Annotated in this window: 104 protein-coding genes, 4 pseudogenes and 1 riboswitch (1 of these 109 running past the window's edge); of the genes and pseudogenes, 13 read left to right on the top strand and 95 right to left on the bottom strand. The window is 48.7% G+C overall.

Annotated features, from left to right (window positions below; genetic code table 11):
* Positions 1-268: 268 nt before the first annotated feature.
* The 5 genes from MKX98_RS18365 to MKX98_RS18385 form a co-directional block, all read right to left on the bottom strand.
* Positions 269-1,348: a glycoside hydrolase family 88 protein gene (locus tag MKX98_RS18365; RefSeq protein ID WP_339217646.1), complete on the bottom strand. Its 1,080-nt coding sequence runs from the start codon at positions 1,346-1,348 to the stop codon at positions 269-271.
* 70 nt (positions 1,349-1,418) lie between these two features.
* Positions 1,419-3,062: an extracellular solute-binding protein gene (locus MKX98_RS18370; protein WP_339217647.1), complete on the bottom strand. Its 1,644-nt coding sequence runs from the start codon at positions 3,060-3,062 to the stop codon at positions 1,419-1,421.
* 53 nt (positions 3,063-3,115) lie between these two features.
* Positions 3,116-4,015 carry a carbohydrate ABC transporter permease gene (locus MKX98_RS18375; protein ID WP_071220825.1) on the bottom strand — a complete coding sequence of 300 codons (900 nt, stop codon included), beginning with the start codon at positions 4,013-4,015 and terminating at the stop codon, positions 3,116-3,118.
* A 14-nt stretch (positions 4,016-4,029) separates the two neighbouring features.
* On the bottom strand, positions 4,030-4,995 hold the full coding sequence (locus tag MKX98_RS18380) for an ABC transporter permease subunit (RefSeq protein WP_339217648.1): 966 nt from the start codon (positions 4,993-4,995) through the stop codon (positions 4,030-4,032).
* A 210-nt stretch (positions 4,996-5,205) separates the two neighbouring features.
* The gene (locus MKX98_RS18385; protein WP_339217650.1) at positions 5,206-7,476 is read right to left on the bottom strand and encodes a helix-turn-helix domain-containing protein; all 2,271 of its coding nucleotides are present in this window, start codon (positions 7,474-7,476) and stop codon (positions 5,206-5,208) included.
* Between the two features lie 396 nt (positions 7,477-7,872).
* On the opposite strand from MKX98_RS18385, the gene MKX98_RS18390 reads away from it, so the two are divergent.
* Genes MKX98_RS18390 through MKX98_RS18405 form a run of 4 tightly spaced genes read left to right on the top strand, consistent with a single transcriptional unit; the run spans position 7,873 to position 12,474 of the window.
* Positions 7,873-9,996 (top strand): MMPL family transporter, encoded by a 2,124-nt coding sequence (locus MKX98_RS18390; protein WP_339217652.1) that lies wholly within the window; start codon positions 7,873-7,875, stop codon positions 9,994-9,996.
* Between the two features lie 23 nt (positions 9,997-10,019).
* Positions 10,020-10,691 (top strand): response regulator transcription factor, encoded by a 672-nt coding sequence (locus MKX98_RS18395; RefSeq protein ID WP_194543040.1) that lies wholly within the window; start codon positions 10,020-10,022, stop codon positions 10,689-10,691.
* Positions 10,688-12,106: a HAMP domain-containing sensor histidine kinase gene (locus MKX98_RS18400; RefSeq protein WP_339217654.1), complete on the top strand. Its 1,419-nt coding sequence runs from the start codon at positions 10,688-10,690 to the stop codon at positions 12,104-12,106. Before MKX98_RS18395 ends, MKX98_RS18400 begins: the two co-directional genes overlap by 4 nt.
* Entirely contained in the window at positions 12,079-12,474 is a 396-nt protein-coding gene (locus MKX98_RS18405) for a hypothetical protein (RefSeq protein ID WP_220684992.1), read from the top strand. Before MKX98_RS18400 ends, MKX98_RS18405 begins: the two co-directional genes overlap by 28 nt.
* A gap of 138 nt (positions 12,475-12,612) precedes the next feature.
* On the opposite strand, the gene MKX98_RS18410 is transcribed toward MKX98_RS18405, so the two are convergent.
* Complete coding sequence (locus MKX98_RS18410; protein ID WP_220684991.1) at positions 12,613-12,975, bottom strand: DUF4181 domain-containing protein; 363 nt, start codon at positions 12,973-12,975, stop codon at positions 12,613-12,615.
* A gap of 176 nt (positions 12,976-13,151) precedes the next feature.
* Here MKX98_RS18410 and MKX98_RS18415 point away from each other — a divergent pair, with 176 nt between their 5' ends.
* A complete protein-coding gene (locus MKX98_RS18415) occupies positions 13,152-13,541 on the top strand; it encodes a hypothetical protein (RefSeq protein WP_194543044.1) in 390 nt (129 codons plus the stop codon).
* On the opposite strand, the gene MKX98_RS18420 is transcribed toward MKX98_RS18415, so the two are convergent.
* From MKX98_RS18420 to MKX98_RS18450, 7 genes and pseudogenes are all read right to left on the bottom strand, one after another.
* Positions 13,536-14,414 (bottom strand): ADP-ribosylglycohydrolase family protein, encoded by an 879-nt coding sequence (locus tag MKX98_RS18420; protein WP_339217659.1) that lies wholly within the window; start codon positions 14,412-14,414, stop codon positions 13,536-13,538. The genes MKX98_RS18415 and MKX98_RS18420 overlap by 6 nt on opposite strands.
* A 265-nt stretch (positions 14,415-14,679) precedes the next feature.
* The gene (locus MKX98_RS18425) at positions 14,680-15,930 is read right to left on the bottom strand and encodes an MFS transporter (protein ID WP_071220814.1); all 1,251 of its coding nucleotides are present in this window, start codon (positions 15,928-15,930) and stop codon (positions 14,680-14,682) included.
* Between the two features lie 240 nt (positions 15,931-16,170).
* Positions 16,171-16,533: pseudogene (locus tag MKX98_RS18430) on the bottom strand (SRPBCC domain-containing protein); the annotation flags it as partial.
* Positions 16,534-16,724: 191 nt separating this feature from the next.
* Positions 16,725-17,222 (bottom strand): DinB family protein, encoded by a 498-nt coding sequence (locus MKX98_RS18435; RefSeq protein WP_339217662.1) that lies wholly within the window; start codon positions 17,220-17,222, stop codon positions 16,725-16,727.
* A gap of 44 nt (positions 17,223-17,266) precedes the next feature.
* The gene (locus MKX98_RS18440; protein WP_339217663.1) at positions 17,267-19,522 is read right to left on the bottom strand and encodes an excinuclease ABC subunit UvrA; all 2,256 of its coding nucleotides are present in this window, start codon (positions 19,520-19,522) and stop codon (positions 17,267-17,269) included.
* A gap of 240 nt (positions 19,523-19,762) precedes the next feature.
* A complete protein-coding gene (locus tag MKX98_RS18445) occupies positions 19,763-20,539 on the bottom strand; it encodes a TerC family protein (RefSeq protein WP_220684985.1) in 777 nt (258 codons plus the stop codon).
* Between the two features lie 259 nt (positions 20,540-20,798).
* Positions 20,799-21,170 (bottom strand): iron chaperone, encoded by a 372-nt coding sequence (locus tag MKX98_RS18450; RefSeq protein ID WP_194543050.1) that lies wholly within the window; start codon positions 21,168-21,170, stop codon positions 20,799-20,801.
* Between the two features lie 487 nt (positions 21,171-21,657).
* Between MKX98_RS18450 and MKX98_RS18455 the strand changes: the two genes are divergently transcribed.
* Entirely contained in the window at positions 21,658-22,065 is a 408-nt protein-coding gene (locus MKX98_RS18455; RefSeq protein ID WP_339217666.1) for a FixH family protein, read from the top strand.
* 6 nt (positions 22,066-22,071) lie between these two features.
* Here MKX98_RS18455 and MKX98_RS18460 read toward each other — a convergent pair whose 3' ends face one another.
* The 12 genes from MKX98_RS18460 to MKX98_RS18515 form a co-directional block, all read right to left on the bottom strand.
* Positions 22,072-22,758 carry a sulfite exporter TauE/SafE family protein gene (locus MKX98_RS18460; protein WP_339217668.1) on the bottom strand — a complete coding sequence of 229 codons (687 nt, stop codon included), beginning with the start codon at positions 22,756-22,758 and terminating at the stop codon, positions 22,072-22,074.
* A 93-nt stretch (positions 22,759-22,851) separates the two neighbouring features.
* Complete coding sequence (locus MKX98_RS18465; protein ID WP_339217670.1) at positions 22,852-23,475, bottom strand: flavin reductase family protein; 624 nt, start codon at positions 23,473-23,475, stop codon at positions 22,852-22,854.
* Between the two features lie 177 nt (positions 23,476-23,652).
* Complete coding sequence (locus tag MKX98_RS18470; protein WP_339217671.1) at positions 23,653-24,081, bottom strand: disulfide oxidoreductase; 429 nt, start codon at positions 24,079-24,081, stop codon at positions 23,653-23,655.
* A 231-nt stretch (positions 24,082-24,312) separates the two neighbouring features.
* Positions 24,313-24,726 (bottom strand): nuclear transport factor 2 family protein, encoded by a 414-nt coding sequence (locus MKX98_RS18475; protein WP_220684981.1) that lies wholly within the window; start codon positions 24,724-24,726, stop codon positions 24,313-24,315.
* Positions 24,727-24,816: 90 nt separating this feature from the next.
* Complete coding sequence (locus MKX98_RS18480) at positions 24,817-25,224, bottom strand: MarR family transcriptional regulator (RefSeq protein WP_339217674.1); 408 nt, start codon at positions 25,222-25,224, stop codon at positions 24,817-24,819.
* 282 nt (positions 25,225-25,506) lie between these two features.
* Positions 25,507-27,051, bottom strand: coding sequence for a choice-of-anchor Q domain-containing protein (locus MKX98_RS18485; RefSeq protein ID WP_339217675.1), 1,545 nt, complete (start codon positions 27,049-27,051; stop codon positions 25,507-25,509).
* A gap of 76 nt (positions 27,052-27,127) precedes the next feature.
* Entirely contained in the window at positions 27,128-27,439 is a 312-nt protein-coding gene (gene trxA, locus MKX98_RS18490) for a thioredoxin (RefSeq protein WP_339224514.1), read from the bottom strand.
* 10 nt (positions 27,440-27,449) lie between these two features.
* On the bottom strand, positions 27,450-28,340 hold the full coding sequence (locus MKX98_RS18495) for a class I SAM-dependent methyltransferase (RefSeq protein WP_339217677.1): 891 nt from the start codon (positions 28,338-28,340) through the stop codon (positions 27,450-27,452).
* 520 nt (positions 28,341-28,860) lie between these two features.
* A complete protein-coding gene (locus MKX98_RS18500) occupies positions 28,861-29,586 on the bottom strand; it encodes a hypothetical protein (protein ID WP_339217679.1) in 726 nt (241 codons plus the stop codon).
* The gene (locus MKX98_RS18505) at positions 29,573-30,295 is read right to left on the bottom strand and encodes an ABC transporter permease (protein ID WP_339217681.1); all 723 of its coding nucleotides are present in this window, start codon (positions 30,293-30,295) and stop codon (positions 29,573-29,575) included. Before MKX98_RS18505 ends, MKX98_RS18500 begins: the two co-directional genes overlap by 14 nt.
* Positions 30,292-31,146, bottom strand: coding sequence for an ABC transporter ATP-binding protein (locus MKX98_RS18510; RefSeq protein ID WP_339217683.1), 855 nt, complete (start codon positions 31,144-31,146; stop codon positions 30,292-30,294). Before MKX98_RS18510 ends, MKX98_RS18505 begins: the two co-directional genes overlap by 4 nt.
* Positions 31,143-31,775, bottom strand: a complete 633-nt coding sequence (locus tag MKX98_RS18515) for a TetR/AcrR family transcriptional regulator (protein ID WP_339217685.1) — start codon at positions 31,773-31,775, stop codon at positions 31,143-31,145. The genes MKX98_RS18510 and MKX98_RS18515 overlap by 4 nt, the downstream gene beginning before the upstream one ends.
* Positions 31,776-31,938: 163 nt before the next feature.
* Between MKX98_RS18515 and MKX98_RS18520 the strand changes: the two genes are divergently transcribed.
* Positions 31,939-33,183 carry a cation:proton antiporter gene (locus MKX98_RS18520; RefSeq protein ID WP_339217687.1) on the top strand — a complete coding sequence of 415 codons (1,245 nt, stop codon included), beginning with the start codon at positions 31,939-31,941 and terminating at the stop codon, positions 33,181-33,183.
* A gap of 121 nt (positions 33,184-33,304) precedes the next feature.
* Here MKX98_RS18520 and MKX98_RS18525 read toward each other — a convergent pair whose 3' ends face one another.
* Positions 33,305-34,669, bottom strand: a complete 1,365-nt coding sequence (locus MKX98_RS18525; RefSeq protein ID WP_194543062.1) for a TrkH family potassium uptake protein — start codon at positions 34,667-34,669, stop codon at positions 33,305-33,307.
* A gap of 175 nt (positions 34,670-34,844) precedes the next feature.
* A riboswitch (cyclic di-AMP (ydaO/yuaA leader) is annotated at positions 34,845-34,992 on the top strand.
* A 77-nt stretch (positions 34,993-35,069) separates the two neighbouring features.
* On the opposite strand from MKX98_RS18525, the gene MKX98_RS18530 reads away from it, so the two are divergent.
* Both MKX98_RS18530 and MKX98_RS18535 read left to right on the top strand, forming a co-directional pair.
* On the top strand, positions 35,070-35,771 hold the full coding sequence (locus tag MKX98_RS18530; protein ID WP_339217689.1) for a universal stress protein: 702 nt from the start codon (positions 35,070-35,072) through the stop codon (positions 35,769-35,771).
* Between the two features lie 147 nt (positions 35,772-35,918).
* Positions 35,919-37,214, top strand: coding sequence for a TrkH family potassium uptake protein (locus tag MKX98_RS18535; protein ID WP_336245463.1), 1,296 nt, complete (start codon positions 35,919-35,921; stop codon positions 37,212-37,214).
* Positions 37,215-37,294: 80 nt separating this feature from the next.
* On the opposite strand, the gene MKX98_RS18540 is transcribed toward MKX98_RS18535, so the two are convergent.
* The 15 genes from MKX98_RS18540 to MKX98_RS18610 all read right to left on the bottom strand — a co-directional run bounded on the left by MKX98_RS18540 (position 37,295) and on the right by MKX98_RS18610 (position 49,158).
* Positions 37,295-38,554 carry a glycosyltransferase gene (locus MKX98_RS18540; protein WP_339217691.1) on the bottom strand — a complete coding sequence of 420 codons (1,260 nt, stop codon included), beginning with the start codon at positions 38,552-38,554 and terminating at the stop codon, positions 37,295-37,297.
* Positions 38,551-39,213: a TetR/AcrR family transcriptional regulator gene (locus tag MKX98_RS18545; protein ID WP_339224517.1), complete on the bottom strand. Its 663-nt coding sequence runs from the start codon at positions 39,211-39,213 to the stop codon at positions 38,551-38,553. The genes MKX98_RS18540 and MKX98_RS18545 overlap by 4 nt, the downstream gene beginning before the upstream one ends.
* Before the next feature lie 161 nt (positions 39,214-39,374).
* Positions 39,375-40,217 (bottom strand): SUMF1/EgtB/PvdO family nonheme iron enzyme, encoded by an 843-nt coding sequence (locus MKX98_RS18550; RefSeq protein WP_220684973.1) that lies wholly within the window; start codon positions 40,215-40,217, stop codon positions 39,375-39,377.
* A gap of 222 nt (positions 40,218-40,439) precedes the next feature.
* The gene (locus MKX98_RS18555; protein ID WP_339217694.1) at positions 40,440-41,075 is read right to left on the bottom strand and encodes a glycoside hydrolase family 11 protein; all 636 of its coding nucleotides are present in this window, start codon (positions 41,073-41,075) and stop codon (positions 40,440-40,442) included.
* A 302-nt stretch (positions 41,076-41,377) separates the two neighbouring features.
* Positions 41,378-41,815, bottom strand: coding sequence for a hypothetical protein (locus MKX98_RS18560; protein ID WP_339217696.1), 438 nt, complete (start codon positions 41,813-41,815; stop codon positions 41,378-41,380).
* Positions 41,805-42,272, bottom strand: coding sequence for a MerR family transcriptional regulator (locus tag MKX98_RS18565; protein WP_339217698.1), 468 nt, complete (start codon positions 42,270-42,272; stop codon positions 41,805-41,807). Before MKX98_RS18565 ends, MKX98_RS18560 begins: the two co-directional genes overlap by 11 nt.
* Positions 42,273-43,027: 755 nt before the next feature.
* Complete coding sequence (locus MKX98_RS18570) at positions 43,028-43,435, bottom strand: helix-turn-helix domain-containing protein (RefSeq protein ID WP_220684968.1); 408 nt, start codon at positions 43,433-43,435, stop codon at positions 43,028-43,030.
* 152 nt (positions 43,436-43,587) lie between these two features.
* Positions 43,588-43,692 carry a DUF6254 family protein gene (locus MKX98_RS18575; protein ID WP_015735743.1) on the bottom strand — a complete coding sequence of 35 codons (105 nt, stop codon included), beginning with the start codon at positions 43,690-43,692 and terminating at the stop codon, positions 43,588-43,590.
* Positions 43,693-44,011: 319 nt separating this feature from the next.
* Complete coding sequence (gene map / locus MKX98_RS18580; RefSeq protein ID WP_194543072.1) at positions 44,012-44,758, bottom strand: type I methionyl aminopeptidase; 747 nt, start codon at positions 44,756-44,758, stop codon at positions 44,012-44,014.
* Between the two features lie 22 nt (positions 44,759-44,780).
* Positions 44,781-45,551 (bottom strand): helix-turn-helix domain-containing protein, encoded by a 771-nt coding sequence (locus MKX98_RS18585; protein ID WP_339217712.1) that lies wholly within the window; start codon positions 45,549-45,551, stop codon positions 44,781-44,783.
* 304 nt (positions 45,552-45,855) lie between these two features.
* The gene (locus MKX98_RS18590; protein WP_194543074.1) at positions 45,856-46,416 is read right to left on the bottom strand and encodes a hypothetical protein; all 561 of its coding nucleotides are present in this window, start codon (positions 46,414-46,416) and stop codon (positions 45,856-45,858) included.
* A gap of 28 nt (positions 46,417-46,444) precedes the next feature.
* Complete coding sequence (locus MKX98_RS18595; RefSeq protein ID WP_339217715.1) at positions 46,445-46,909, bottom strand: hypothetical protein; 465 nt, start codon at positions 46,907-46,909, stop codon at positions 46,445-46,447.
* A gap of 357 nt (positions 46,910-47,266) precedes the next feature.
* On the bottom strand, positions 47,267-47,491 hold the full coding sequence (locus MKX98_RS18600) for a helix-turn-helix transcriptional regulator (RefSeq protein ID WP_071220789.1): 225 nt from the start codon (positions 47,489-47,491) through the stop codon (positions 47,267-47,269).
* Positions 47,492-47,501: 10 nt separating this feature from the next.
* Positions 47,502-47,984, bottom strand: coding sequence for a DUF2975 domain-containing protein (locus tag MKX98_RS18605; protein ID WP_194543076.1), 483 nt, complete (start codon positions 47,982-47,984; stop codon positions 47,502-47,504).
* Between the two features lie 259 nt (positions 47,985-48,243).
* Entirely contained in the window at positions 48,244-49,158 is a 915-nt protein-coding gene (locus MKX98_RS18610) for an arginase family protein (protein WP_194543077.1), read from the bottom strand.
* A gap of 107 nt (positions 49,159-49,265) precedes the next feature.
* On the opposite strand from MKX98_RS18610, the gene MKX98_RS18615 reads away from it, so the two are divergent.
* Positions 49,266-49,607 carry a helix-turn-helix domain-containing protein gene (locus MKX98_RS18615; RefSeq protein WP_071220787.1) on the top strand — a complete coding sequence of 114 codons (342 nt, stop codon included), beginning with the start codon at positions 49,266-49,268 and terminating at the stop codon, positions 49,605-49,607.
* Between the two features lie 71 nt (positions 49,608-49,678).
* Here the strand turns inward: MKX98_RS18615 and MKX98_RS18620 are convergent, their stop codons facing one another.
* A complete protein-coding gene (locus tag MKX98_RS18620) occupies positions 49,679-50,155 on the bottom strand; it encodes a GNAT family N-acetyltransferase (protein WP_194543078.1) in 477 nt (158 codons plus the stop codon).
* Positions 50,156-50,371: 216 nt separating this feature from the next.
* On the opposite strand from MKX98_RS18620, the gene MKX98_RS18625 reads away from it, so the two are divergent.
* Entirely contained in the window at positions 50,372-50,494 is a 123-nt protein-coding gene (locus tag MKX98_RS18625) for a hypothetical protein (protein WP_339217719.1), read from the top strand.
* A 676-nt stretch (positions 50,495-51,170) separates the two neighbouring features.
* Here MKX98_RS18625 and MKX98_RS18630 read toward each other — a convergent pair.
* From MKX98_RS18630 to MKX98_RS18650, 5 genes are all read right to left on the bottom strand, one after another.
* A complete protein-coding gene (locus MKX98_RS18630; protein WP_339217721.1) occupies positions 51,171-52,628 on the bottom strand; it encodes a S8 family serine peptidase in 1,458 nt (485 codons plus the stop codon).
* 548 nt (positions 52,629-53,176) lie between these two features.
* Positions 53,177-53,653: a YqeG family HAD IIIA-type phosphatase gene (locus MKX98_RS18635; RefSeq protein WP_220684960.1), complete on the bottom strand. Its 477-nt coding sequence runs from the start codon at positions 53,651-53,653 to the stop codon at positions 53,177-53,179.
* A 258-nt stretch (positions 53,654-53,911) separates the two neighbouring features.
* A complete protein-coding gene (locus tag MKX98_RS18640) occupies positions 53,912-54,853 on the bottom strand; it encodes a hypothetical protein (RefSeq protein WP_339224519.1) in 942 nt (313 codons plus the stop codon).
* 320 nt (positions 54,854-55,173) lie between these two features.
* On the bottom strand, positions 55,174-56,514 hold the full coding sequence (locus tag MKX98_RS18645) for a HAMP domain-containing sensor histidine kinase (protein WP_339217725.1): 1,341 nt from the start codon (positions 56,512-56,514) through the stop codon (positions 55,174-55,176).
* A gap of 17 nt (positions 56,515-56,531) precedes the next feature.
* On the bottom strand, positions 56,532-57,209 hold the full coding sequence (locus MKX98_RS18650) for a response regulator transcription factor (protein ID WP_220684958.1): 678 nt from the start codon (positions 57,207-57,209) through the stop codon (positions 56,532-56,534).
* Positions 57,210-57,474: 265 nt separating this feature from the next.
* On the opposite strand from MKX98_RS18650, the gene MKX98_RS18655 reads away from it, so the two are divergent.
* The gene (locus MKX98_RS18655) at positions 57,475-57,867 is read left to right on the top strand and encodes a hypothetical protein (RefSeq protein WP_339217729.1); all 393 of its coding nucleotides are present in this window, start codon (positions 57,475-57,477) and stop codon (positions 57,865-57,867) included.
* Positions 57,868-58,030: 163 nt separating this feature from the next.
* Here MKX98_RS18655 and ptsP read toward each other — a convergent pair whose 3' ends face one another.
* The 23 genes and pseudogenes from ptsP to MKX98_RS18770 form a co-directional block, all read right to left on the bottom strand.
* Positions 58,031-59,794, bottom strand: a complete 1,764-nt coding sequence (gene ptsP / locus MKX98_RS18660; protein WP_339217731.1) for a phosphoenolpyruvate--protein phosphotransferase — start codon at positions 59,792-59,794, stop codon at positions 58,031-58,033.
* Positions 59,794-60,063: an HPr family phosphocarrier protein gene (locus MKX98_RS18665; protein WP_260068352.1), complete on the bottom strand. Its 270-nt coding sequence runs from the start codon at positions 60,061-60,063 to the stop codon at positions 59,794-59,796. Before MKX98_RS18665 ends, ptsP begins: the two co-directional genes overlap by 1 nt.
* Positions 60,064-60,325: 262 nt before the next feature.
* Complete coding sequence (locus tag MKX98_RS18670) at positions 60,326-61,060, bottom strand: SIS domain-containing protein (protein WP_194544834.1); 735 nt, start codon at positions 61,058-61,060, stop codon at positions 60,326-60,328.
* 36 nt (positions 61,061-61,096) lie between these two features.
* Positions 61,097-61,855 carry a creatininase family protein gene (locus tag MKX98_RS18675; protein ID WP_339217736.1) on the bottom strand — a complete coding sequence of 253 codons (759 nt, stop codon included), beginning with the start codon at positions 61,853-61,855 and terminating at the stop codon, positions 61,097-61,099.
* A 13-nt stretch (positions 61,856-61,868) separates the two neighbouring features.
* Entirely contained in the window at positions 61,869-62,861 is a 993-nt protein-coding gene (locus MKX98_RS18680) for a phosphotriesterase (RefSeq protein ID WP_339217738.1), read from the bottom strand.
* Positions 62,862-62,958: 97 nt separating this feature from the next.
* Entirely contained in the window at positions 62,959-64,254 is a 1,296-nt protein-coding gene (locus tag MKX98_RS18685) for a PTS ascorbate transporter subunit IIC (RefSeq protein WP_071220774.1), read from the bottom strand.
* Between the two features lie 23 nt (positions 64,255-64,277).
* Positions 64,278-64,541 (bottom strand): PTS sugar transporter subunit IIB, encoded by a 264-nt coding sequence (locus MKX98_RS18690; protein WP_113058962.1) that lies wholly within the window; start codon positions 64,539-64,541, stop codon positions 64,278-64,280.
* Positions 64,538-64,977: pseudogene (locus tag MKX98_RS18695) on the bottom strand (PTS sugar transporter subunit IIA). Before MKX98_RS18695 ends, MKX98_RS18690 begins: the two are co-directional and overlap by 4 nt.
* A gap of 35 nt (positions 64,978-65,012) precedes the next feature.
* Positions 65,013-67,100 (bottom strand): BglG family transcription antiterminator, encoded by a 2,088-nt coding sequence (locus tag MKX98_RS18700; RefSeq protein WP_194543091.1) that lies wholly within the window; start codon positions 67,098-67,100, stop codon positions 65,013-65,015.
* 369 nt (positions 67,101-67,469) lie between these two features.
* A complete protein-coding gene (gene tnpA / locus MKX98_RS18705; RefSeq protein WP_339217207.1) occupies positions 67,470-67,943 on the bottom strand; it encodes an IS200/IS605 family transposase in 474 nt (157 codons plus the stop codon).
* Between the two features lie 198 nt (positions 67,944-68,141).
* Positions 68,142-72,083 (bottom strand): polysaccharide lyase family 8 super-sandwich domain-containing protein, encoded by a 3,942-nt coding sequence (locus MKX98_RS18710; RefSeq protein WP_339217744.1) that lies wholly within the window; start codon positions 72,081-72,083, stop codon positions 68,142-68,144.
* A gap of 359 nt (positions 72,084-72,442) precedes the next feature.
* On the bottom strand, positions 72,443-73,405 hold the full coding sequence (locus MKX98_RS18715; protein ID WP_339217746.1) for a metallophosphoesterase family protein: 963 nt from the start codon (positions 73,403-73,405) through the stop codon (positions 72,443-72,445).
* A complete protein-coding gene (locus MKX98_RS18720; protein WP_339217748.1) occupies positions 73,380-74,627 on the bottom strand; it encodes an MFS transporter in 1,248 nt (415 codons plus the stop codon). Before MKX98_RS18720 ends, MKX98_RS18715 begins: the two co-directional genes overlap by 26 nt.
* On the bottom strand, positions 74,624-75,442 hold the full coding sequence (locus MKX98_RS18725) for an MBL fold metallo-hydrolase (RefSeq protein WP_339217750.1): 819 nt from the start codon (positions 75,440-75,442) through the stop codon (positions 74,624-74,626). Before MKX98_RS18725 ends, MKX98_RS18720 begins: the two co-directional genes overlap by 4 nt.
* Positions 75,443-75,759: 317 nt before the next feature.
* The gene (locus MKX98_RS18730) at positions 75,760-76,527 is read right to left on the bottom strand and encodes a DeoR/GlpR family DNA-binding transcription regulator (RefSeq protein WP_194544835.1); all 768 of its coding nucleotides are present in this window, start codon (positions 76,525-76,527) and stop codon (positions 75,760-75,762) included.
* Between the two features lie 303 nt (positions 76,528-76,830).
* Entirely contained in the window at positions 76,831-77,775 is a 945-nt protein-coding gene (locus MKX98_RS18735) for an NAD(P)-binding domain-containing protein (protein WP_194543096.1), read from the bottom strand.
* An 83-nt stretch (positions 77,776-77,858) separates the two neighbouring features.
* On the bottom strand, positions 77,859-78,764 hold the full coding sequence (locus MKX98_RS18740) for an NAD(P)-binding domain-containing protein (protein ID WP_194543097.1): 906 nt from the start codon (positions 78,762-78,764) through the stop codon (positions 77,859-77,861).
* A 512-nt stretch (positions 78,765-79,276) separates the two neighbouring features.
* Positions 79,277-79,486: pseudogene (locus MKX98_RS18745) on the bottom strand (ArsR family transcriptional regulator); the annotation flags it as partial.
* Positions 79,483-80,697, bottom strand: coding sequence for an MFS transporter (locus MKX98_RS18750; protein WP_339217757.1), 1,215 nt, complete (start codon positions 80,695-80,697; stop codon positions 79,483-79,485). The gene MKX98_RS18750 and the pseudogene MKX98_RS18745, both read right to left, overlap by 4 nt.
* A 147-nt stretch (positions 80,698-80,844) precedes the next feature.
* Positions 80,845-81,429 (bottom strand): TetR family transcriptional regulator, encoded by a 585-nt coding sequence (locus tag MKX98_RS18755; protein WP_339217759.1) that lies wholly within the window; start codon positions 81,427-81,429, stop codon positions 80,845-80,847.
* Between the two features lie 179 nt (positions 81,430-81,608).
* On the bottom strand, positions 81,609-81,917 hold the full coding sequence (locus MKX98_RS18760; protein ID WP_339217761.1) for a hypothetical protein: 309 nt from the start codon (positions 81,915-81,917) through the stop codon (positions 81,609-81,611).
* A gap of 277 nt (positions 81,918-82,194) precedes the next feature.
* The gene (locus MKX98_RS18765) at positions 82,195-83,193 is read right to left on the bottom strand and encodes a phosphotransferase (protein ID WP_339217763.1); all 999 of its coding nucleotides are present in this window, start codon (positions 83,191-83,193) and stop codon (positions 82,195-82,197) included.
* Between the two features lie 41 nt (positions 83,194-83,234).
* Positions 83,235-83,923 (bottom strand): annotated as a pseudogene (locus tag MKX98_RS18770) (MFS transporter); the annotation flags it as partial.
* A gap of 171 nt (positions 83,924-84,094) precedes the next feature.
* On the opposite strand from MKX98_RS18770, the gene MKX98_RS18775 reads away from it, so the two are divergent.
* Positions 84,095-84,709 (top strand): TetR/AcrR family transcriptional regulator, encoded by a 615-nt coding sequence (locus MKX98_RS18775; RefSeq protein WP_339217765.1) that lies wholly within the window; start codon positions 84,095-84,097, stop codon positions 84,707-84,709.
* Positions 84,710-84,857: 148 nt separating this feature from the next.
* Here the strand turns inward: MKX98_RS18775 and MKX98_RS18780 are convergent, their stop codons facing one another.
* The 25 genes from MKX98_RS18780 to MKX98_RS18900 form a co-directional block, all read right to left on the bottom strand.
* Entirely contained in the window at positions 84,858-85,901 is a 1,044-nt protein-coding gene (locus MKX98_RS18780) for a hypothetical protein (RefSeq protein ID WP_339217767.1), read from the bottom strand.
* A 133-nt stretch (positions 85,902-86,034) separates the two neighbouring features.
* A complete protein-coding gene (locus tag MKX98_RS18785; RefSeq protein WP_194543104.1) occupies positions 86,035-86,838 on the bottom strand; it encodes an ABC-2 family transporter protein in 804 nt (267 codons plus the stop codon).
* Positions 86,839-86,850: 12 nt separating this feature from the next.
* The gene (locus MKX98_RS18790; protein WP_194543105.1) at positions 86,851-87,660 is read right to left on the bottom strand and encodes an ABC-2 family transporter protein; all 810 of its coding nucleotides are present in this window, start codon (positions 87,658-87,660) and stop codon (positions 86,851-86,853) included.
* On the bottom strand, positions 87,657-88,640 hold the full coding sequence (locus MKX98_RS18795) for an ATP-binding cassette domain-containing protein (RefSeq protein ID WP_220684944.1): 984 nt from the start codon (positions 88,638-88,640) through the stop codon (positions 87,657-87,659). Before MKX98_RS18795 ends, MKX98_RS18790 begins: the two co-directional genes overlap by 4 nt.
* 60 nt (positions 88,641-88,700) lie before the next feature.
* Complete coding sequence (locus MKX98_RS18800; RefSeq protein ID WP_339217770.1) at positions 88,701-89,876, bottom strand: radical SAM protein; 1,176 nt, start codon at positions 89,874-89,876, stop codon at positions 88,701-88,703.
* Complete coding sequence (locus MKX98_RS18805) at positions 89,848-90,954, bottom strand: hypothetical protein (protein WP_339217772.1); 1,107 nt, start codon at positions 90,952-90,954, stop codon at positions 89,848-89,850. Before MKX98_RS18805 ends, MKX98_RS18800 begins: the two co-directional genes overlap by 29 nt.
* A 22-nt stretch (positions 90,955-90,976) precedes the next feature.
* Positions 90,977-92,485, bottom strand: coding sequence for a hypothetical protein (locus tag MKX98_RS18810; RefSeq protein ID WP_339217774.1), 1,509 nt, complete (start codon positions 92,483-92,485; stop codon positions 90,977-90,979).
* Positions 92,472-92,747, bottom strand: a complete 276-nt coding sequence (locus tag MKX98_RS18815) for an acyl carrier protein (protein WP_071220754.1) — start codon at positions 92,745-92,747, stop codon at positions 92,472-92,474. The genes MKX98_RS18810 and MKX98_RS18815 overlap by 14 nt, the downstream gene beginning before the upstream one ends.
* Positions 92,748-93,104: 357 nt before the next feature.
* Positions 93,105-94,364 carry an MFS transporter gene (locus MKX98_RS18820; RefSeq protein ID WP_194543110.1) on the bottom strand — a complete coding sequence of 420 codons (1,260 nt, stop codon included), beginning with the start codon at positions 94,362-94,364 and terminating at the stop codon, positions 93,105-93,107.
* A gap of 137 nt (positions 94,365-94,501) precedes the next feature.
* A complete protein-coding gene (locus MKX98_RS18825) occupies positions 94,502-94,669 on the bottom strand; it encodes a hypothetical protein (RefSeq protein ID WP_339217779.1) in 168 nt (55 codons plus the stop codon).
* 22 nt (positions 94,670-94,691) lie between these two features.
* On the bottom strand, positions 94,692-95,831 hold the full coding sequence (locus MKX98_RS18830; protein ID WP_339217781.1) for a CehA/McbA family metallohydrolase: 1,140 nt from the start codon (positions 95,829-95,831) through the stop codon (positions 94,692-94,694).
* A 22-nt stretch (positions 95,832-95,853) separates the two neighbouring features.
* Positions 95,854-96,720 carry a carbohydrate ABC transporter permease gene (locus MKX98_RS18835; protein ID WP_220684939.1) on the bottom strand — a complete coding sequence of 289 codons (867 nt, stop codon included), beginning with the start codon at positions 96,718-96,720 and terminating at the stop codon, positions 95,854-95,856.
* Positions 96,721-96,728: 8 nt separating this feature from the next.
* Positions 96,729-97,565, bottom strand: a complete 837-nt coding sequence (locus MKX98_RS18840; protein ID WP_339217783.1) for an ABC transporter permease subunit — start codon at positions 97,563-97,565, stop codon at positions 96,729-96,731.
* Between the two features lie 103 nt (positions 97,566-97,668).
* Positions 97,669-99,096: an extracellular solute-binding protein gene (locus MKX98_RS18845; protein WP_339217785.1), complete on the bottom strand. Its 1,428-nt coding sequence runs from the start codon at positions 99,094-99,096 to the stop codon at positions 97,669-97,671.
* Between the two features lie 22 nt (positions 99,097-99,118).
* A complete protein-coding gene (locus MKX98_RS18850) occupies positions 99,119-100,132 on the bottom strand; it encodes a LacI family DNA-binding transcriptional regulator (protein WP_339217787.1) in 1,014 nt (337 codons plus the stop codon).
* A gap of 310 nt (positions 100,133-100,442) precedes the next feature.
* Positions 100,443-100,523, bottom strand: a complete 81-nt coding sequence (locus MKX98_RS18855; RefSeq protein WP_339224521.1) for a DUF6157 family protein — start codon at positions 100,521-100,523, stop codon at positions 100,443-100,445.
* Positions 100,524-100,800: 277 nt separating this feature from the next.
* Entirely contained in the window at positions 100,801-101,685 is an 885-nt protein-coding gene (locus MKX98_RS18860) for an NAD(P)-dependent oxidoreductase (RefSeq protein ID WP_220684935.1), read from the bottom strand.
* 53 nt (positions 101,686-101,738) lie between these two features.
* Complete coding sequence (locus MKX98_RS18865) at positions 101,739-104,075, bottom strand: helix-turn-helix domain-containing protein (RefSeq protein ID WP_339217790.1); 2,337 nt, start codon at positions 104,073-104,075, stop codon at positions 101,739-101,741.
* Positions 104,076-104,184: 109 nt separating this feature from the next.
* Positions 104,185-106,290: a hypothetical protein gene (locus tag MKX98_RS18870; RefSeq protein ID WP_339217791.1), complete on the bottom strand. Its 2,106-nt coding sequence runs from the start codon at positions 106,288-106,290 to the stop codon at positions 104,185-104,187.
* Between the two features lie 152 nt (positions 106,291-106,442).
* Positions 106,443-107,993, bottom strand: coding sequence for an extracellular solute-binding protein (locus tag MKX98_RS18875; protein ID WP_339217792.1), 1,551 nt, complete (start codon positions 107,991-107,993; stop codon positions 106,443-106,445).
* 147 nt (positions 107,994-108,140) lie between these two features.
* Complete coding sequence (locus tag MKX98_RS18880; RefSeq protein WP_339217793.1) at positions 108,141-109,022, bottom strand: carbohydrate ABC transporter permease; 882 nt, start codon at positions 109,020-109,022, stop codon at positions 108,141-108,143.
* Positions 109,023-109,091: 69 nt separating this feature from the next.
* Positions 109,092-110,081 carry an ABC transporter permease subunit gene (locus tag MKX98_RS18885; RefSeq protein WP_339217794.1) on the bottom strand — a complete coding sequence of 330 codons (990 nt, stop codon included), beginning with the start codon at positions 110,079-110,081 and terminating at the stop codon, positions 109,092-109,094.
* On the bottom strand, positions 110,068-112,185 hold the full coding sequence (locus tag MKX98_RS18890; protein WP_339217795.1) for a family 10 glycosylhydrolase: 2,118 nt from the start codon (positions 112,183-112,185) through the stop codon (positions 110,068-110,070). Before MKX98_RS18890 ends, MKX98_RS18885 begins: the two co-directional genes overlap by 14 nt.
* Before the next feature lie 394 nt (positions 112,186-112,579).
* The gene (locus tag MKX98_RS18895; protein WP_339217796.1) at positions 112,580-114,346 is read right to left on the bottom strand and encodes a sugar-binding domain-containing protein; all 1,767 of its coding nucleotides are present in this window, start codon (positions 114,344-114,346) and stop codon (positions 112,580-112,582) included.
* A gap of 37 nt (positions 114,347-114,383) precedes the next feature.
* On the bottom strand, positions 114,384-115,343 hold the final stretch of the coding sequence (locus tag MKX98_RS18900) for a family 43 glycosylhydrolase (protein WP_339217798.1). 1,521 nt of this gene lie beyond the right edge of the window; only the last 960 of its 2,481 coding nucleotides appear in the window; its start codon lies beyond the right edge, outside the window; the stop codon is at positions 114,384-114,386.

The following is a 115,343-nucleotide window of genomic DNA, read 5'->3' on the forward strand; positions in this document are numbered from 1 at the left end:
ATTCTACCCCCTTTGCATCCCTGTGATCTACCGTTAATCCGACTTCTTCGTTGTCATATGACGACCTGCGCCAGCATTCCGCGTGTTCTATAGAGTAATGATCCGAATCTAAGATATGGAGCATCCTCAGCTAAGGACAAAACTTACATCGCTATAGTAAAAAAAGCCGCTAACTTAGCGACTTCTAAATCATCTATGTCCATATCCTCCGGCATGCTCCATTCGAATCGCCGATGTCCGTTGTTATGATGAGCAAGTAGCCTGAGGTCTAATCGACTTGATCGCTACGTTTGCTAAGCTCGCGATCTCCTTGGGCTTCGATAACGTCAATGACCGACGACAGGAACGCTAGCGCCAATCCTTGTCCCCAGCCTTGTGCCCATTTCCGGTCAATGCCGAGATATCCTTCGATGTCGTTCATGACCGCCGTTCCTCCGGACACGTTCAGAACCCGTCCGTTATCCGCTATATTTGCGAGAACCCCGGCCAAGGCTTTTCTCACATATTTCGCGTGCAGCGGATTGCCCTGCATCACCATCGCTGCTGCAATACCCGCTGTAGCCGATACTTCGCCGTAAGCTTCCGGGTAATCGAGCACGGTGCCCCACAGACCGTCCTCATGCTGAATCCGTCTAATTGCCGCCAACTGGTCGCGTAAGGAGCTCCATATGTGCATCATGGGAGGATAAAGATAGCCTTCCGGCAGCCCTCTTGCCGCTCGGGACATCGTATAGGCTGCCCAGGCGTTGGCGCGCGCCCAATGAATGCCGGACATATGGTCCTTTTTGACATGGTTATAGCCATGGTACCACAGCCCGGAATCCTCATCTTGCAAGTAATGAATATGCCGTTCGAATTGATGGAGCGCGTCGTCGATGAGCGCCTTCTTTCCGAGGAGCACGCCGACCCGAAGCTCCAAAAATGCCGCCATGAACAAAGTATCCGCCCAGCACTGCTCCGGAAAGTCATTGTTAGCCGACACCGTATGCTGAAGGACCCGGTCACCGAATCGCAAAGCCTGATGCTCCAAATAATCAATCTTGCTTAAAATGAGATCCATATATTTTTGATCCTTCGTCTGTTCATATAGGGTCAGCAGCATATGCCCCATCGCACAGGTGTTCACGGTCCATCCTTCCGGAATGCCCGCCTCTAAGTACTCCTCAACCCAATCGATCATGCGTTCCAGATAAGCATGATCGCCAGTCACCTCGAACAGCCGGCTTATCCCATAGAATGCGACACCTCCCGGCCAATCCCACGTCAAATCCATCCCGAACGTATAATCTGCAACACGCTTGGCGGTTTGCTTTAAATCTTCTAAAGCGATATCTAGTTTCAGATTCATATTGCCCTCCATATCATCCAGAGCCCCCGCTTTCGGCAGGAGCTCGGAGTTTTGGTTTAGATTTTCGTGATTACCGGAATTGACCTGCATCAATCGCTTTTTGCTTCTCGTCCAAAATCTCTTGATAGCCGGCGTCGAGGAATTTCTGCTTGGCCGCTTCGTATTTCGCATCGAACTGGTCTGCTGGCGCAAGGATAATGTCGAGATACAGCTCTTGGAAGAGGTTGTTCAAATCCGCCTTATACTCGGTAACCTTCTCAAGGACTACGGTGAACAGCGGATCCGGCGTCTGGTATGGCTTGGTCTCGTTTCGATATTGAATCATGTCTTCGACAATTTGCTCATAACCCGCAGGCGTCCAGTTATTTTTGTTAGCTTTAAGCGTTAGCTCTGGCGTTGCGAAGGATGGCGCTTCCGTTACAAGTGCCCAATAGTCCTTGTTATTGTTCTGAGAGAGTACGGATTCGCCCTTGAAATCCGGTTTTTTCACCGGCAAGCCATCGGAATCGAGCGTATAGTTCTCACCTTCCACCCCGTTCTGCAGGAACATCAGGTTCTCCGCTTGGCTCATCCACTCGAGATACATCCATACAGCAGCACGCTCCTCTTCCGTCGATTCATGGTTAATTCCCATGATCAACCCGAACGGCCAGTCGGCGCGTCCTTGGGGCATATTTCCCTCCGGTACGCCGGAGCCAGGGGGAAGCACGGCAAATTCAGCTTCCGGATTATTCTTCAGCGTTGCTTCAAACGCATCGGTGTTATTGGTCAGGTACAAACCGTAGGTGCCCGTATTTCCCGCAACAAACTCGGCCTTGAGCTTGTTATCATCGTCGCGTAGATAGAACTCCTTATCGATAAGTCCGTTATGGTATTGATAGCTCAGGTTACGCAGCCAGGCTTCGGTTGCCGGTGTCGTAAAATCCGCAACGGATAGATCGGAATAAAGCGCGTGCGTCTTCGGATCAACCGGCCAGTCACGGAATCCGTAACTATAGTTGAACACGTTCCGTGTTAAACCGGCCCCGGCAACGCCGATTCCTTCTTCCTTCCATTTCATGAGCATTTCATTGTACTTCTCGAGCGAAGTCAGGTCCTCGATTTTCATTCCTACTTTCTCAACCCAGTCTTTACGAATGATATTGACAAAGTTGCTGAAATCTGGACGTGCAGCGAAGAAGAAGGTGTTTTTTTCGTCAACGACGCCGTATTGCAGAATCGTCTCGCTCAAATTGCTCCAATAGGTTGGGGCATAGTGCTCAATCTCTTGCCAGTCCAGCTCCTGCATGACACCTTCTCCATAGTATGCAAGCGCTTGCGGCATGTCGTAGTGGAAAATGATATCCGGCGCCTTGCCGGCTGCGAGCAGCTGCTGATAAGTCGTAACTTCGTTGGTACGGGCGATCGGCGTAAACTTGACCTCGATATTGTATTTGTCGCCGAATTCCTTCTGAATCCAGCGTGTATAGTAGTTGTCAGTTACGTTCCAGCCTTCGAACGCACGCTCATACACTGGAATTTCGAGTGTAACTCTTTCCGGGAAGCCTTGCGAATAATCGGGATAGCTGCCTTCCGCGTTTTGGCTTGGCGTGTTACCCTCATCCGATGGAGAAGGCTTCTTCTCACCATTGGTGCTGTTCCCCGTACATCCCGCTATAAGACCGGCAATTAATATTAAAACCATGAACATAGACATGATTTTCGGTTTGCTCATCGTATTTCCCCCTTATCATTCTCATCATATCGATGCAATAGAATCTGGAAATGCTATTCCTTGATAGCCCCAAGCATGACTCCCTGGACAAAATACTTCTGAATGAACGGATAGACACAAATGATCGGTAAAGTTGCAAAAACGACACATGCTGCTTTGAGCACTTCAGGATTGCTGAGCGAGACTTGCGTCATCTCTAGCTGAAAGCTCTCGCTGGCCTGAACCACCAGGTAATATAGTTTCAACTGCAGCGGCCGCAAATCGACATTATGCTTAATATAGAATAGGGCGTCCTGATAAGCGTTCCAGCGTCCGACCGCGTAAAAAAGGGACAATGTCGCTAGAATCGGCTTGGAGAGTGGAAGTACGATGCTGAACAGGATCCTGAAATGCCCCGCTCCATCCATCCGGGCCGATTCTTCCAGGCTCGCCGGAATATTGCTGGAGATCGAAGTCCTTAAGATCAGCAGGTTAAATGCGCTAAAGGATAGCGGTAATATAAGCGACCACATCGTATCAAGCATCCCCAGGCTGTTGATCAGCATATATTCGGGAATAATGCCGCCTCCAAAGAACATCGTAAACATAAAGATGAAGTTAAAAAACGAACGGCCTTTAAGCTGCTTACGGGATAGCGGGTAGGCTGCACAAATGGTGACGATCATGCCGATCAGTGTGAACAGCACCGTGATGATTACGGATATGTAAAGAGACCTCAGAATACTCTGATCGGCAAAAACTTTGCCGTACGCATCCAGAGTGAACCCCGCCGGCCAGAGAAACACCTTGTTAGCGATGACGTAGGCGTCTTCGCTTAAAGATTTTGCAACAACATGAACGAATGGCAGCAAGCAGGCAAGTGAGGCAGCAATAAGTATGAGCCGTATTAGAATATCCCATATGTCCAGTTTCCTGGTGCGGCGCACCGCATAGCTCCTAGTGAATGTTTTCATCGCTTCCCTCCTTTCTAAATGACTCCATCTTCACCCAGTTTCTTGGCAACCCGATCAGCAATTAAAATAAGGACAAGCCCCACGACAGCTTGGAACAACCCGAGAGCGGTTGCTCGGCTGAAGTTGCCGCCTTCAATTCCCCAGCGATATACCAGAACGGGAATGGTCGTGGTGAACTCCGTGGTTGCTTTGTTCGCTAAGGCAAAGACACGCTCAAAGGAACCCGCCATCACGTGGCCAAGGTTCAAAATCAGCAATGTCACGATCGTCACTCGGATCGAGGGCAGAGTAATGTTCCACATTTTCCGCCACCGGCCTGCACCATCGACGACCGCCGCTTCATACAGCTCGGGGTTAATGCCGCTAATTGCAGCCAGGTAGATGATGGTCCCCCAACCCATGCTTTGCCATACGCCAATAAAGATGTAACTGATTAGCCAATTGACGTTCTCTTGAAGGAACGGGATCCGTGTTCCCCCCAGATTCGCGATCAGATTATTGATCATACCGGTTCCTTCACCCAACAATTGATAAGCGATTGCGCCGATAATGACCCAAGACAGAAAGTGCGGTAAATAAAGCAGAGTCTGATTCACGCGTTTGAAGAAAGCATTCTTGACCTCGTTTAGCAGCAAAGAGAGTATAATCGGCATTGTAAAGCTAAATATAAGGTCCGACACATTCAGCAAAAGCGTGTTGCGGATGGCGCGAGCGAAATCGGGCTTTGCGAATATGTCTTTAAACACTTCCAGACCGACCCATTCGCTGCTCCAGAATCCGTGGGCAATCTTGTAATCCTTGAACGCAAGCACAAGACCGCTCATCGGCGCGTACTTAAAGACCAAGACAAACGCTAAAGGAATGAGAAGCAGAAAATAGAGCTGCCAATCCCGACGAAGATAATAGAGAGTTCCCTGTTTCTTGCCTACGAAGGGGATTAAAGCGGTTTCATTTCCTGGTGCTGCATCTTGGACTTTCAAAATCTCACCTCCTCCATGCGTGATCTCCCCCCGGTTCATTTCCCTATTTCGGTGGCCCCGAGGTTGGATTTATCATATCGCCCCGTTCGTCCGAAGGTAAACGCCGAATATTGATAAGCTGCAGCCACTATTGATCCAAATTGCAGCCGATCCGTTATTCCTGAGAACCCAAGAATCATTTTTGTCTATTTGAATCAAATATTGTCCTGCTCACGAGGTTTTGGATCTCTGCAGCTTGAAGCTGCTCGGCGGCATGCCTTCAAATTTTCGGAACAGACGATTGAAGCTTCGAACATTCATGTAGCCTACCTCGGATGCAATCTGTGCAATCGACAGGTTACTCTCAAGAAGCAGCTCTTTTGCCTTCTCGATTCGGAGCAAATTGAGATAGTCGGACAAGCTTTTACCCGTATGTTCATAGACAATTTTTCGCATGTAGGAGTAACTGATTCCGATTTGCTTAGCCATTTCTTCAAACACGACTTCTTCACGATAGTGCTCATTCAAATAATGGATAATGCGATCGGCATACTTGTTGGACCCGCCCGGTGACCGCGTAAGGTAGTGAACAATCTCGCTGTAAAATTCAATAAGATATTCTTCAAGCTCGTCAAGCGTATCAATAGAAGCAAGGGCTGCGTAAATGTTCCCCCGCGTCGAGAAGATCCGCGCCGTGCTAACATTATTCTCCCTAAGGTGCTTAATGGTCACGCCAACCAATTGATGATAGATGAATAGGATATTATCGTAGGACACGTATTCGGCAGAACGGATTTCGTTACGAATGATTCTCAGTTCTTCGATGATGCTATCCAGATCGCTATGACCAAGGAAGTTCAGAATTCGTCTTTCGCTGTTAACAGGGTAAATGTATTTTTTATCCCGCCCTTCTTCCTCCTTCCAGCACGTAATGCCGCCATTGCCGGCAATCATGCGCTGCTTGATCGCTTCCATCGCCTCTGCAAAGCAATCCGAGATCAGGCGAATTGAATCTGCCGGGCTGCTTACGCCGATCGTTACGGAGTGCTTGAGCAATTCCGCCGCACTGTTCCTCAACATGTCTAAAGCCGCATAAATGGCAAGCCTATAGTTGTCATCTTCCACCTGTCTGTAGTTGATCAGGATTGCGAAGTGGCCGTCACCATGATAGACGCAGCGCGCGTGAACATCTTTCGGGAATAAATCGTCACATTTGGAGATGAGCAAGTAGCGATGGTAACTGCGCGTTTCCGGATTATTCAGGCTTATATAAGTTCGGTAACCGTCGATGGAAACGACGGCTACAAGAAAGTGCAAGTCCGGGAAAATCTCTTCCGCTTGTGGGGTCACTTCACCCCGCAGCAAACTATGGATGGCGTGGCTTTGGGCATCCTGCTCGCGGATACTTAGCAGCTTATAAAGCCCTTCTTCCTCTTCCTGCATGCGTCTGAATGCCGCCTCCAGAAAGACGAGCTCATTCTTATCGCGCACCCCCGGATTGACTCGGCCGCGTACCGTACGGACCAATTCCCTGGCTGGCTTGGATAACCATGTCGCAATAAAAACGGTCAGTATGGACCCCGCAAAAATAATAACGATCGTAAGCAAAAGGATACTTCTCTGCAAAGTAAGGGGCTTATTCATCAATTCGTCGACCGAGTAGATGCTTACGTTCGTCCAACCGAATTCTTTCGTAGGGGACCACGCATATAGCAATCGCTCGCCGTTAAGCTCGCGGAACATGTACCCTTCAGGCAATGCTTGCCGGGCGATTTCGCGAATATACGGCTCCTCGTAGGCGTTCTTGAGCAATAAATCTTTGTCGTGATGTGAGATGATGGTACCGCTTGACTTCATAAGCAAATAGCCTTGCTTGCCTGACTTCGATGATTGCAAATATTGCTCGATTTGACTCTCCTTCAGATTGACAACGATCGTTCCGCGTGTAGCGGTTGACAGCCGGTTTAAAGGCAGTGCGAACGATAAGACATTAACGCCCGAATCGAGCTTGCGCGGATACCATACGCCGCGTATCCCTTTTTGCTCCATAAGCGCCTCGTTCAGCCAGTCGATGGACTCGTATCTGTCCAAGCTCGTTATGCCTCTGTCCGTAGAAATCACGTAATTCGCGTCGTCCAGGTAAAAGAAAGATGAATACACCCCATCGACGCTCTGATTCAGATTCAACAATTCCTTGAGCACCGCCATCGCTTTGCTTACATTCACGTAATTCGTCTTAAGCTCTGCAAGAGACTTATAAGGACGGATTCGATCGAAGACGTCGGTGCCTCCTAGGCGTACCGTATTCTGGGACAAATTGTTCAACGCATTCTCATTAAGCTCGCGATTGGCATTTAATTCTGCAAGCGAAGTTTCCGCAAAGGCATGCTCTGAATTCTGTAGAATCTGAGAGCTGCTATACCAGGTTAAAATCGCCATCGGAATGGCCATGATGCAAAATAGGATTAATGCCAATTGCATCATCATTGGAATTCGCTTCATTGGACCCCTCCATACCCTTATTTTCTATAGAAAATCACTTATGTATTAAGATAACTAAAGCGCTTACATTTGTCTTCGTTTTTATGTTTATGGTGGTTAGATCTGAGTTTCGTATTATCTGAGTTTCCCATTATATGTTAAGTCAATCTTGTTCAACTCGTAAATCGCCACAATTGATATTCTTTATCAACATCTGATTCTCTTCGTATAAAGGATCATTTCTTACCATGATGATCAATAATGGCATGCCTAATATTTTGCAATTACCCTACCTTTTCCATGTTATTAAACTTGGTTGTTTTGCTGCCGCTCGAATGGCCGGACTTTCGAGTTTATATTAAATTTATTTAGCTGTGCTAGAGTAAGTGCGACAAATTAAAGAGGGGGAAACAACCTTTGAGGAAGCTATTAAGTCCCATTACCGATTGGGTCTCAACCAAAAAAGGGATGTGGATTACGATTCTGGTCTGGCTGATCGTTATGGTCGGTTTAAGCGCGGGTCCCACGCTTGGCGATTACAAAGCCACCAACTTCCAGTCACTTCCAGATGAAGCACAGTCCATCATAGCCGAGAACAAATTGGAGAACACATTTCCGAATGAGCAGGGAACGCCAGGAATCCTGGTTTTTCATAATGCATCAGGAAACGTAAACCTGGATGAAGTAAAGCATATTTTGAATGGAGTCCTATCCGCCAAGATTCAGGGAGTCAAATCCATAGTCGATATCGGCACCCTGCCGCCTCAAGCCCTGAAGGGTTTTACTTCGGAGGATAACTCTACCATCATCGTTCCCATGAGCCTGGAAGCCGGTCTTGGCAGCAGCGAATATTCGGAAATCAATGACGAAACCTCCAGACTTGGCAACGAGATTGCCAGGGGTCTGAGTACAGACTTCTATATTACAGGTCCAGCCGGGATAGCCGGCGATACGATCAAGCTCTTCGAGCAGGCGGATTTTGTTCTGCTACTTGCCACCATTGTCATCATTCTTGTATTATTGATCGTTATTTACCGTTCACCGCTGCTTGCCTTCATTCCTCTACTTGCGACGGCTATCGTATATCAGGTCGTCAACCAATCCGTAGCCTTGATGGGCTCAGCCGGACTCGAAATTAACAACTCGACCACCTCCATCATGAGCATCCTGCTGTTTGCCGCCGTCATCGACTACTCACTGTTTGTGTTCTCGCGATACCGCGAGGAATTGAATAAACATGAAAGCAAATATACTGCAATGCAGTTTGCCATGCGAGCTACCGGGGAACCTGTGTTTTTTGCAGGCGGCACCGTGCTCGCCGCGATGCTCGTTCTGTTCTTCATGGATTTCCGTGATTATCAAAATTTTGCGCCGGTATTCGGTTTGGCCATGCTTATTATTATGCTCGCTTCCGTCACCCTTGTCCCAGCCCTGTTCACCCTGTTTGGGAGAAAAGCGTTCTGGCCTAAGGTTCCTCAATTCGGTCAGAACAATGAAATCAAACACGGTTTCTGGGGGCCAGTAGCCAAATTCGTGGTGAACAAGCCGCTGCTCACCGGTGGAATCGTGGCTGTCTTCATGATCGTGACCGCCTTGAACGTATTCAACCTGAATTATGAATTCGACACCGTCAAAAAATTCCCCGAAAACTTGCCTTCGCGTGTAGGTTATGAGATCGTGGAATCTAAATATAACAAAGGCGAGCTTGCACCCTCGACGCTTCTTCTGGAATCCGAGAACGCGCTATCCGACGAGCAGATCGATCATTTCCTGAAAAAGCTGGAGAATTACGAAGAAATCGACTCCGTCCGCTTGGCCGGCATCACGGAAGATTCCAAGGCGGCAAAACTCAGCGTTGCCTTGACGATGAATCCTTATTCCACCGAAGCTATCGATTTTATTGAAAAGCTTCAGGGCCAGACTGACGCCCTTCTTAACGAGTTGTCTCTTCGGGGCGATGTTTACTACGGCGGCGTGACAGCCAAACTAGTCGATGAACGGACCGTAAACAACGGTGACATTATCAAAGTCATCATGCTGGAAACGGCTCTGATTCTCGTGCTGCTGGTTGCCTTGACTCGTTCGTTAAAAATGTCGATGTATATGATGGCCACCATCCTCATATCTTACGTGTCAGCCCTTGGCCTGGGCATCTTCCTGATCGATATGCTGTTCGGGTACGAATCCATCAGTACGCGAGTTCCTGTCTATGCGTTTATATTCTTGGTGGCGCTGGGGATCGATTATAATATTATTCTTATATCCCGCTTCCTCGAAGAGAGAAAAACATTAAAGATCAAGGAAGCTCTTGAAGTGGCCATCCGCAATACGGGTGGCGTCATTTCCTCGGCAGGCGTGATCTTGGCGGCAACCTTTGCCGCATTGACCACCATGCCGATTGCCGATCTCTTCGTGTTCGGTTTTATGGTTGCGATTGGTATTTTATTAGATACATTCCTGGTAAGAGGCATTCTGCTTCCATCCTTAATTCTATTTTTCGAAAAAGATAAGGATCCTAGAAAGCTCTCATCCCAGGCATAATGTAAGGTATGGAGGAGTCTTCCGTGAAAATTTTAGTCGTAGACGATGATTACGATATCCTGCAGCTTGTGACCATCCATTTGACGCGGGAAGGCTATACGGTTTTACAAGCTCATAACGGGAAGCACGCGCTGGAGCTTCTGGAAGAGTCGGAGGTAAACCTGGCCATCGTGGATGTCATGATGCCCGGGATGGATGGCTTCTCCCTGACTAGAATACTAACGAAAGAGCTCGACATTCCTGTCATCCTGCTGACCGCCAAGGGACAATTATCCGACAAGGAACAGGGGTTCAAATCAGGCTCCGAGGATTATCTTGTGAAGCCTTTTGAGCCAAAGGAGCTGCTGTTTCGGGTTGCCGTTGTTCTTCGCCGCTATGGCCGCGCAATGGAAAGTGTTTTGAAGGTCGGCAATGTGAAGATCAACCGGAACGATTTTGAAGTGATCATCAAGGATGAAACCATTCTCTTTCCTCTAAAAGAGTTTGAGCTGCTGACTATGCTGGCAGTACGGGCCAACAAAGTCACTCCCCGGTCCGTTCTTATCGAACAGGCATGGGGCGAGGATTATCAAGGCAACGAGATGACATTGAATACGCATATGAACCGGATTCGCGACCGTCTCAAACGTTACAACGCTTCGATCGAGATCCAGACCATCAGGGGCATTGGTTATAAATTAGAGGCGGCCGAATGAAAACATTATATCGGGAGTTTATATCCACAACACTGCTCATTCTAGGGATCAGCATTTTTATCGGATTTATTCTGGCAAACGTTGTCTACGTGATATTTACCAAAGAAGAAATCACGCAGCAAAACATGGAGGTTGCCGAACAAATCGTCCACGTTCTCGAGGAAATGCATGTATCAAGCCATACCGTGCACCCCTTCCTTGAGTCCGTCGGACAACTAGGATACCAGATATATTTGGCTAACCGTTCAGGGGAGGCGTATTTTTTCGGTGAGCCTTTTGAGCATAGAAGGCTGCCTGACCACACCATGGACCAGGTGTTAAGCGGCACGCCGTATATGGGGAAAGACGGCATATGGGATCAGCTCTGGATGATGGGGCATTTCTCCAATGATATTAGAAACACCGTCGGGCTCCCCCTTCAAATCGGAAATCAGACTTATGCTCTATTCGTCAAACCGGCCAGCAAAATCCTATTTTCCGATATCCATATGATGCTGGCGGGATTTATCGTAGCTGTCGCCATCGTGAGCCTATTGGGTGTAATCAAAATGACCAAACGGCTAATTCACCCCATCTCGGAGCTGTCCGAAGCGACGAAAGCGATCACCAACGAAGATTTTACGTATTCGCTGGATATCCATCGTAAGGATGAGCTGGGCCAGTTGGCTGAGAACTTCCTGCGTATGCAGCAGCAGCTGCAGCATAATGACGTCGCCCGGAAGTCCTTCATCAGCAACGTGTCTCATGATTTTCAATCTCCATTAATGAATATTCAAGGGTATGGAGACCTGCTCCTTCTTCCGAATCTGGATGAGAAGACGCGGCTGCAGTATGCGGGTATCGTGAGCGATGAAGCTAGACGATTATCGAATCTGACCAAGCAGCTTCTGCTGATTACGTCCCTGGATCAATCCGGTTACCCGGTGAAAAAGAGCCCTCTCCGACTGGATCTGCAAATCAAGGAATCCATCAAAAAACATCAATGGAGTCTGCAGGACCGGAACCTGACCATCTCGTACAAATTAGATAAAGCCGTGTTGTACTCCGATCGCGAGCTGCTGGCGATCGTGTGGGATAACTTGATAACGAACGCCATTAAGTACAACCAACCGAACGGCCATATCTTCATTTCCTGCACCACCGCCGGAAACAAGATCATCCTCACATTCGAGGACACCGGTGTCGGTCTGTCGGAGGCATCAGCCAAGCAAGTGTTCGAGCGCTTCTACCGGGTGGATGCAACCCGCAAGAAAGACGGGACAGGCCTTGGCCTGTCCATTGTTAAAGAAATCATCACACTATTAAACGGAACCATAACGCTCGAGAGCGAGCTTGCGAAGGGTACGACCTTCACCGTTATTTTTCTAATGGAAGGACATGATGAATCATGGAACAAAAATGGAGTTTACGGTTAATTCGATATGCAGCGCTGTTCGGCATTTTTGGAACCTATCTTGGTTCCAAAATGTCTGGCGAGATGGACTACTCCCTTCGTCCGATCCACGCCCACATTTTACTGGTCGGCTGGTTGTCGGTATTTGCTTGGGGAATCTTCTACAAGGCATACAAAGTAAGATATAAGAAACTGGTTGCTGTCCACGGCTGGCTGGCGATCCTGGGGTCCTTCGGCTTAACGTTCGGAATGTGGATGTACAATTTGAATCCTTTTCAGCTGGACGACAGTTTGGTTTTGGTCTTGTTTATTGTGGGCGGTTCGCTCCTGCTGCTTGCCTTTCTGTTATTTGCCATCATTACATTTTTTACGGAAAAAGAACAACAATAAGCTTCTTCTAAATAGAAAACAGCCAATCCCTCTCCAAGCGAAGGATTGGCTGTTTTTCATTAGTGGATGCTGCGTCAATTTTATGAATCATCAAGGATTGAATTATAGATTTCTATAGGAATAGTGCTTCTTGTGTTGTTACGCAAACATCTCAATGCCAAGGAAAAGGAGCAGACCGCTAACACTTGCATAAGCACTGAGGATGTGCTGTTTGGAATCTTTCTTATAGCGTCTTTCAACAACGGAACGGAAAGCGTGTAGAACAGCTACCACAAGTATAACGTCCTGATAAGCCGACGATCTCCACTCCCAAACAATCCTCATGAAGTAAAGGGCGGTTAGGGACAAAGCTATGATGATCAACTCCCCAATCAGATGAAATCGATTGATATGCTTATAGAGCAGCTGATTTGAATCGTTGGATACCTTGAGCTTTTTTTTGATCCATAAGTAACCGGAGACGAATACGATCGAATATAAAATGAGACTGAGTAAGAGCATGCTTAAGTCACCCCTTTCCAAAGTTAGCGGCCGTGCAACAGCTGGTATTCCCGTAAAGGTGGTTGCAACGGGTTTAACCGAAGCACCTGGACACAAAGTATAACTTTTGGCATTGCAGGATAGTAAGAGGAATATAATATTCTTAAAAATAAACTACCAATTAAGAGGAGAAATGTATGGAAGAGAGTATGCTCTACATATTATCCATTATTGTCACTTTTATGTTTATTTCTATCGCCGTTTTTCAGGTGTTGCTCGCGCTTGGTTTGCCTTTAGGCGAATTTGCAATGGGTGGATATTATAAAGTGCTGCCCTACAAATTACGTGTTGTAAGTGCTATAAACGCTATTATTCTTCTCGTTATGGGAGTTGTTTTTTTGCAGCATACTAACGTCATAAATATCTTTAATGTTCTGCCTACGAATATTTTAGTTTGGGTAATTACTGTATTTCTTGGCATAAATACGATAGCAAATCTAATATCCAGAAGTACAAAAGAAAAATATGTAATGACACCATTATCGAGCATTGCGTTTATATTGTGTTTCATGATCTCTTTATCATAAAGTTTTCAATGCATACAGTTGCGAAATGATCCGGTCGAGTCTATCTTTGATGAGGATCGCCTCTGCATATCGGACAGGAATTCCTTCATACCCATAATAGATACCTGCCAATCCACCGGCAATAGCTCCGATCGTATCCGAATCATCTCCTAGATTTGCCGCCTTTTGAACGACTCCTGCAAAATCCGACGTATGGAGCAAAATATGCAGTACCCACCGGAAGGTATGGACCACATAACCGCTTGCCGGGCAGTCCGGCTGTGCTTCAATGATGCCTTCGTAATCGCTACCCACCACCTCGGCCATGATGGCTGCTCTTAAATGTTCACCCTGCAAAAGGCGCTGTGCCATTCGGTTGTACATGACGCAGACTTCGGCACACCTTGGATCATAATGCGTCATCCGTGACTGCATGACGGTCACTCGGTCAATGTCCGCCGGGTCCTTGTAGGCAAGTGCTGCAGGCAGGCATCGCATGAGGGAGCCATTCCCGCCGCTTTGCCCCATATCCATGTGCGCCACAAAGGCCGCTTCGAACCAGTCTCCCTCATACTTTTGAAAAACTTGACGGATGATATTCCCGATGTCTTTGGGCCTCGATTGGTACCATTCCATGAAGAAACGCCCGATCGCCTCCATTGGCTCCCCTGGATTTTCGTGAATTCCTTCTGCCACGCACAGCGTCATCATCGTATCGTCGGTCACTTCGCCCGGTTCCAGCTGCCACACCCCGCCGCCGATGATCTCCGTCAAATAGCCGTGCTTCTCCTTAATCTCCTGCACGCTCATAAACTCCGTCGTTCCGCCAAGCGCATCGCCTACAGCCACTCCATACAGGCCGCCTTTGATTCGGTTATATAATATATTGTCCATACAACCACCTCGTATCTGTTCATTAAATAAGAAATCCATTAAGTTAATTATAACAAAATGGACAGTGGTCATCTTCTAAATATAAAGAAATGGGGCATCGGTAAATTAAAAAAGCCGCGATTTTCGCGACTTCGGCTGCCCATATGCTCTAACCATCCCGATTCGTAAAGGTAATTGTGCTGGAAGTTCCCCCCCTGGGAATGAGGGAGAACCGACTGTTTTTTTAGCCGGCTCTTCTTCACATAACCTTATCGATCGTGCGAGATTATGTCTCTTGTGCAGTAAGTACATGTTCCGGCGCTTTTTGGTTCATGATCGGCACCATGACGAGTGAGCCAAGAAGAAACAGTAATCCTGCTCCGCTATAGATCGTACTCAGCGAAAAGGCGTCTTTTAACGCGCCAGCGAAAGACATGGAAATGACCATCATCCCAACAAACATCGGATTCAGAACCCCATTCACCCGACCGACTATGGAAGCATGCGACCATTTCAGGATCATGGTGCTGATCCCGATATGAATGCAAGGGAAAACAAGCCCATTTAGAAATTGAACGGTCAGCGTGACCGGAACACTAGTCGAATACCCCACTATGGTTGTACAGACCGCGCCTGCCAGCATGCCTATGGCAAGAAGAACCTGCGGCGGAACCCGCTTCGCGAAGACGGCCACGATCCCGCCCCCGATGAGCATAGCAGCGCCATTCACCATTAGCAGATATTGCAGGAACTCCTCGCTCCTGCCCAGCCGCTCCGTTACGATAAACAGGTTGAGCGCTTGGGCTACGCCAACAGCGAGGCCGGCGAGAATAAACGCAAGCCCGAGCATGCGCAGCACTTGACTTTGCCAAACATAGCGGAAGCCTTCAACGAAATCTTTACGGAATTGCCCTTTTACGGCGGCTGTTTGAGATTTCATATCATCCTCCGGCAGGCGAATCAGGACGAGCGCGGATAACAGAAAAACTACGCCCATTACAGCGATCGATGTTTCAAGGCCGAACGTGCTGTAAACAAATGTACCAAGCATAGGGCCAAGGACCATGAAGATGGCCATCAGCGATTGGAACAAAGCCATCCCTTGCTGCAGTTGTTCTTCAGACACGTGATACTTAAACAATCGCATACTTGAAGGTTGAGAGAACTGCGATAGAATAGCTGAGATGAATGCGACAAGGTAGACGGATTGCCATGAACCGTAATGGATGGTCAGAAGCACTACGAATACCGATACCGCGGATAATAAATCGCACCAGATCATCGTTCGCTTTGGCTTCCATCGGTCCGCAAATGTACCTCCGATGAACGAAAAAACAAATATCGGGGCAAATTCTGCTACGCTGATTAGCGAAATAGCGTATGGATCATTATTGGTTCTATCCGCTACATACAGGAGGATAGCAAAATTACGTACCCAGATTCCGATCTGCAGAAGCACGCTTGATAATAAAATCGTCTGCAGGAACCGATTGCGAAGAAGGCTTGGTGCATTAGTGCTTGTGTCGTGCCTATTCAATCTTTTCAACCTCCAATTTGTCTATAAAAATGCCAGCTTGAGTCGTGGTATGTCTCTCCTTTCCAATCCTTATTATACGGACTCCATCATCGTTGACCTCCTCCTTAAGACTGAATTTACATATTCAATATTCGAATCTACTCACGACGTAAAGTACCATTTCATTTAACCAAAAAGCCGCCAATAGCAGCTTTTGCATACTGATTAAATCGGGCTCGGAACCAGCGTTTGCCGTTAGTGTCAAGACATACTTGCCAGATGTTCCTCAAGACGGTCCATGGTCTGTTCGGCACCTTGAACGGCATAGGTTTTCACCTTATCGAATACAGCGACCGTTTCCTCAAAAACGGTTTGATACGTCAAATGTGTCTTACCTTCCAGTTCCTCAACGCTTACTGACGCCAGAAAATGCGGAAACACGGCATGTTTGATAACGATTCGCTCGGGTTTAACGACCTCAACAAACACGTTGGTGTTGGGAAAATCAACGCCATCAGGACCGTGCATAATAAACTCCCATGTACCACCCGGTTTCATATCAAACTGCTGAGTAGTCATCGTAAAACCTTGAGGCCCCCACCACTTCGACAAGTGCTCCTGTTTTCGATCATAGCAGGTTATTCATTCATGGATTTCTTTCAGATTGCTCACTTCTATAACCCAATCGTCGCATACGATAACGCCCGATTTCGGAATATTTTTTCTTGTCCATATCGGCTGACAAAAAAAGTCGCGATTTCCGCGACTTCGTATATGTCCTCATCCTCTGACCATGTCCTGCGACTTTCCTTACTTCACTTGCCTTCCTCATCGGCTGAGGGACCGTACATGCCCGGCACCGGAACATCAAGCAGCCGTAGATAAACTCCGAGCTGCGCCCGGTGGTGAACCATGTGACTTAAGCCGAAAGTGCGAAGCGCGATTGCACGCGGTTGACGCTGGAGAATATGGTCGCCGTTCCGCAAGGTCCATTCCTCGGCGAGCGATTTCTCGTCGCATTCGGCTAACAGCTTATTAATCTGTATAACGTTCGCGTCAAATTCCTCCAGCACGTCTTCGCGTCTTTCCAAAGCTTCCCGCCGAATCGGCACGGATGAAAGATCGAATTCCGGGTATAGAAGAATCGCGACTTGCCAGTTCAGCAGGTTGATCAGATGCGTGGCGAGCCCGCCTAATGTCATTGATTTTACGTGGGGCTTCCAGGTCATATGCTCCTCGGGTAAACACTCCAGGATTCGGCGCGTTTGAGCCAATTCATGTTCGGCATCTCCGATAATTAATGGTTTCGTCATAGTTTCCCTCTCCTTCTTATATGGCAGACACAAGTGGGTTAAGATTACATCAAATATCTTCCCGTGATCGACTGCTCCGCATGGATGATCTTCGAAGGTGTGCCCTCGAATACCACTTGGCCACCCCGGCTCCCCCCGTCCGGTCCCATATCGATAATCCAATCCGCTTGACTGATCACGTCGAGGTTATGCTCGATGACGATCACCGTATTGCCTGCATCCACGAGACGGTTCATGATCCCAAGCAGGTCACCGATATCTGACATATGTAGGCCCGTCGTCGGCTCATCCATCACGTAGATGCTCCCCTTCTTATGCAGCTCGCTTGCCAGCTTGATCCGCTGGCATTCCCCGCCTGAGAGCGTACTGAGCGGCTGGCCGAGTGTAATATAGTTCAGCCCTACATCACTCATTGCTTGCAGCTTGCGCACAACCTCTTTTAGTTCAAAAAATTCCAATGCCTGCTCCACCGTCATCTCCAGCACTTCTGCAATGGATTTGCCGTTTAATTTGTACTCGAGCACCTCTTCCTTAAACCGTCTGCCTCCGCATACTTCGCATGGCAGCTTCACGTTCTCGAGGAATGCAAGATCTGTATACACTACACCCAGCCCTTGACAGTTATCGCAAGCCCCTTTGGAGTTGAAGCTGAACAAACCTTGATTGACCTTGTTTGCAGAAGCAAACGCTTTGCGAACATCGTCCATTATGCCCGTATAGGTTGCAGGATTCGAGCGTGTTGACACGCCTACCGCCGATTGGTCAATGACAATCGCATCCGGATGGTGGCTGAGGAATACTTCGTTAATCAGCGTACTCTTGCCAGAGCCTGCAACTCCAGTAACGACGGTCAGTACGCCGGTTGGAATATCTAAACTCACGTTCTGAAGGTTGTGAAGTGTGGCATCCTGGATAGATAGCTTGCCGGCGGGTTGCCTGCAATCTTGTTTCAGCTGAAGCGGCCGCTTCATATGAGTGCCTGTCAGCGTGCCTGCCTCCAATAAGCCTTCGAAGCTTCCTTCATATACGATCGTCCCACCGCGGCTGCCGGCGTGAGGTCCTACGTCTACGATATGATCCGCCACCTTGATCACATCGGGATCATGCTCGACAACAATCACGGTATTGCCCTTGTCGCGCAGTTTCTGAAGCAATTCATTTAACCGGTGTACATCACGGGGGTGTAGGCCCACGCTGGGCTCATCGAAGATGTAGGTGACATCTACCAGACTGCCGCTCAGGTGCTTCACCATCTTGACGCGCTGCGACTCGCCGCCGGACAAAGTGTCCGTTTCGCGATCCAGCGTCAGGTAGTCAAGCCCGATATCCACCAGATGCTGCAGCCGCTCCGTTAGTGACTTCACCATCGGCGCTGCGACCGCGTTGTCAATCTCCCGGATAACTCGAATGAGCTGACCAACCTCCATGGAGGACATTTCCGCAATGTTGAGTCCATTGATCCTGCAGCTAAGGGCTGCCAGACTTAGTCTGGCACCGCGGCAGCTGGAACACGGGCCCTCTGAAATGTAGGGTGCAACAGCTTTTTGTGTGCGCTCGGACTTCGTCTTCACATCCTGCTTGATGTATTTGTTCGTGAACTTCTCAATGACGCCTTCTACTGTAATATTCGTTGCCTTGCCGGCGAAGTCCATCTTTACTTTCCTTGCCTTGGCGTACAGCAGCTGATCCAGTTCATCATCCGAATAGTCGTTCAGCTTCTTATCGAGATCAAAGTCCCCGGTCTGCACGATCATGTTCCACTCCCAGCCGTTCACCGAATAGTCCGGCAGCATAATAGCCCCTTCGTTGAGCGACTTTGACATATCCAGCGCCTTGCTCATATCGACGCCTAGTTTCCGGCCAATCCCGTTACATTCGGGACACATGCCTTGCGGATCGTTAAACGAGAACATGTTCGCTTGTCCGACATAAGGCTGTCCCACTCGGGAAAAGAGAAGACGGAGAATGGGAGAAATATCGGTAATCGTGCCCATCGTGGAATGGGAACCGCCGCCTAGCCGCTTCTGATCAACGATTACAGCCATGCTCAGATTCTCGATCGCGTCCGCATCTGGCTGCGGATAACGAGGAAGAAAGTTACGCACGAACATACTGAAGTTCTCATTCAGCAAACGCGTGGATTCTGCGGCAATCGTATCGAAGACGATCGATGACTTGCCGGATCCGGATACCCCGGTGAATATCGTGATCTTCCGCTTGGGAATACGCAAGGATACGTTCTTGAGATTGTTTTCCCTCGCAGCCGAGATTACGATATATTCCTGATTCGATTCGCTCATGGCTAACATCCTTCCGATCTGGGTTCAAACGCAACCTGTTTTGTAATATGAAGAGTGGGCTGAAGTGTGGTATGTATAAGCATATACTAATTGGACACCATTTAGTGACATAATGATTATAGGAAACTACTTCGTGTCATGTCAATCCATAATTTTGCTCATATTGAATTTTAGACAGGCATGCAAAAATGGCCCTCCCTTAAGGGAAGGCCATCTGTCAACTATGATCGAAAGACGGAACTATAGTTGCTCGGTCTGTGATTGTTTGCTTTTACCAGGTGCAAACCAACCGAGAAGGGCTATCGCCACCAAGACACCATAGAAGATTATGGTCCAGACTGTGCTATGTGGGAAATGGTGATCTAACACCCCAATATCTTCATGGGCTAAGGTAATCACAGCGAGCTTGACACCGACCCATGCCACGATTGCATAAGCCGTGGTCTCCAGCGCTGGCCGTTGAGCAAGCAGCTTAACAAACCATGTGGCTGCAAATTTGATCAGAATAAGCCCGGCGATTCCGCCAAGCACAACAACCAAGAATTTTCCTCCGTCCATACCACCGAAATCAGGAAGCGGTGAATCCGGGAGACCCAGTGCCAAAGCCACAGCAGCAAGAATGGAATCAATCGCAAAGGCCAGATCCGCAATCGCAATTTTGCTTACCGTTGGCCAGAAGCCTTTACCGGCAGCATCTTTCTTTATGTCCTCGCGAATATTTTTATTTTCCTTACCGAAACGTGCTTTGATGATGTGCTTTAATCCGAGGTACAGAAGATAAGCAGCTCCAATCGCCTGTATTTGCCAGACGTTCGCAATAAACGATATCGCAAATAAAGCCGCGAAGCGAAAAACAAAAGCCATAATGATCCCGTAATTGATCGCTTTCTTCTTCTGGTCCTCCGGTAAGTGCTTCGCGATAACTGCCAACACAAGGGCATTATCCGCCGATAGTAAACCTTCCAATCCAATAAGAATTAGTAATGCCCATGCATACTCTAGCCAAATTGACTCCAACAGTACTTCCCCTCTCTTATGTGCGATGTTCATGGTTAAACTTCTGGCTGAAAACATCTAATCTCCACTTTAAAGAGCAGAGGTTTTTCCCCAGTTTTGATTGTTCCATGACTTCCTTTCGTTATTACGTTGTCAAGTAACGTCTCGTTTCATTCATTTCAGGCCAAATTTTCAGACCCACGGTCAGCTTGGCGACTTCCCGAAGCCAGCATCAAAAATCCCCTTTTCAAAGGGGATTTTCCTATACATTCTTTTTTTGCTATTTTCGCCAAAAAGTTGTACAGTCAGCTTTATCCATAATATTAAACTCGATCATTTTCTCAAGTAATGAGAAGTCAACCGGTCTTTCCCACCGGATACGTACTAACTCTTTGGTGTGATCATAGCCAGCCTGTACAATTTCATCAGAAAAATGCTGAATCACTACTCTTTCGGGTGCAACAGCCAAATGTTGTTTGGCAATGCTAAAGCCAATGATAAATGTACCGTGGTCGGTAAACATAGGCTGGTTCCACGCCATTTTCGGCATTAATTCCGGAAATTTTTTAGTTACCCAAGCCAAAACCTCTTCCGTACGTTCACGATGTTCAGGGTTATCAATATGTGCTAAATATTCTGCAAAGACTTCCATGTTGTTCCTCCTAATATGAAAATGATGTCGATCGGAGAAGCAACTATATATTCTCAACATATACGATCCCCACACAATTCTAATACAAGAGGATTTTCTTATGCAAGAGAGTTTTTTATTTCCCCCATTAAGTTTTTTTTCAATATATAATGATATGTCTTGGTTACTACGCTTTTGTATTCAAATAGAAAATGACCCCATATTGCGATTCACCTTTGTTATCATGTCCATTTTATCCACATTGTAATTAAACGCCCCTGGTTGGCATCAAAAGCGGAGCCTACGGGAAACTTAATGGTGCAATAAGATAAAAGTTCATTTGGCACAAAAAAACCTCCGCAGCCATTTCACAGGGAAGTTCCTAAATCCTTAGAAAGTTGTAGAGGGTCCGGCCCGGTATTTCTTGTCATCCATATGTGCATGTTCTGACCTTTTTTTACATACCTATGAGAGAATACTCATGTTTTCAGGCGAAAGAAGGGATATCATGAAGACAAGATGGGGCATGGCTTTGTTGTTGCTCTTTATAATCGCGGCTATGATTCTTTACCAGCAGGTTCATGATCGTTCCAAAGTAGAAAACCTGTATACTGATGGGCAGCTTCGCATGGAAATACAAACCGTTCAATCTGTCGCAGAACCCATGAAAGAAACGTCCTTCCAGGTTTTCATTACCGAGCTGCCTAAGAAGCCCATTGCTAATGCCGATATTAAACTAAACCTCAAGATGCCCGATATGTTTTGTGGTGTGTTCCCCGCCGAGATTGTCGAATCAAAGCCGGGTGTATACAGCGCAACGGCCGTACCTGTTATGCAAGGACTTTGGGAAGCGGAAGCGGTCCTTCGTTGGGAGGATCAAAATGTCACGGTGAGGACGTTGTTCAACGTTCGCTAGCCCTGCTTACCATAACCATGGGTGAATTCCCGGGATCCATCCGTTAGCGCTAATTCCTTTTAAAATGGAAAGCACCCCCATTAAAAAGGCCAGAAATCCGCCGAGTTTACGCATTCCTCTGCGCCACTTTTTCGTTAAACTGCCGGCGGACAGCGCCGTTAGGAGTAGAATGGGAAAAGTCGAAAGTCCAAATACCAGCATGATCAAGAGGCCTTCCAGACCAGATCCGGATGCCGCTGCATTCATATGCATCGCATAGGTCAAACCGCATGGAAGAAAACCGAGCAGGAGGCCCGTTAGAAAAGTCGCAAACAACTCATACCTCTGACCAAGCCGTTCCAATTTCAGATGCAACAAAGAATGTCTCGGCAGATGCGCGTTATAAATGGGCAGTGTGTACCGACGAAATGTCCACAGCAGAATGAGCAGACCTCCAATGACGCTGGCCGCGCCTTGAAAGCCAACAAAGCTGCCAGCCACATCCAGGAAGGAGCCCACCATCCCCATAAAGCCTCCGATCACCGTGTACGTTGTCACTCTGCCAGCGTTGTAGGCTAACGTAGAAGCAAGCGGAGATCTGCTGGTTCGAAGGGCCAAAGAAGAAACGATCCCTCCGCACATCACCAGGCAATGCGGCGCCCCCATCAAGCCTGTCAGAGCTACTAACAGTAATCCGCTCCCCGTCCAGTCCATGTTCTCAACCCCCTTCCCGGCCGGACAATATGCCGTTCTTCATAGGATCGCACATCCATTCATTGTATGAAGGTGCACGAATATTAAGAATAGCTATTCTACTGAATCAGGTCCGAATACCGGCGCTAATTTTGATGAGGACAATTGCTCGCTTAGACCGAAATATTCGCAAAAATTCATAATCATCGGATTCCATTTCGAAGGATCAACATAGTTTGAATGGGCATCCATAAGAAGATCTGCCTCGACATGCACTTTATCGATGCGCACTTCGATAGCAACAAGTGAGCTTGGTTCTTCAAAAGGATGGAGCTTAACAAAACTGGCTTCCAGATGGACAGGGCATTCTTTCACACGCGGCGCTTGAACGAGCTGGGACGGAAGTGGTGTTAACCCTGCGACACCGAATTTATTCGCCTCAAACTGATACCCCCTTGCTGCTTTCGACTCAGGGACCGGGTTGCGACCTGTTAACAGGGTCAGACGCTCAACTGCGGGAATCAAGTCAGTCGACGGGAGATTAAGCACGCACTCCCCTTCACGAATGATATTTTGAACAGTCTGAGACTTGCTGCTCATACCAAGCATGCATGATTGATTGAGCCACCAGGCTGAGGACATCGGAGCCAGGTTGGGTGTGCCATCTTCGTTGATGGTACTTATCAACACGACCGAAGTCCCGAAATAATGAATTTTTGGATGTATGACTTTATGCATATCAGATTCCATCTCCTCGACATGATTTTTATGTAATGTATCACAAGCTCGTTATTGGAGCATAGGGTTATGGAATAAGACCGCAAGATATAAAAACTGGATCCCTACCATTCATTGTTGATTGAAAACAGCCGACCCTAAGGACGGCTGTTACAGGTCATATAATAAGAGCAGCTTTCATCGCTGGTTTGTATGTTGCTTCTGCGAGCGGAGGGCCAGCAATAGAGCCACGGCGATGAGCACGAATGCGGCAAATGCCAGCATCGGAATGGTCAACCAACCGAACCAATTCAAATAGTCATTCAAGCAGGACACCGGCCCGCATGCGGCAATATCTGACTCTTTGGGGAGTTTTTGAATGATACTATGATATGTAGATATGCCTGCGCCAATGATGACAAGGGGTAGGATGTATGGGACAATGTGCGTCTTTTGCCGATATGCCGCGATTCCCAAGACAATGACTAATGGATACATGAAGATCCTTTGGTACCAACATAAGACGCATGGCGTAAAATGCCATACTTCACTAAGAAACAAACTTCCGCTAGTTGCCACAGCTGATACAGTCCATGCAAAAAACAGCCATACTCCCGTTTTATTCATTGTTCAAACGACCTCCCTTCTATTTTTGTTCTAGCCATCATACGAGATTTGGTCATATGTTTTCTCATTTTCTCTTAATTATCTATAAATGAAAATGGCTCCTTCGGGCTATAGATTCATAAAACACGTTCCTTTCAACTTTCAATATCCTTATCCACTCCTTAGATCATGAGTCATAAAGACTGCCGGTAATAATACCGACAGTGTTAATTGCACTCCAGGACACCAAGATTAAACAACTGGAGAAGAAATGCTTGCAAGTTCCTTAAACTCGTTAACATGATGAAGGGCATGCGAGATTTCATTACAACGAACAATCTTGCCGTTTTTTATTTCAAAAATCGCGATAAGCTCAATTAATCCCCGGGTTCCGCTTTTCTTGGTAACATCTACGGTGTATCGCAATGTCAAAGTTTGAAGCTCTTCGTCATAGAGGGTATCGTAAAATGGAGAAACGGTAATTTTGTCTACTGTAGCTTTTAATGCAGTTAGATGATCCTTAAATGCTTCCAAGTTTATCTTTTTGCCATCAGTCACTTGATAGTATTGGTTATGAAAATAATCGGGTATTTTAACAAAATCAAAATTAACTATAATGTCGTTATACATTTGCGATATAAAACGAATAGCTTCCTGCTTGTTCATTTTGGTCATCTCCTACAGAGTTATTTGGATTCCGAAGTCATCAGCAGCCACGTATTAAGAAAGCGAATAATCACATCGATTTCGTTATCATTAAAATGACTGAACAGTTCCGTAGTACTTCTCTTCAGCGTGCTGATGCAGCTTATCGTGCTCTGCAGCCAACTGCTTCCCTTGATCTGTAGCCTCATAATAAATTTCTTTAAGATTGTCCGTTTTCTTTGCAGTCACGACTAAATCGTGTTGAATCAATGTATTTATGGCTTTGGTTATAGCGGATTTTGATAAATTTAATTCCGTTGCTAAAGACGTATTATTTAATTGACATGGGTGACGCTTTACTAAAGATAAGATGTGAAGTTGCGTCATGGACCAGTTTTTTACTGAATCTGAACCAACAGCACTCTCAATCGACGTGTTCCGAGCCCTTAAACTTTTCTCTCTATTCATAATGAAATGTTGGACAGCTTCAATCGCTTCTTTACGTTTATTTGAGGTCATGGGAGTCACCTCCTTTGAGAATATTGTTAACCATTCAACAATTATAGTTTACCGGTTAACAAAAATATGTCAAGAAACTAAGCTCATAAAACATATTGGGGAAAAGTAATAACAGGAAGACAAAAAAGCCGCCAAAATTGGCGACAGTTGATGGGTTCGAAGATGTTAGCTTAAAATAATACAACGTTGTCCACATAAGAACATACGATTGCTGCCGAAACAGCCTATTATTAGTCTCTCTTAACATTCCAACTCTGTTACTCGTTTCTAAAAAGCATAACATTACTCATCTGCGCCAATGTTCACATCGGCCCCTTGCACTCTTGGCTGCCCGTCAATGTCCTGGGTACCGATGATACCGTTATCCGTCGAACCGGCATCAATCGCTGGGGACGAAGATTGAAGATGAAAGTTGCCTCCGGAAGCATTGACGAATGCAGGATCCTTGAACAATGAATGCGCATCGTTGCCGGTTCCCGCTTGATATGCGGAAAAGCCAGCATAATCTTTGTTCTTCCATGTCCAGAAAGCATCCGTGCTACCGCCTGGTGAAAAATATAGATTGTAATCCACCACGTTACCTGAATTTTTTGTATATTCATTGTAGATCAGCACACCCGTTGAACTGGCCACAATGATATTGTTCTTAATCACGTTATTTTTCGTATCATACTGCACATAGAGCTGACCGCTGCCCTCACCTAAAAGATCGTTATTGTAGACGGTGTTGTTCACGATCTTGCAATTCACCGTTGACCCCCGTTCGTCGTCGTATCCACCCATGGCGATGCCCGTCAACCGGTTATTGTGCACAACGTTGCTTCGGTTCGTAATATCACTGGTGGATTTGCCCGCATGCTCCGAGGCAATTTCAATGCCGATGTCATTGTTGTTGCTGTAGTTCTGCTCAATAATGCTGTCTTTACCGCCATCAACATAAATACCACCGGCTGCATTACTGTTATTCGGGAGTTTTTTCCCATAAGAAGGATTGTTGTTGGAGGAAATATTATATACCCGATTGCCTTTCACCAAACCATTTCGGGCCTGGTCGTATGCTTCTTCCGGCGCAGTTCCCTCGAAACCGATAATATCGATCCCGATGTTGTCGTTATCGTGAATGAGATTGTCCGTTACTTTAAACGTATCTACATTACCATTCAGCACCAGTGTTTCACTGGAACCCAAGATTAGATTGTACAGCTCATTCCCGTGAATCGTAATGTCATGAAGCGATTCCGGAGCTTTGGTGCCGTATACGGCGATACCATGAGCATCTCTGCCAAGCAAATCGCTGCCGATAGGTGTGACTGTGCTCTTGATATCATGGATTTTGTTATTCGTCAGATTTATAAAGCCGCCAGAACCTTGAACATAAATTCCAACAGGAACCGCGTTTCTGGAAGTCGTTGTATAGTTGCGAATCTCCAAGCCTTGAATCGTAATGTAATTCACATTGGTTAGCTCGACAAGCCCTTCGATCCCGTTGACTGAAAGTCCAGTACCATCGATGATAGCTTTCTCTGAACCATAGTTCTTGAAAGTTATGGGACCCTGCGAGGCTGTACCGGAACGTGTTATCTTGAGTTTTTGATTATATACGCCGCCCCGAACGTAAATCAAGCTGCCCGGATCAGCCTCCTCAGCCGCATGCTGCAGCGTCTTCCAAGGCGCAATCATCGTCCCTGGATTGGAGTCACTCCCGTCGGTAGCTACATAGTACTCAGTACCGGCTGCCGACACGGGGGAAGATTGTACATTTCCAGAATCCAAACCAAATACAGTTATGCTCAATCCCACCAGCAACGCCTTTACTAATTTCAACATCGTTCCTCATCTCCCATCTGTTCCTATTTATATTACATGGAGATCAATACTCGAGTCACTACGAATATGGGAAAGCCTAAAAGGCAGTGCGTTGTTTCAAGACATGTTTCGGCAATATGCCCGCTTCTTTATATAGAAGCTTCCCATCTTTGAAAACAAGGGTGGTCGGTATGCTCATAATCTGAAATTGGGAAGACGTCGCCAGGTTTTCGTCTACATTTACCTTAACTACTTTAATGGAATCTTTTGCCTCCCTTTCAAATTCCTCAAGAACAGGTGCAAACATTCTGCACGGACCACACCAGGAAGCCCAAAAATTCACTACGGTTACTCCGTCGGTTTGGATCATCCCTTTAAAAGTAGAATCTGTTGCGTGTTGAATCGCCATCATCATCCCTTCAAATTTTTCTTGTGTACATGCTTAGATCCTGCATTCGAACCAGTACTTTGCCATAACGACCACTCTGTCGAATCGTTACTTTGCCGGACGGGTACGCTTGTTCCAAATAGTCTGCAACCAATTTCCGATTCTGCTCATCTGTAGCCAGACTGTGACTGCGAAGCCAGTTCATCATTTCCTCTAACGCCGCTTCTCTTGTAACTTCCGTCGTTTTCGTTTCCCGTGTTATAAGAGACTCATAGGAATAGCCTTTGAGATACAGCAGATGAAGCAAATATCCGAACTCCAAGTGCTTCGATTGGAAGGGCTGACCGGTGATGAGCGGCCAGATCTCATTCACCAAACTGATTTCCGTGGAGCCTGCCGGCATACTGATATAACAATAATCCCGGGCGCATTGTAGAATCTTTTCGACGCTATCCCAATCCAGAATGACCGGACACATCGAGACAAAAACCAGATCAAAGGCATTACTCCAGTCTCTGGCCAGCACGTCAATATCTTCAAAAGGTTCGGGCACAATCTTTACCTGGTCATCGGCGAATTTTGTGATATTTTCCTTCAGCAGTTCGATCAAGGGTTGAGAGGATTCTACAGCAGTAACGCGGGCCCCCCGCTCTGCAAACGGCACCGAGAATACTCCCGAAGCGGCGCCAATGTCCAGCACAGACGCGTTGTTGAATTGAACTCCTTGTCCTTCAATCCAATTCATGATCCGTGTGGTCCGTTTTCTTCCCTCTTCATTAAACGATTGCTCATTGAAAGTCTTCGCCTTGTGATCAAAGGCACGGGTCGGGTCGGTTCCGGCCTTTTTCATCTTGTTCACAACACGTTCGCCATGTTCTTTCCAAGCCTTTTCCCAAATAGCCTCATTAAAAAAATCATTCATAACTTCCATCTCTCTTTCCGTTATAGTTTATGGTTGCGGTTGTGAAACCCGTCGACGCTTCCAATGATCACCACATCGAAAGTTGGTTGATTCATTGGTTTTTTCATTAATGGATCTATATTATCCATAATTATGATGCAAAACATGTATCCCTTATTGTTTAGTATACGCTCACTTCCCGAATGTTCCTGAGCCTGCTGTACTTCTGGAGAACAGCATGTACCCTCCCCTCTTCCTAGCTCTTCTTCTTAAGATTGCTATTATTATGGATGTATAATATCCATAATAAACGAGTCAACTTCAATATGCAATACCATTTATTAGCCATAGTCTGCTTCTGCCTTATGCTGACATTGAACATTTAACAATCTTACTTTCGATGTACCCATCAAAAACGTAACGTTTACTTCGGGGGCTGAATGGTATAACCGATTGTTAGACCATAGCAAAAGCAGCCGATCATTCAGATCGGCTGCTTTCTGCTCAGATGTCACATGAACCTATACTTTGGTCGCCCCATTTAAGATTGTCTATTGTTAAACACAGATACCATAAAAAATAAGTAGGCGGCATGTAACAGCAATCCGACTGAAAAGAAAACGATTGCCAACATAGGTTCATTCTGCGTGATCAGATAGGGCACTTTTGCAGGCCAATACGTTGGGAGCCAAGCGCCTAACACCTGCCAAGTTCCTGGAACGAAGTTGGCCACCACAGGTCCGGCTATGGACAGCCCTCCTATTTTAGATAAGGCTAATCCTTCTACCTTGTTCGCTGAGAAAGCGGCAAGGAACAACGAGAATATTGGAGCTTCCGATGCCAGCAACAGCAAAACACCCAATTTAGCCCAGTGAATATCCGATAAAGTCGAAAAAGACAGATATAGAATGGATAATACGGTGCATAACAGAAAAGGAAGCGTCACTCTATATAGCAAATAACCTTTACGCATTAGTGGGGTAACCGCATAATATGCAATCACATTCTCGTCGCGTTCATCGAGAATAAGGAGACCGGTGAGCATTCCTGACAGCATGGGGATCGTAACAATTAATAACGATGCCGCAAAGCCGCGATACGGCTCCAAATGAAACGAATAGTTTACATCGAGCCAATTAACGGCAACCGGGAATCCAAACCTCGATAGAAACAAAAGCAGCAGCGGACCGAACATAGCTGCCATCAGAACGGGATCCTTCCACGCATGCCGTAGATCCATGATCATGAGGGCTTTATATCTCTCCATTAATGCCCCCTCCTTCACCTACGCGCATCAACACATGTCGAGTATAGGATCGCTGCGCCCAGATGTAAGCCGCAAAGTTCCAAATCAACAGAATACATATGGAATATAGAACGCTGCCAATAGATAAGCCGTCACTGGGAGACACAAGTAACCGGAGAGTTCCTTCGGTTGGAAGGACGAGAAACAGGTCTTCATGCCACAATTGAAGAAAACTTAACAATGGAAGGATGAATGGCAGCGCGTAGACCTGCACCATCAGAATAAAACCGTTAATTGTCCGTTGGCGTGCCGCCACGCCAATCGACAGCAAGGTCATGAAGGTTGATGTTAATACAATACCGGCGGAAAAAGCAAGCGGATATTCCGGGAGACTGCCGGTCGCCATATGAATCACCCAGCCTGCCGCAAGGGATAACACCGACAGGGACGCAGCCTTCGCCAGCAAATATTCCCGAATGTGTACCGGCGCTACAAACAACGGATCGTGGACGCCCTGGTCCCTCTCCAGCAGGACAATACCGCCTGCCATGATAAGCCCCAGGGCTGCGGGATCGCTGAATGTCAACACAATCGCTGTTGTCTCCTGGTAGGCCTCGGGTACGAATCGGAACAGAATCCAATAACAGGTACAGACAAACATATAAACCCAATAGAATCCGTGGCGCCACTGGAAACGCAGATCGAATACAAATAAACTTAGGCCCTTCATACAAGCTGCCTCCCGGTTACCTCAATAAAAATTTGTTCGAGCGACGCCTCTTGCGAATGAATGGTATCGAGGGGATAATCCTGTATCAGCTTAAGAAATTGGTTATTCTCACCGATGCCATCCAGAGAAAATACCGCTCCCTTTAATTCGCCATCCCTACTGTATTCGACTCGGACCTCCTTTCTTCCCTTACGAAGTTTCAACTCTCTGGGTGAATCGATTAATTTGATTTCACCGTCGACGATAAAGGCTACCCGATCGCAAAGTTCTTCTGCCGCTTGCATATTATGCGTTGTTATTAGAACCGTCTTGCCGGCAGCCTTTTTAGCAAGTATCAATTCCTTCATTCGGTGGGCATTGACCGGGTCTAATCCGGAAGTAGGTTCATCCAGAAATAGGATTTCTGGATCATGCTGTAACGCCCGACAGAAATTCAACCTCATCTTCATGCCCTTGGATAGCTGGGAAACCTTCATATTTGCGGCATCTGTTAGATCGACTTGTTCCAGCAATTTCATGGGATCCTCCGTCTCCCCCTTGTAAAGGGAACGAAAGAGCTTTAAATTGTCAAGAACCGAAAATTTACTGTAGAAATTCGGGAATTCAAAAGCTACTCCAATTCGCTCATAATAATCGGGACCGGTATCCCTGATTTCTTTGCCCATGACTTTTATGCTTCCTTGATAACCTTTCAGAACACCGATCAGCAGTTTTTGCGTCGTGCTTTTACCAGCGCCGGACGGGCCGAGAAAGCCAAAGATTTCGCCAGGCGGGATGACAAAATCAAGCCCATGCAGGGTGGGCTCTTTTCGATTCGGATACGTGTAATGAAGCCCTCTTACTTCGATCACAACGCTCCATCTCCCTTCGGCGCATTAGACACCGCAAGCATGCCGGCAGATAATAACTCGACTAGCAATTCGATCGTAGATGTAAATTGCTCCTCTCCAATCTCTTTTTGGTGCAGCGTAAGCAGTGCCAAGGATCTGATCATGCCCACGATGGATTCGGGTGCCGTACCAGGTAAAATGCCAGCCTTCTGCCAAGCCGTAATCACAGGCAAGAGCGCGTCTTGATCCTCCGTAAAGTTACGCTCCAGCAAGTCTTTCGGCAATTTCCTGAACAACAACTCCATCTCCCCGCGATCCATCATCTGGCGAAGCATTGGGCTCTCGTCCATCATCCTCAGTGAATATAAGAGAAACCGTTTAATGCTTTCCTTACTGCAGACCTCTTCAGGAGGGAATAAATCAAGAACGGCATTGCGAATTCGCTGCTCCTCCTCCAGAATCAGTTCATAATATAATTCCTCTTTCGATCCGAAAAACATGTAGAACGAGCCTTGGGCAATGCCGGCGGCCTTCGTCAGATCTTCAACACTCGTTTTGCGAAGGCCCGCCGTTTCGAAATGATGGCGTGCCTCCGTCAGCAGTTTTTGGCGTATCCATTCACGTTCTTCATCCGAGAATTTTTTGGGCATGTTGCATATCACATCCTTAATCAGGCCGTTTGTGATCCTGTGAATAATTTTATTTTATATTCATAAAAGTACTCCCTAAATCCCCATATGTCAATATATTTGGTGTTAGGGAGTCTTTAGGTTACAATAAATGGAGATTTAATCCTTTGATGAGGGGTGCCGTATGCATCATTTTAATGAGGTTTTCGTGCAGTTGCTGATTTTGCTTGCGATATCGATGGGTGTTATCTCGATAGCCAAAAAAATGAATCAGCCCTACTCTATTGCACTTGTTATTGTAGGCCTGCTGCTTGGTTTGATCCATGTGCCTGTGTTGGATGAAGCCGAATCGTTTATAACCCAATCGAATGTGTTTCAGGCAATCATTATCTCCCTGTTCCTTCCTATCCTTCTTGGAGATGCAACATTAAAGCTTCCGTTCTCGCATCTTCGTAAACAAGGAAAGCCGGTGATTGCCCTCGCGTTTGGCGGCACCTTGCTCTCTTTCCTTCTTATAGCTCTAGCCATGTATGGGTTTATGGGATTGCCTTTGATTGTTGCATTTACCTTTGCAGCATTGATGAGTGCCACGGACCCGATCAGTGTCATCTCCATCTTCAAATCATTAGGCGTACCGAAGAAAATTGTAACCATCATCGAAGGGGAGTCGCTGTTTAATGACGGAATTGCCGTTGTGTTATTTCAGATCTCCTCTGTTTATTTGCTCACGTACATGGAAATGGGTTGGGCGGGAATAGGCAGCGGTGTATTGCTCTTTTTGAAGTTTAGTATTGGCGGTATCGCTGTTGGAGGCGTGTTAGGATATCTGTTCTCACAGCTCATTCGCTTCTATGATGATTATCCGCTGGAGATAGCTTTCTCCATGCTCCTGTTCTTCGGAAGTTTCTTTATTGCCGAACATTTCCATGTATCTGGCGTCATTGCCGTTGTCGTGGGCGGCTTGATTTTTGGCAGTTACGGAGCGCGCATCGGGATGTCGGATACAACCAAGATGAATATTAATTCGTTCTGGGACGTCATCACGTTAATCGCAAATTCATTGATTTTTTTAATGATCGGTCTAGAAATCAAGCATATTAACTTCGCGGACAAGTGGGCGTTAATCGGAGCAGCCATTCTTATCGTTCTACTCGGAAGAACATTGGCCGTCTACGTAAGCTTGTACTTCCTGAAATCCTTCCCATCTTCATGGAAGGTGGTTTTGAATTGGGGAGGGTTAAAGGGCAGCTTGTCAATCGCTCTCGCCTTAAGCTTGCCCCCAACCTTCGACGAACGCGATGATATACTCGTTCTCACCTTTAGCGTTGTCCTTTTCTCACTTCTCGTTCAGGGGTTAACCATCAAACCTTTGGTTAAGAAGTTTGGATTAGCCAGCCCCGTGAAGGAAAAAGACGGGGCAGATATGTAAGAACCCTCCGTATAAGCAAAACAGAACATAAAACGAGTATAAGGTTCAGCCCCGGAGATCGAATTAAACGACTCCAGCTGAACCTTATTTTTTCGTATCCCGATTTGCAGATCGACCACTCTTAACCAATAAGCACTTTCTCTTCAGGCAACCGGTACTTTTGTTTGACTACTCTTTGCGACAGCGCGAAGGCCAGCGTTAAGGGGCCGAGTCTGCCGATGTACATGGTCAAAATGATGACTCCTTTACCAAAAGGAGACAGCTCAGGCGTCAATCCCATCGATAGGCCAACGGTGCCGAAGGCTGAGGTCACTTCGAACAGAACTTCCATAAAGTCCTTTTGCAAGCTATGCTCGCTTATGGTTAACAAGAATGTAGCAACAATCACAACGCTCACTGAGATCACCATGACGGCTATGGATCGGAGGATAATCGATTGGGGGATGCGTCGATTTAACAACTGCACGTCCTGCTTCCCCTTAATAATACTAATCAATGTGAATAACAGCACGGCAAATGTATTGGTTTTGATCCCGCCTCCCGTGGATCCGGAGGAAGCACCGATAAACATGAGGAAAATCATGAAAAACTGAGAAGTCGTCATCATCGCGGCTATGTCGATGGTATTAAACCCGGCCGTACGAGTCACCACGCCTTGAAAATAAGCCGCCCATACTCGCTCTCCCCAGCTCAAAGAGCCGAACGTACGGGAGTTGAACAACTCAATAATGAAAATTACGATAAACCCGGCTAAACATAGACATGCTGAAGTCGACAAAACGATTCTTGAATGAAGGGACAGCTTATTCCACCTTCTATGCTTCCATAAGTCCAGAACAACAGTAAATCCAAGCCCACCAATGATAAAAAGCAGGGTGATGACGATGTTGACCAGCGGGTCTCCCACATACCGGCTCAAACTGTCTGACCAAAGACTGAAGCCAGCGTTATTAAATGATGAGATGGAGTGGAACACCCCATAATAAATAGCTTGCCCCAAGCCCAGTTCCTCCTCCCAACGAACAATTAACAAGGCTGCTCCGACGAACTCGATAATGAGCGCAATCAGAAAAATACCTAGCGATAGCCTCACTACGCCTTGCGTTGATAATGCGTTAGTGGATTCTTGGAGGAGCAGTCGATTTTTCAGTCCAATTTTCTTTCCAAGCACAACGGCGATCAAAACTCCGAAGGTCATGAAACCAAGACCGCCGACTTGAATCAGGCACATGATCATGATTTGACCAAAAAGGGAAAAGTCGGTTCCTGTATCCACTACGGCCAATCCGGTTACGCACACTGCAGATGTTGAGGTGAACAAAGCGTTTAACCAACCTACACCTTCACCTGATGACGATGATATGGGCAAGGCTAACAAGATCGCGCCGATTACAATCGGTGCGGCGAAACCAAGAAGGATCAGACGTGAAGATGATAGGTTAAACTGTTTTAATGATTTTAGCGGCTCCGATTTGCCTTTAGCCATCCTATTTTCCCCTTTCAGATACGACAGACCATGAAACCCCGTAGACTTCTTTGCGTAGTATATACCATAGCAAAGCATAATTTTTGCTGCAATCCAATGATATGATGTTGTTGACTGATCGCTAACTGTTTACTTTCAGCATGTTTTAGCATAATATTTATTACGATAAATTTCATACGCATGAATGCTTAATCCTCTATGAGGAACGGGGGAACCAACAAAGCGACTAAGCTTTAGGGGTGAATTCTTTCTGGATAAGAAGGAACGGGAACTCTCAATCCCGAATCCGACAGCTAACCTCGTCAGCGTCTTGGGAAAGAACACTCTTACTACTTTGACTTGTCCATGATCCGTACAGCCAAGGCCTAGAAGCAGATTTTTCTCTGCCTCCAGGCCTTTTTTGTTAAAGCTGTTGTGTTTAGAAAAGAAAGGAATGATTATTCTGCTTAACAATGAAAAGATACTGGTATGCGTGTATTACGGTCCAAACGGAGAACGTCTCATCCGTCGAGGTGGCGAATTAGCCAGACTTCTTCAGTGTCCCCTGTTTGTGTTGAGCGTTATACCCTTGCGTGAAGATGAGTTAGATCAGGCACAAGAAAGGTATATGGCTGAGTGGCAAATGAAATGCGACGAGTATGGGGCAACCTTCATTGTCAAAACGAATGAAGATCGCAAAGCTTCGGAAATCATAGCGGAAACCGCCAAGAATCATCAAATTACCCAGCTAATCATCGGACAATCCGGTCAAACGCGGTGGCAAGAAATTACGCGTGGTTCGTTTGTCAACGAACTCCTAAACCAGATCGGCGAAACGGATTTGCACATTGTAGCGGTTCAAAGGATGGATGATCAAATGACTGACACCCATGAACGGGGAATTCGAGTCACTGTGTTCAGGGAGGGTTCTCATTATCTGCTTGGCGGTAAGGAATCCGGGGGCGATCCAATAGCCGAAGGTCTATTTTTCAAAGAGTTAAATACCGATTTTGACACCGGCTTGCTGAAAATAAAAACAGACCACGAGATCCAATATTTGAAAATAAGTCACGGAAAAGTGGTAGAGTCGTCTTTTTTCCAAAACAGAAAATTCTTTGATTAACCCGGCGATCAATAAAGAATGGGGGTGGAACTTGTGAGAAGAACATTTATGAATTCAAAAGATCGAAATACACAACATTCCGCTCCTGACACAATGGAGTTGTTTATCAACAAGCTTAAAAAAAATATGAGTCCCCCTCAACTCGTCATGCTTGTCTTTTTCACTTTAATAATAATCGGGACCACATTGCTCGCGCTGCCCTACTCTTCCTCCACCGGGAGGTCAATTGGTCTGCTGGATGCTTTATTTACAGCCACCTCAGCAATATGCGTAAACGGGCTCGTTGTCTTGGATACCGGTAGTGTTTTTTCAACTTTTGGACAAGTCATTATCATGATCTTGATTCAAATTGGCGGGCTCGGCTTTATGACCTTTGGCGTTATGGTTGCCATTGTTCTGGGGAAAAGGATTGGCTTGAAGCAACGAATGATTATTCAGCAAACCACGCATTCGACCTCGGCACAAGGTTTGGTTAAATTATCCATGTATATGGTACTCATTGCATTCGCGTTTGAAGCCTTGGCTACGATTGTCCTTACGCTCCGTTGGCAACAGGACGTCGGGTGGGGACAGGCAGCCTACTACGCACTTTTCCATTCCGTTTCGGCATTCAACAATGCCGGATTTGCCCTGTGGTCTGACAGCCTTTCTCCCTTTGTCGGCGATCCGATCGTCAATATTACGATTGTCCTGCTATTTATCATTGGAGGCCTCGGCTATATCGTCATTGTGGATGTATTCCAAAAACGTTCATGGAAGAAGCTTTCGCTTCACTCCAAGGTTGTCCTAGTCGGAACAGGAACGCTGTCCCTGCTCGGTTTTCTATTTATATACTTTTTAGAGAGCTGGAATCCGTCAACCTTTGGCCAATTGAGCGAAAGCGAACAAGTGCTGGCTGCTTTTTTCCAAGGCATAACGCCTCGAAGCTCGGGGTTTAACACGATAGATATCGGTAGCATGCTGGCGGCTTCTCAGTTTTTCATTATTATTCTGATGTTCATCGGTGCTGCTTCCGGAGGAACAGGCGGCGGTATTAAGATCAATACGCTTGTTGTACTCATCCTAGCTACGATTCAAACCTTTCGCGGGGGCGGTCAAATCCATGCCTTCAAACGCAAAATAGCAGGAGAAACCGTCATGCGCGCCCTGGCGGTTGTCATGAGTTCTTTGGTGGTCGTGCTGGGCGTTTCCCTGTTGCTGACCATCTCCGAAGGTATGCTCGAAGAACACTTCTTGGAAGTGTTGTTTGAAGCGACATCAGCATTTAGCACCACCGGTTTGTCGATGGGATTGACAAGTGAATTGTCCCCCGTAGGGAAAGTCATTGTAACGATAACGATGTTTGCCGGTCGTCTGGGTCCCTTAACACTGGCTTACGCATTGGCTCAGAAAAAACGCACATCCAAAATTGGTTATGCGGAAGATCATATCTTGATTGGGTAACTCAGGGTTCCCAATCAAGAATTTTCTTGTCCATTAACACCTTAACTTTTGGACACATATCCCTTGTTAAAGGAATTCTCTCAAAAGTGATGGTGTAGCCGTCTCTCAATAAAATCTACAGTTCGATCAACACCTCTCTCCTCTGAAATTTTATCTGACAGTGCCATTACATTGGCTGTCAATGTTGAATGACTGGTTAGCTCCGCTATTCGCTCAGCCAAACTGGCTACTGACATTGATTTTTCAGGAATCGGCTTTGTCGATACACCTAGCTCATACATACGCTTGGCCCAGAAGGGTTGATCCGCATTGAACGGGGATATGGTCATCGGCTTACCTGCTCTCAAAACGGCCGCTGTCGTCCCTGCTCCACCATGATGAATAACGCCTGCAGCTCGCGGAAACAGCCATGCATGCGGTGCTTCCTGTATACACAGGATGTTCTCGGCCCCATTACCGGATACTTGCATTCCACTCCAGCCAACCAGAATGATGCCGCGTTGCCCCGTTTGTCGTAAAGCCTGCATAGTCATCTCGAGCACATGGTCCGGATGCTTTAGAGGCATGCTGCTATAACTGATAACAATTGGCGGGGATCCTGACGCGATAAAAGACTCCAACTCCCTTGGTGGGTCCCAATCGGTATCTTCCAGAAACCAAAACCCCTCCATACAGACGCGATCCTTCCATTTCGGATCAAATGGAATAATCGAAGGACTGCAACCGTAAAGCACCGGAATATCGCGTCCATTTACGTGCAGATCATCGGAGAATAGACTTCGTGGAGGTAAATGTAACGTATCTCTTCTCCATGTATTCAACAATTTTTTGAAGGATAACAGCATGAAACGGTTGAGATGATAGCTTTTTTCATTTAACCATCGATTCCTGAAGGTGAAAGGTAAAATGGGATTGGTGAAAGCGCCTGTCGGTGCAATGATCGGAATTGGATGGGCCGCAAATACGGGAATATTCAGCTTTTGGGCAATATCATATCCAGCGAATGCTTTGGGATGGTAGATGAGGCAGTCCGCATCTTGAGAAGCGGTCCACAGGTCATCGAGCATTTGCTGCATCATAGGATATATAAGCTTTTTCATCTGCTTCATAATCTCGAAGGGATTGCTGCCCAGCATGCGTTTCCCTTCTGCAGATTGGGCTAGTTTCATAATATTTGCCTGTATTGGCGCGAAACCGACACCATGCCCTCGAACGAAGCCTTCGAAATCCTGCGATGTGCATATAACCACGTCATGTCCGTTGTTCTGGAGACCTCGGGCAAGGGCAATGAACGGCTGTACATCTCCCCTTGTTCCGATGGTGAGCAACTTTATTTTCACTCTTTTCCCTCCTTACGATAAATGCCGTACCTTAATATGTCCAAATAGGGTTTCGTGTCTAAAGCCGCACTTGCCTCGAGTTCTCCTGTAGATTTCTCGTCGTACCGTTTGGTCATTTGCTTCGTAATTAGAGATTCAAGGGAAAGCAATACGAATTCGATTGCTTGCTTGGGATCGATTCCTTCCCTAAAACGGCTCTGATCGATCCTGCTTGCCAGGAGGTGTATGGACTCCTTGTTCATCTGTTGTTGTTTGAGCAGAAGATCCGCTTTCAGCTCTTCCGGCATAATCAGAAATGTTTTAGCCATAAATCCAAACCTGATGGGGTCACTTTTAAATACATCCATCTTTTTTTGAGATAATTGCTCTATCGCCTGAAACAGATCCTCGGAGAGATCCATAGGTGACGAAGTCAGTGAATGGTAGTAATGCTTTAAGCATTCATCCACCACCGTTAAATACAACGTTCTTTTATCCGAAAAATAATGAAACAAAATTCCTTTGGATACGCCAGCTGCTTTGGTAATTTGATTGGTTGAAGCTCCTTCATAGCCCTTGTGATAAAACTCCACTAAAGCTGCTTGCAAAATGGTTTGTTTTTTATCTGGCTCCATTGGTTTGTACGCCACCCCACCGATTGACCACCTGGTCAATATCATTTTGACCAAATTGTATTACACATTGACCACCTGGTCAATAGTGTGGTGACTTGCTTGCATCAAGCCAGGAAATCAGCGGCCACCTTGCGGTAAGACTCACGGATAAACACCAACTTCACAAACTAAGTCCGGAATAAAAAAAGAAACATGACAACATAATGTCATATTTCTCCGCGAACGACACGAAAACCTTGATCGGGGCCAAAGCCATTGGGATCGAACTTCCCTCGGAAGGATATCTCGTTGTTGGTAACGTCGCCGATCCAACCGCCGCCCTTCACTACCCGGAAGGAACCGCTTGGACTATCCAATTCGCCGTGCCAGTCCCAGCACCATTCCCTTACGTTTCCAGACATATCGTAAATTCCTAACTCGTTGGGTTTCTGGGTACCGATCGATTTTGTTTGATTCTGATTGCTCTCTATGATAGGCCAGTTCCAATCCCCAGATAGGTATTTGTCTCCGGCGTTTTTCCAATACCATGCGACCTCATCGGCATTATTGCTTCCGCTATACATGTAACCCTTGCTATTCTGACCTCCGCCCGCAGCGTATTCCCATTCCGCTTCTGTAGGCAACCGGTAACCGTTAGCTCCCTCATTGATCGTGACGGTCCATTTGATATCATCGTTATCGTTCTTATTATTCGCATCCTTTTTCACCTTGTCTATGTTGTAATACGGATTCAAGCCCTCCTGGATACTTCTTTGATTACAATACTCCACAACGTCATACCAGCTCACCATTTCTACCGGCAAATGATCGCCTTTGAATGCAGATGGATTACTGCCCATTACTTCCACCCACTCTTTTTGGGTGACCTCATATTTGCCGATGTAAAAGTTCGATATGGCTTCTTTTTTATCGGCATAGTTAGACTGGTTGTTCTTAAAGGTCCCGCCTTTCACCAATACCAAATCATCCTTCTTTTCAGGCTGATCTTGCGAACAAGCGCTGATCACAGCCATTGCTGCTATTAAAAGGAACATTATTAGCTTTCTCATTGATAATTTCTCCTTTAAGCTAATAAAAAAATGAGAGCCCATTGTTGCCCGCAACTTGCCTGCCCGTTACGTCGAAGGCCGTTCGTCTCCGCGAAAAACGACCCGCAACGTATCCGGATTTAGGGCTAAACGAAGGGAACGGTCAATCGGATAGCCGAACTCCGTTTTCCTAAGAGATGCTCCCCTCCGTGTCCGTTAGTTGAGTTTACGGATGGCGATTGGCTACCATACCGTTACGTTAGAGCTTCCGCTGCTTTGATAACCCTCTGTTGCTAACACCTGATAAGACCAGCTGCTCCCCAGATTCATTCCTTTACTTGCCCATGCGTTCACGTGGTTGCTGAAAGTGATGGAGGAGTTGACCCCCGTAGCTCTTTTCGATTGTCGAACGCTCCAGTACTGGGCAAACGTTTGTGTTCCGTCAATGGAAGGTGCATTGTATCGCATGGTTGTATAGATGTCGTATGTGCCTCCATCACTTGTGACTGTCCCTTTATGTGTTCCGGTAGGTCGATAAGTACCCCAGCTATCTACGACGTAGTACTCAATGAGTGCGTTTCTCGTCCATCCGTAGAGTGTCAAATACCCATTGCCGGACGGTGACCAGACGCCGGCATTGTAGTTAATCGTTCGGTTAGGCGATCCGGTATTCCAGCCTTTGCCGACAACGAAATTTCCGGTATTTTGCCATGTCACGCTGTAATTACCACCGGAGCCGTTAACAGCATTCACGGTTCCGCCCCCATCGGTCCAATTTTGCCAGTAGTCGGTCGCTGCACTTGAGGTTGTTGCAAACATACCAAAACTCATGGTTGCTGCAAGAATAACCGTCATCATTTTCTTTCTAAACTTAAACATAATCTACCTCCTCATATTGTCGAATTGTGCCTTGCGTTGATTTTCTTGGCTGTGCTTAGCATGCGATTTCCCTTGTATCTTCCTTTTACCTCCTTTCCAAGTAAATTATAGAATGATAGCGGTTTCAAAACACTTAGCAAATTAAATATGATATCTAGATTATTTTACAATTTTAGGAACTTGCGAGGGCGGATAGATCATAAAAAAGACTGCCGGAATATTACCGACAGTCCTTCTATTTCACAAAAGTAGTATCCCCCTTATCCTTTTCCCTTGTTCCACCCGATGAATGGACAGTCTTTTCATGAATAGTCGCTCGTCTGACCTCCGAACCCCTTCGGCTTTCTTCTTATGCCCATTATGATGAAGATGAGATAGATTACGATCGCAATCGAATCGATTAACGTATCCGTAAGCGCCGATATGTCTTGTAATGCCGTTATACCAAGAATGACCAGCAGCCGGACGATCAGAAGCGATACGATGGTCCAGGCGGCGAAGTGGGTCTTTGATCGTTCACTTTGGAATGACATAAGAATGAACACAAAGCCGAAAATCAGATTTTCCGCCGTGATGATGTGCCATACATACATGAATACTGTTTGGGTGTCCATCGCTATCGCACTCACATGGAGCACTGGCAGCACAATGGATTGCCCGTTCCATGCGTGCGTAAAGGCAAACAGTATCGCCAGAAGGCCGGCAGTCAAAAAATAAAAATTCCTAACCTTAATGCCCATGACATCCCTCCTCAGATATTTCCGGTTCCTTCTTGTGAATAGAGCGGTAAAGCTCGCGAACGATTTCTGCCAGTCGTTGGTCGCTTTCATGATTAAAGTCCCTTAGCGTTTCGGCTGCTACGTCAAGCAACTGACTGACCTTTTCCAGATGGGCCATTTTCTTGCGCGTTTCTGCATTCTTGGCATCGAGGAACGAAGCAACCTCACGGCAATAAGCAGGGTCTACCTTCTCCTTCCTGTGGAATCCAAACGTTCCCTTGATCTCGTCAAGCGTGAAGTCCGCATACTGCATGATTTGGATATTCATCAATTCGATGAGGTCGTTCTTCGAATACCTGCGGTACCGATTGTCTTCACGGGACGGTGATACGATTCCTATCCGGTCATAGTACCGAAGCGTATCCTTTGGAATCCCAAGCAGCTGCGAAACCTCTTGTATAGAATAAAGTTTTTCCATGAATTCAAAATAACATTGGAGTAAGCTCCAATGTCAAGTCATAATGTATTTTCATTATCAGAACAATCAAGCAATCGTTGACATGAAGGCATATGATATCCAGGAGGGTAGTCTCAATTGTTTCGCCCACCGATGCAGCCCTTTCCGGGCCCGCGTCAACGAGATCATCAGCCCTGTCCACGGCAAACGAATTAGGGGCTGATATCTCACATTCAGATAGGATGTGCTTCTTCCCCCACTCATCGAATCCAGAAGTTCAATCATGGTTCGACCCTTCGGTGTCAGCGTATATTCTACTCTAGGCCGAGGCTCCGGATACGATGTTCTATCGATGATTCCATCACGCTCAAGCTCACGAAGCTGTTCAGTTAATATTTTTTTCGAAATGGATGGTAAATGTCGCAGCAATTCGCTATACCGAACGGGGATTGAGTTTTTATACAAAAATCGATAGATTGGAATTTTCCATCTCCCGCTTAACATGGAAAATACGATCTCAACGGGACATTCATTTCGTTGAACAGGCATTACTTCGCCCCCCATTTTTATCCATAAGGTCAGGGTTCTTCTTAACGATCTCGGTTGGTCAACGGTCGTTGATTTAGGTGATATTCGGCAAAGCTTACTACAAGAATCAATCATGCTTGCATGTGTGATTAGTGAAATTCAACTGCAATCGCCAGGGTCATCCTTTGCCCTTTTAAGACATTAAGTGTAAAACAACTGAATGGGCTATGACCTTAACTTAGCAAGTACTAGTGATTTTCACTTTCCGCTTGTTTTTTGATTGAATCCACAGTGAGAGTGAATGCTTCCGCTGCTTTATATGCATCTAATGCATTTTGAAGGCGTTTTACTTGCTGATTCAACTCGTTTCGATTGTCTTTGACCTTTATCATTGCACGTGCCACGTGAATCAGCTCTTCTTTTGCTGCGTTTATCGCACGATGATGAGCTTTTTCAATCATCTGTACGGCCATATGAGTGTAGATCGCCTCAAATTCCTTATCATCAATCCGCTGCTCACGGGCAGCCAAATCGCTCTCGCTAATTACCCAATCTCCAGAGTCGTTCTTCGAAGCGGCTAAGCGCCCATCATTTATCATGTTAAGAATCGTTTTGTAATGAACCCCAAGTAATAACGCTGCTTCTTTAGCATTCATTTTAAACACCTTCCCTTATCTCTTGTTATCCATATATTAAGTGATAATTAGAGGTAAGTAAACCGAGATATCTAATGAATGATACAAGAAAGAAGACTGCCGGCATTAGAGGCCGACAGTCTTTCTCTCTTCCAAGCAGTATACTCTTCATCCTATTCGCTGGACAATTCCTTAAGCGATTTGATTTTACCATGGGGATGCTGTTCTTGCTTTCGCGACTTCCAGGCAGCTTCTTTCCTTCTCTTCTGGTGAGCCATGACAGATATCCTCCTTTGGAAACTGAATTGTATACCACTTACTTATAGTGTCATTCCTCAGCTCGGTTCATTCATGGAAATCATATAGAGTCAATTGTTTTAAAATCAGTTATGTACTCGATGGCTTCTCTCTTATACAGGTCATGATCGGAGAAGGTGTGCGGCCTATGATTTCCTTAACAGCCCATTTAGCTTCACTAATCGGTTGGGGAAGCGTCCGGCAGATCACCCGGAGTCACGTTTGAGGTCGAGAGTGTGGGTAATCTTGCTTACCGGGTTGGCGACTTATATCCGCATTGCCGTCCGTTCGCCTCTATTCTTACTGGGCCGTTAATATCAGCGGTCCGTCCGACGTGATTGCGATTGTATGCTCATATTGCGCCGACAGCTTGCCGTCAGCCGTTCTCGCCGTCCACTGATCGTCGTCGATCGTGATACGGAACGTACCTTCGTTGAGCATCGGTTCAATCGTAAACACCATGCCTTCCTTTAATCGAATGCCTTTGCCGGCTACTCCGATATGCTCGTAGTTCGGCTCCTCGTGCAGGCTCCGCCCGATCCCGTGCGCCAGCAGATCGCGTACGACGGAGTACCCGTTCGATTCCGCATGCTGTTGAATCGCCGACGTAATGTCGCCGAGCCGGCCTCCAGGGATTGCCCGGGAGATCCCCAGATCCAAGCACTCCTTTGTCACCTTCATTAATTTCTGTGCTTCCGGCCGGATATTGCCCACCGCATAGCACCAGCATGAATCGCCGAACCAACCGCCGTATTCCACGACGATGTCGAGCTTCAACAAATCGCCGTCCATAAGCGCACGATTCGAAGGAATGCCGTGGGCCACCACATCGTTAACCGAAGTGCAGGTTTCTGCGGGGAAACCGTTATACCCTTTCGTAAACTGCTTGCCGCCGAGTTTGGTGATGTGTCTGGCAACAAAGTCATTGATTTCGCGGGTGGTGATCCCAGGCTCGATCAGTTTGGCAACCTCACGGTAGCAGTCCGCAACGATTTGGCCCGCCGGCTTCATCTCCTCGATTTCCCTAGGTGATTTTAAGATGATCATCTATGTTTATTCACTCCTTATACTATAATTTTAAAAACATGACGATATCCTTGGCCTCTTCGTGCAGCTTACCGCGGCGAAGCGAAAGCGAGGCGCAGCCGACCAAGGCGGCCAGCAGCATTTCCGCGCGCTGTAGCCGATACAGCGGCTCTGCCGCGTTTCCGCCGGAAGCCGCAGCCCCGTCCTCCGCGCGCCCGGTTTCTAGCAGCTCGGCAAGAGGCGTGAGCACCTCCCGGCGAAAGGCGGCCAGGAGCGGGGCCGAGCGCGCTTCAGGCAGCGAGGCAAAGCTCTCACCGGCCAGCTTATGCAGCAGGTACAGGGCATGGTCCCCCGCCCAAAGCTGCAGCAGCCGGACGCCGGCTACCGCGACGGGGCCAAGCTCAGCGGCAGCGGCCGTTTCGTGGCTTCTCATACGGGAATCCGCGGCAGCCGACTTTCCGGTGTCCGGCGCAGCAGCCAAGCCGAAATGCCCGCCCAATGGCACCTCCCCCGAAGCCGATGCAAGCGGGACTTTCGACGGATTCTTCACCAAGGCTTCTAACGCAGCATCTAGCGGAGCCTTCAGCCATCCACCGTCCCTCTCCAACGCATCCCATAGCAGATCGTGGAGTAAATCGCCTTTATTGCTGTAATAATGATATACCGTGCCATAGCCGAGTCCCGCCTGCGCGGCCACATCCCGGATTTCCAGTAAAGGACCTTTATCCAAAAACACATCGGCAGCGGCTTTCCGGATTTGCGCCAGACGCCGCAGCCGGATCTCTTCGTTTTGTTCCTTCGTGCGTGGAGTCATCTAGTCTCGTCACCTCATTTATTTTTGACCTACTCTTATGTCAATATAAAACATCAGCTTGCGAATAACAAGAGATTAGTGGAAGATATTCAGCTCAACCTAGATATCGGTGCTTGACCATCGGGTTAACCTCGAACAAGCGACCTGGTTCAACATTGCTACACTAACGGTTGTCATAGTGTTTAATCGGCCCAAAAACGAAGCAAGCTTCAAACCTTAAAAGGCAGCCGGTCATACTGGTCGGCTGCCTTCAACGCATTATTCAGCTATCGTTCCAGCTCGCTTAGGATAGCTTAGCAATAGATTAGAGTTGTTCCTTTTCCTTCATCCATTCTTTGTATTCCGGTAAAGTATATTCATCCGTTTTTACGACAGCCCAATGATTGTTCTTATGTTCTAAGTAGAGCTTAATTAAATGCTCTCCTCCAGACTCATCAAAATCATCTCTCATATAAACTATACTTGCATGAATGAGAACTTCCACTTTATGATCACTTATCGTTTTCACTTTCATTCGTTCATAACCTTCAATGTTGTAATTGGCATCCAACAAATGAACATGTTGATTTAAGGATTCAACCTCATTTTTCTCTATATTGATTCCTAGTTTGAGGTCAACATTCTCTTTAAGATCCGGGTAATGGTCCCATAAAATATGTATATCCTTGTTAACCACGGCTTGCGTTCTATAATACATGTACTCTCTGACTGGCGTTATATATTTTACCCAATCCGATGGTTCTGGCTCTACAAAACCTGCTAGATCTGATTCAGCAGTGAGGTTTTCTATTGAGCTCGTATTTTGCTGACACCCGATTAAAGATACGAATAGTACAATCATTATAGTTCTTAATAGTAAAATCATGTTCTCTCCCCTTCATTACTTAATTACTTTAAGTTGCATCGTTGATTCCCATGAGTATCTGTTTTGCGTAAGAATTCCAGTCTGCTTCATCTGTGTTGATCTCTAGAGTGGGAATAAGCGATTGTTTCGCACACATGCGAAGTTGATTCTGGTCCTCTAAGAACTTCTGACAAGCCTCCGTAACTGTGGAGTGATTGTTCATCACATATGATTTCCAAGCGTCGCCACGACTTTCAATATACCTTGACTCCACTGCATCTTGAGAAAGTGTTAAAAGCACACAATGAGCATTCAGTCTTAATAAGCGTTTTTCTAACACCTCAATGTCTGAAGAATTTGAAAATGCCGCTCGATGATTTAAATGGAATCTTTCCAAAAGATAGAATATTCCGTTTGATGGTTTCGTATGGCCTAGTGAATCAATCCAATTGTATTGTAGCTCAAGATAATCAACATGACGATTTAACAGGTCAATATGTTCATCCTTATCCATGGATCTCAGGACGCCTTGGTATGAATGCAAAACTTGCGAATAGTGTTCACTTATTGCAATTATCGATTTTCCAACATTATTCGCTTGACTATGTATTCCCCTGATTGCAGAAAACAATGATGTTTTTCCAGCAGTTGACACCCCTTCGATAATGACTCCCCGAATCAAAATTCCAACCCCTCTTCTATGGTTCTTGACAACCATTTTACCACGTATTAGGAAACACGAGCATAACCTGCTTCACGACAATCCTGACCGTCCATTTATGATTCGATTCTGTTTCACGTCAGACAATCATCAAGATTGCTTATGAAACACAAAAAAATCGCCGAAATGGCGACTTTTTAGATCCCTGCTTTATGATTCTTGCGTGTTCTCGTCACTTTTGTATTCTAAAATATCTCCAGGCTGGCATTCCAGCGCTTTGCAAATAGCTTCCAACGTTGAAAGCCTAATGGCTTTTGCCTTTCCGTTTTTCAATATAGACAGATTGGCCATGGTTATTCCAACTCTCTCCGAAAGCTCGGTTACGCTCATTTTTCGTTTAGCCAGCATCACATCAATATTGATAATAATCGCCATAGTTATCACCTCAGACCGTCAAATCATTCTCAGATTTTATATCAATTGCCTCTTTTAAAAGCTTTTGAAGAACAGCAGCAAAAACGGCAATCACCATGGACGCAAAAATCAAGGCCATTCCGATGATTATGATGCCTGGGGCATCGTCTTTCTCCGCTATCAGATAAAAGAGCGGCATGCCTACCACAAACAAGCTGCTGATTATGGTTGCACAGTTTTTTATATTCTTTAGAACGCGTACGGATAATTCCGAGAAAGCTTTGTTCTTGTCAATATAGCCTAGAAGCTTATACGCCTGATACAAAGCAAAGTAAAACGGTATCGCGGTTGCATACAAATCGATGAAAACAAGATATCTCAAATAAGTATGATCTGGATACAATTCTGCAATAAATTCCGCTATCTCTGGTACCACAAATATGCACAGAGCTAGAACTGGAATTCCAATAAGAATTACAGCAATCCTTAAAAATAATGTGGACCCTCGTTTCATAAAAAAGCACCTCACTTCATGATTATGAATTTGATTTTAGCAATTTATTTATCGTTTTGCAATAAATAATTAATGTTTATGATTATATTTATATTGTTATACTGATATCTCCAAGGAAATACTTACATTGAAACGAAATCAATCTGAATCACCTCACTTACTGCCCCCCCTTACTACCACCTAAAAAATACACCCTAAATACGTGGGTGTATTTTTATGATTATTCAGTTCATTTTTCTATATAAGTTCATGGATGCCTTTAGTTATTTAAAATGGGTATTTCTCCAAGGAGTTTCTTCAGGTTGATGGAGTCCCACGGCAAATGCTCTGTTATACCTAACCCAACGACATCGGTTTCTTCTGATAGTTCTTTAATCAAACGCAGTAGTTGAGGCAATTGCATGGTTCCCTTAGGAGATAAATTAAAGGGTTCTTCCGGGTTGGCGAATAATACCGAACGAAAAGCCTTCGGATCAAGCACGTCTAAATCAAGATGAATAGCCAGATGTTTAATGCCGCTTTCTTTGATCCATTCTTTTATAGATTCAGTGCTGCTCGCTAACTCCTTCGTTCCGGCCGTTCGAATACCAAGCCTTTGAATCATTTCCGTGTCCGGTTCTGTAGGTGCAACACCTAATCTTTGAAACGCTTCAGAAATTACAGCAACTTCTTCTTCTGTAGGAGCCGCTAATCCCGCAATAAAGACATTTTCAGGTTTTAGCGGGGTTTTCACATGTTTTGCGAACTCCTCATCTCCTTCTCCCAAAAGATTCCCGAGAGGTACTGCGTGCCCGTTATCATAGCCGACATAATTGACCAAATCAGAGTGAGCATCGATCCATACCAAACCTAATTCCCCACCGTACCGTTCGTTTAAATAGGCAAATGGAGCTTGTTCAACTAGGCAATCACCACCAAACATGATAACGCGATCCGGCTGATGAGCCTCAATAAGATGATGAGCAGCCTTTAGCTGTTCAAGCAGCTGTTGTCTTCCATTCATACCGTTCTCGTTTTCGAGCGGAGTTCCATCATAAGCTTGAACAGGTACACGGATAAGGGGTTGATCATTGTCCGGAGCTAGCCAAGCAAGCAGCTCGGCTCCAAAAGAGTAGTTCGGGTTGTTTCCTCCTTGCCATTGTGGCATTAACAGACGTATTGTTTTTTTAGTCATTTCTTTCTCTCCTTTACATCAAAGTAAGGTTAGTATAGACTGAGCACAAATATAAAAGTAGTACGCACATTTATGATAGGTACTACCCGAAAGGATAGTGTATCAGTATGAGTATGGAGGAATTTAAAGGTAAAGTTAAGAATGTCCAAGACACACCTTTTGGTTATACCATTTCGATTATTGGCGGCAAATGGAAAATGGTGATTATGTACCTCTTGGCTGAAAACCAAACGGTTCGCTTTAATGATCTGAAAAGACAAATAGGAGCGATCACTTACAAAACATTGAGCTCACAGCTCAAAGAACTGGAAGCGGATGGTCTGGTGACACGCAAAGAATATCCTCAAGTTCCGCCAAAAGTCGAGTACAGTCTTACAGATAAAGCGGAAACTCTATTACCCATTTTGGAACAGTTATGTGAGTGGGGAGTAAAGAACCAACATCATTGAGCCCTATTTTCTTGTTGCAAAAAAGCCGCATAAAATGCGGCTTTCATGGGTTGATCCGTTGAAGCAGAGAATTAAAGTCGTAAAACGGTTATTAGCTCGTCGTTTTCGATTTCGCCGTTATCACGGAAGCCGTAGCTTTCATAAAGCTTTTTGGCGGCTGCGTTATCAGCCTTATAAGAAATCCAGCAGTAATGTGCAGGCCCCGCAGGAAAGGTACGGACAAATTCCAAGATTTTTTTCATGGCTTCCCGACCATAGCCTCTGTTCTGGAATTGCTTGTCAATCATCAGCCGCAGGATGCAATAGCTGTCGTCTGCGATTGTCGGAAGTTCATATCCGGTGATTCTGTAGGTAATCATAACAAAACCAACCGGCTGCTCATCCGCGTAAATGGCAAATGGAAATGGCTGCCCCCCATTGGTTGCAAGGACATAACACGAAGCCACGCTCGATAAATTGGACGCTACGAAGCGCCGTTGATCTTCTGAGACCTCCAGATTAAATATGGCACGTCGGTTTTCCAACGTGATTTTCCTGAGTGTTATCATGCAAGGTTTCTCCCTTCATTATCTTGGGTTGATCGTTGCGCCGCGGTCGCTTGTATAACATACAATTTATCCAAAAAAAGTAATAGACTTATATTGAAATTTTTTATAGACTATTATGTATCCATGCCTTTTTTAGGTTAGTATGAATCAACCGGCACATTATTGTGCCGGTTTTATTTTTTTGCTCATATAAGCTGCGTTTTAGCATTCCTGTTGATGGATCAACCAGATGAACGGTATCCCATTTTCATCGTTGCCGCTTATACATCTGTTACACCGCTTTCTGCTGACGGATATATAGAGGCAGAGGCTGAAGAGGCTGAAGATACATTTAATTAAGTGAATCCCCTTAAAGCAGACATTGTTGAAAACCCATAAGGGAAACTAATCATCTTTAGGGGGTTATGAGGAAGAAGCTATTTAACCAACTCCGTATAGACCGTGGTTCCGCTATTTGTAAGAAAAGGTGCTGAACATAGGGTTAGGCGGACACAGGTTCCGCTATTGCCTGCAAATCACAGCAAAAAATAAGAAAAATCCGAGAATAACGGATTCTGTGTCCGCGAATCGGTGATTTCGGTACAGTTGTTGGGAAATAGCGGATCTCCTGTCCGCATACAGCTATGCACACCGTATATAGCTCTGTGCAGACCGACACATCGCACACCACATACAGCTATGCACACCGACACATCAGTGCACTCCACATACAGCTGCACACTAACTCATCAGACGCACGCCACAAACAGCTGTCCACACGGACACAATAGCGCACTCGCATATAGGTGTGCACACATCACATCAGATGCAATCCCATACAGCAGTGAATACCGACACTTCAGATGCACACCACATACAGCTATGCACACCGACACATTAGCGTACGCCACATATAGCTGTGCACACCAATACATCCTTGCACACTATCCATCAATTGTCCGACGCGTTCACATTAATGAATCGGATTCCAGCTCTTTCGGGAAAATGGGGCTCCGCGCTTATCCATTCTATCCTCTTATTCAGTCTGTCCGCTTAGCCATTGTATTAGCGGAGAGGCTTTTGATATTATAGAATCTGGATCATGCGTCGGTTCAAATTGCGGAAAGAAGTCAGGAAACATGGCAAGGTACTCCCTTACACACCATCGAACCGTCCAATTGATATCCGTTGACAATGGAATCCACTTGGAACCTTCATTTTTCCTTGCGTCTTGCAATAATGCATAGGCATACCAACCACGGACGCCGCCTTCCGATTCCTGAGCTAATCGCTCCCAGAAAACCTCTCGCTCATATTCGTTTATGGGCTTTTCCAAAGCACAAACAGCGATTTTTCTTACGATTGGCGAGCGATCGAATGAATATTGCCATAAAAGGTTCCGTGAGCAAAGCTGCCTTTCCACGAGAGTAGATAGGGATATCGCCCTTTTGATGTCATCTTGGGAATGTAGTGCGATATGTGTGTCCCTGATCCGCAGGGACCGTAAAGCTCCTTGGGGTTGATTCGTTATCTGACCCAATTCAATTGCGGTTTTTGTTTTGGCGACGTTAACCCTGGGGGCTAGATTATCGTAGCCATGTATACGATCACCGTATGTCGTCAACGCAGTGCGTAGAGTTGCTGCATCTAAACCTTGAAATGTAGACATTAGGTATGCTACGACTCCGGTTACGAGTGTTGCTGCGCCTGATGTTCCCTCATAATAGGAAACGACATCTGCTTTTTTAATGAATTCACAAAAAGGAACGGTCAAGTATACTCGTGGTGCTAGAACGTCAGGCCTGAAGTGCCCCTCGGCATTTCGTCCATACGGTTCATCGGGAAATGGTACATGGATGTGGCGCTCTGCGTGGCCTCGGTCATTGTATCCCCCCACGGCTAGATATTCGCGAGGCGGCAACATATTCGCTGTTCTCGTATTCCCATTTGCACAGACCACAAGAACCCCACTTCTAACGGCTGAAGCTAGTGCCTGAACCGTGCTGTTTTTGCTTGTGCTTTTTAGATATACCTGATGATCTAGTGCATGCCATCCCGTACTTAATATGATTCGAATATTCCATTCTTTCTGCTTATTCAATATCCACTCGATCCCGGCTTTTAATCGTTCTCCTTCCCCAGTCTTGAACGCCCCGTGATTAAGCACGATATAATGTGCCGCCGGTGCAATGCCTATATGCGTTTTTCCTTGGAAAACAAAAGGTTTATGAGATAGTGCCAATAGTGTCATCAACCCATGCTCACCACTAGCGTCTTCATGTTCAAGGGACTCTTCTAAAGCAATATTTCGGCATGTAATGGAGAAGTCGTCATGAACGGTGACGTATTGTAATCGATCGCCTAAATGCTGAAGTGCAGGATGAGGGGTAATTGTATCAATGATGACGATACCCATGTTTTTCCCGGATTCCATAAAATCCGGAGCTTCTGAAAAGCCTAGTCGTGCCCACGTAGGTTCAGGTAATACTCTCATGGATTCATGCTCCTTCTAAAGCAATATACATCTTTAGCTTATTGCTTGATCATTCATTTGGCTAGTTGAATGAAGTAACAAAAAACAACCCCGAACCTAATATATCTTCGGGGTTGCAGTCTATAATAACATGTTTATATGTCGCTGATACGATTAAGCGCTATCAATTCTTTTAGCCCTGATCCTCTTCATAAGTAAATGGTTAACTTTCACTTCCTAGCAGCATTCTATAAGCGGTCCGAAGCCATTTTTGAAAATATGTACTTTTATGGAGCAGCATCGCTTAGCCGAGTGACATCATAACCATGAGCGGAACGCTGACCGCGCTGAAGTAAAACGTGTTAAATGCCGCCTTGTGGAAGGAAGACTTCCCAGCAGCTCTACGTAATTATCGAAACCCACAAAATAGCCGTCTACCGTTTAGGGAAGATAATTTAAGTAAAAAGTGGAGAAATATTAAAATATCTTAAATAGTGAACGCGGCCAAAAAATCCAATCCCTTCACCCCTCAAATCACATCAATTATGTTCCAACTGTAGCACGCATGTTTATACTCGGAGCACTTTTACGAATAGTCGTTTGACTACGCCTAAAATCTGAGGTTTCGCCCATGAAGAAGATATGAAAATCGTGTACATCCCCAGACGGTTTCCTCCCCATAAATCAGTAATGATGCCGTTTCCGATAACGGCTGTCTCGTTACTGCGGGTTCCGAGTAGATTCAATGCGGCTAAAAACGCTTTTTTCTTCGGTTTACCGGCTTCGAACAATGCTGGAATCTCATGGATCTGTCCATGGCCATGCATCGGAGGTTTGCTGTTAGAGACGATGATCACCTTGATTCCGTATCGGGACTGCATGTTATTCAGCCAATCTTTCATCAAATCTGTTATGGATTCAGCATTTTTCGTCGTTATGGTATTGGTCCAGTCAAGGATGATCCCTTTAATACCTGCCTGCTGGAGTGTTTCTCCGTCAATCTCATATATCGAGCGCGCAATTTTCGATGGTTTAAAAATAGACATACATATCCTCCACTACCTTGATATAAGTGAGCCAATCGTGTATAGATTGCCTTCATTCTGTTAAAATCATACTTTTGAACAATCATTTCTCTTAGATGGTCTGTATGTTTAGTTTCGCCTAAACAAAAAAGCCGCGATTTCCGCGACTTCAAGAGCATGTTTGTTTTTTCCTTCCGACAGGTAAGGATACTCGCTGCCTGAACGACGTAATGTTCCGAATCGATATCGCACTACACATGACGTGTTCCAACGAATCGTCTACAAGGCACGACGTCGATCATGCAGAACGAGCAGAATGATCATAATCATCATTACACCTAAGATGACACCGGCCTCTGTGGTCAGCATCCGCAGCAGCGGGTACTCTGGCGAGAACTGCGAATCGGTACGAATAGCGGAAAAGAGATTATAAGAGAACAGCATGCCCGACGAAATCCAAGCCAATGCCATCGGGTACAGAAAACGCTGCGACCCACGCTGGGAAGTTAGCACCAGCAATCCCCACGCCCCCGCGATGGACCACGCTCCGGTACTAAACGTCAGCAGATGCCACCACACATCACGATCGTCCAATCTGGCCGGATCCATGCCGAGGGTGCCTCCAGCAGCCCAGAACACCTTAATGGTACCTAGCAGGATACAGCCTGCTCCAACCAGCCTGGACAATGTATGCTGCAGTACCCAAGTATTACCGGGCAACCTGCTATAGTCAATCGAATCACCGAACGCCTCCGGCCACCGTGTCTTCGCATACCCTGCGAAGGCGAGAGGCAGACAAATGCCGATGCCAACAAGCGAGACCATGACAAAGAATTGTTCGTACACCCAAACATCGGCTGCCCCTGCTTCCTGATCCCGAGTCATAGCTGCCGGTCCTAGCACCGGTGCCAAGACCAGCATGGGAACGAGCAGACCCGTGCCAACCCATACGGGAAAGGCAATCAGCCATGCAGGCAGGCGTTCACCCCACGGCCTGGTGAACGCCAATGCCAGTAGAATTCCGATCGCCGCAAGCACTGCGGTAGCTGCGTTGATCGCACGCCAACTTACATCTCCCATTTGCTCGGTTGGTATGAAGTAACCGAGGCTCCATGCCAGTTTAATCAACAAATACGGCGTCACCGCTAGGGCAGCGCCATAACCACAATTTCTACGCATCTTTGTCCATCGCGCTGTCTGGAGCTCTGCTGAAACTTTTATATGCTCAATCTTCATGTTGGTTAACTTACCTCCTTAATAACTCAGCCTTCACTTTACACCCCATTCTACCTCCCTTATCGAAAGGCAAAGTGACCTCAAGTTTAAGTTTGGGTTAATTTCGTTTACGTGAAGCTGTAAACTCTCTATCCTGGATAGGTAAGCCAACGCTCAAAAAAAGAAGCTTGTAAAAGTCATTCTGAGCGACTTGTACGCAGCTTCTTCCCTGGTCTTTGAAAGAAAACGTTACATATATTCCAATAACAAACATAAAATCGATAACGAACTCGCATTCGTTTCAGATACTGTTACCTTCTCATGGCTTAATCTGTCTCGTGAGTTATAACACTCCAACTGCTATCAATCCAGATATAAAACGCACTTCCGTCTGCGTCGGATTTCATTTCCCATTGCATCCCCATCTCCTTGGCCATCATCGATACAATGGACAAACCGATCCCTGCGCCTTTTTCAGGCGTCTCGTTGCAGACGCCAGGGCCCTTATCGTTGATGACCAGCATCAGCTGCTTCTCACGATCAATCATTTGAATGCCGATGTAGCGACCCGCTCCCGCATGGCGTACTACATTCTGAAACACATTGTCCAGGATCCGGTTAAACCACAATGGATCCACATCCCATAATAACGTCTCATCAGGAAGCTCGACAAAGACATCAAATCCCTTAGCCTCGAATACTGGATACCACTGAGCCACTCGATTCCGGACTTCTTCTACGATATCAATCGGCTGTTTGTGCAGCGGATACTTCCCCGCCGATAACAGTGTGTATGACAGAAGATTATCCATCAGATTACTGATGTCGTCCAGCTTATGCTCGATGACAGAAAGTGAAACCTGTCCCTGGGGAGAAGCAGGATTATTGCGAACCGTATGGACATGTTGCCTGATGACAGTTAACGGGGTACGAAGATCGTGGGAAATCGTTGAAATGAATTGCTTGCGCAGTTCCTCCTCCTCCCGCTCCCGTTGTTGACTTTCTTTGAGCTCCTTCACCATCCGATTAAACGAGCCTTCGAGTTCTCCAATCTCGTCGTTCTTCATAATCGTGACTTCGTCGGGAATTTCTTTCAATCCATTTACGGTCATCGTGGATTGGAGCCTGATCAGTCTTTTGCGAAGCTTAATGAAGAACAGCCATGACAGCATAAAGAAGCATACACAAATCATTAGAAACAGAAAGATGAGCGGCAGGTTTCCCGATAGCGACATCTCTGCATCAAGGATATGGGAATCCGGGAGCCGCATCACCATAAAGCCTTGCTTCGGATCGTTTCCGATGAGGGAGGTTAAGAACAGCGTTTCTTGATAACGGTCTTGCGCTCGAATCGAGAGAATATCCTCATAAGTCCATTGCTCAGGTATATCTTCCGAGAGGTCTCTGACTGCATTCGTCCTCCCTGACGGGTCTACCCAAAATATTTCAGCATCCGGATAGTCCTCGTTCAACTCTCCCAGTCTAGAAATAATCCTATCCCTACCTGCACCGTCCAGGTTGTCTGCCTCCTGCTGCCACATGCGGGTTATCTCTTCCGGACGATATACTGGATGATCACTAAACATATAACCAGGTAAATAAAACAGGGCTGGTATGATCGGCCATAGCAATAAGGCGGTCAAAATAAGGATCAGGTATTTGCTCATTAACGAGCCGCGGATCTTCATGATCGCACCCGGTATCCTACGCCGCGGATGGTCTCGATAATTTGGGGGGAGCCGGAATCCAGCTCGATCTTCTCTCGCAGATGCCGGATATGCACATTCAACGTCTTGTCTCCGTTCAGATGCGGCTCGCCCCATACGGCTTCATAAATCTGCTTCTGGGTCAAAATATGATTCAGATGGTCCAGGAAATACATGAATATGTGAAACTGCTTACCTGTAAGCACAATCTCTTCCCCGGTTACGGAATTCCATATACGGCTTCCTGTTCGGTCGATGATTAAATGCCGGATCAGAAGCTGTTCCGGTTCCGCAGTGACGGAGCGCCTGAGCAGGACTTGAATCCGGGCAGCCAACTCATCCGGATGAAACGGCTTTGTCATATAATCATCGGCAAAAGACAATCCGGTAAGCTTATCCTCGATTGCGGTTCTGGCCGTAAGCATCAGGATGGGCACAGCGGGATTGATTCGTTTTAGCCGCTGACCGACCGTGAATCCGTCCAGACCCGGAAGCATAATGTCCAAAATGACAAGATCGCAATGTTCCATTGCTGCTTCCACATCATAGCCTGAACTCTTCCATATCACCTCATAGCCCTGACTGATTAAAAACTCCTTGGACCAGGAACCGATTTCCTGATCGTCTTCAATGTACAAAATAGTAAATGTCTTCATCGTATGATGGACTCCTAAAAGTAATATATAGGTAGTCTAGCATATTATGGCTGTCAGGAGATCGGGAAATCCATCGGAAAAATCACGTAAATCACCAAGCATCGTCATAAGTTCACAACATGGATTTGTTAATGTTATCAACAGCCGGGAAAATCAATGCAGACACTGGCAATATTCATACAAGTTGGAGGATGAATCGGACGGGGTCTTATCGACTTCATCAGGCGACAGATTAACACATACATGGGAAAGGAACGGATTGGATATGAAAACAATCGATATCGTAAAAGAAAACCTGCTTTTCATTCTCGGTCTGGGCGCTTTAGCGCTTGTCAGACCCATCATGAAGATGACCGGGATCATGGAGCTGATCGGCCAAGCATTCGGCAGCATTCTGATGACGGTTCTCATCTCTTTGGCCTGGCTCATGCTCGTTCTATTCAAAAGAACGGCTTATCCCGTTGTCATTCTTGTTTTTGCGGGTTTGAGTTATGCCTTATTTGCTACCATTATCAGCGGGATTACCTCTCCCCTTATCGATGGAACATTGCAAGGTCCATTAACGAATCCGCTGGCAATGATAAGTGTCTTTGCAATAAATGCGGTTTGGGGCTTAATCGTTGGCGTAATAGCCAATGTACTGCGTCGTAAAGAGTAAATAGTCGATAACAAAGAAATGGCGGCATAGGGGAACCCCCTGCACCGCCATTTCTTTATATGCAGCAGCTATTTGACCCCAACTAGGGATCACGCATACGGGTATACCACTTCTGAGAACCCCCAACACCTGCTATGTTGGACAAGTCATGTGAATCCGTAATCTATACCACTGCCTGTTTCATGTGATGAAATTCCTCCAGCGCTTGACGTACGGCTTGAGGCGTATCGAGACGAAGTATGCGCTTCGCCAGCTCGCGGCATTCCTGACGATCCAGAGTAGCGAGCCTTTCCTTGATCCGGCTGAGACCACTTGCCTCCATGCTCCATTCGTCGAGCCCGAGTCCGAGTAAGAGCGGTGCCGCGAGCGGATCACCCGCCATACTTCCGCACATGCCGGTCCATTTACCGGCCGTGTGGGATGCCTCAATGACCGTGCGGATTAGATGAAGCACGGCTGGATGATAATAATCGTACAGGTGCGCGACATGTTCATTCATGCGGTCCGCCGCGACCGTGTACTGCACAAGGTCGTTCGTACCGATGCTGAAGAAATCGACTTCGCTCGCGAATCGTTCCGCCAACACGGCCGTTGAGGGAATCTCAACCATGATGCCAACTTCCATCTGCTCGTCGAACCGGATGCCGTCCTGCCTCAATTCCGCCTGCACTTCCGTCAGGATGGCTCTTGCCTGCCTCCATTCCTGCAGGCCGGAGATCATCGGGAACATCACCTTTACCGTACCGAATGCGCTGGCCCGCAGCACCGCCCTCAGCTGCGTGCGAAGCAGCTCCTGGCGGACAAGCCCTACCCGTATCGCACGGTAGCCCAGGAACGGGTTCGCTTCCTTGGGCAGCTGCAGATACGGAAGCTCCTTATCTCCGCCGATGTCCATCGTGCGGATGATTACGGGGCGGCCCTCCATCGTCCGGGCCGCTTCCTGATAGGCACGGAACTGCTCCTCCTCGCCCGGCATGGCCTGGGCGTTCATGAACAGGAACTCCGTGCGAAACAGCCCTACGCCGTCCGCGCCCTGCAGGACGGCGGTCGAGGCTTCCGCGGCGCTGCCGATGTTCGCCGCGAGTTCCACGCGCACGCCGTCGGCGGTCACTGCCGGGCGCGCCGCGTACGCCTCGAGCGACTGCCTGCGCTCGAGGTCCTGCAGCATGCGGAGCCGATACTGCTCCGCTTCTGCCTTGTCCGGCCGGGCAACGCACAGCCCGGCGGATCCGTCGAGGACGAGCGTGTCGCCGTCCTCAATGCCGTCGACGCCGACCCCAGCGCCGACAATAGCCGCAATCCCGAGCGACCGTGCGAGAATAGCGGTATGCGAGGTCGCTCCTCCAGTGCGAGTAATAAAACCGATCACCAAGTCAGGGTCCAGCTGAACCGTATCCGATGGCGCCAAATCGTCGGCAACCAAAATTACCTGTTCGGTGATACCCGTAAAGCCGCGCGAATGCCCTGGCGACAGACAAGCGAGAAGACGATTGCCGATGTCACGTATGTCTGCGGCGCGTTCCTTCATATAATCATTGTTCATGCCTTCCAACATGGAAGCGACCTGACTCACAATTTCGGCAACGGCCTTTGGCGCTGGCTCCAGCTTCTCCCGAACCCGCGTCTCCATCTTCGGATAGAAGGCAGGATCCTCCAGAAGCTTCCGCTGCCCCGCAAGAATACCGGCTTGCTCTTCGCCCACGGCTTCCTTCGCTTTTTCCGTCAGCGCATCCAATTGCTCCGCACAGCTGGCTTTGGCTTCACGGAGCTTGATAAGCTCGGCATCGATAGCGGCCGGTGTATCGGGAATATCCTTCTCATCGGGGCTGCTGTCGCTGCTTGCCCCCTGCGAAGGCTTGTAGATGTATGCCTTTGCGATCCGGATTCCCTCCGATACGCCGATTCCTTGAATATGCAGCTTCTTCATCAGGCTTCACCAAACTTGCTTTCGACTAGCTGTACCAGTGCTTCGACTACCTCTTGTTCTCCATCTCCATTAGCTTCGATGGTCACGACAGCCCCTTGTTCAATGCCGAGCGTCATCAGCTCCAGCATGCTTTTGCAATCTGCGGAGCGTCCTTCGCTAGTTCTCAGATGAACCTCTCCTCCAAACTGTCCCGCTTTTTCCGAGAAAAGCTGAGCCGGACGGACATGAAAGCCCTGCTCATTCTGTATGGTTACGGTTTGTGTGAACATGTCTTTCCTCCTCATCCTGTAACGGCCTGCCGAGACAATTTTCTTGCAGAAATCGCAGTTACGGCTTCACTCTTCCGTATCCCTGACGTTCGCGTGCTTGATCTTTGCCAGGCGGCCTGCTTTATTTATTGTTCAAGATCCTGCTCATGGGCAATTCGTATATATGCTAATAATGACTGCTTCCCGCTTAGGTAGGATGATTTTCGTTTTCGGACTTACGTTCATTTCGGAAGCTAAGCTATTTCTCGCTAAGCTCATTTTATCATGCCAGTAAAGCGATCCGTCCTTTATAAGCCTCAACCAGCGCTCTGTTGTGTTCATCGGAACCATCGATATTTCCGCTGAGAAATACAGGGGGGTTGAAGCCTTTTTCAATCATAATCTCAATAGATTCGGCGAACAGGGAGTTCAAAATGAGGGCCCCGATCACCGTCGAGCTCGGCGTAAAGGGTACCTGGAGGCCCGGATGGCTCAATACGGCATCGCCCTTGACCGAGAAATTGTCGATCACCAGATCAACGGCATCCGCCAGATGCTTGCCGCTGCTGTGTCGGGAGGGCATGCTTTTGGAATATTCCAGAGAGGTAATGCCTACAGTAAAGGCCCCCTTCTCCTTCGCCATCAAAGCGACATCTACAGGAACGGGATTTCGCCCCGAAGTGGACAATACGAATACAATCTCGCCTTCGCGAATATCCTGCTTCTCCATAAACTCAACGGCAAGATCGTTTTGTCTTTCCAGCTCGGACGACCGGACCGCGCCTTCATGAAGCATCAGCTTCTCAACCAGAATCGGACGAATCGGTACAAGTCCGCCTGCTCGGTAAAAGACTTCTTCGGTCAATATATGTGAATGTCCGCAGCCGAACAAGTGAATAATCCCGCCCTGCTGAATACAGGTCGCTACCTTCTCCGCCGCTTCACGGATCGGCTTGGCCTGCTCGGTTCGAACTTTGTTCAACAACCCGCCAATCACATCAAAATAGGTGTTCATCATCGTCTTTTTCACCTCGTTGTTCCTGTAATTGCAATGCTATCTGTTCTCTTCCGGTTGATCATCGGTTGACAATGCTCTTTTAGCCCGGAGAACCATCCCGGCCATCACTTCCAAACTGCGCTCGATGATTTTCTCCCCCTTCTCCCTCGTTGCCAGCGTTGCATCCCCAAGCACGGCAGTGGAAGTCATTTCCTCCCACGGCGTTGGCGTGCAATCCGCTTCGATCGGGATCTGCGGGGCACCATCGATCGCCTTGCTCATGTCCACATATTCGCCCGCGAGATAGAGCATATAGGATGTCTCGATTTCATCAGCATGCATATAGCTCGCGTGCGCAGCCGAAGCTTCTCGTACCAAAGCCGTTACTTCCTTCGTGCCAGGGTAAAAGAAGTAGAACACTTTTAGTGCGGGCACCCGTTCGTATAACACTCTCGCAGCTTCCTTCAGTGCAACCGCATTGCCGAGATGGCCGTTCACCATGACGAAAATGCGGAATCCTTGCTGGTACAAGCTTTCGCCGATATCTGCTAACAGCCGGATGAGTGCTTCATTTGAGACGTTGATGCTCCCCGGGAAATTGCGCAAGCTCCACACCTGGCCATAGGGGAGGGTCGGCAGAACGAAGCTCTCTGTCCGTTCGGCTAATCTGTCCGCGAGTCTGGTCGCGAGCAGGTTATCCGTGCCCAGCGGCAGATGGGGACCATGCGCTTCAACGGCACCAATAGGAAGGATGGCAGCACGGAATTGGCGTATTTTATCCTTCACCTCATCCGAATTTTCGAGTTCGAATTTCATAGTGGCACCCCCCTTACTTTTTAAATGAAAAGCAGTTGGCCGGGTTGCTTACGAAAAATTTCTTCACCAGCTTTGGTCCGTCAAAGCCGTTTCGGTTCGCCTCGTCCACAAAGCGCGGTACCCATTTGGAAATAATGTACTCCAGACCGAGACCCTGATCGTAATGCTTGTAGTAGGTTTTCCGGGCGGTATCTCCGCTGATGAGGATTTGATCTTCGAAGCCTTTGCGGACAAGCTCCAGAATAAGCGAGATTCGGGTGCTTTCCGGTGCATACTTGATCTTGCCGATACCGTCGAAGCTCATAAAGGCCCCCGTTGCGGCGATCTGCTCGTGATAGTACGGGTCGGGATTGCGGTCCATATGCCCCAGACTCAAAAAAGACAGATCCACACCTTCGCTCTTCAGGAGCCCGATTTGCTCCAGCGCCATGGTGCCAACCTCGGTATGGGAATGAATGGGCGCCTTTGTCTCATGATGAGCGCGCGCTACAGCACGCAGCGTCTTCTCCTCCAGAGGCGTAATGCGGTTATAGCCTGTCCCGAATTTAACCTGGCCTGCTTTGAAAGACGTTCCCTCCAGCCCTTCTTCAACCTCCCGGATGACGAAATCCGCCAGCTCGTTGATGCTTTTTGCTTCAATCCACTGGGCGTAGGTTTCATAGTGGCCGATCAGCGGTTTAAGCTCCTCTTTGATTTTGGCGTCCCACAGAAAGCTTTTGTTGAAGCCCGCCGTTCCTACAATATGAATGCCGGTTTCAACTGCGATTTCCTGTACCGCTTGAACATCTCGTCCATAATCGATGGCTGTAGCGTCCACGATCGAGCGTCCGCCGTGTTGTTTGAAGTCAAGAACGTCGAGCTTGGACTTCTCTTTATCGTCCAGGAGCAAATCGTCCTCGCCCCGTTCCTGCCAGTAGGCCGGACGGCATACGATATGTTCGTGGGAATACGTAAAGCCCAGTTTCTCTTTGCTGATATCTCCATGTAAAGTACGAATAAAGCCCATATCGTTTCTCCTCCACTCTCTATAAAATTGGAACCTGGCCAGATCTCTAAAAATGCGTGTTCAACATTCAAAAAGTCAGCTGCTTTTTGAATAACCTCTAGAAGAACAGCTTCGCCAGGAAGTGCAGAATCGGCCCAATGATGAACATATCGGAATCAGCTGCCCACATGGCCGTATCCGGCACCGTCGAGGCGATAAAGAAGCGAACCATCAGAAACTGTCCCCAAGCGACCACGGTCGAAGTGATGAAGCCGCCAATAACAGCTCCGCGGACACCGCCTGTCGAATTCCCGAATACCCCCGCCGTAGCCCCGTGGAAGAATAAGACGATCATCGTTGGCACGAAAATGTATGATACGGTGTTGCCAAGTACAAGCAGCCAGATAATCGCTCCGGCGAAAGCTCCCAGGAAGCCAAGAACCACCGCATTCGGCGCGTAAGGGTATACAACCGGCGCATCCAGTGCCGGTTTGGCGCCTGGTACCAGTTTAGTAGCGATCCCGTTGAAGGCCGGAACCAGCTCGCCGACAAACATCCGGACCCCCATCAGAACGATGGCGATTCCGCCTGCGAATGTGAACGATTGGATAATGGAGTAGATAATAAAGTTCTGGTCACCCGATTGTTTCATCAGCTCCGCAGCCGCCGGCGTGCCCTTCGTCGACAGAATAATGGCTCCGATCAGGAACAAAACCCCCATGCTGAGTGCAGTGATGACGTTGGAATCGCGAAGAAACTCGAAGCCTTTGGGTACTTTGATTTTCTCGGAATCGTTGTTTTTGTTGCCGAATAATTTACCGAACAAGGCAGCTAGCAAGGCAACCGAGGCCGAGGTGTGACCAAGCGCAATGTTATCGTTGCCCGTAATTTTACGAAGGAACGGCTGAACCAGCGCCGGCTGGAATGTCCAATACACACCAAGGACGACAGCGACCATAAGTACCAGCTTCCAGATCGAGATGCCGCTGGCCGCATGAACGATCACGCCAGCAAAAACGGTCGACGTCCAGAACATCATGTGTCCGGTCAGGTAAATAAATTTAAACCGGGTGAAGCGTGCCAGCAGAACGTTGATCAGAAAGCCGATGAGCATGGCGAGCGTAACGGCGCTGCCGAATTTGGAATTGAATGCCTCCTGCCCCATGAAGGTACCGAGGGTTCCGCTCTCCAATCCGAAGACTTCCTTCCACATCGGCTCGAATACATTCAAGGCTTTCACGATAACATCAGAGCCTGCACCGATGATGAGGAAGCCGATAATCGCTTTAAAGGTGCCGCTTACAAGCTGGCTCGTTGATTTCTTCTGAAGCAGAAGGCCGACCAGAACGATGAATCCGAGCAGAATGGCGGGCGTTCCAAAAATGTTGGTGGCAATCCAAAAAAGTACGTCCATATGCCCTCTCCCTTTCTAATGGTTTACAGCACTTCTTCCAGCTTCTGTTTGATTTCGTTAGTGTCGAAATAGTTGTTGACGATCACAATTTGGGCCGCATGCCCTTGAAGGCTTTGGGCCAGCTCGTTGCTTGTAATGATATAGTCGGCTGCGGTTCCGGATGCCGTTGACACGTCCGTGTGCTCCACGTCGGCACTTACTCCCATACCGCTCAGGACGTTCTCCACATTCATTCTCAGAATCAAACTCGTTCCTTGTCCAAGACCGCATACGCATAAAATTTTCATTGTTCGTTCCCCCTAATGAGTTGTTGGATTGTCTCAACATCCGTTGCATGCATGAATTGTTCAATGCTGCCCGGGCTGCTCAGCAAGTCAGCTTGCGCAGCATGGCGATATGCTCCGAACTTGAGGAGCCGCCAAGCGCAAATACAAGCTGTACCGGGTCGTTGGCCGCATGGCCGAATACGACCGGTTTCTTCAATCTAATCAGCGAGACGGACGCTTCCTTCACCCCATCCTCCGCACGGGCATGCGGAAGTGCGATATGGGGTGCAAGAACAAAGTACGGACCTCTTTCACGATAAGATTTCACCATGGCGTCGGCATAACGTTCTTCCGCCGCACCCGCTTTCGCCAGCAGTTCTCCCGCTAAGCGGATCGCTTCTTCGGCCGTCTCGGCCTCAACATCCAAGGCAATTAGCGACGGTTCCAAAAATTTCATTCTCATCTCTCCCAAATCCGGTATTCTAATCGATGCTAAAGACCGGTGTGTAATTGCTGCAGTATCTCTTCTTTCGTCTTGGCCTCTTTCAGACGGATCAGGCTCTCCTTCTCCCTGAGCAGGATGGTCAGCTCCGACAGCGCTTTGAGGTGGGATTCGCCGTCAATCGCAGCCAGTACCAGAATGACCTGAACTTGATGCCTTGCTTCTTCTGAGAAGGCGACAGGTTCCTCCAGCCGCAGCAGACTGATGCCCAGCCGCCGGACACCATCCTGCGGCTTGCCATGCGCAATCGCGATACCCGGAGCAACGACGATATAAGGGCCTAGCGCCTCGACTTTGGAGATCATCGCATCAATATAGGCTTCATCGATGCGCCCATCCTTCAGCAGGGGCTCGGAGGCATCGCGTACAGCGCTCCGCCAGTCGGCAGCTTTTCTTTTCATTTGGATCATCTGTCCGGTGAGCAGATCCGATAGAGATGGCTTGCGTGCTTCACTCAGCCATGTTTTCCCAACGGACAAGTAATGGTTCAGCTCCTCCGTAAGACCTGCTTCGTCCCTAACCACGGCGTATTTATGGACGATATCGAGCAGCGCTTGAACCGAGTACGCCGGGGTCTTAGAATTACGGCCGGCAACCATGTTGACCTGGTTCAGCAGGTGCTCCTTATCCTTATCGCTGAGAATCGGATTCACTAAGAGAACGGGCACTTTGCTATCCGGCAATGGGACCGTTGAGAAAATAAAATCAACATGGTCTTCATCAAAGGACTCGTAATTCCGCAGTGAGAGCACGGCCGTAATATCCACTGCCGAGAAAAGGTTCTCCAGCTGCGATTTCAGCATTCGCGAAGCGGAAATGCCGTTGACGCAAACGATGGCTGCCTGTCGCCGTACGGCCGGCTTCGTGTTCTCTCTGCGCAGCCAGCCGCCGAAATGCATCGCGAGATATCCGATTTCGTTGTCGTCAAGTTGACGCCCAACCAATTGTTCGAACGGAGCCGCGGATCGGCGGGTCAGCTCGAACACTTCCCTGTACTTGGATAGGATATTTTCGAGCAGCGGATTTTCAAGACCGAGTCCGTATACGATCCGATAATAAGCCGGCTTCAAATGAACAAGCAGATTCTCTTCCATCGTTTCTCTGTTCGGCAGGAATACGCAGGCGTAACGCTGAAAATCATCCGTCATCTGTCTGGTCACTTGCCGAAGCTGCTTAAGCACCTCTTCGGATCCGGTCATCTGTTCCATCCGGTTAACCCTGGCTCCCAGTAAATGCATCGTAAAGTAGCAAATCTCTTCGTCCGGGATGGAGACGCCGAACATTTGGCCAAGACCTTCGGCAAGCCCTGCGGCAACTTCGTACTCCGGTTTCCTCCGCAGCACGTTTCGTTCATCTTCATCTATCGAGATAAACTGTCCGGTCTGAATCCGCCTTACATATAACAGGAACCGTGCCGTCAAATGAAATAACATCTCATCCGTCAAATCTACGCCCAGCGTTATTTCGCTATCCGAAATCAGGCGATACACCCGCTTCAGGTGACCTGACTTCATAGGGGGAAATAAGACTTGGGCGAGATCCGGACTTTCCGATTCCGGATTCCGGTTAAATATCTGTTCCCAGCCGGCATGACCGAAAATCTGTCCGAAGTATTGGCTCAAGGCCTTCCGCTTGTCACGTTCCTCCCCATGTACGCCATAGCCCCGCTTGCGGTCATAGGTTACTTTAAGTTTCGAGATCTTCATGTCCGACCGGACCATATTCAAATCCTTGAGTACGGTCCCTCGGCTAACCTGCAAAAGGTCCGTAAAATGATGAACAAAGAGCGGAGCCTCCGCCGATAACAGATAAAGCGACATCCAGGCCATTCTTTCCCGTGGGGACAAATAATACTGCTGTGTTTGAGGCTTCCCGGTCGACTGCGGAAGACCGGACCGGCTTTCATCCGGCAAATAATAGCCGACTGTCCTGACGTATTTGACCGGCGGAAGATGAACCGCTTTCAAGTAGTCGTTTATTTTTTCCATATCATAATAAACGGTTCGTCTGGAGATACCGACCTTCTGCATCAGTTCTTCCAGCGACACATAATCGGCTGCTTCATGAAGCAGCGTCAAAATCCGGGTACTTCTTTCGTCCAGGATACGGCATCAACTCCTTTGCCGTTTAGTGTGGTACCTTTTGCAATTCGATTATACCCACAGGCATTTCATGAAAGACAGTTCAATTCATGGAGACCCTTTTGTGCAAAAATGAACTCAAGTGTTTAAAGTTATGTAGACCGTCAACATACTTTTCATTAAATAACTCCGCGAACTTTTCAATTAAGTAGGTTATATGCACAAATCATGACCACCCGTCCAACGGGTGGTTTGCTCTTGGGGTATAACCCCTTGTTGCCAAACTGCGCCTAAAGACGCTAGCCTGACCATAACTCTGTTCAGGCTCATTGTTATTTGTCACTTTCACTTACCAGTTAAACTGGTTTATTTCTTTTTGCCCCTGTTGCTGTTGAATGGATCTTCGTACTCTTTTACACTCAACTTATCCATGGCTTGATCATGTGCCTCTTGTTCACGAATGTACTTCGCTACTGTTGCTTCATTCAAACCTACTGTACTCACATAATATCCTTCTGCCCAAAATTTTCGATTCCCGTATTTATATTTTAGTTGTGCATGCTTCTCGAAGATCATTAACGAACTTTTCCCCTTTAGATATCCCATGAATGATGAGACTGAAATTTTCGGCGGGATAGCCACCAACATATGGACATGATCGGGCATCATGTGGCCTTCTATAATTTCTACTCCTTTGTACTTACATAAGCGTTTGAAAATTTCTATTAAGTCTCTTCTTACTTGATTATAGATCTCTTTCCGTCTATACTTCGGGGTAAATACAATGTGGTATTTGCACATCCACTTTGTGTGAGCTAGGCTGTAGCTCTTGGTTGCCATTTGAGAACATTCCTTTCTTTGAGCCTGAACATCTCAATTTTATTGGAATGGTCTCAGTGGTCAAACCCTCAATCCCTCCACCCGCATAGCGGGTGGTTTTTTGTTTCGCGCGTTTCACGCACTCAACTGGCTAAAGCCATAAAAAAAGCATGGGCTGCAGGGCCCATGCAAGATTTTGTTCACTTCGCGACTGCCATGTTATATCAATGTCTGTGCATTCTGAAGTAAGTAACGTGCAGCATCGCTATGAACATGTTTGCCGCTCTGTGCTTGAATTTCGTGAATAAAACTGTTCAGTTCACCCTGGTCGAGCTTTTGCCTCAAGCTGTTCGCGATGCCGTTGTTGTCAATCCAGCCGTCCTTCTCAAACCTTGCGACCAGCGCTTTGAGCGATTCTCTAGTCGCCGTCGTTTGGAAATCCACACTGGCTCTCCCCATATTTCCTGCTGAATCGTAAACTGTAAGTTCTAATGAATGACTGCCCACTGGCAATGTAAACAGTGGAATCGTTGCGCCTTGTTCCAGAGGCCGACCGTCAAGCAACAAAGTTGTCTTCTTAGAATCGACGCCGGACAAATCGTCGCTTACATCAAATTGCGGCAATAAGTCCTGATCAATACCGTAGCTTTCTGCTGCCGGATCGCCAAACGTAATAAGAGGGGCCTCTGTATCCAGATTAAATTCAATCATCTTCGCGGGCTCTAGGTTACCCGCATCATCCTTTGATCGATAGTTTATTGTATATTTGTCGTCTTCACTGAATGTAACAGGTCCAGTGTACGGCTGCCATGAACTTCCACCGTCTAAGCTGTATACCGATTCGGTTACTTCCGAGAATGAATCCTCCGCGGCCAACGATAGCGTTACAGGCTGGACATACCAACCGTTATCGCCGTCCGGCTTCTCCGGGGATAATGTCGCCAGCGTGTTTGGCGGAGCCGTATCCTGCGGCTCGAACAGAAGCACGGGCCGGTAAGCTGCATTCGCATGCTCCTTAGAGCCGTAAATCACCCAGCCGGTCGAGCCATAGTTGGTCGTCTGAGCGAGCTGAACGGCGATTGTACGATCACCAGCCATGGCCGCATTCACTTGTGCCGTTACATCCAAGGTTGCCGGCGTCCCCGCAGCCGGGACGGTCCAGCTTCCGATTAGGCTGCCGGCGGCAGGCTTGTTGTTCCATGTCATGCTGCTTTCGGTCCATGCATGATTGCTAACTTCAAAAGCGACGCCTTGTGTGTTGGCAAGTCCGGCACTTGTCGGAACCAGGCGGATTTGCGCGCTTTTGACCTGATCCGGCAGATGAGATAAATCAAATTTCAAATAGGAGTACCTGTGATAACCTGCGTTGGGATCGTTTTTGATAACCAATTGATCGGAAGATCCGAAGTTCGTGTTTGCATAAGACCCGCTGCGTACGTAGACATCGTCGGAAGGCAAGATTGCGTATCCAAGCGTTACGAATAATTCATTGGATGCGGCGCTTTCGTTACCGGCGCCATTAAGTGCTTTTATCGTAAAATAATACGTTGCCCCGTCGGCTAGCCCTGTGACGGTATACTGGTTATTTCCGCTGACTGCGGATATATCCACAGTATTCGTATAGTTGCCGGGCGCTGTCCCGTAATCAATTCGGTATCCTGTTGCTCCTGCGCTTGCGGACCATTTCAGCGCAGCTGAACCGGGTCCTGGCAAGGCTTCGATCAATTGTGGCGCCACTGGCGGCGTCGTTGACCCTGTGCTCAGCTTAGCCAGGAACGTTTTCCCGATCGCTCCCGCCGTATTGACTTCCAATACCGTCGTCGGTGAAAACTGCTTCACTGTAACCCCCGGGTCGAGCCGCAACGCGCCGGTTGTCGCACGGTGAATTTCGACTTCAATAGTCCCTCCGTTTGCTTGGGTCGGATCTGAAACCCCGATTTGCAGCTCATCTCCGCTCTCAACGATGGTGACGGATGATTTCTTATTGCTAGTTAAGTAATCGGCTCCATTCACTTGAACGGTTTCAACCGCATCCTTCCAAAAGTTGGCTCCGACCGCCATTTCATCGCTGGTATCCATAACCGCCTGGACGTTTCCCGTGTTTTTCAAAACCGTAAAGCCCGGGTTCGCCGCATAACCGGCAGCCTCACTCGTTGTCGCCCCCGGATAAACGGCATAGGCATAGGAAGCTTGCACCGGATCGATACCGTGATTCAGCGCAAGGCTGGCGAATTGCGCGGATAGAAGCTTATCGCTTCCATCGGTGTTGATATCCTTCCAGGAGCCGGATCTCGTTTCTCGAAGACCATGGACCGTCGCCCCTCCAGGGAATACGTACGCGATATCCGCTCCGGGTACGCTTCCAGACAGATGCGCCCACTGTACGCCTGTCATCGCCTCCGTCCACCCCGTCGCCGCAGGCTTAACCGTTCCATCAACCGTCAACGTATTCGAACCGTTCTCGTTCAGCTTGCGATTTTCAACGATCGTCTCTACTGATCGACCTCCGGTGCTCGAAATGTCGGATCCGAGCGCTATATATTTGTCGCCGAATAGAAACCATGACTTTTTGCCGGATAACGGAGTACCCGTGTTTTTCGACATCGAAAATTGCATGCCGACCGTACCGTAAGGGCCATCAATCGATGAACCGCCTACCCAATTCGATGTATTGAATTTGAAGCTGAACGAGCCCACGCTCCCCGTAGAGCCGTCCGTAGTCGTTCCCGGTAATCTCACCGGATCAATCGTTGGCCAATAGGCCCCCGAAAACTGCGTCTGGTCCGCATTGTACATGTAGGCTGCGCCTGCGCCTTGCCACCATGGCTTGGTATTTTCGCCGTTGCCGTATTCAAAAGCCGAAATCCGCGTCGAGAACATACCAAGCGCCAGGCCGAAATCAGGCCTTAAGTGTACGGCGCGATCCATCCCTGCGAATACATGGGTATCGATCATATCGCCTGCGGGTTCAACGGATGGATCGCCAAGCAGTGCTTTGATTTTGCCGATGCTGAAAATGGACAGCCCCTCCGTATACCTCGGGAACGTTGTATCCGACATCATTTGGCCTTTGGCAATTTGGCGAACCGTTGCGGCATCCCGAGCGTTCAGGCCGTCGGCCAGCATGACGAGTGAAGCCAGGATTTTCCGTCCCGCCTGGTGATCCTGTGAAGTTTCGCGCGATATCGCACGCCCTCGCACCGTATCCATCATCGCGCCTTTATACAGAAAAGGGCGGTAAGCCTCCGTTACCCAACGAATGACATTCGCGATATTCGGGTCCGTCACATCCCAACTCGAACCGCCTAGAAGATACAGCAGCTTCGCCATATCTTCGAGCAGAACGGCACCGTAGCTTCCTGTATACGCGACATAGTCATGCTGGATAAATGAACCGTCCTCGTAAAAGCCGTCCCTGCTCTGTACATACAACAACACCTGGCTGATCGCGTCACGGCCTTGCGCAATCTTGGCATCCGATTTATTCAGCACGCCGCGCAAAGAGACAATTAGCGCTTTATCAAGCCGATTCGCACCGGTCTCCCGGAGTGAAGGAGAATTTGTGCGATAGGTTGGATCCGGAACGAATTTGTCCAAAGCCTTCGTGTAGTTAGCTTTTTGCGTTGCGGACATTTGATCATAAATCAAGACCATCGCATCCGTCAGATTCATCGGCACGCCGATTTCCCAATCCCACCAATTTCCTGTCTCGCTCTTCGTTTCGTTATATTTGTTCGCATACATCCAGTCCAGGCCACTTAGGATGTCTGCAGCCAGCTGCTTATCCCCTTTGAGGGAAGACCCTGTTGTGGAATAGGCCAGAGCCATTTCCTTCAGCCTTACATAGTTGGATGAGATCGTGCTGGAGACACTCCAATTCGCCAGATCGCTCCACAGATAAGTTCGTCCGGCGTTTGTGTTCATCGCTGACCAGTGCTTGTTCGCGTTGGTTTCGATTTGGCTGATTTTCGCTGCAATTTCCGGGTCCGACGTGTCGATTGCCGTCCCCCCGGTCAAATATACATGCCACCTCTCCCTCAGCAAATCGAACTCGTCTGCAGCGCTTGATGCTTGTATCGGTCCGGTAAACAACAAAATGGGATACAGCATGAAACTGGTGAGAAGAGAAACCACCATGCATTTCCGCCAACGTAAATTCATCACAATACCACCTTCCATCATTCAAATTAGACTGCCAATGGTTAGCCCCAGCATCCTTTTGCATGAATTCCGTCTGTTTCATCACCCCCCTCCCGGCTTTAACGCCATCCGAATGATCCACTTCAGGCTTTAATAACAACGACAATCCTTGTTTTGTTATAAAATATCAACTTGCAAAATACGAGATCGAGAAAAAGCCACATTCAAATCCCCAGGTTGCATGATGCATCACAACAACATTCTCAAAGAACGAGGTAGATTGAATATGGCTCAGTTTGAACGGAAGAATATTCGCAGCTTATTCAGAACATTTTAGGAATTCTATATTGGTGAAGAGAAATTGCGTGGGAAAGGGTAACTTACCGAGCATCCGGCTCATGCAGCGGCAATTCCGCGACAAGCCCGTCGCTTTGGCGGATCCATGTCTCAAACTGTCGCTCATCCGCTCTTAATCGAATGACTCTTGCGCCCGTCGGAAATTTGTCTTTGCGTACACCGTCTACATAACTAACGTAACGAGTAGACCTCCCATAACAAAGACGAATGCCATGCAGTGTCCCGCAGTAATCATTCGAGTGATCATGTCCGACGAACGTGCCCATAACATCGCCCATCTCCACCATGGCGGCGAACAAGCCGGAGTTCAGTTCAGGCGAGCTGATCCATTCGCTGCAGTGGCCCTCGCACACCTTCGTCTTCCACACCTCTTTGTATTCCGGGAGCGGAATATGGAAAAAAGCCAGTGCAGGCAAAGGCTCTCCAACATTTCGCTCGGCTAATTGCCGAGATTCAGATGCATACCATTCGATTTGATCCCGGCGTATCCAATCGTATCCGCCCACCGCATCCATCGGTGAGTAATCACCGCAGTCGAGGAAGAACAACGAAGCTGCCGGCCTTCCCTTGGAATCGTCAACCGTCAGCACATAATTTCCGGCTCCGCTTACGCCCGGTGGATCCGGTTTGGCTACGCAATATTCATGCAGGAGCTGCTCCTCATGCATCCTTTTACGCGATACGCTTCCTTCCGAGTCATGATTGCCAAACACAGCCGCCCATGCTACGCGGTTTTCCTCAGCGACAGCGACCGCGCTGCGGAACGATTGCAGCGGATCTTTACTTCTAGCGCTTGCCGTCAAGTCGCCTGCAAACACAACAAGATCCGGCTGCTCAATCGCAATGATTCTCTCCATCGTCGCCTTCGTCATCGAGTCGAGAAGCGGCGTCTCCGGATCGTGATCCTCAGCGTCAATAAACTCTACATCAGAAAACTGTACAATGACAAACGTTCCATCCTCACGAAACTTCAGCTTTTTCTCCAAGATATACCCGCCCCTTTGTCACATATTCCTTCCAATACCATAACCCGATCAAAACGAATACAGCAGCGCACGCCAAATACATCGATGTCACGCCATACTGCGAGCCGACCACCCAATAAATTAACGTCGGGCCGATCGCCGCCCCTAAATCAGTAGATACGGAATAAGCAGTCATGACTGTAATAACGGAAGTACTCTTCGCAGCGTCAGAAGCCATGGCGTCCATAATGGTGCCAAGCGCAGTGCTTGTGATCATGACAAAAATAACGATAACAATCCATATACCGAGCGGCAGCTGCCACGGAAGTAACGCATAACCCGCTGCCGCACCCGCAAGCGAGAGCATGAATAAAGGCAGCCTTCCTCTCGGCCCATCCGTACGCTGTCCGAACCATCGGGCCAAGAACGGCTCCCAAGCACAGCGAAGCGCTGTCAATACGCCGCCCAACACCGTGCTGCCGATGATCAGACCGAACCACGGGATTCCCTTTGGATAACTCGTATCAATGAGATACGTAAGCGTCGCGCCGAACACGGCGTGCAGCAAGGATATAATTAGTCCGCTTATCACGATTTTCTTTACCTGCAGCGACCATACCGTTTTTGTCTTACCGGGAGGTAATTCCAGTTGATGTGAGCCGGACGCTTTTCCCGGACTTATGGATGCCGCGATCAACGGAAGTCCGGCCAATGCCATCAAACCAAAGATGATCGAGACGGACTGCAGTCCGAGCATGGGTACGAGAAACCCTCCGAACAGCACGCCAACCAGGCTGCCCAGGCGCCACAATCCGTTATACGTTCCCATAAATCGCCCTCGATTGGTATCGTCCGAGTAACGAATGACGGTCAAATATCCGCCCATTCGCATCAAGGACCATGCAATTCCCCACACCGCCCGCAAAGCTATCCAAAGCACGAACCCTTTGAAGACGCCGTATCCTACTGTGGTAAGCGCCGCTAACAACACAGAGATGAACAGACCGGTTCGAAGCGACATGCGATGATACAGCCAGCCAATGACAGGATTAAGGGGCAGCCTTACTAGTCGGTTTACGGACAACAGCACGCCTACCTGCCAAAGGGCGTCCAGTCCCGCTTCCTTCCAATACACGGGGAGGACAATGTACAGCATCGAGTCGCCGAAGAGGGTTAGCGCCGTTACGATACCGACAATCCTAATCTGGCGCTGTTCTATCGCGTTGCTGCTGTCACTCGTCATAGGTCGACGATCAGGCCATCGTAAGCCACCTTAATGCCCGCGGGCTCGAAAGCGCGTTCAAAATCATCATGCAGAAAATCGGAATTGTGTGTAAAGTGAGTCACGTATATAAGAGCGTCACGCCCAAGCGTACCTTCGTCCCGCCATACGCGCTGAACCTCCAGCACACTCTCAATCCCCATATGATTTGGATTTCGCTTATTGTTCGTATAGCTATGCGTGCAATCAAGGATCGCCATATCGATCCTTTTGCGTTGAAGCCATTCCCAAGTATCGTCATGCAGCCATCCGGTGTCATTGCCGTAAAATAGCGTTTTGCCACCTTTTTCTATGTAAAACAGCAAACAAGTTTCCATGGGGTCATGATTCGCAAGCAAAGGGGTGACTCGTGTATCGCCCAATGAAATCGTCTCGAACGGGCGTAATAAATGGAAGGCAAACCTGCCTCCAGCGTCCGGCCCCAGTGCAGTAACGGACTGGCTAATGGCAACATCGTTGCCATATATATGTAAGGGATGATCGATACCGTGCGCAAATCCTTCAACTCGGTTGTACAGATCCGACGGCTGAAAATGGTCGTAATGCGTATGCGTAAACAACAGGTGCTCAACCGCACCCAAGTCGATCCGATCACGGAGCGCCTGCATATGGGAATCTGCAGAATAATCGACCTTGATCAAATTGTCGATCAAAATAGAGCTTCTGGTTCGAATATTTTTTCCTCCAAGCGACCTCGCCTTGCTGCAGGCATCGCAGCGGCAGAACGGGTTTGGAAATCCTTCGGCTGCGGCTGTGCCTAGAAAATGAATCTTCACTGGTTTCTCCTCCTTTTGAAAAGCAATGGTTCATTTCTCGGTTCCTTGATTTGATACAAATAATACCACATATACACAATCAATCACATACATTATTTAATTAGGTGCAACTCTTTTTCTGCCGGAATCTGTTGAGTATAAATACTCTAGTTAATCGATAAACTGTCTGGTCGGAAGAACAGTAGAACTGTGTGAGCCATGTCGGAAAATTAGAAACATACAAACACACACAAATACAACACCATAAGAAGCACCTTCCAAATAAATAAAAAAGATTCCTGGTTCGTGGAAACCAAGAATCGTTCATAGGATTTTTATTATTTGTATACGATTTCGATGCCGTTCTTGCGAAATTGTTCAACGATATCCCGGTCGATTTTGGAATCCGTCACAAACCGTTCGACTTCCGCTGCCCCGCATACTTTGATAAATGAATTTTGCCCGAACTTGCTGCTGTCTGCGAGGGCGATGCAGCGCTTTGCGTTCGCGAGCATTATTTTTTTCACTTGAATTTCGCCGACTCCGTAATCTGTAATCCCTGCTTCCAACGTAACCCCGCTCATACTCATAAAGAACAGATCCGCATGGAAGCGTGATGAAAACTCCTCCGCCAAATCTCCGATGATGCTTTGCTCTTCATGACGAATTACGCCCCCGGTCATAATCACCGTATATCCTGGCATCGAAACCAGTTCGTTGACGATCGGAAGCGAGTTCGTAATCACGGTTAATCGATCGAACTTGGCTTTCAGCGCCTTCGCAATCTGGGTGTTTGTCGTACTGGGATCAAGCGCGATGGACATCCCTTCGGTCACATAACGTACCGCGATTTGAGAAAGCTCCGCCTTCTCTTCCATATATATCGATTCGCGGATCGGCAGCGGGATTTCGCGGCTATAGTCGGGCTCCTTCAGAATCGCCCCGCCGTGCACCCGCCGCAGGTAGCCTTCGCTTTCTAAATATTCCAGATCACGTCTGATCGTCTCAAACGAAACTCCGAAATGCTCCATGAGCTCCGACGCTCGGATCGATTTGTCCTGATTCAGTTTCTGAATAATGATTTGATGCCGCTGCTCAGCAAACAACTGCTCCACTCCTTACTTGCCTAAACTTCTTATTTAGAAGTTTACCATAAAAAGCATCTAATCCTCCTGTTCTACCTTTTCTGGAGTCAAATTTGGCGAATTTAGGGATGATAATAACTCCCCGATTTATATGCCAGCGTAATATGACTTGGGCAACTGGCCTTTTAATGCTTAAGGGCAATCTCAACGAGAACCGGAATAAAAAAGTCCCATCATAAGCGCTTGATGGGACTTTCCATTGTAAATTTAGCAATATAACTTACATATCGTTCTTACCAGCTTTATGGACCGGATACAAACCGGTTATTTTACTACAGACTCTTTGAACATCTCAATTAGACTGGTGAAGCTATCGCCAGCATGTCCTTTAGCAACACCGCGCTTGAAGACTTCCAGAACAGCGGTTGGCAGAGAAGGATCTATACCTGCTTCTTTAGATGTTTGAACCACGTGCTCGACACTCGCCAAACCCATAGCAAGTTTTTCCACGTCACCGTGGTGCTTGCCCGTATCGATCCTGTAGGTGTAGAACTCAAGTAACTTCGGCAGAGATGACAAGGTGTCCGAGATATATGGCAGGAATTGTTCAGCCGTGATTCCATTCGCTCCCGCTATTGCAACAGCATGAAGATAGCTAAGCATGGTGGTCCAGAAGACATCGATCTGTATCTGGTAGTACAGCATGGCAAGCCCTGCGTCCTCACCCTTATAGTCTGTGCCTGTTAGTACATCCAGGAATTTCTTTTGCGACTCGAAGATTTCCCTAGGGCCGCTATAGAGTGTGACGGATTCTGTAGTATTACCGATACCAGGAGGTGAAGCCAATACACCGCCGGTGAGATGCCGGGCGTTGCGTTCAGCCAACCACTTCGACGCTTCACGGACCTTGTCTGGGGTATCTGAACTCAAGTTGACGATCACTTTGCCGGATAAATACTCCGAAATCGGTTCGAGAATAGCGTACATCGCATTATAGTCTGTTAGACTAATGATGATCAATTTGTTAGAGGCTACCGCCTCTTTGACCGTGGGCGCCTTAGTGGCACCCTTTGCCAAAAGCTCGTCGGCTTTGCTTGAAGTTCGATTCCACACGGTCACCCTATAGTCGTTATCCAAATAAACGCTCGCTATCGCCCTGCCCATAGGTCCTAGCCCGATGACCGTCACTGATGAGTCCTTCCCATTATCTTTTTCAGTTCCAATTCGAACTGACTTGTTGATGTTCTCACGTTCGTTATTGGTTTTCATTAGAATAACTCCTTTAGAAGGATAGCCAACCGAGAGGGTTGACTTGATATGGTTAACGTTATCGATCTTCACTGCTATCGCGATCAGGTCATTTGCTCTTTTAAAAGCTCGGTGACGGCAGAGAAATCATCATCAGGAAAGCCAGCAGCGACGCGTCGATCCATCAGAGACTGAATGGGGTCAAGCAGCTCCGTACTGATTCCTTGATCTTTGCTGGCCTGCCGAATATTCCTGAAACCAACTTGCTGCATAGCAAGTTTGGCTGAGACCCCAACCGAGAACTCTCTTGTGTCGAACTGGCGTGCGAGGTTAGGGATGATACCGGTAATGGCGGTGAGGTAGGGAATCAGGAGCCCGGACGAGAAATCTTGTGCCTTAACGCCCTCAGTGCCAACAACCGCGATGGCATGCATGGCACCGCCGAGCATACCGTACATCGCCCCATTCATGGCTAAATCAAGCAGGGAGGCCAATCCGGCATCTGCACCAACGTAATTGGCGGCTCCCATGACATCTAGCAACTTCTTGTTGGTGTCAAAGGATTTCTTGTCTCCTCCGCTATAGAGGATGAAGGCTGCCTCGGTTCCGATGATTTGCGGTACGGCCATGATACCCGCATCGATATAATCGTAACCTCTTTCCTTCGCCCATTTGGCGGTACTGCGAGCCTGCATAGGTGTGCCATTCGTGAGGTTGAACACAACACGATCCTTAAGTATATCACCCAGAGGATCGAGGATTTCATGCACGGCATCATAATCCAGAACACATACGATCACGACGGGGCTTGCCTGCACGGCTTCAGCAGGTGTGGCGGCAAGTACAGCTCCTTGCTTCACCAAGGTATCTGCCTTCGCTGCCGTACGGTTCCATACCGTCGTAGGATATCCGTTCCGCAAATAAACGCCAGCTAATGCCTGGCCCATCTCGCCAAGACCAATGACGGTCACAGGCGAGCGTTCTTCTCTCTTGCTTTGATCGTAACTCATTGTGTAAATGCCCCTCCCTATTATCAATGAAATATCGACTTACCCTGAACAAATTGGAGTAGAATATCGTTCAATCTAGGCGGTTACGAACTTTATTCTAGACCTTAACACTAGCGTCAAGGTCAATAGTGATCTTGCGCCCGGTCTGAGTATCCTGTTTGTTATCATAATTGCTACACTTTTATAAAAGTTGATTGGTTCATGATCTTTCAAGCCGAGCACTCAGGTTTTTGTAAATTTTGGAGAGTTATATATAAAACAAAAAAAACCGCATTTTATGCGGCTTTCAATGTCTATATCCTCTACATACCATTTTAGTCATATAGATTCATTCATCAGTCGGTTAACACATAGTTAAAATTAAAATCCATCCAGACCTATTTTACAAATAGCTTCATTAACTGGACGTAAATCGGATTTATCATGTAGCCAGTCGGGTTAACGGAATATCTTTTACCCGTGTCTAGCTGCCGGATTCGGTCCATTTCTTCCTCGCTTAGGTCAAAATCGAAATCTTTTAAAATCTTCAAATGATGAGAAACGGCTGGACGAGATAGATGAGTATTCAACCTGATCTCTCCCACTCGCATACCGGGATTTTGCGGTCCCTCTATCAATGTTTTAAGGATAGCTTGTCTTGTTTCATCACCGATGGCGATCAGAACCTTTTGGTTGTTTTTGAACTCCATGTCGCATTCACGAAAGACTTGACCATCATTCATCTCATATCGCCGTGAGCCCCTCTTTTTTCCGTAAAAAAGTACAGTAATGCCAGGATCGGAAATAGAACGCCAACCCACATCGCCGCTTTCCAGCCGCCCATGGCGTACGCCCAACCCCCGGCTGCGGAGCCAATGGCTCCACCCGCAAAAAAGATCGCCATATACATGCCGTTCAACCGACTGCGAACCTCAGCTCCCAAAGCGAAAATCGCTCGCTGTCCCAACACCATATTGGCGGACACACCCATGTCGAGCAGAATAGCAGCAATTACTAGGATAACGATAGAAAATATAGAACCTCCAGGAAACATAATCGGCAAAAGACCCGATAGAATCACCAGCGCGATGGACAATCCCGTTGCCGAACGTATCAGGCCTTTATCTGCAAAGCGGCCAGCAATAGGAGCCGCCGCCGCACCAGAAACGCCTGCCAAAGCGAAAAGTGCTACACCTGTTGAAGAAAAATGAAACACCGGACTCGTTAAAACGAGCGGAACCGTTGTCCAGAACAGACTAAACATGCCGAACAAAAACGCGTGATACAGTGCGCGGCGCCGCAGAATCGGCGTTGTCTTGAGCAGATGCAGCATGGATGAGATGATAACCGGATATTTGTCCTTCGTTTGCGGCTGCCTTGCCGGAAGGACTTTTGCCAATACAAGAGCCAGTACCAAGAGCATAGCGGAGGAAATCATAAAGATGGCATGCCAGCCGAAATATGTATCTACCATACTCGAAACCGGACGGGCCAGCATAATACCCAATAACAAACCGCTCATTACGTTGCCTACATTACGTCCACGCGTCTCCTCAGGGGAAAGATGCGCCGCATATGGAACTAGGATCTGGGCCGCAACGGCCCCGACACCTATAAACAAGGAAGCGGCAAGAAACAGAGCCGCACTTCGGGCTTCAGCCGCGATGATCAAAACAATAGACGTCAGAATCAGCAGCATAACCACCAATTTGCGGTTTTCAAGCAAATCCCCCAAAGGGACGATAAATAACAAGCCGATCCCGTAACCGATTTGGGTCAGCGTCACGATCAACCCTGCGGCTTCCGAAGATAACCCAATGGCCGAACTAATCGAATCAATTAAAGGTTGAGTATAGTAAAGATTTGCAGCGATCAACCCACAGGCAACAGCAAGAATCAGCGTAATCCCAGTTGATACGGATTTCTCCACTCTTTCCTTTTCGTTTTCAGACATTGATAAACACTCCTTTTTTATGAATTATTGCGTTATATTACAGGAACGTTCGTTCCAGAATAGAGACAACCTCCCCCCTCCTATGCTCATAAGCAAGGGGAAATCCCTTCAGGAATGATCATTCCGGTTTCCTGAAAAAAAATAGGTTTACAGCATCTCGAAGACCGCATCCATCATACCATGTACTTTATTAATATCGCTTTTGATTCTGGCCATTACGTTAATGCTATGGTTGAGGTTCAGCAGCAGGTACGATAACATTTTAATATCTTTCTCCGGGGCTATTTCTCCCGTTTCTTGCCCTTTCTTTAACGTATCATAAAACAGCTGCTCCAATTCCGTAAAGCTTTGGCGAATCGTATTCTGCAAAGGCTCATCCACCGTATCCAAACCAACGGAAGCATTCGTAATCAGACATCCATTAGGGAAAGCTTCGCCGTGCGTGGCAAAAGCGTTCATGATATGCAGCTCGAAATACTGGCGGATTCCCGCGACCGCAGAAGTTGCATGTATCATTTGATCACGTTTTTTTTGCGATATTTTTTTATAATATTGGATGGCTTCGTAATACAGCGTCTGTTTATCCTGAAACGTTTCGTACATACTGGATCTGCTCAACTCCATGGATTCCAATAAATCCGGTATGCTTGCAGCCTCATATCCTTTTTCCCAAAAAACGATCATGGCTTTGCGCAGTACTTGCTCCCGGTCAAATTCTTTGGTCCGTCCCATCGATACTCCCTCCTTTTCTACATGAGTATATACCAATCGGAACGAACATTCCAGTATTTATTTTTAAACAGCAGAGGACGTTCAAAATGATACGGACTGAGATGATCTTCAAACGGCCTTGGGTTTCCACAATGAAAAAGAGAAACGTCATCGTCCCGATGACCTTTCCCCTCATTCGTCTATTTAAATAGATTTTCGATGACCCCACGATCGAAGTCGTTTACAATTTTATATTCCTTGCCATACCTTTTGTGATTGCTCGAACCGTTATGGATTCGCACGTATTCAGGGCTTAAGAAGAATACAGAGAAGGTCGGGCCATTTCGGCCCTGAAACCAAACTTCATATTCTTCGCTACCGTAATCCACTCTGCTGGTTTTACGTAGTTTGACTTCGGAAAAGCTGTTCATAATCCGCTCAATCTCCGCAGGATCTGTAATTTGTATCTCTTGCTCGTTCGAACGGAACCGATTTTTCCTGACGCTCATATGGCTTATGATCTTAGGCTCAATCAATTGATCGAGCACCATCTCCTTAAACGATGTTCTGTTTTGAGACGCCGAATATATCGTTGCGCTAATTAGAATCAGGACACAAATTGCCAGAAAGATATACCATGTACGCTTGTTCAGCCGCCATCTCCTCCCTCGTCTCGAAATAAAGCGTCCACTTTGATTATAACATCAATCACAGCCCAGAATTATCCAATATCCCAACCATATGTAAACAACATATAACCATGCTTGTTCTATCCTATCCTCCCATTTAGGATGACTGGAATTCGTCGATCAACGAAACCCCATGTATAATCCGCATCCTGCTATCCATTAAAAAGTCGCGAGTCCAATCGTCTGGTTGACTTAAATCCCAGCTTCGGTGCATGCCGACGACTACGATAATTTCACGCAGCCTCAGGAAAAGCCCCAACTGATCCCTCCAGCCCTCAGGCATTTGACGGTTATCCTCTGTATAGCCTCGCTCAAAATGTTTCATGAAAAGCTCGTACTGCGCCTTTCGTTCAACTTTAGAATCTTCCCCAAACACATACAGCAGGTAATATAACTGGATCGCAATGTCTTCGACATACCAACTATACTGACATTCGTCGAAGTCGAAAAGCGTTAATTCCCCTGATTCATCAACCATAAAATTTCCTACATTGATATCTCCGTGTATCAAACCGAAATTATCAGTAGTAATACGGAGACTGGACAACTGTCTCTTAAGATCATCAAGCGCAAGAAGCATGGGTAGGTGCTCTTCCGGTATATATTTTTGGGCCTGTAAGAGGTATTCATTGTTTTCCCAAGTGTGCCTTTTTACCTTTTGGTTGTAACGCTTCGACAGTTCATGGAGACGGCCAGTCACGCGTCCACATTGTTCGTAAAGTAAGGGATTGCCTAGGCATTCCGGGTATCCGATTTTACGACCAGGCGCATATCTGAAAGAGGTCACGTAGAAATCAATATGAGTTCCTCGGATTCGTTCGAAGTCGTTTCCATTCATCGAAGATATCGAGTCTGAGACCGCCAGCCCATTCTTTGATAGATAACGAATCCATTCTAATTCAGCTGCAAGTTCTTCTCCTGTGCGATGAGTGCTCGCTGTGAAACGGAGGATATATTTTATATCATTGCGATCATAGGAATATATAAAGTTTTGAAATCCTCCAAGGAAGGTCAGCTCCTTGGAGCTGACTCCGAACCGCGCTGCACCTTCATTGGCATGTTCGTCCAAGAACATTAATTTTACGTTTTGGTCCATACGCCCTCCTGTATGCGAATCCATATTCTTATGCTCCATAACGGCGCGATATACGTATATAAAATATTGTGAGCCAGCATCCATGTCAATACCACCATAAGAATCGGACGGATGCCGGGCATGACAAACACCTGACGGATGGTCATTCTTTGATTTGCAGGCTGCCCGGGATAGTCCGGCACCTGCCACAGAACCCATCCAATTAATACGAGAGTCAGCAGAGACATGAGTCCGAATACAAGGCGCCAACCAATGAGGTCACCGAGCAAGGTGCCCACCGGCACACCGAGTGTAAGAGCTATCGGAGTGCCAACCATCGCGACTGCTAAGGCACGGCCTCTTAAAGCATCCGGAACCATACGCCGTACGTACCCGGCAATCATCCCCCATGCGGCACCCGCAGATACGCCGGCAAAAAATCGAGCGACCAAAGTCAATACATAGCTGTTAGACAATGCGGTCATCGAGTTGAAGATCAAAAAACCTACAATAATGGCTAGCAGAAGCGAACGTCGTCTCATCCCTCCGGTAAACATCGCAAACGGGATTGCCGCCACAATGGAACCCAAAGCATAGGAAGTGACGAGCTGCCCGGCATCCCTGTCGTAATATTCAAACCTCCCGCAATATGCGGCAGTAAACCCGCCGGAATGGTTTCTGTAAAAATACAAATAAATCCTGTCATCGCAAGCGCGAGCAGTGCTAACCAAGGAAGCCTGGCGACGGGCATGTTGCCCGTTTGTGCCGTACCCTTAGAAGATAATAATTGTGACAAAATGGTTTCCTCCTCAAGAGCAAATTAATTATGAATCGATCATTCCACATATTAGATTGACCCTTCTCTCTTGTCAAGGACTTCTGGATCGATTAGTATAGAATTAGATAAAGGAGGGGCATTTATATGGCACGAACGGGACGTCCACGCGCTTTTAACCGTGACGAGGCAGTTGCTGCCGCCATGCTTCTGTTCTGGGAACACGGCTACGAATCCACTTCGCTAGCTCAGTTGCGTGCTGCCATGGGCGATATTTCTGCAGCGAGTTTTTATGCCGCTTTCGAATCAAAAGAATCCCTGTTCCGAGAAGTGATGGATCAATATATCTCTACTTATGGACAAGTCTCTGAAAGTTTCAGGGATACAAACCTGACATCAAAAGCGGCTATCGAACAAGGACTGCGACGATCGGCTCGAATGCAGACAGAAAGTTCCCATCCTCCCGGTTGTCTGTTGGTTTTGTCCGCCGTGAACTGTTCACCCGAGCAACAACATATCCGCGAGATGCTTGCCAAGGAACGGGCCAGGGTCCACGGTTGGCTAAAAGATTGTATCGAGCGGGCCGTAGCCAATGGAGAGTTGCCGGATTCAACGGATATCCCCATGCTGGTAACCTTATTTGAAACATTTCTGCAAGGAATATCAACGCAAGCCCGGGACGGTATTTCATACGAAGCAATGGATGCTGCCATCACTCAACTGATGAGCGTATGGGATGCCTTATCGACGCAGTCAGGCTAACGAGAGCATCATTTAACCATTAATGAACAATAAACCTGCTAGCCATAGCTAGCAGGTTTTGTTTTCTAACCATGCTTCATCTGTTGCTGAAAACCCGGTCTTTTCAGAAAGCATCGCATCCATGACGCGTATGCTCACCCGTATTTTTTCAGCCATCAAGCAGTGTAATGAGCTTTTGCAGGAGAGCAGGCTCTTCGTTTTGGAATTCATCGAACCGAAGCCTCAGCCGATCAAACATTTCGTGGTCTTCGCGAAGTTCATGACGAATGTACTGATCTCTCAGCTTCATCGCCCTTTTGGTGATATCCTTGTAGCCAGCCACCAGCTCTTCGTCATACGGGATGATCCCCTCGTCCACCAAGTATCCGATCCGCTCGCTCATCATTTTTTTATGTTCCCAGAGCACATGAAGGTGTCTTACATCGTTACGGTCACCGAGCCGGGAATCGTTGCCCTCTGCGGCATCATAGTACAGCCGTAAATAGTCGTATACCTTGATTCCGAATGCTTCTTCGTTGTCCGAATTGTAATTGATCCGGTTGAGACGGGTCTCTCCGTTTAGATAATCGCGAAGTTGGTCAATCGCGGCCGTTTTATCAAAAGGATATGGAGAATGCGGCTCGTATTTATAAAAGTAAGTATGATGATCGGCCGTGAGCTTCTCCTTTAGAAGATGCCTCATGGACTGAACGGCGTCCTGGAACTCCCGGAACGGGATCTGCAAATTGCGGTATACTCCCGTATGATCGAACATCGACGCATTGAAGACCCTTTCGTCCCAATCGTAACCATATAGGAAAAGATGATGCGGGAACGGCTCTCTCTGATAGGAGGCCGCAGGCGATAACCTGGCTTCATCCAAAAACACAACGCAATAATAGCCGTTTCGGATCTGATCCGCGAAAAATTTCGGCCAAGCGTCCAATGCCAAACTCTCCAGAATCGTATAATTGACCGAGCAGGTGAGAAGAAACGGGTTGTTGAAATTCAGTTCGTTGGGCTTGCCCCGAAAAAAATCAAAGTAGTACTGCCTGCCGTCCTCCAGAAAGTTTTTTTTGCAGAACAGCTGGATAAAATTGCTGTAAAACCAAGGCTTCGTTTCTTCATGGATGCTGGTGATGGAAAGTGTGTAGGCCCACCGCAAAAATCCTTTAAGCGGCGGATTCACCACCGGTAGCTGAAACGCGTTCATCTGATTCTCCTCCTTTCTTACAAGTGATCCGGAATCGTGATAGCAGTCTTCCGACGATTTAACCCGACACATCTACTTCCTTCTCTGATGCGAGAATGCAAGCTCAGCTTTTTCGCCCCACCAAACTGCCGGATTAACTGCTCGCGCTGCTGTAACCTTTCACGGCCTGTTTCCAGAGCAGCCGAACAGCTGCAAAGAGCAGAAGCGAAGCGATCAGCGCCAAGCCCGCATGGAGCCAGTTAATCTGCCCAAGCAGAAACATTGGTCCGAAATTGGTAATAAGGAACAGAGGAATAACAAAAGTCCCGACCCGCCGGACCCAGGCCGGGTATATAGCCATAGGGAAATTGTTGGCGTCCCAAACGGAATGCGCGATCTCCGACACAGAGCCCGTCTGGACGAACCAGAATGAAAGCAGCGCCGGGATAATCATCAGGCAGTAAGTGATGACAACGGAGACGAGCAGCAGCAGGGCAAACCCCGCTAGCTGCAGGAACGTCAGCGGAATATCCATCGCATGCCAGCCGATGCCGATCATGACGAACCCAACCAGAATATCAGGGATCGGCAGCGCCAAATCGACGTAACGCAAGGAAGCCATGAACTGAAGGGATACCGGCTTCGTCAGCATGAAATCAAGCGAGCCGTCTTTAACATATTCCGGAATTTTCATGAAATTTGTAAAAAACAGGCCGACATAAATTCCGGTCACCACCGTGTGCATGCCTATAAATAGAAGCAGCCCTTCGGGCGGTATGCCATCAACATGAAGATCGGTACGGAACACGACCAGCACATATAGCAGCTTGGCAAGCAGGTAGACGGATTCGACCAGCAGGCTCATCATAAAATTGCCCCGAAACTCCATTTGGGCGATGAGACAATTTTTGATGAATAAACCGTACAGACGCATGTATTTCCTCGTGATTTTAAACATATGCAACGTCCGCTACCCCCCTGCTGCCGAATATTTCTTCATGGAAATGCGCCACGTCAGACGGGATAACCAGAAGAACAGCAGAATCCACCCACACTGGACGAGCAGCCCTTGGTACATAGCCGCCGCTTCCGCTTTGCCGCTGAGGATATTGACCGGAAAATAAATCGTGTACGGGAATGGCGTATACTGAAGTGCCTTCACTACCGACTCCCCGAAGATCTCGAGCGGAAACATGCCTCCGCTTAAAATATTGACAAGTAAACTTGTAATGACAAAAAAATAAGAGATCTCATGCAGATAAAATGCACTCGCGCAGATGCAGTAAGCGATCAGAAAATTGAGCAAAAGCGCCCCCGACAGCGTAACCGCGAACAAGATCAGGCGTATGGCCTGGAGCTCCAGCACGCCACCAGCAGATGCGAACCCAATAATTCCGAAGAGCAGCAAAGCCGTAATCCCGTAGTAGATCGCCTTCTGACCGAAAAAAGATACCAGCCGATATCCGAAATAGCTGACCGGTTTGATCAAATACTTGTTAAGACCGCCGTTTTTGATATCGTCGGCAATCTGGTGCTCGAACTGAGTCGCGATCAGCTTGGACACCAATCCCGCCAAGATCGTATACAAAATAATTTGACCGTACGAATACGAGAACAGCGCAGCCTGACCGGAATGCCGGTACACCGCCGTCCAGATGAAATACTGGACAAGAATCGGAAACGCGGCCCCCACTAGACCAAGAAAAAAATGAAAACGGTACTCCATCGAATGCTGGACGCCCATTGAAAACACAGCCTTATACAATTTGCGTCTGTTCATCCGACGGATTCCTTGCGGTAGAGCATCGATATGCTCTCCTCGATCGCCACGTCCTCGATCGTCCAATCAACGATCGGAAAGGAATCGAGCACGGCACGCGACACTTCCTTCAACCTGTACTTTGGCAGCTCCAAAACAGCGTTGTAGTCGTCTGCGCTGACGATTTTCCCGAATTTGGCCAACCGCTGCTCGGCAACGGGTTCGGAGAAATGCAGCCTTATAATTTTCTGCTCGTCAAAAAGTTCGTTGATTTTGTGAAGATCACCGTCATACAGAATACTGCCTTCATTAATAATGATCGTCCGCTTGCACAGGTCCTCCACATCCTTCATGTAGTGGCTCGTCAGCAGGATCGACGCACCGAACTGTTCATTGTAGTATTTCAGAAACTCCCTGACCTTCTTCTGCGAGGGGAAATCGAGGCCGATCGTCGGCTCATCGAGATAAAGCAGCTTAGGGCGGTGAATCAGAGCGGCGATGAGCTCCATTTTCATCCGCTCCCCAAGGGACAGCCGGCGCACCTGCACATCCAGAAGGTCCTGCACATCGAGCATTTCCGATAGCTCGGCAAGACTCCGACGGTAGAGATCATCGTCCACGTCATAAATACATTTGTTCAAATAAATCGACTCGCTGGCGGGAAGGTCCCACCAAAGCTGGTTTTTCTGGCCCATCACAATGGAGAACAGCCGTTTGAACTCGTTCTTTCGCTCCCACGGCACATAGCCGAGTACAACGGCTTCCCCGCTCGTGGGATATAGAATGCCCGATAACATTTTAAGCGTTGTGGTCTTGCCCGCCCCATTGGGCCCGAGAAATCCGACACACTCGCCGGGACCGATATCGAAGGAAACGGATTTAACCGCTTCCTTCACCAGTGACTTGCGGGCAAATAAATTTTTTAATGAATGTTTGAGCCCGGCTTGTTTCCGGTAATACACAAACGATTTGTGCAGCTCCCGCACACGGATAAAATCCATCTCCGATCCTCCCAAACGTTTGCCTGATTTGCCTGATTGAACGGCATAAAGTTTAAACGCTTAAACTCCATTGTTATAAAGAAGTACGCATTTTGAGCAAATCGGCATCAGACCGCAGGCCAGCACCTCGCGCTGTTTCCGAAGATCTTCACCATGAAAAATATCCGCTACGCTATCTTCATACAGATTGCCGACGCTGAATTCCGGGAAAAACTTGCACGGATTCACCTTGCCGTCCGGCATTACGTCCATCCGGTTCGAGATCGAGAAGCACTTTGTGCGGTTCATGGCCGGTTTCTCGCTTCCCCGGATAAACCCTTCCACCTCTTCGGGCTCCAGTGCGGGCTGATAGCGTATCCGTACATTCCATACACGCGAATTGACACGTTTCAGCTCTTCGATCAGCGTGTCGAAATGGTCCGGCGAGATATGGAACGTGAAGGAGTGCCAGCTGTTCTTGTGGTCGTCCGCGAAGCGGGAGGCAAGGTGCGGGAAATGAGCATCGAAGTAGGCGTCCATTTTCTCCGCCGTCCCGGAAGGGATGTACCAAGGGAAGCAGAAATATACCGAATCTACGCCCATCTCTTCGAAGAATTCCATAAAGCTGTATAGCTGGCCGACCATCTGGTCATTTACCGTCAGAGCTACGGACACTTTGCCTTTGTACAGTCCCTGCTTTTGTAAATCCAGCAGCAGCTCTATGGCGTGGATCACTTTCTTGAACGTGCCTTTGCCTCTGATCGCGTCATTCTCTTTCTCGAAGCCTTCCAGGCTGACCAGCATGACCAGATTTTCTGACATTTTCAAGATGGAATCCAGCTTCTTTTCAATGAGGATCGCGTTCGTACAAATCGTTGTGTAACGGTCTTCTTTGGCCAGCAGCTCCGCCAGTTCATCAAACTTGGAGTAGAACAGCGGCTCCCCGCCCCACAGGAATACGCGCGATTTGCGTTCTCTCGTTTCGGCCAACAGCTTCTCCACGACAGGAATCTCGATTTCGTCGTTCTTTACTTCTTTGGCAAAGCCGTGATGGAAGCCTTCCGGATTCCATTCGAAGCAGTGCTTGCAGCGCAGGTTGCAGCCGTTATTAAGCTTGATCCCGATCTCATAAGGCACGGGGGCCGCATATGTCGGATCCTCCTTGAGCTTCCTTCCCGTTTCCGCGAGCGGCACCAGGGTTCTTTTCATATTGCGGAATGTCAGTTTATCAAACGTAACTGCTGTTTTCGGCTGCATAGATGTTCCTCCCATAATGGTTGATTTTGGATCGCTGCTCCAGCAAACATCTGCAAATCTCCTGCAGTTTAGGTTTTGAAAAATCCCGTGCTTTCCACTCCGCAAAACGGATACCGAAACCACGGGATTCCCAATAGGCTGAATTGTGAAGCTCATGGTCGCCGAACGGTTCCAGCATAACAAAAGGGATTCCGAATGCCAGCGAGTCGTTCAGGGTCGCTCCCCCCGGTTTGCTGATGATTGCGGCGCAATTACGCATCAGGTCCGTGTAAGCGGAATAACTCCCGAGCGGAAACTCCCGAAGAACACCATCTTGCCGGACATAACGAACCATCGGCGGAAACGTGTGACACCCCTGCGCATCCTTGCTCCACGGATCCCAGGAGGCCTCCGTTCCGAAATAGCGCGTAACCCCGTCGTCCTCCTTCACCTCGGAGGGATCATATGCGATCACATCAAGGCTGTGGCCGAGCTTTTGAAGTTCTGAGATCGTCCCGGCATAGGTCCCGATCCCCCAGCCACCGCCATGGATCAGAATGCGTCCGGTACGCTGCGCATAAGGCAGAGGTGCTTCTTCGTCCGTAGCAAGGTAGCTGCCCGGCGAGAGCTTTGAAGGATCGTAGAACCAGACGTTGTCGTAGCTTAGGTATAATTGCTTGTGCACCTTATAAGACGGTGTATCAATCGCATCCAGCCGAATCAGTCGGATGTCCAGGGGGATCTCCGCAGCTTCCTTATAACGCTCCAGAATCGGCAGCCAGAAGCCGGTAAAGACCACAAAGCGGGTGACACCGGCCCGTTTCCAGCCTTCCAGCATCCTCCGAACCGTCTCCTCGTCCAGAGAAGAGTCAACGGGCTTGGCCAGCTTATGCCCCATACGGGCAACGGAGAAATCCGCGTGGAATGCTTTTTTGGTGGACCGAATCTTGTGCCGGACTTCTTCGTAATACAAGTTCTCCAGAACTTGAACGTCTGTTCCGACACCTCTGCTCTGCAGGTACATGTGTAGATGCATAGCCGGAATGTATGCGCCAAGAGAATTCCCGGACGCCAGCAAGGTAACCGAAAATGAATTCATGGGCAGCCTCCAAGTTCCAGTTTTAGTTGTACACTTTAACGGACAAGTCGGCGAGCACCTGCCGCAGGCTTTCGACCAGTTGGCTGCGGTGTCTGTCGTCACAGCCCACCACCGATACATACAGCCGCCCCTTCGGTACGCCTCGGTTGTTCTGTGCTCCTTCGGCGATACGGCGCCGGTTCAGAATCTCGTTCACCATGACGGTATTGGATGATAGCGGTACGATCCCGTAATCCCCGGGCGTTGTCAACAAAAGACCGGATTCGCGTAGAGCCTGCAGGAGTTTCCCGAATGTGAAGCCTTCCGGAAGACCGAGAGAGAAAAACGTAAGCCAGCCGGTATGGCCGTATGATTCCGACCATTTATCGAGATAGGCGTTAATCAGTCCCATGGACTTGCGGGCATTGATCTCCACAATGGAAACGACTTCTCCGTCTTCCAGTATCATGGAGTCAAAGCAGACGAAGCCGTGATAGCCGTCCTCGACCAAAGCCCGGAGCGCTTTCTCCATCACGGTAAAATAACCGGCGTTCTCAAGCATGCCGATAAAAGCTTCATCGGCTTTGATAGACCCGCTGTAGTTTTGCTGGTGATTCATCATCCGCTGTACGGAGATGAACTCCGTCTTTCCATTCTCCCGGATGAACCAGTGGGAACTGAAGTCGGTCACCTTTGGCAGCAAGGGCTCCTGCAGGAATTGAACCCGCAATCCGCTCCCCTCCTGTTTATGCAGATGCTCCGCGATCCTTCGCTGCATGGCTTCGCTGTCGATGAGCAGGTTGCCCTTGCCCGAAACACCGAAAGGGTCTTTCAGCAAATATGGCCCTCGTTTCAGAAGGGCAGTTCCAATTACCTCTATTTCCGCAGCGCTGTTTGCCTCCACGCCGCAGCTTTTCTCGCCAATTCTAGTCAGAAGCCTGCTCGAGTATATTTTGGAGTTCACACGTACAACCGTCTCCATGTCCGGTAATGAATTAAACGGTTCGGCAGCATGAAGGTAAGTTTCCGTTTCTGCTGTAATAGCGTAGGGCGATAAAATGTGTGCGGCGTTGGAGAACAAAGTCTCATCCGGTGATTGCCTTTGCCGTAAATCGTTAGCGGCATATATGGAAGGGATCGATTCCGGCAAGACCACACCCTTTGAATAACCGGCAGTCTGCAGCATCCTGTTTGCCGGAAAAAGGTCCTGGGTTTGTTCGGCTGCAAGGCTGAACAAACACTGTTTGAACACGTCCGATCCTGGTAACGATTTATCCTCTTCGTTCAAATCAAAGTGATAACGGGTCCGAAAAGAAAAACCCAGTCCGTTCAGGTATTCGTGCAGCGCAGGATCGATTTTGCAACGCGTGTAAAGGACGTCGTCCGGCCCGCAAAATGGAAAAAGCAGCTCGTCCATACATAGGACAATCGATTCTCGGTCCTTATCGGGCATCGCGGGCAGCCGGGCCAGCACCGGATCCCTCCAGCGCGTTTCGGGATCGAAGGTACCCATCGCGATTTTCGGAATCACACCAGGTTCATGGTTTGACATCTTCGTACAGAGGCTGCTCCTGCGATTGGCAGCTTTTCAGGAAAGTGATAAATGTGTCGATCGACTGGAGGTGTTCGTAATCAAATTGGTCATAGTCAATGACCACGTTTAACTGATCTTCGACTTTGAGCATAAACTGGATCATTTGCAGAGAATCGAGGCCTATATCGTTGTTTAGATCCGTTTCGGGGGACAGGCTTTGGCGGAGTTCCGGTTGGTCTTCCTTGATAGAGCACAAAATGTCTACGATTTTATCGTACATGACTACACTCCTTTAAAGGGTTGATATACGAGGTACAACCGAATCCTTACGATTAGAGATTCCATATGAATACAAACTCCTTAGACGATTCCCTCCTTTTTCCATAGTTACAATTATTATCTTCCCGGTGTTAAAATCTGTCAACCAAAAATATAACTGGATTCGATAGAGTAAACATGGCCGAATGCTGCGCCCGATCTCACGATAAAAAGGAGCTGTAACCTCAAAAGGTCACTAGCTCCTTCTACTTATGACGTAGCATATGCGTTACAGTGCCTTGGCAACAGGAAACCAGCCTGGGACACTATTTTAATGTTTCGTTTTGGTATGTCCATTTTCTGTCCAGGCATTGTAGCTTTAATCCGTCGCGGCCTCTTGCTCTTTCGGAAGCGGCATGCCCGCTTCAACCAAGCGTTTGTTGCGTGCGAAGAACACAGTAAGCACGAGTATAAACAGTCCGGTACCGACCAGCAGCCATTCAATTTTGACCACGTCGGCAAGCGGTCCGAATATCAGCATCCCGATGGGCATCATGGAAGTCGAGATCATCCCGAAGACACCGAATATACGTCCCAAATAATTTTCATCCACCTTCTCCTGCAGCATGACGGTGGTCGGCGTATTAAATATGGGCATCGCTACTCCGAACACGGCCATGATGGCTAAGTAAATCCAGAATACAGGGACAATGCCGAGCGCAAAAGTGGATACCGCCATGATGAGGCTGGCAATCGCCATCGTATACACTTTATTTTTGAAGCCGCCCCATGACGCGATGATCCCTCCTCCTGCCATCATGCCGACGGAAAACGCGATCTCGATTGCGGTCAAGCGCCATACGTCGTCACCGAAGCTGCGGGTAACCTGCAGCGGAGTCAGAAAGGCTGCTGGTGCCATAAGCACAAAGAAAATAGCGAAGAAGATAAAAAAGGATTTTAAAAAGGCATGCTGTTTAATATACGCTAAGCCCTCCTTGAAGTCGTCCAGGTAGCCTGTGCTTTGCGTATCAGATGCCTTTTTGTGCAGCGGAATTTTGAGAAAGACAAACAAGGTGAATATCGCGATCGCAGCCGTAACGACGTCGATAAAAAAGATCACCTCGATCGTTGCCATGATGAGCAAAGCCGCGCTGACGATGGGCGCTACGAACATGGTCAGCGCTTGTAAGCTGCCGTTGATGCCGTTAACTTTGGTTAGCTTCTCTTGCGGCACGATTTGAGGCAATATCGCACCGACCGCCGGTGTCTGAATGCCTGCCCCGAGTGCGCGTACGGCAGAAATGACAAACAGCAGCCAAACCGCTTGGTAGCCAAGCATAAACGTAATGGCCAATATCAGCGTAACCACCGCGATCATAGCATCCGCAATCATAATGAGTGATTTACGGTTGTAGCGGTCCGCCCAAACGCCTGCAAACGGCGACAGCAAAAACGTCGGAACGAATCCGCAAATAATATACAGCGTCATCATGAGGCCTGACTGCGTAGTCAGTGTAATGTACCACATGATGGCATATTGCACCAAGGCAGAACCAAACAGCGACAGTGTCTGGCTGCTTAAGAAGAGAATGATGTTTCTCTTCCAATGGATTTTCTTGTCATCTACGATTTCTGACATCGTCCCACCCTTTCGTGTATGATCTTAGGCGAATTATACTCATTTTAACTTAAAATGAAATGCGATATTTCTTCTTAATTGCTCATTTTATCGATTTATAATTCGCCTCAATGGATCGGCACGATTGGACAATGGCTTCAGACGGACTGAAACATGCTGTAACCCTCGTGATTCGATGATCGCGTATCTTCTTTTGAAGCAAAATAAATGGGGTTTGTCAGTGCCGCCATCGACAAGCCGTCGGCCAGATCGAGATTCCGCCAAATTTCAGCCCGCAAAAATCTCCTATGCATGGCGTTAACCATCAGTGTAACGCCTCCTTCCGAGTCAACAGAAGTTTCCTCCTCGAGACCGCGCTCGCTGTACAGACGGAATCAAATCATCCAGTTGAACGACCACCTCGTGATCGGCGTGCCCATAGGGCACTTCATCACCAATCCCGTATTCACCGCACTGAAGGGTGGCAAAAGGGCCATCTGGCGAATAAGTGATAACGACATGGCCTTCCGCAATACCGTTCAGCACGCCTTCCACCGTTTTTTCATCGGTCCAGACCCATACGCATGGCATCGCATGCTTCACATATGAGTCCGGTCGATGCACATCGCTTCCCCCTACGGCTACCAGACGTCTTCCGGTAACGAGCTGCTCCTGCCACCAAGAAAGCGCGCGTCTGTTGTGCTCTCTCCAAGGGCCGTTCCAAATTTCTACCCAATCGTAATCCACATCGAAATCCCATTCCCACGGGCAGTTATCGCAGTGCGTATGGTTGAGCACAATCTTAGCTCCCCGTTCGCGGGCGACTCGAAACTTCTCGTGCACATCGGATATTCCCGATACGCGAAAATCATCCATGGGGTTCGTCACGCCGAGAAAATTACTATGACCATAATTAGTCGTAAACTCCGTACCCGGTATCATCAGTACCGAGGTCCCGCGGGGATACGCAAGGTTTTGGCTGTTCGTATTGTGATCGGTCATGGCTATAAAATCGCAGCCCAAACTCTCCATCATGGCCGCATTCTCTTCGAGGGTATAAGTGCCGTCGCTATGAACGCTATGCGTGTGAAGATCTCCCTTCAGCCAGCGCGATGTCCTGAAGGTAAACTCGATTTCGATCGTGACCGTACAACCCTGAGCGGGAACCTTGTATGCGTTATGGAGAATAGCCCAATCTCCTGGGGCGAACCGTCCATGCAGGTATCCTGGAGTCGCTTGATTCAGACCGATGCTAAATTCATGACGTGCCCCTCCGCTCCAGCCTCTTACTCTCTCGGCGTCCCGGATCCCTAAATCAATGACGGCTTTTGCGGCTTCATCGCCGTGGGATTCCACCTGATAGCTCACGTGGATTTCTTCGACACGCTCCGGCATTTGAAACGGTACTTCGATGTACGTACTTTGTTCCGAATGCTCAATATATCGTTTGAAAGCTAATGTGTTCGTCCGCTCGATTCCTTTAGTCATACGACTGCCTCCTCAATTCTGCTTATTCTTTATTTGCGCCGACAAACATTCCTTTAACAAAATACTTTTGCACATACGGATAGATGATGATTAGCGGAAGAAGCGCAATGACGATCCCTGCCATTCTGACATTGGTCGTGATAAGAAAATTGCTCGAGGTCGAATCGGTATCGACAATGAGCGATTTCAACGCGATCTGCAGCGTATATTTGGACGAGTCATTTATATACAGGAGGGCTGGCGTGAATTGGTTCCAGCGGCTGACAAATTCAAACAGCGTAACTGTTGCCAGCCCTGCGCTCGCAAGCGGCAAGTACATCGTAAAGAAAATCCGAAGATCCCCGGCTCCGTCGATCCGCGCCGATTCCGACATCTCGTAAGGGACGCTCAAAAAGAAATTTCGCATGAGCATGACACTGAAGCCGGATACGAAGCCGGAAAGTATGAGTGAGGACAACGTGTTCAGGAGTCCTAAATCCTGATTCACAATATACAGCGGGATCATGATCGCCTCGCTCGGAATCATCATCGTTAACAGGATCGCGGATAACATCCACTTTTTTCCGGGAAGCCCTTTTTGAATCAGCACATAGCCTGCCATAGAACTTAGGAACACATGACCTACGGTACCGACAACGGTCACAATGACATTGTTCGTAAATGGCAAATAAAGCTTCATGCGGTTCCATACCGTGGAGAATCCCTCCAGGCTGAATTCCTTAGGCCACAGTACGATCCCGGGCTGCATGGAAGCAAAATTCGATGAAAATGCAAGCGCAAGCGTATTTAAAAAAGGGATTACCATGGTTGAAACGAGCAGGAGGAGGAACAGAATATTGACCGCATCAAACACACGGCCCGGCAAGCTGATTTTATTCGTTGGTTTCATATACCGACTCACCCTTCATCGTAGCGGATCACCGCTCTTGTTACGTACGTTAGCGCGAATGTTGCCATAATCACCAGGAAGCCGGCCGCCGTAGCAGGTCCAACGCTAAATTCCAATATCCCCTTTTGGTAGGTGTACATCATAATGACATCGACTTTATTGGCAATGGCGCCGTTACTCATCACGAATATTTGATCAAACAAACGCAGGATTCCCAAAACGTTCAACATAATGACCACTTTCATGGTGGAGCGAAGCATCGGAATCGTTACATATCGTATCCTTTGCCAGCGACTGGCTCCGTCCATGCTCGCAGCCTCATACAGCGATGGATTGATGTTTACGATGGCGGCCAGGTACATAATGCAGGTATACCCCATTTCCTTCCAGCCAGAAGTCAGGATCATGACGGAGCGGGCATAACGGTCCGAAGACAGGAACCCGACCGGCTGACCGCCAAAGAGCTGGATGATTTGGTTCACGATGCCCGTATCCGGAGACAGCAGTAGAATCCACATCCCGCCTACGACCACCCAAGAGAATAAATGAGGTAAATAGACGATCATCTGGGTCATTTTTTTGAACCAGGCGGAAGCCACTTCATTTAAGGAGAGCGCAAGAATCAGCGGCAACAAGAAGTTGATGATAAAACTTCCGGCGCCGATTACGATCGTATTCTGAAAAACTTCCCAAAAAGCCGGATCCTTTAGCACACTCAGATAGTTATCGATGCCGATGAACGGACGATCTCCGATAAGCCGATAATCTTGAATGCTGATAACAAGTCCTCGGGCAAGCGGATAAAAGGAAAAGATGAGGAAGTAGGCCAGGATAGGAAGCATCATAAAATATAGGGTTTTGTATTTGAATATGGCTTTCACGGAATTTCGCCCCCTTATTAAAAAAATAAAGGAGGGCGCGGCCGCCATCACCGCCCCTCCTCATGCTTTAATCGATAAGTCCGCCTGCTTTAAGCTTTTCTCGCATTTTCTTTACGGCGTCGGCAGCCGGCATTTCGCCCATGATCGCTTTGAAGGAATATTCATTGATAATCTTCTCGGCATTCGCCCAATTCGGAGGCGTTAATTCCAAGGAAGCGTATTGATCGACGAGATCCTGCGCTTCCTGGACGCCCGGCAGTTTACCGAAAGGCGGTTCGACGTTGCGGTTATACCAGAAAGGAACGCCATGGTCGGAAGCATGCTCTTTACCGGTTTGGGTCAGTTCGTATTTGCCGTTGTCAACCGTGTAATCCACATCCTTTATGCCTAAACTGCCCAGCGTGATACCTTCCTCGGAATGCCACCATTCAATGAATTCAAAGGCTGTTTTCGGATGCTCCGCATTGACGGGAATAACCCACACATCCGGATCGCCTCTGCGCAGCATGTGGTTGCCGTTTGCGTCGGCTGCACCAGGCAAGCCCTTTGCTTCGAATTTCGTATTCGGATCTTGTTCGTGGCGCGTATTGTTCAGCATGCCTACCCAAGCGTCCCAGTACGTAATCATGCCAACACGGTCGGTCAGGAACAGGTCTCGCATTTTACCGGTGTCATTCGTGGTAAAGTTCGGATCCAGAATGCCTTCCTCAAACAGCTTGTTCAGCCATTCATAAACCGGGATGGCCGCATCCGTAGAATATGGAACATCCAGCTTGCCGTCCGCCGTTTCCACATATCGTTGTTTCAAGCCCGCTGCGCTGAAGAAGCCCTGCAGTTCATACATGCCGGCCGTGCTGAGTCCGTACGTGTCTTTTTTGCCGTTTCCGTCCGGATCTTGTTCGGTAAACGCTTTGAGGACGTTATAATAATCGTCCAGCGTTGCAGGCTCCGGCAGGTTTAATTCGTCCAGCCAGTCCTTGCGAACGATCGGCATCGTTCCTCCCTGGTACTTGGTGAACACGCCATAGATCTGGCCATCCTTCGTCTTTACTTGTTCCCACTCATTCGCGGGAATGACGTTTGGATCCGACAGCACCTTGGAGTTGTTCACTTGATCGGTCAGCGGCGTAAGAATTCCTTGTTCAACGAAGGTGGACATCTTCTCTTTGCTGATTTGCAGCAGATCGAACTTTTCACCTGAGGCGATTGCTGCAAGCAGCTTCTGGTCATAGTCAGCAGCCGGCTTGTTCATCGTTACCTTGATGCCGGTTAGACGCTCGATTTCCTGCTCGAACTGCGTATTCTCTTCAGGCGTTTTGCCGCCGATGACCCCCGTCATGATTTTGAGGGTGCGTTCTTCTTTCGATGCAGCTTGCGATGCGGCATTGCTGCCCTCCTGATTACTGCTGCCTGGACTCGGGGAACAGCCCGCAAGCAGCCCACCGAACAGAGATACAGCCATGATCGCGATCATGAATTTGTTTCGTTTAACCAAGCTAACCACTCCTTATTCGTCATTAGGAAAGAACCTTGCAGGAATCCCTCACTACCAGCTGTGCGGGGATAATGATTTGCCTGTGGACACGTTTATCGCTTATTTTCTCGATCAACAGCTTGGCTGCTTCAGCTCCAAGCGTCTCTGCCGACAACTCCACGGATGTCAGCTTTGGATTCATATCTTGAGCTAAAATCGCATCATTGCTGAGGGCGATGACCGATAGCTGTTCCGGCACCTCAATATCCAGCTCCCTGGCTGCCCTCAGCACTCCAAGAGCTACTCTGTCCGTATCGGTAATGATTGCCGTATAATTCATGTTTCCATAGGTATTCATGATGGACATGTATCCGTATTCCGTACCGTTGGCATGCAGCCTGTGGTTGTAGTACATCACGTACTCTTCGCGCATCGGCAGACCGTACTGGCGATAAGCTTCCAATAAGCCATGTTTTCGATCATAGGACACGGTCATATCGGAGGCTGCATTCAGGAAGAGGATGGATTGATGTCCTCCTTGAAGCAAATAATCTCCTACCTGATGAGCCACTTTCGTGTTGTTATTATCCACGTAGCTGATCGAATCGTCATATGGATCCGACCGACCCACCAGCACAAGAGGTGTGCCCATCATCAGATACCGTTGGATGCGTAAATCATTCTTTCGCGGGTTTAGCAGAATGACGCCATCGACAGGATCTTGCGAATACATCGTAGGATCCTCCTGCTCGGGTAAAGTGTCGAGCACTAAGCGGTAGCCCTGCTTGGAGCATTCCTTGATGACACCGTTAATCAACTGAGTATCGAAGGCCGTCATCGTCCCATCAGGCGGGAGAGGGATCTTGAGGCCGATGCTCATCGTCCTCTTGATCGCGAGGCTTCGGGCCAGATGATTCGGGAAATATCCCAGCTCTTGGGCTACCTCTAGTACCCGCTCCGTCACTTGATGGCTGATCGGCCTTTTTTTGCTGAACACACTGGATACGGTCCCCTTGGATACACCAGCCCTCTTGGCAACGTCATCAATGGTAGCCATCTATGGTTGTTCCTTTCTCTAGCAAATTCTCATTGCCTGCCGGATCATTAAACCGGTTTAATAACCCTACGCCATTGATTGTAAAAAAGAATAATTTAATAGAATGCAGGTTTTTGTTAATTAAAAATTAAAATCTCTGCACCAGCTCGATGAAGGATGCTGCTCTCGTTTTTCCCGACAAACCAAAAAAAGTCGCCAACTAGGCGACTTAGTATACATGTAATTGATGAGACCCAACGCTATCGAGTGCGGGTTGAGCGTCATGATGAATACCCCAGCCATAACGCTTGCCCAAGGACGAGGTTCGGAATCAAGGCTGCCCTTTGGAGAAGAACTTCTCGCGTGCGGTTGCTCTTTCCTTCTTCGAGATTTGATTGCGCTCCGCAAACACTTCGAATAACAGACATCCTCTTGCGTGTATCGGTAAGGGTGATTCGACAGCATCTCATACTGAACTATCGGTATGGTCTTAGACAGGTCTTGAAGACCGTTGACTTTATTATGATAAGTTTCCTTATGTCCCGAAATTAATAACAGCCTCAATCTGTCCTACCGGAGAAATCGAGACTGTTATGTTCTATTGCGACTTTTCGTACCCGTTTGTTCTTTGGCATCATGCGCATGTTATGGTCCTTTAAGGACTTAGATCAGTAAAAAGAATCTGAATCTCACTCACCCGTATAATATCTAATCAAAGCCTGCGTGCCTTTATCCTCAAATCCCTTCTCTGCCAGCTGGCGGTACAGCGATTCGGCGAGGCATAAGCCCGGCGTAACCAAGTTCATTCCCTTAGCGGATTCCAGCGCAATTCCCATATCCTTGATGAAATGCTTGATATAGAATCCCGGCTCCAGATTCCCGGCAATCATGCGCGGAGCCAGATTGCTAAGCGACCAGCTGCCCGCCGCTCCGCTCTCGATGCTCTTGAGCACGGTTTCGGGATCAAGCCCGGCGCTCTCCGCATAGGCCAGCGCCTCGCAGACTCCTATCATGTTAGAGGCAATGGCGATCTGGTTGCACATCTTCGCATGCTGGCCAGCGCCGGCTTGTCCTTGATGAACGATATTGCTTCCCATCGTTGACAGCAGCGGCTGCACCGCCTTGAAGTCTCCCTCTTCCCCGCCGATCATAATGGACAGCCTCGCTTCACGTGCACCCACGTCACCGCCGGAGACCGGAGCATCGATAGCATGGAGCCCTTTCGACGAGGCGGCTTCATAAATGCGGCGGGCAAGCAGCGGACTGGACGTCGTCATATCGATCAGATATGCCCCTTCCCTGGCATGCGCCACCAGCCCTTCCGGCTCTAAATAGAGTTCCTCGACATCCTTCGGGTAGCCCACCATCGTAATGATTACGTCGCAGGCCTGCGCCAGCTTTGCCGGGGTATCGTGCCAAGCCGCGCCGTCCGACACCAGCCGTTCCGCCTTGGAGGCGGTTCGCGTGTAAACGTGCAGCGCGTAGCCGGCTTTCTGAATATGCCCTGCCATACTGTGGCCCATTACGCCCAAGCCGATAAACCCTACGGTCGTTTGTTTCGGTGCGATTGTCATTATGTGATCCTCTCCTTTTTCTGTATAAGCCTAAGCCTGTATAATTGGTTTTCCTATCTTACCGACAGTCGATACTGCCGCGGAGACATCTGCAGAAAACGCTGAAAGGCCCGGTTCAGGTTCCGTTCGGAATAACCGACGATTTCGGCAATCTCCATGACCGTGTAATCCGTGTCCTTGAGCAGCTGCTTCGCCTTCTGCACTTTGGAGTTCATGACGTATTCGACAAAGGATACGCCCATCTCCTTCTTGAACAGCCGGCTGAGGTACGACGGGCTCACCCCCACCAGCTCGGCACAGTCCGCCAGTGAATGAGCACCATCGGGATGACGGCTAATATGGCCGCATACCCGCTGAACGATCAGGCGGGTGGAGCGGGTACGCAGGTCATGACTTATTTCCTGGTATAGCGGGAACAGGGCGCCGATGAACCAGTCATGCATTTCGCGTGAGGTCTGGTTCTCCTTCAGTTGGTCGAACAGATTACCTCCCAGCAACTCCAGCACGCCGGGACCTTTCTCCTCCATCGACTGGACAATGGCCGAGAGCAGCACGTAATAGCTCTGGAAGGTCACGTTGTACGACTCCGACACCCGAATCCGCCGGGAAAATTCATGCAGCGACGCCTCAGCCTGCAGCAGATCCCCATTCCACAAATATTCGATCATCTCCGATTCGATGTCTTTCGGATACATGAACACGGGATTACGCTCGATACGGATCATGTCTTCATAGAACAGTACGGTATCCGCATCATGGAACAGACGATATTGCAGAGCAAGCTGCGCCTCCTTATAGGATTCTGCCGCCCGACTCAATGTTCCAGTATTGCCGATGCCGATGGACGCGGAAAAAGAAAGATAGCGCGCCAGCGACTGACTGACGGATTCCGCATAACATGCGAGGAGGCTGCGGAGCTCCTGGGAGGAAACCCCGGGCTCTCCCGGCCTCAGGAGCGCCACAGCTTCCCGGTCCTCCCGGTCCACCACGTAACCCTCCAACTGCCGGTTGTTTGCCAGCAGCTCGGACATGACGTTTTTGACCGCAAACACGATGACCGGGCCTTCGTTAGGCAAAAATCGCTTTTTTACCGGATTCTCGACTTTCACCACTATCGTGGCATATGGTCCGCTCATCGGAATCATGTGCTTCACGCAGCCCTCCTCCAGCGTGCCGGACCGCCACGAGCTTCCGGACAGCAGCAAACGCTGCAGGAACCGTTCCCGTAAATCGGGTTGAATTTTTCGAATGTAGCTGTTCAAGGATTCCGCCTGCTCGTTCAAGTAGCTAAGGGAGGAGCGGATGTACTCGATTTCATTCTCTTTGACGGAGCTATCCGCCCCGCTCCTGCCGTTTCTTCTCAAATGCTCCCCGTAACGAAGGAGCTGCTGGATCGGATTGTACGCTATTTTGGACGAGAACCAGGTGAGCAATACCGCGATCAGCATGAAGACGGACACCGACATGACGATCAGCACGCGGATCCACCTCAATTGCTCGATCATCTCCCGCTCCGGCATCCGGGACACATATAGACGGCCCATGGAGGTCTTGTAAAAGGCGACCAGTTCCTTGCCGTCCTCCCCGGTCAGCACGTCATGGCCGGACGTTTCCCCGCTCTCTACCAGAGATACCAAAATGGGGTCTTCTTCCGCGGCTTTGCCGATCTCGCTGCGTCCATCCGTATGCAGCAGGACCCGGTGATCGGAGTCCAGAATGGCCAGCGACTGCTCCTCCAGGGAAAGGGTATAGTTGTTCAAAAGGCTGCGAAGCGATTCCTCTTTCACTTGTATCAAGATGGTGCCTCTCGGTTGCCCCAGCACCATAACGGGAAGATGGCGGACGTAAGAGACGTATCCGTTCTCCGTCGACTTCGGGAGGTGCATCCACCTCGCTCCGCCTTCCCTCGCCACGGCTTGCTCGATATCTTCTTTTCCCTTGTACCCGTCCAGGTGGACCAGGCCATAGGAGTGCGACAGCAGCAGCCGGTGCCGAACATCGTAAAACAGGATGTCTTCGATCAGGTTATTCGTATTTTTGTGCAGCTGAAACAGCTTGAGCATATCCAATTGCTGCATGTAGTCCGTCTCATATTCGGGATTTTCCAGCGCGCTGCGAATCAGCGGACCGCTGGCAAGCTGAAGCGATTCATGCTCGATGCTTGTTATGATATTTTCGACGCGGTCCTTCAGCTGCATCAAGGACGCCATATTATTTTCCTGGAACTGGACCGTCAGCTTTTTCATGGAGAAATGGTAGTAGGCGCTTCCGGCTAGGATCACCGGAATTATAGCCGACAGGCATCCGAGCCAAATCAGACGCTTCAGATAGCGGTTCGCGGAGAACCAGCGGAGGAACGAGGTCTGAATATGCTGCCAAAGAGACTTCACGAATTTTCACCTCCGGTTCCCGCGGCAGGAACTGCCCTGCGGATCACTGTGCATCCGCAACTCTCTACGGATGATCCTACACCTGTTATACTTCGTCCTCCCGCTTCCTCTATCCTTCCCCAACAGCGGTAACGGTGGGATTCAGCGGGATCCGAATGCACTCCCAAACCTCCAGCCGCGGCAGGGTGAAGTTCAATACGTCGTTCACTGCGAATCCTTCTATACTGCCTCCGCCGATCAACATCTCCAGTTTAAAGCCGCTCCCTGTAGGCCATCTAGTCCCCGGTCTCAACCGGACCTCGATATTATGCAGAGGAATCGTCGCTGCAAGCGGCCTGCGGCCGGCTCCGTTCACGAAGTGGAGCAGCAGATCGCTGCCGCTTCGGAAGAGGGTCGCCTGCAGTCCAGGATACGGCGTTACCGACAGCTGCGGCTTCCCATCGAGCAAATGATCGATCGCGTTAGCCAGCAGCATCTCGTGTTCAGGCAGCTTGAATTCGCGAAGAAGCACACCCAGTGAGAACGTGAAATACATAGCGCGGCCGGCACCCCACGAATGCTCCAAAGCCAGCGGCAGATCGGTGCGGGAAACGGGCAGCGAAGCCCGCTCCGGCGGCGCTCCCACGCTTTCCGGTGGAGAAAACGGCGGCACCAGCGTCGCCAGTACCCGAACCGCTTCACTGTACGGCTGAACATAAGCGACATGGCCGCGGTGAGCGATCAGCGCGGTCCGTTCCATTCCCTGCTGCAGCGGATTGCCCTTCCCCCGCAGTTCCTCAAACCGCAAATACGAGGCCGTCAGGTATTCGCTTGCGAAGACTTCGGCCGAAATGCCGAGCAGATCATGGAGCGGCTTGACGCCGGCATCGGCGGCATCGGCGACAACGGAAGGAAGGGGACCTTCCGCAAGCAGCTGTCCGCCGCCATACACATAGCTACGCAAGTCATGGAGCAACAAAGGGGTGAATTCCGTTCCTTCAGGGGCCAACACCACCCGGTACCGGCTCAGATCCCAATCGTGCAGGCTCTGCGGGAGCAGTACGTCAAACGGGATTTGCCGGTTGATCAGCGTTTCGGCCCAGCTCTGCGCCTCGCCGCGCTCGTTCCAGAGCAGGGCGGTTTCCGCAGCCGATACGGCCCCGTCCATATAGGCATCCAGCTTGGCGGCATGATGATTCAGCTCGGCTACGGTTTTCAAAATCCGCTGGTCTTCGATCGTATCGGGTATGCCCGTGACGGAGTGCCAGATCTGACCGCCGTTGGCCGGAATTTGAGCCAGCCAGAAGCGGTATTCCGCTACCGGAAGGCCGGTATGACGCCAGTCCATGCCCGGGCAGGAATGCACGATGCCAAACGGAGCCGGCCTGCCGGGAACCGACCGCCCCACCTTGATGCTGAGCGCCGGCTTCCAGAATTCGGGGATCCGAGCATGGCCGAGCGAGAGTACGTCCTGCGGCTCCGTGCACAGCATGTCAGTGATCTGAACGCGCTTCGACAGATCGTCGCGGTGGAGGTTGTAGTATAGAATCATGGGCACCTCTGCCCTCTCCCGCTTGATCAGGTCATACATCGCTTCCATGTTGTCATCGAAGCATCTCGCCGCGAAATCCGGCTCCAGCTCCCGCGAGGAATCCGGCAATTCCTTGCCGTACTGCTCCGCGTATTTACGCCTGCATCGCTCGCATCGGCAGAACACATAACCGGGGTTGTTAAAAAAAATGCCATCGATCGGATACCGCGACAACGCTTCGCGGAGCACCGGAGCGGCGACATCCGCATTGCGGTAGCCGCCGTTGATGCAGGTGGACATCAAGAGCGGCCACGGTCCGGGCCGTTCAGCCCCGATGATCTCCGGGCGGCCGCCCTCCTTGCGGACGAACCATTCCGGCCTTCGGAGATACGCACTGTCACCCGCTTTGCTAAAGTCGAACCTGGCGATAAAGCGAAGGTCCTCACGGTGACAGGCTGTGATCAGCTCCCCGAGCAAATCGCGCCCCTCAGGGAGATATCCGTTCACGGTATGGTACGGAACCTGCGTGTCATACCAGGCATATATGCCGCCTGTATTGAAGACCATCGCATTCGCCCCCATCTCCTTCAGCTGCGCGGCAAGCCGTGGGGGGTCGATGCAGGCGGTATTCTGGACCTGCATATTGGGCTGGATGACGCGCAGCGGCTTGTGCCACCAGAAGCGTTCCTCATTAACCTTCGTCATTGCCTTACCTCCTTCTCATTTCAAACTGGCAACAAACGGTCGATTCACAAGGCGGAGACAGCCGGTTTGAACAGAGACTTCAACGATGCTGTCTCCTCCCGTTCTTCAACATATTCGCTCCAAAATGCGAGACCGTCCGAGCCGACTGTCCGTTACTCCCCGTTGAACTGCTTGTATGCTTCGGCCATTTGTTGGTACGCTTCCTGAATGTCCGGCTGGTTGTTCAGCTGATCAACGTATGCGCGGAACTCCTCCATTGGAATATGCCCGACAATCGCCTTTGTCACCATGGAAGCATATTCGTCGCTGTATTTAGGCCAGGTGCTGCGCCAGCCATCGGACGTGATGACGCGATAGTGGTCGATTTTTCCGATCTCGTCGTAATTTTCCACCTCTTTGATTTTGGCATCGTTAAAGGCTTTATCGCCGGAAGCGCTGATCACCTTGCCCCACTTGGCATAAGCCAGTACGCCCGCTCCCTTGCTCGTCGTATTGACTTCTTTGACCCCTTGTTCCGTCAGCACCTTCTGCCCGTCCTTTTCGGTGTAATGGACGCCTTCAATGCCGTAATAGGCAAAATCGGTCATTTCCTGGGACGCCGTCTGGTCGAAATATTTGAGCAGCTGCTTCACCTTCTCCTCAGGCACCTTCTTGGAGATGTAGAACCCGCCGGCTACGCCGGTTTCCAGACCGACCGCATAATCCCCTTTCGGTCCCTTCAAGGTCACGTTCAGGATTTTGGCATCCGGCTGACCGGACTTCTTCATCGCCTGCTCCCATTCATGATCCCACCAGATCGGACGGCCATAGGAAGCAGCTCGGTTCGTCTTGAAGAGCTCCTCCGCCTGGCTTTCCTTCATGACCGCATATTCCTTGGACATCAGGCCATCTTCGTACAGACCGCGCAGCCATTCCACCATCTCGACGTACTGAGGCGTAAGGGACGGACTCATCAGCCCTCCGTCATCGGTATAGCTCGGATTGTATACGCCGAAACCAGCCTGGAACGATGCGGGCGGGTTATTGATATATAGGAGACCTACCGTATCTTTCTTCCCGTTGCCGTCCAGATCGGCATCGACGATCTTCTTCAACGCTTCTTTATACTCGTCGAAATCGGTAGGGATCGGAATGTTCAGCTGCTTAAGCCAGTCCTCTCGTATTTTCAACCCGCCGTCGATCCTAGATCGGGACCGCGGCACCGCATAGATACTTCCCTCCACCGACAAATATTTCAGTGCATCTGGCGCAAGGTTACTTTTCAAGTTCGGATATTCGCTGAGATCCCCGAGGAAAGGGGTCAAATCCCAAAACGCGCCGTTCTGAATCGCCGTAATCAGCGTGGGACGGATCGGGTTCTGATAAGCCACGACCTCGGGCAAATCTCCGGAAGCGAGAAGTAAATCCAGCTTTGTGTCCAAATCGCCCGACGGCACCCATTCCACGTCCAGCTTGACGTTGGTACGGCGTTCCCATTCCTTCCAAAAATCATTATTCATGTCGGGGATTTCGTTATAGAGACCGGCAAACATTTTGATCGTCATCGGCTTGCCGCCCGTGTCTTCCGATTCCGGTCCCCCAGCCGTCTGCGGCTTCTCACCCGCCTGTTCGCCGCATCCGGCCAGCATGACGACAGTGATGAGGGCTGCGAGCCAGAACGTCCAGCATTTGTACGAGCTTCCCTTACTTGATGTAATTTTCATGTAAACCCCTCCTTATGGATGCTCATCATCCATCTATTGTTCTTGAAACAGAGTCCTGTCTCCTTCCCGTCTTTGCGGGAGGATAACGCTTTCAATCCAACCAGCCGCATATCCGATGCAGAGGGCATCCATGCGCCGTTTCCTTCATCAGCCTTTGATGGAACCCAGCATCACTCCTTTGGCAAAATGCTTTTGCAGAAACGGGTAGACAACCAGGATCGGTACCATCGCGAGTACGATTGAGGCCATCCGGATGGTCTCCTGCGGCACCACATTTTCGTCGCTTGCCCCGGCCTGGGCCACCGCCACCGAATTGGAATCGATGACCAGTGTTTTAATCAACAGCTGTAGCGTCCACTTGCTAGAATCCGATAAGTAAATCAAGGCGTTAAAATAGGCGTTCCAATGCCCGACCGCAAAGAACAGGGTGAAGGTGGCGATCGCCGGCATCGACAGCGGAATAATCATCCGCAAAAACACGCCCATATCCGAGCAGCCGTCCATCTTCGCGGAATCCTCCAATTCGGATGGAAGCGAATCCAGGAAGCTTTTGATAACGATCAAGCTCCAGGCGTTGGTCAGGCTCGGCCAGATCATCGACCAGTAAGAATTCAACAGGCCTAGTTCCTTGACCAGCAGATAGTTAGGCACGATGCCCGGACTGAACACCAACGTGAAGATGACGAGCCCCATTACCCAGCGGTTGCCAGGCATGGACCGTTTCGTCAGCGCGTAGGCCATCGTAAAGGACACGACGATGTTGAGCGCGGTACCGACGACCGTAATGAAAACGGTGCTCTTAAACGCATTCATAAAGCTATTGGTAGATAGAATGTACTTGTAGGACTCCAAGGACCACTGCTCGGGGAACAAATAAAATTTAAGCGGAACATAGACCTCGGGATCCGTAAAGGAAACGCTGAACACGTATAGAAACGGAAACAAGCATGCGACCGAGAACAAGGTGATTAGACTGTAGTTGACCCAATCCAACAAGCTTAGCCCTTTTTTTCGGATAACGAAGCTCACGCGGAATTCCCCCTTTCGTTTAGCATAATGGGTATACTGCAGACGCGGTGCAATCGGGTAATTGGAGGCTTAGTAAATCCCTTCATGGCCGAGCCGCTTTACGATTTTGTCGGCGGCCACGATCAGGACGAGCCCCACCAGCCCCTTGAACATGCCGACCGTCACCCCGATGCTTATCTTCCCTTGAAGAATGCCGTGTGTGTAGGAGTACGTATCGAACACCTCCGCCACCGAACGAACCAGCGGATTCATCATCAGCAAAATCTGCTCGAAGCCGGTGTCCGCCATGCTGCCCAGCCGAAGAATGAGCAAAATGATGATCGTTGGCCGGATGGCCGGAAGCGTGATATGCCAGATCTGTCGGAATCGGCCCGCCCCGTCTACGACGGCGGCTTCGTAGCGCTGGGGATCCACGCCCGCCATGGCCGCCAGGAAGATAATCGTTCCCCATCCGGCCTCCTTCCACATGCTTTGCGCCGTCAGCAGTCCCCAGAAGTAATTCGGATTGGACAGAAAGGAAACGGTATCCCTGCCGCTTTCGGCGATGAGTTTATTGATGATCCCCACGTCCGTCGACAACAGGAAGAACGTCATGCTGGCCACGACGACCCACGACAGGAAATGCGGCAGGTAAACTATGGACTGGTTCAGACGCTTGAAGCTCTCATGCCGGATTTCGTTCAGCATCAGGGCCAGCAGGATCGGCAGCGGAAAATGGAAGATCAGCGCAATCATATTGATCGCAAACGTGTTCCGCAGCATGATATAGAAGTTGGAGCTCGAGAACAGATCCGCAAAGTGCTTAAATCCCGCCCATTCGCTTCCAGCAAAGCCGAGAAACGGATTATAATCCTTAAAGGCCAGGAGCAGCCCCCACATCGGCGCGACTTTGAACAGCAAGAAGAAGAGCAGCCCGGGCAGCAGTAGCAAATAAATGACGCGGTGCTTGACGATGCGGGATGCGAGACTGCCCGGGCGAAGCGTTAGGCCCGGCTTCATGACCCCGCCCGCCCCTTGTCCGGCTCCTTGGGCAGGTTTAGCAGATTTAAGCTTTGGCATCGCGGGAGATCAGCTCCTTTCGATCGCCGACAGGCACGGCCTGAAGCCAAATCGCTTCATAACGGCCGAGTTGCGGCAGCGTCACCGCCACGCGATCTTGCGAGGTTTCCACCAGCGCATCGGAATCGGCACGGAGCAGCCTGCCCCTCGCTTCCGTGTTTCTTGGCAGCCGCCACTTTTGCGGCCAAGACCACGAAGCATTCGCTGCAGCGGTTTCGTCCACACGATCAACGGTCAGTTCCACCTGAACATCATATAACGGGAGCGGATTCATAAAGGTCGTCCCGTTATATCCGGAGAGATTCAGCAGCTGAACCAGGCATCCGCCCTCCTTCAAACGGTGAATGAACAACTCTAGACATGGAGGCGCGTTCGTAGTAGCAACCCGATTCGGCAAGATATCATGTAGCACGTCCGCCATTACCTGCCTGTAGTCCTCAAACCCGTGACGATAGTAGAGCTCGCCGGGATTCCAAGGCATATACACGCCGATTCGGACCGTTCCCTGCTTGCCGACCCGCCTGTGCAGCGCCAAACCGTAATCTGTTCCGGTGCGGTGGCCGTAAGCACGCTCCGGCGGCCCGAACGTGGACGGCTCGATGAATGGCAATCGGCACTCGGTCGTATCCGGGTCAAAGGCAACGCGGGCAAAGCTTCCTCCGGCGACGATCCAGTCCCTGCCATGGGCAAATCCGGGGAAATGTGACTTGTCCGAAACGTCCAGATAAGCGCCCGGCTCCGATTGTTTCACGCCGGTGAACGAGGCCGCGAACCATTCCTTAAGCAGCTCCGGCTGCCGCTCCAGCGCCGTTCCCGATGCGACCAGCACCGCGCCGGCATCCATCGCCCGATTCAGCGCTCGCGCCGCCGCCACCGACAATTCCTGAACGCCGGGAAGAATAATTGCTCGCATATGCATTAGTTTGGACTCCATGGCCACCAGTTGCTCTTCCATCACCACCTCGAAGAGGACGTGCTCTTCCTTTAACATTTTAAACATACCGTGATACTCCGCTGCCGCTTCGGGGGCCGCTGGCTTGACGAGCACCGCTTCAGCCATGGAGCCGAGCTGTCCGAACAGCTCCTCGTGCTCCGCATGGTATCGGAAAATATCCTTCACCGTTTCGAAGCTTGCCTGGTCCGGGTATCCTTCGAATGCCCCGATGATGCAGAAATCCAGCCCCGATCCGCTTCCGATGCTTTGATATAAACGGATTGCATTTTCATTCTCGGATACTCCTGTGAACCGGTAGGTCAGGTCGATGGCGTTAATGCTGCAGTTGCTGATCAGCTTGTCATCCCAGCTGTCTTGTATAGACGCGACATTCTCCGAGGCTGAATACAGCCAAGGCGGGCCGCTCCTTGTCAGCGACGTATTCGATTCCTTGCGGACGATATCGACCCGGTGCGGGTGATACGTGCTGATGGCCACATTGGGCCGGAGCGACTTCACGAATCCGTGGATGCGCTCCAGTACTTCCCTTGCCGTCCGTTCCTGGAAGGAACGGTACAGCTCGTGCATCGGATGTTTGGGCCCGGTATACGCCAGCAAATCTTCGCCGGTCACTTCTCGAAACCGCAAGCGGCAGTTTGGGCAATAGCAAGGCCCATAGAAATTTCCGCTGTAATCCCAATGCTGGTAGCCGAACATATTGAAGAATATCCCGTCCACCGGATAACGCTCCAACACTTCTTGAATGCTCTCCAGCGACTTCACCTGCTGGTATTCTCCATTCAGACACGTATGAACGATGCCGTGATAATTGACCTCCCGCCCTTGCCGGTCCCGGTAAAACCATTCCGGATACCGCAACCACAACGATTCGTGCGCTTTACTGAAATCGAACCGCGCAATAAATCGCAATCCGTTAGCATGGGCTTTTTCCACCGCTTCCCCCAAAAGGTCCTTGGTTAAATAAGGCGTTACATATTGATGCATAAGCGATGATGGATAAAACGCAAATATGCCCCCGGCATTCATCATGAGCACATTCGCTTGAAACGACTTGAGTTCCCGAATCAAAAGATCCACATCCATATTGGCGTCCGTCTCGCGAAGATTATTTTGAATCAATCGGAGACGGTTCGTTGACCACCATTTCATCAGCATTCCCTCCTTTGCTTATGGTGTACGTCTACCATAATGGTGCTGAAGGCAGCAGAACAGGGACAATTCTTGCATGAACACGTAAGGAAAAATATGTCCGATTCGCGCATGGGGCGTAATCCAACGCGAGTTCCCTTATACCTGACAGTGCCGCGAAGTAAGGAGCAGGAGCTTATTGGTCATTTCTTGTTTTGCAGGAAAACCGCAATAAATGTCCCGTTCCAACATTTTCTGTATGGCGTATTATGCTTGCATGATCGATCGAGTTTACGGTTAAACATCCAAACGCTGAGTATGTTTTTCCTTTATACTCGTAACGAAAAAAAACTCACCCTAGGGTGAGTTTTTTTTCAATCATGCGTGAATAGCCGAAATACGTCTCCGACTTCGATTACGCCAGGTTAATGCTTCGAATCGCTTCCATATTCACTTTCGGTTTGCGCTCGATCGTCAGCAAGCCGTTCACTTCCTGCTGAACGTCCGTAATTTGCGTATAGCAGAATCCGCTCACGTATGGCAAATTTTTAATCGCTTGCGTAATTCCTTCGTATCGCTTCAAAAATTCGTCCTCGTTACGAACTTGATTGCCGTAGCCCCAGCCCTCTTCGCTTGTAAAGGCGATGCCGCCGTATTCGCTGATGATCACAGGCTGGCCTCGATAGCCATACCCCTGCGCGAATGGATAACGATGCGTGTTATGCGCGAATTTATTGCCCAACAGCGCGTCTTTGTCCCGATATCGCTCTTCCAGCATAGCGCCTATCTCTTCATAATCGTGGAGTGTAATGATATCCGAAATCGTATGTTCCCAGCCGTCGTTCACGATGACCGGCCGCATCTGGTCGAATGCCTTGGTCAAATGATAGATCGACTCCGTAAATTGCTGCTGCTTGCGGTCGGTGGCGATGTCAGTTATCCCCCAGGACTCGTTGAACGGTACCCATGCAATGATGGAAGGATGATTGTAATGCTGTCGGACGACAGCCATCCATTCATTCGTGAATCGCTCAACCGCATCGTCCCCGAATTCGTAGGTTGACGGCATCTCCGACCATACCAGCAGCCCTTTGCGATCGCACCAATATAAGTACCGGGGATCCTCCAGCTTCTGATGCTTGCGCACACCGTTAAAGCCGAGGGCCAGCGTTTTGTCGATGTCTTCCAGCAGCGCTTCCTCCGATGGAGGCGTCAAATGCGTATCGTTCCAATAGCCCTGGTCCAGCAGCAGTCTCTGATAGATCGGCGTATGATTCAGTATGACCTGATCGCCTACGATCCGGATGCTCCGCATGCCGAAATAAGAATAGGCCGTGTCGACCGGCTTTCCGTTTTGCTTCAGAATCATCTCGACGTCGTATAAATTCGGATGGTTCGGATGCCACGGCTTGATCTTCCACTCGCCCACGGCCTCGTTAACAACGCTCACGTCAACTGCTACGGTGCCGCGCTCTACGCTCGTTTCCGTCGACCGGATCAGCTTACCGTCAAACCGGATGATGGTCTGCAGGGTCAATCCGTTGTAGTCCTCCCCAGCGTTACCCAGTTCGTAACAGAAGTTTGCCGACCCGCGTTCCAGCTCCGGCGTTATTTTTACCCGGTTGATATGAATCGGATTCACATACTCCATCCATACCGTCTGCCATATCCCTGTCGTCTGCACGTACCAGCAGCCGAAGTTGTCCTGCATCCACCGCTGCTTGCCTCGCGGTTGGGTACAGCTGTTGCTGTCCACGGCTCGAACGGTAATCCGGTTCTCCCGGCCGACCTCAACCGCTTCGGTAATGTCAAAGGAAAAGGCTGCGTATCCGCCCTCATGCGTGCCGACTTTGTGTCCGTTGACCCATAGGGTCGCCGAGTAATCGACCGCTTGAAAATGCAGCAGGATACGTTTGCCTGCTTCCTTGGCAGGTATGGCAACCATCCGCTCATACCATACGCAGGGATGGAATGATTCATCCGCAATGCCGCTTGCTTTCGTCTCGAACGCGAAGGGGACCGTAATTTTGCGGTCGGCTTCAAGACGGTCGTACCACTTGCCGCTCTCCCCTTCCCATGCATCGTCAAAACGGAAATCCCATTCCCCGTTCAGATTTTCCCAGTTTTCACGCACCAATTGCGGTCTGGGATAGTCTTTAATATATTTGTGCGAGCTAGACATTATGTTCCACTCTCCATCTTCTGTTAGTTTATCGTTTCTATTTCGTACCCATGGATTCCACCGTTAAGTCGCCGAGCTCGATCTGCTCCGCATGAACCGATCGCAGGCCTACTCTCCCCTGCATGAATGCCCGGGGATCATCATATGACAGGATCGGCTCTTCCCCGTCCTGCACATATACGCGAATCGTGCCTCGTACCGCTTCAATTCGCAAACTTGCCGGCTCGTTTGCATCAAGCGAAACCTTGACGCTGTGAAGCAATTCGGAATCGTAGTTATGTTTGTACAACTCAAGCTTCGTAGCGCTGACCGCAAGGAAATATCCCATCAGCGAATCACTCACTTGATCCCGGAAATCCGACTCGTTAGTCACTCGAAAGAGCACACCCGCCTGACCGGACGGATCGTCGCCCAGCTTCACGGTCGTTCGGATGCGATAATCGGTCCAAAGGGGGCTTCCGCCATACATCTTGGCATCGGAATTGGCCGCGCCGGCATACCCGCCGTCCGTTTCGATCCATTGGCCGTGAACATCCTCGGAGCTTGTTTGTTCCAGAAGATTCTCCAATTTGAACGTTTGCATGTCGACCAGCTCGAAGTCCATCGTTTTCCATTCCATCGTATGGTCGCTGTCCAATTGAATGGCAAGGCTATGTAATCCCTTTTCGAGCTTTAGAGACCCAGCCCGAATTTTAACCCAAGGTTCGCTAGCGCTACCTGAGTAATGGCTGCCGTCAACTTTATAGTTTTCGACCTTCTTATCGTCCACGAGCAGCTTGAAGGATGTCGGCCCCATTCCGGCCTTGACCGTCAGGTCCAGCGCATACGTTCCGGATTCCGACACGTTCACGGCATAACGCAACCAGTCGCCTTTATCCGTCAGCGAAACCGAATAGCTTCCATCCTCAGCCATCTTAATCGCCGTACCGTCCGAACCGCGCCATGCGCCTGCTTCCGATGGGTGGCGGACCGAGAAGCCTCTGCCTTCACCGCTTAA

The sequence above is a fragment of the Paenibacillus sp. FSL W7-1332 genome (assembly GCF_037969785.1).
Lineage (GTDB): Bacteria > Bacillota > Bacilli > Paenibacillales > Paenibacillaceae > Paenibacillus_AQ.

Bases quoted from the DNA above. Each gene is read 5' to 3' on its own strand.
- MKX98_RS18405 (WP_220684992.1), top strand. From the start codon at position 12,079: ATGGAACAAAAATGGAGTTTACGGTTAATTCGATATGCAGCGCTGTTC.
- MKX98_RS18710 (WP_339217744.1), bottom strand. From the start codon at position 72,083: ATGAATTTACGTTGGCGGAAATGCATGGTGGTTTCTCTTCTCACCAGT.
- MKX98_RS18550 (WP_220684973.1), bottom strand. From the start codon at position 40,217: ATGAGAAAGCTAATAATGTTCCTTTTAATAGCAGCAATGGCTGTGATC.
- MKX98_RS18830 (WP_339217781.1), bottom strand. From the start codon at position 95,831: ATGACTAAAGGAATCGAGCGGACGAACACATTAGCTTTCAAACGATAT.
- MKX98_RS18565 (WP_339217698.1), bottom strand. From the start codon at position 42,272: ATGGAAAAACTTTATTCTATACAAGAGGTTTCGCAGCTGCTTGGGATT.
- MKX98_RS18650 (WP_220684958.1), bottom strand. From the start codon at position 57,209: ATGAAGACATTTACTATTTTGTACATTGAAGACGATCAGGAAATCGGT.
- MKX98_RS18590 (WP_194543074.1), bottom strand. From the start codon at position 46,416: ATGATTTTACTATTAAGAACTATAATGATTGTACTATTCGTATCTTTA.
- MKX98_RS18485 (WP_339217675.1), bottom strand. From the start codon at position 27,051: ATGTTGAAATTAGTAAAGGCGTTGCTGGTGGGATTGAGCATAACTGTA.
- MKX98_RS18735 (WP_194543096.1), bottom strand. From the start codon at position 77,775: ATGAAAACCAATAACGAACGTGAGAACATCAACAAGTCAGTTCGAATT.
- MKX98_RS18755 (WP_339217759.1), bottom strand. From the start codon at position 81,429: ATGGGACGGACCAAAGAATTTGACCGGGAGCAAGTACTGCGCAAAGCC.
- MKX98_RS18625 (WP_339217719.1), top strand. From the start codon at position 50,372: ATGGATCAACCAGATGAACGGTATCCCATTTTCATCGTTGCCGCTTAT.
- MKX98_RS18825 (WP_339217779.1), bottom strand. From the start codon at position 94,669: ATGGTTAACGCCATGCATAGGAGATTTTTGCGGGCTGAAATTTGGCGG.
- MKX98_RS18495 (WP_339217677.1), bottom strand. From the start codon at position 28,340: ATGAATGATTTTTTTAATGAGGCTATTTGGGAAAAGGCTTGGAAAGAA.
- MKX98_RS18760 (WP_339217761.1), bottom strand. From the start codon at position 81,917: ATGAGCGTCAGGAAAAATCGGTTCCGTTCGAACGAGCAAGAGATACAA.
- MKX98_RS18655 (WP_339217729.1), top strand. From the start codon at position 57,475: ATGAAAACAATCGATATCGTAAAAGAAAACCTGCTTTTCATTCTCGGT.
- MKX98_RS18780 (WP_339217767.1), bottom strand. From the start codon at position 85,901: ATGAACGCGTTTCAGCTACCGGTGGTGAATCCGCCGCTTAAAGGATTT.
- MKX98_RS18690 (WP_113058962.1), bottom strand. From the start codon at position 64,541: ATGAAAATTTTATGCGTATGCGGTCTTGGACAAGGAACGAGTTTGATT.
- MKX98_RS18800 (WP_339217770.1), bottom strand. From the start codon at position 89,876: ATGCAGCCGAAAACAGCAGTTACGTTTGATAAACTGACATTCCGCAAT.
- MKX98_RS18820 (WP_194543110.1), bottom strand. From the start codon at position 94,364: ATGTCAGAAATCGTAGATGACAAGAAAATCCATTGGAAGAGAAACATC.
- MKX98_RS18810 (WP_339217774.1), bottom strand. From the start codon at position 92,485: ATGTCAAACCATGAACCTGGTGTGATTCCGAAAATCGCGATGGGTACC.
- MKX98_RS18520 (WP_339217687.1), top strand. From the start codon at position 31,939: ATGCATCATTTTAATGAGGTTTTCGTGCAGTTGCTGATTTTGCTTGCG.
- MKX98_RS18370 (WP_339217647.1), bottom strand. From the start codon at position 3,062: ATGAGCAAACCGAAAATCATGTCTATGTTCATGGTTTTAATATTAATT.
- MKX98_RS18515 (WP_339217685.1), bottom strand. From the start codon at position 31,775: ATGCCCAAAAAATTCTCGGATGAAGAACGTGAATGGATACGCCAAAAA.
- MKX98_RS18750 (WP_339217757.1), bottom strand. From the start codon at position 80,697: ATGTCTGAAAACGAAAAGGAAAGAGTGGAGAAATCCGTATCAACTGGG.
- MKX98_RS18765 (WP_339217763.1), bottom strand. From the start codon at position 83,193: ATGGACCAAAACGTAAAATTAATGTTCTTGGACGAACATGCCAATGAA.
- MKX98_RS18465 (WP_339217670.1), bottom strand. From the start codon at position 23,475: ATGCATAAAGTCATACATCCAAAAATTCATTATTTCGGGACTTCGGTC.
- MKX98_RS18365 (WP_339217646.1), bottom strand. From the start codon at position 1,348: ATGAATCTGAAACTAGATATCGCTTTAGAAGATTTAAAGCAAACCGCC.
- MKX98_RS18535 (WP_336245463.1), top strand. From the start codon at position 35,919: ATGCTTGTCTTTTTCACTTTAATAATAATCGGGACCACATTGCTCGCG.
- MKX98_RS18555 (WP_339217694.1), bottom strand. From the start codon at position 41,075: ATGTTTAAGTTTAGAAAGAAAATGATGACGGTTATTCTTGCAGCAACC.
- MKX98_RS18385 (WP_339217650.1), bottom strand. From the start codon at position 7,476: ATGAAGCGAATTCCAATGATGATGCAATTGGCATTAATCCTATTTTGC.
- MKX98_RS18420 (WP_339217659.1), bottom strand. From the start codon at position 14,414: ATGGACAATATATTATATAACCGAATCAAAGGCGGCCTGTATGGAGTG.
- MKX98_RS18675 (WP_339217736.1), bottom strand. From the start codon at position 61,855: ATGAAATTCGAACTCGAAAATTCGGATGAGGTGAAGGATAAAATACGC.
- MKX98_RS18870 (WP_339217791.1), bottom strand. From the start codon at position 106,290: ATGACGAAGGTTAATGAGGAACGCTTCTGGTGGCACAAGCCGCTGCGC.
- ptsP (WP_339217731.1), bottom strand. From the start codon at position 59,794: ATGAAGAAGCTGCATATTCAAGGAATCGGCGTATCGGAGGGAATCCGG.
- MKX98_RS18890 (WP_339217795.1), bottom strand. From the start codon at position 112,185: ATGAAATGGTGGTCAACGAACCGTCTCCGATTGATTCAAAATAATCTT.
- MKX98_RS18885 (WP_339217794.1), bottom strand. From the start codon at position 110,081: ATGCCAAAGCTTAAATCTGCTAAACCTGCCCAAGGAGCCGGACAAGGG.
- MKX98_RS18785 (WP_194543104.1), bottom strand. From the start codon at position 86,838: ATGTTTAAAATCACGAGGAAATACATGCGTCTGTACGGTTTATTCATC.
- MKX98_RS18615 (WP_071220787.1), top strand. From the start codon at position 49,266: ATGAGTATGGAGGAATTTAAAGGTAAAGTTAAGAATGTCCAAGACACA.
- MKX98_RS18475 (WP_220684981.1), bottom strand. From the start codon at position 24,726: ATGAACAAGCAGGAAGCTATTCGTTTTATATCGCAAATGTATAACGAC.
- MKX98_RS18545 (WP_339224517.1), bottom strand. From the start codon at position 39,213: ATGATATTGACCAGGTGGTCAATCGGTGGGGTGGCGTACAAACCAATG.
- MKX98_RS18575 (WP_015735743.1), bottom strand. From the start codon at position 43,692: ATGGCTCACCAGAAGAGAAGGAAAGAAGCTGCCTGGAAGTCGCGAAAG.
- MKX98_RS18480 (WP_339217674.1), bottom strand. From the start codon at position 25,224: ATGACCTCAAATAAACGTAAAGAAGCGATTGAAGCTGTCCAACATTTC.
- MKX98_RS18680 (WP_339217738.1), bottom strand. From the start codon at position 62,861: ATGGGCTTTATTCGTACTTTACATGGAGATATCAGCAAAGAGAAACTG.
- map (WP_194543072.1), bottom strand. From the start codon at position 44,758: ATGATCATCTTAAAATCACCTAGGGAAATCGAGGAGATGAAGCCGGCG.
- MKX98_RS18630 (WP_339217721.1), bottom strand. From the start codon at position 52,628: ATGAGAGTATTACCTGAACCTACGTGGGCACGACTAGGCTTTTCAGAA.
- MKX98_RS18670 (WP_194544834.1), bottom strand. From the start codon at position 61,060: ATGATGAACACCTATTTTGATGTGATTGGCGGGTTGTTGAACAAAGTT.
- MKX98_RS18610 (WP_194543077.1), bottom strand. From the start codon at position 49,158: ATGACTAAAAAAACAATACGTCTGTTAATGCCACAATGGCAAGGAGGA.
- MKX98_RS18720 (WP_339217748.1), bottom strand. From the start codon at position 74,627: ATGACGAGTGACAGCAGCAACGCGATAGAACAGCGCCAGATTAGGATT.
- MKX98_RS18375 (WP_071220825.1), bottom strand. From the start codon at position 4,015: ATGAAAACATTCACTAGGAGCTATGCGGTGCGCCGCACCAGGAAACTG.
- MKX98_RS18460 (WP_339217668.1), bottom strand. From the start codon at position 22,758: ATGGACTGGACGGGGAGCGGATTACTGTTAGTAGCTCTGACAGGCTTG.
- MKX98_RS18620 (WP_194543078.1), bottom strand. From the start codon at position 50,155: ATGATAACACTCAGGAAAATCACGTTGGAAAACCGACGTGCCATATTT.
- MKX98_RS18835 (WP_220684939.1), bottom strand. From the start codon at position 96,720: ATGAAACCAACGAATAAAATCAGCTTGCCGGGCCGTGTGTTTGATGCG.
- MKX98_RS18875 (WP_339217792.1), bottom strand. From the start codon at position 107,993: ATGAAAATTACATCAAGTAAGGGAAGCTCGTACAAATGCTGGACGTTC.
- MKX98_RS18795 (WP_220684944.1), bottom strand. From the start codon at position 88,640: ATGGATTTTATCCGTGTGCGGGAGCTGCACAAATCGTTTGTGTATTAC.
- MKX98_RS18685 (WP_071220774.1), bottom strand. From the start codon at position 64,254: ATGGACGTACTTTTTTGGATTGCCACCAACATTTTTGGAACGCCCGCC.
- MKX98_RS18805 (WP_339217772.1), bottom strand. From the start codon at position 90,954: ATGAATTCATTTTCGGTTACCTTGCTGGCGTCCGGGAATTCTCTTGGC.
- MKX98_RS18840 (WP_339217783.1), bottom strand. From the start codon at position 97,565: ATGATGCTTCCTATCCTGGCCTACTTCCTCATCTTTTCCTTTTATCCG.
- MKX98_RS18470 (WP_339217671.1), bottom strand. From the start codon at position 24,081: ATGAATAAAACGGGAGTATGGCTGTTTTTTGCATGGACTGTATCAGCT.
- MKX98_RS18665 (WP_260068352.1), bottom strand. From the start codon at position 60,063: ATGTTCACACAAACCGTAACCATACAGAATGAGCAGGGCTTTCATGTC.
- MKX98_RS18850 (WP_339217787.1), bottom strand. From the start codon at position 100,132: ATGGCTACCATTGATGACGTTGCCAAGAGGGCTGGTGTATCCAAGGGG.
- MKX98_RS18500 (WP_339217679.1), bottom strand. From the start codon at position 29,586: ATGGAGAGATATAAAGCCCTCATGATCATGGATCTACGGCATGCGTGG.
- MKX98_RS18775 (WP_339217765.1), top strand. From the start codon at position 84,095: ATGGCACGAACGGGACGTCCACGCGCTTTTAACCGTGACGAGGCAGTT.
- MKX98_RS18605 (WP_194543076.1), bottom strand. From the start codon at position 47,984: ATGAAACGAGGGTCCACATTATTTTTAAGGATTGCTGTAATTCTTATT.
- MKX98_RS18790 (WP_194543105.1), bottom strand. From the start codon at position 87,660: ATGAACAGACGCAAATTGTATAAGGCTGTGTTTTCAATGGGCGTCCAG.
- MKX98_RS18505 (WP_339217681.1), bottom strand. From the start codon at position 30,295: ATGAAGGGCCTAAGTTTATTTGTATTCGATCTGCGTTTCCAGTGGCGC.
- MKX98_RS18410 (WP_220684991.1), bottom strand. From the start codon at position 12,975: ATGCTCTTACTCAGTCTCATTTTATATTCGATCGTATTCGTCTCCGGT.
- MKX98_RS18525 (WP_194543062.1), bottom strand. From the start codon at position 34,669: ATGGCTAAAGGCAAATCGGAGCCGCTAAAATCATTAAAACAGTTTAAC.
- MKX98_RS18595 (WP_339217715.1), bottom strand. From the start codon at position 46,909: ATGGATAAGGATGAACATATTGACCTGTTAAATCGTCATGTTGATTAT.
- MKX98_RS18585 (WP_339217712.1), bottom strand. From the start codon at position 45,551: ATGACTCCACGCACGAAGGAACAAAACGAAGAGATCCGGCTGCGGCGT.
- MKX98_RS18600 (WP_071220789.1), bottom strand. From the start codon at position 47,491: ATGGCGATTATTATCAATATTGATGTGATGCTGGCTAAACGAAAAATG.
- MKX98_RS18450 (WP_194543050.1), bottom strand. From the start codon at position 21,170: ATGGAAGTCTTTGCAGAATATTTAGCACATATTGATAACCCTGAACAT.
- MKX98_RS18570 (WP_220684968.1), bottom strand. From the start codon at position 43,435: ATGAATGCTAAAGAAGCAGCGTTATTACTTGGGGTTCATTACAAAACG.
- MKX98_RS18435 (WP_339217662.1), bottom strand. From the start codon at position 17,222: ATGACGAAACCATTAATTATCGGAGATGCCGAACATGAATTGGCTCAA.
- MKX98_RS18895 (WP_339217796.1), bottom strand. From the start codon at position 114,346: ATGTCTAGCTCGCACAAATATATTAAAGACTATCCCAGACCGCAATTG.
- trxA (WP_339224514.1), bottom strand. From the start codon at position 27,439: ATGGCGATTCAACACGCAACAGATTCTACTTTTAAAGGGATGATCCAA.
- MKX98_RS18400 (WP_339217654.1), top strand. From the start codon at position 10,688: ATGAAAACATTATATCGGGAGTTTATATCCACAACACTGCTCATTCTA.
- MKX98_RS18645 (WP_339217725.1), bottom strand. From the start codon at position 56,514: ATGAGCAAATACCTGATCCTTATTTTGACCGCCTTATTGCTATGGCCG.
- MKX98_RS18560 (WP_339217696.1), bottom strand. From the start codon at position 41,815: ATGGGCATTAAGGTTAGGAATTTTTATTTTTTGACTGCCGGCCTTCTG.
- MKX98_RS18455 (WP_339217666.1), top strand. From the start codon at position 21,658: ATGAAGACAAGATGGGGCATGGCTTTGTTGTTGCTCTTTATAATCGCG.
- MKX98_RS18415 (WP_194543044.1), top strand. From the start codon at position 13,152: ATGGAAGAGAGTATGCTCTACATATTATCCATTATTGTCACTTTTATG.
- MKX98_RS18860 (WP_220684935.1), bottom strand. From the start codon at position 101,685: ATGACAATCGCACCGAAACAAACGACCGTAGGGTTTATCGGCTTGGGC.
- MKX98_RS18440 (WP_339217663.1), bottom strand. From the start codon at position 19,522: ATGAGCGAATCGAATCAGGAATATATCGTAATCTCGGCTGCGAGGGAA.
- MKX98_RS18815 (WP_071220754.1), bottom strand. From the start codon at position 92,747: ATGTACGATAAAATCGTAGACATTTTGTGCTCTATCAAGGAAGACCAA.
- MKX98_RS18635 (WP_220684960.1), bottom strand. From the start codon at position 53,653: ATGTCTATTTTTAAACCATCGAAAATTGCGCGCTCGATATATGAGATT.
- tnpA (WP_339217207.1), bottom strand. From the start codon at position 67,943: ATGGCAACCAAGAGCTACAGCCTAGCTCACACAAAGTGGATGTGCAAA.
- MKX98_RS18740 (WP_194543097.1), bottom strand. From the start codon at position 78,764: ATGAGTTACGATCAAAGCAAGAGAGAAGAACGCTCGCCTGTGACCGTC.